114 protein-coding genes, 4 tRNA genes and 1 CRISPR repeat array (2 of these 119 only partly in view) are annotated in these 112811 nt (G+C 58.8%); of the genes, 17 read left to right on the forward strand and 101 right to left on the reverse strand.

What is annotated here, in order from left to right:
- From pflB to ppdK, 12 genes are all read right to left on the reverse strand, one after another.
- Positions 1 to 1124: the beginning of a formate C-acetyltransferase gene (pflB, locus tag MTP37_RS11625; RefSeq protein WP_249237428.1), read on the reverse strand. 1129 nt of this gene lie to the left of the window's left edge; only the first 1124 of its 2253 coding nucleotides appear in the window; the start codon lies at positions 1122 to 1124; its stop codon lies beyond the left edge, outside the window.
- 922 nt (positions 1125 to 2046) lie between these two features.
- The gene (locus MTP37_RS11630; protein ID WP_249237429.1) at positions 2047 to 2505 is read right to left on the reverse strand and encodes a hypothetical protein; all 459 of its coding nucleotides are present in this window, start codon (positions 2503 to 2505) and stop codon (positions 2047 to 2049) included.
- Between the two features lie 5 nt (positions 2506 to 2510).
- Positions 2511 to 3554, reverse strand: coding sequence for a lysylphosphatidylglycerol synthase transmembrane domain-containing protein (locus MTP37_RS11635; RefSeq protein WP_249237430.1), 1044 nt, complete (start codon positions 3552 to 3554; stop codon positions 2511 to 2513).
- A gap of 269 nt (positions 3555 to 3823) precedes the next feature.
- Positions 3824 to 4705: direct repeats of the CRISPR family, unit length 28 nt; unit sequence GGATCACCCCCGCGTATGCGGGGAAAAG.
- 35 nt (positions 4706 to 4740) lie between these two features.
- Positions 4741 to 5601 carry a type I-E CRISPR-associated endoribonuclease Cas2e gene (gene cas2e / locus MTP37_RS11640; protein ID WP_249237431.1) on the reverse strand — a complete coding sequence of 287 codons (861 nt, stop codon included), beginning with the start codon at positions 5599 to 5601 and terminating at the stop codon, positions 4741 to 4743.
- A gap of 8 nt (positions 5602 to 5609) precedes the next feature.
- A complete protein-coding gene (gene cas1e, locus MTP37_RS11645; RefSeq protein ID WP_249237432.1) occupies positions 5610 to 6563 on the reverse strand; it encodes a type I-E CRISPR-associated endonuclease Cas1e in 954 nt (317 codons plus the stop codon).
- 1 nt (position 6564) lies between these two features.
- Positions 6565 to 7197: a type I-E CRISPR-associated protein Cas6/Cse3/CasE gene (cas6e, locus tag MTP37_RS11650; RefSeq protein ID WP_249237433.1), complete on the reverse strand. Its 633-nt coding sequence runs from the start codon at positions 7195 to 7197 to the stop codon at positions 6565 to 6567.
- 13 nt (positions 7198 to 7210) lie between these two features.
- Positions 7211 to 7873, reverse strand: a complete 663-nt coding sequence (cas5e, locus tag MTP37_RS11655) for a type I-E CRISPR-associated protein Cas5/CasD (RefSeq protein WP_249237434.1) — start codon at positions 7871 to 7873, stop codon at positions 7211 to 7213.
- Positions 7873 to 8937: a type I-E CRISPR-associated protein Cas7/Cse4/CasC gene (gene cas7e / locus MTP37_RS11660; protein WP_249237435.1), complete on the reverse strand. Its 1065-nt coding sequence runs from the start codon at positions 8935 to 8937 to the stop codon at positions 7873 to 7875. The genes cas5e and cas7e overlap by 1 nt, the downstream gene beginning before the upstream one ends.
- A gap of 2 nt (positions 8938 to 8939) precedes the next feature.
- Positions 8940 to 9560: a type I-E CRISPR-associated protein Cse2/CasB gene (gene casB / locus MTP37_RS11665; protein ID WP_249237436.1), complete on the reverse strand. Its 621-nt coding sequence runs from the start codon at positions 9558 to 9560 to the stop codon at positions 8940 to 8942.
- Positions 9561 to 9572: 12 nt separating this feature from the next.
- Positions 9573 to 11180, reverse strand: a complete 1608-nt coding sequence (gene casA, locus MTP37_RS11670; protein WP_249237437.1) for a type I-E CRISPR-associated protein Cse1/CasA — start codon at positions 11178 to 11180, stop codon at positions 9573 to 9575.
- Positions 11161 to 13902: a CRISPR-associated helicase Cas3' gene (gene cas3, locus MTP37_RS11675; protein ID WP_249237438.1), complete on the reverse strand. Its 2742-nt coding sequence runs from the start codon at positions 13900 to 13902 to the stop codon at positions 11161 to 11163. The genes casA and cas3 overlap by 20 nt, the downstream gene beginning before the upstream one ends.
- A 339-nt stretch (positions 13903 to 14241) precedes the next feature.
- Positions 14242 to 16908 carry a pyruvate, phosphate dikinase gene (gene ppdK, locus MTP37_RS11680; RefSeq protein ID WP_249237439.1) on the reverse strand — a complete coding sequence of 889 codons (2667 nt, stop codon included), beginning with the start codon at positions 16906 to 16908 and terminating at the stop codon, positions 14242 to 14244.
- 423 nt (positions 16909 to 17331) lie between these two features.
- Here ppdK and MTP37_RS11685 point away from each other — a divergent pair, with 423 nt between their 5' ends.
- From MTP37_RS11685 to MTP37_RS11700, 4 genes are all read left to right on the forward strand, one after another.
- On the forward strand, positions 17332 to 18090 hold the full coding sequence (locus MTP37_RS11685; protein WP_249237440.1) for a UDP-N-acetylglucosamine diphosphorylase: 759 nt from the start codon (positions 17332 to 17334) through the stop codon (positions 18088 to 18090).
- Positions 18091 to 18247: 157 nt separating this feature from the next.
- Positions 18248 to 18826, forward strand: coding sequence for an aminoacyl-tRNA hydrolase (gene pth, locus MTP37_RS11690; RefSeq protein WP_249237441.1), 579 nt, complete (start codon positions 18248 to 18250; stop codon positions 18824 to 18826).
- Between the two features lie 184 nt (positions 18827 to 19010).
- Entirely contained in the window at positions 19011 to 22496 is a 3486-nt protein-coding gene (gene mfd, locus MTP37_RS11695) for a transcription-repair coupling factor (RefSeq protein ID WP_249237442.1), read from the forward strand.
- Between the two features lie 48 nt (positions 22497 to 22544).
- A complete protein-coding gene (locus MTP37_RS11700) occupies positions 22545 to 23666 on the forward strand; it encodes a foldase (protein ID WP_249237443.1) in 1122 nt (373 codons plus the stop codon).
- A gap of 130 nt (positions 23667 to 23796) precedes the next feature.
- Here the strand turns inward: MTP37_RS11700 and MTP37_RS11705 are convergent, their stop codons facing one another.
- From MTP37_RS11705 to MTP37_RS11740, 8 genes are all read right to left on the reverse strand, one after another.
- Positions 23797 to 25566, reverse strand: coding sequence for a glycoside hydrolase family 2 protein (locus MTP37_RS11705; protein WP_249237444.1), 1770 nt, complete (start codon positions 25564 to 25566; stop codon positions 23797 to 23799).
- A 240-nt stretch (positions 25567 to 25806) separates the two neighbouring features.
- Positions 25807 to 26607: a twin-arginine translocase subunit TatC gene (tatC, locus tag MTP37_RS11710; RefSeq protein ID WP_249237445.1), complete on the reverse strand. Its 801-nt coding sequence runs from the start codon at positions 26605 to 26607 to the stop codon at positions 25807 to 25809.
- A gap of 2 nt (positions 26608 to 26609) precedes the next feature.
- Positions 26610 to 26813, reverse strand: a complete 204-nt coding sequence (gene tatA, locus MTP37_RS11715) for a twin-arginine translocase TatA/TatE family subunit (protein ID WP_249237446.1) — start codon at positions 26811 to 26813, stop codon at positions 26610 to 26612.
- A 91-nt stretch (positions 26814 to 26904) separates the two neighbouring features.
- Positions 26905 to 27513: a Sec-independent protein translocase subunit TatA/TatB gene (locus tag MTP37_RS11720; protein ID WP_249237447.1), complete on the reverse strand. Its 609-nt coding sequence runs from the start codon at positions 27511 to 27513 to the stop codon at positions 26905 to 26907.
- Positions 27514 to 27857: 344 nt separating this feature from the next.
- Positions 27858 to 28301 carry a Fe-S cluster assembly scaffold protein NifU gene (gene nifU / locus MTP37_RS11725; RefSeq protein ID WP_005937858.1) on the reverse strand — a complete coding sequence of 148 codons (444 nt, stop codon included), beginning with the start codon at positions 28299 to 28301 and terminating at the stop codon, positions 27858 to 27860.
- A gap of 2 nt (positions 28302 to 28303) precedes the next feature.
- Positions 28304 to 29521 carry a cysteine desulfurase family protein gene (locus MTP37_RS11730; RefSeq protein WP_005937861.1) on the reverse strand — a complete coding sequence of 406 codons (1218 nt, stop codon included), beginning with the start codon at positions 29519 to 29521 and terminating at the stop codon, positions 28304 to 28306.
- A gap of 133 nt (positions 29522 to 29654) precedes the next feature.
- A complete protein-coding gene (locus MTP37_RS11735) occupies positions 29655 to 30095 on the reverse strand; it encodes a hypothetical protein (protein WP_249237448.1) in 441 nt (146 codons plus the stop codon).
- A 454-nt stretch (positions 30096 to 30549) separates the two neighbouring features.
- On the reverse strand, positions 30550 to 30873 hold the full coding sequence (locus MTP37_RS11740; protein WP_249237449.1) for a rhodanese-like domain-containing protein: 324 nt from the start codon (positions 30871 to 30873) through the stop codon (positions 30550 to 30552).
- Between the two features lie 129 nt (positions 30874 to 31002).
- Between MTP37_RS11740 and MTP37_RS11745 the strand changes: the two genes are divergently transcribed.
- From MTP37_RS11745 to MTP37_RS11765, 5 genes are all read left to right on the forward strand, one after another.
- A complete protein-coding gene (locus tag MTP37_RS11745) occupies positions 31003 to 31461 on the forward strand; it encodes an RrF2 family transcriptional regulator (protein ID WP_249237450.1) in 459 nt (152 codons plus the stop codon).
- 70 nt (positions 31462 to 31531) lie between these two features.
- Positions 31532 to 31607, forward strand: a tRNA-Trp gene (locus tag MTP37_RS11750).
- 285 nt (positions 31608 to 31892) lie between these two features.
- A tRNA-Asp gene (locus MTP37_RS11755) sits at positions 31893 to 31969 on the forward strand.
- Between the two features lie 3 nt (positions 31970 to 31972).
- Positions 31973 to 32048 (forward strand) — tRNA-Thr (locus MTP37_RS11760).
- Positions 32049 to 32263: 215 nt separating this feature from the next.
- A complete protein-coding gene (locus MTP37_RS11765; protein ID WP_249237451.1) occupies positions 32264 to 33481 on the forward strand; it encodes an iron-containing alcohol dehydrogenase in 1218 nt (405 codons plus the stop codon).
- Positions 33482 to 33624: 143 nt separating this feature from the next.
- Here the strand turns inward: MTP37_RS11765 and MTP37_RS11770 are convergent.
- From MTP37_RS11770 to MTP37_RS11790, 5 genes are all read right to left on the reverse strand, one after another.
- A tRNA-Thr gene (locus MTP37_RS11770) sits at positions 33625 to 33700 on the reverse strand.
- A gap of 157 nt (positions 33701 to 33857) precedes the next feature.
- Positions 33858 to 35234: a sigma-70 family RNA polymerase sigma factor gene (locus MTP37_RS11775; RefSeq protein WP_249237452.1), complete on the reverse strand. Its 1377-nt coding sequence runs from the start codon at positions 35232 to 35234 to the stop codon at positions 33858 to 33860.
- A gap of 55 nt (positions 35235 to 35289) precedes the next feature.
- Positions 35290 to 36270, reverse strand: coding sequence for an elongation factor P 5-aminopentanone reductase (gene ymfI, locus MTP37_RS11780; RefSeq protein WP_249237453.1), 981 nt, complete (start codon positions 36268 to 36270; stop codon positions 35290 to 35292).
- 234 nt (positions 36271 to 36504) lie between these two features.
- Positions 36505 to 37014 carry a nucleoside deaminase gene (locus tag MTP37_RS11785; protein WP_249237454.1) on the reverse strand — a complete coding sequence of 170 codons (510 nt, stop codon included), beginning with the start codon at positions 37012 to 37014 and terminating at the stop codon, positions 36505 to 36507.
- A 10-nt stretch (positions 37015 to 37024) separates the two neighbouring features.
- Complete coding sequence (locus tag MTP37_RS11790; RefSeq protein WP_249237455.1) at positions 37025 to 37420, reverse strand: CPBP family intramembrane glutamic endopeptidase; 396 nt, start codon at positions 37418 to 37420, stop codon at positions 37025 to 37027.
- A gap of 223 nt (positions 37421 to 37643) precedes the next feature.
- Between MTP37_RS11790 and MTP37_RS11795 the strand changes: the two genes are divergently transcribed.
- On the forward strand, positions 37644 to 38501 hold the full coding sequence (locus tag MTP37_RS11795; RefSeq protein WP_249237456.1) for a DegV family protein: 858 nt from the start codon (positions 37644 to 37646) through the stop codon (positions 38499 to 38501).
- Positions 38502 to 38724: 223 nt separating this feature from the next.
- On the opposite strand, the gene MTP37_RS11800 is transcribed toward MTP37_RS11795, so the two are convergent.
- The 8 genes from MTP37_RS11800 to MTP37_RS11835 all read right to left on the reverse strand — a co-directional run bounded on the left by MTP37_RS11800 (position 38725) and on the right by MTP37_RS11835 (position 48054).
- Entirely contained in the window at positions 38725 to 39498 is a 774-nt protein-coding gene (locus MTP37_RS11800) for a TSUP family transporter (protein WP_249237457.1), read from the reverse strand.
- 44 nt (positions 39499 to 39542) lie between these two features.
- Entirely contained in the window at positions 39543 to 40394 is an 852-nt protein-coding gene (locus tag MTP37_RS11805; protein WP_249237458.1) for a serine hydrolase, read from the reverse strand.
- Between the two features lie 22 nt (positions 40395 to 40416).
- The gene (locus MTP37_RS11810) at positions 40417 to 41406 is read right to left on the reverse strand and encodes a dipeptidase (protein WP_249237459.1); all 990 of its coding nucleotides are present in this window, start codon (positions 41404 to 41406) and stop codon (positions 40417 to 40419) included.
- A gap of 12 nt (positions 41407 to 41418) precedes the next feature.
- The gene (locus tag MTP37_RS11815) at positions 41419 to 44721 is read right to left on the reverse strand and encodes a DEAD/DEAH box helicase (protein WP_249237460.1); all 3303 of its coding nucleotides are present in this window, start codon (positions 44719 to 44721) and stop codon (positions 41419 to 41421) included.
- Between the two features lie 157 nt (positions 44722 to 44878).
- A complete protein-coding gene (locus tag MTP37_RS11820) occupies positions 44879 to 45271 on the reverse strand; it encodes a metal-dependent transcriptional regulator (RefSeq protein ID WP_249237461.1) in 393 nt (130 codons plus the stop codon).
- A gap of 187 nt (positions 45272 to 45458) precedes the next feature.
- The gene (locus MTP37_RS11825) at positions 45459 to 46013 is read right to left on the reverse strand and encodes a Fe-S-containing hydro-lyase (protein ID WP_249237462.1); all 555 of its coding nucleotides are present in this window, start codon (positions 46011 to 46013) and stop codon (positions 45459 to 45461) included.
- Positions 46014 to 46026: 13 nt separating this feature from the next.
- Entirely contained in the window at positions 46027 to 46866 is an 840-nt protein-coding gene (locus tag MTP37_RS11830) for a fumarate hydratase (protein WP_249237463.1), read from the reverse strand.
- Positions 46867 to 46881: 15 nt separating this feature from the next.
- A complete protein-coding gene (locus tag MTP37_RS11835) occupies positions 46882 to 48054 on the reverse strand; it encodes an NAD(P)-dependent malic enzyme (protein WP_249237464.1) in 1173 nt (390 codons plus the stop codon).
- Positions 48055 to 48367: 313 nt separating this feature from the next.
- Between MTP37_RS11835 and MTP37_RS11840 the strand changes: the two genes are divergently transcribed.
- Positions 48368 to 49540 (forward strand): trigger factor, encoded by a 1173-nt coding sequence (locus tag MTP37_RS11840; RefSeq protein ID WP_249237465.1) that lies wholly within the window; start codon positions 48368 to 48370, stop codon positions 49538 to 49540.
- Positions 49541 to 49813: 273 nt separating this feature from the next.
- Here MTP37_RS11840 and MTP37_RS11845 read toward each other — a convergent pair whose 3' ends face one another.
- From MTP37_RS11845 to MTP37_RS11895, 11 genes are all read right to left on the reverse strand, one after another.
- Positions 49814 to 50461, reverse strand: coding sequence for a hypothetical protein (locus tag MTP37_RS11845; protein WP_249237466.1), 648 nt, complete (start codon positions 50459 to 50461; stop codon positions 49814 to 49816).
- A gap of 164 nt (positions 50462 to 50625) precedes the next feature.
- On the reverse strand, positions 50626 to 51240 hold the full coding sequence (gene pgsA, locus MTP37_RS11850) for a CDP-diacylglycerol--glycerol-3-phosphate 3-phosphatidyltransferase (RefSeq protein WP_249237467.1): 615 nt from the start codon (positions 51238 to 51240) through the stop codon (positions 50626 to 50628).
- An 18-nt stretch (positions 51241 to 51258) separates the two neighbouring features.
- Positions 51259 to 52584, reverse strand: coding sequence for a 30S ribosomal protein S12 methylthiotransferase RimO (rimO, locus tag MTP37_RS11855; protein WP_249237468.1), 1326 nt, complete (start codon positions 52582 to 52584; stop codon positions 51259 to 51261).
- Positions 52585 to 52968: 384 nt separating this feature from the next.
- Positions 52969 to 53478 carry a regulatory protein RecX gene (locus MTP37_RS11860; protein ID WP_249237469.1) on the reverse strand — a complete coding sequence of 170 codons (510 nt, stop codon included), beginning with the start codon at positions 53476 to 53478 and terminating at the stop codon, positions 52969 to 52971.
- Positions 53479 to 54663 (reverse strand): recombinase RecA, encoded by a 1185-nt coding sequence (gene recA / locus MTP37_RS11865; protein WP_249237470.1) that lies wholly within the window; start codon positions 54661 to 54663, stop codon positions 53479 to 53481. It lies immediately after the preceding gene.
- 120 nt (positions 54664 to 54783) lie between these two features.
- Positions 54784 to 55755 carry a N5-glutamine methyltransferase family protein gene (locus tag MTP37_RS11870; RefSeq protein ID WP_249237471.1) on the reverse strand — a complete coding sequence of 324 codons (972 nt, stop codon included), beginning with the start codon at positions 55753 to 55755 and terminating at the stop codon, positions 54784 to 54786.
- Positions 55749 to 56696, reverse strand: coding sequence for a DUF1385 domain-containing protein (locus tag MTP37_RS11875; RefSeq protein ID WP_249237472.1), 948 nt, complete (start codon positions 56694 to 56696; stop codon positions 55749 to 55751). Before MTP37_RS11875 ends, MTP37_RS11870 begins: the two co-directional genes overlap by 7 nt.
- A gap of 111 nt (positions 56697 to 56807) precedes the next feature.
- A complete protein-coding gene (locus MTP37_RS11880) occupies positions 56808 to 58232 on the reverse strand; it encodes a sensor histidine kinase (RefSeq protein ID WP_249237473.1) in 1425 nt (474 codons plus the stop codon).
- Positions 58233 to 58747: 515 nt separating this feature from the next.
- Complete coding sequence (locus tag MTP37_RS11885) at positions 58748 to 59455, reverse strand: response regulator transcription factor (RefSeq protein ID WP_249237474.1); 708 nt, start codon at positions 59453 to 59455, stop codon at positions 58748 to 58750.
- An 18-nt stretch (positions 59456 to 59473) separates the two neighbouring features.
- Positions 59474 to 60781, reverse strand: a complete 1308-nt coding sequence (locus tag MTP37_RS11890; protein WP_249237475.1) for a hypothetical protein — start codon at positions 60779 to 60781, stop codon at positions 59474 to 59476.
- 157 nt (positions 60782 to 60938) lie between these two features.
- A complete protein-coding gene (locus MTP37_RS11895; protein ID WP_249237476.1) occupies positions 60939 to 61796 on the reverse strand; it encodes a hypothetical protein in 858 nt (285 codons plus the stop codon).
- A gap of 771 nt (positions 61797 to 62567) precedes the next feature.
- On the opposite strand from MTP37_RS11895, the gene MTP37_RS11900 reads away from it, so the two are divergent.
- On the forward strand, positions 62568 to 62894 hold the full coding sequence (locus MTP37_RS11900) for a hypothetical protein (protein ID WP_249237477.1): 327 nt from the start codon (positions 62568 to 62570) through the stop codon (positions 62892 to 62894).
- Between the two features lie 333 nt (positions 62895 to 63227).
- On the opposite strand, the gene rplQ is transcribed toward MTP37_RS11900, so the two are convergent.
- From rplQ to MTP37_RS12105, 41 genes are all read right to left on the reverse strand, one after another.
- Positions 63228 to 63569 (reverse strand): 50S ribosomal protein L17, encoded by a 342-nt coding sequence (gene rplQ, locus MTP37_RS11905; RefSeq protein WP_005921819.1) that lies wholly within the window; start codon positions 63567 to 63569, stop codon positions 63228 to 63230.
- A 23-nt stretch (positions 63570 to 63592) separates the two neighbouring features.
- Positions 63593 to 64552 (reverse strand): DNA-directed RNA polymerase subunit alpha, encoded by a 960-nt coding sequence (locus MTP37_RS11910; RefSeq protein WP_249237478.1) that lies wholly within the window; start codon positions 64550 to 64552, stop codon positions 63593 to 63595.
- A gap of 113 nt (positions 64553 to 64665) precedes the next feature.
- Positions 64666 to 65268 carry a 30S ribosomal protein S4 gene (rpsD, locus tag MTP37_RS11915; protein ID WP_005937973.1) on the reverse strand — a complete coding sequence of 201 codons (603 nt, stop codon included), beginning with the start codon at positions 65266 to 65268 and terminating at the stop codon, positions 64666 to 64668.
- 20 nt (positions 65269 to 65288) lie between these two features.
- Positions 65289 to 65699 (reverse strand): 30S ribosomal protein S11, encoded by a 411-nt coding sequence (gene rpsK / locus MTP37_RS11920; protein WP_005934894.1) that lies wholly within the window; start codon positions 65697 to 65699, stop codon positions 65289 to 65291.
- 14 nt (positions 65700 to 65713) lie between these two features.
- Positions 65714 to 66085, reverse strand: a complete 372-nt coding sequence (rpsM, locus tag MTP37_RS11925) for a 30S ribosomal protein S13 (RefSeq protein ID WP_005937976.1) — start codon at positions 66083 to 66085, stop codon at positions 65714 to 65716.
- Between the two features lie 82 nt (positions 66086 to 66167).
- Positions 66168 to 66281: a 50S ribosomal protein L36 gene (gene rpmJ, locus MTP37_RS11930; RefSeq protein WP_005921832.1), complete on the reverse strand. Its 114-nt coding sequence runs from the start codon at positions 66279 to 66281 to the stop codon at positions 66168 to 66170.
- Positions 66282 to 66316: 35 nt separating this feature from the next.
- Positions 66317 to 66568: a translation initiation factor IF-1 gene (gene infA / locus MTP37_RS11935; RefSeq protein WP_005937979.1), complete on the reverse strand. Its 252-nt coding sequence runs from the start codon at positions 66566 to 66568 to the stop codon at positions 66317 to 66319.
- Between the two features lie 13 nt (positions 66569 to 66581).
- Entirely contained in the window at positions 66582 to 66833 is a 252-nt protein-coding gene (locus MTP37_RS11940) for a hypothetical protein (RefSeq protein WP_249237479.1), read from the reverse strand.
- A gap of 695 nt (positions 66834 to 67528) precedes the next feature.
- Positions 67529 to 68320: a type I methionyl aminopeptidase gene (gene map, locus MTP37_RS11945; protein WP_120120552.1), complete on the reverse strand. Its 792-nt coding sequence runs from the start codon at positions 68318 to 68320 to the stop codon at positions 67529 to 67531.
- A 2-nt stretch (positions 68321 to 68322) separates the two neighbouring features.
- Entirely contained in the window at positions 68323 to 68955 is a 633-nt protein-coding gene (locus MTP37_RS11950) for an adenylate kinase (protein ID WP_005937991.1), read from the reverse strand.
- A 114-nt stretch (positions 68956 to 69069) separates the two neighbouring features.
- Positions 69070 to 70365, reverse strand: a complete 1296-nt coding sequence (gene secY, locus MTP37_RS11955; RefSeq protein ID WP_249237480.1) for a preprotein translocase subunit SecY — start codon at positions 70363 to 70365, stop codon at positions 69070 to 69072.
- Between the two features lies 1 nt (position 70366).
- Positions 70367 to 70807 carry a 50S ribosomal protein L15 gene (gene rplO / locus MTP37_RS11960; protein WP_005934902.1) on the reverse strand — a complete coding sequence of 147 codons (441 nt, stop codon included), beginning with the start codon at positions 70805 to 70807 and terminating at the stop codon, positions 70367 to 70369.
- Between the two features lie 20 nt (positions 70808 to 70827).
- A complete protein-coding gene (rpmD, locus tag MTP37_RS11965; protein WP_005934904.1) occupies positions 70828 to 71013 on the reverse strand; it encodes a 50S ribosomal protein L30 in 186 nt (61 codons plus the stop codon).
- Between the two features lie 14 nt (positions 71014 to 71027).
- A complete protein-coding gene (rpsE, locus tag MTP37_RS11970) occupies positions 71028 to 71528 on the reverse strand; it encodes a 30S ribosomal protein S5 (RefSeq protein ID WP_249237481.1) in 501 nt (166 codons plus the stop codon).
- A 19-nt stretch (positions 71529 to 71547) separates the two neighbouring features.
- Positions 71548 to 71907, reverse strand: coding sequence for a 50S ribosomal protein L18 (rplR, locus tag MTP37_RS11975; RefSeq protein WP_005938000.1), 360 nt, complete (start codon positions 71905 to 71907; stop codon positions 71548 to 71550).
- A gap of 18 nt (positions 71908 to 71925) precedes the next feature.
- Positions 71926 to 72477 (reverse strand): 50S ribosomal protein L6, encoded by a 552-nt coding sequence (gene rplF / locus MTP37_RS11980; RefSeq protein WP_249237482.1) that lies wholly within the window; start codon positions 72475 to 72477, stop codon positions 71926 to 71928.
- Between the two features lie 17 nt (positions 72478 to 72494).
- Complete coding sequence (gene rpsH / locus MTP37_RS11985) at positions 72495 to 72893, reverse strand: 30S ribosomal protein S8 (RefSeq protein WP_005921861.1); 399 nt, start codon at positions 72891 to 72893, stop codon at positions 72495 to 72497.
- Positions 72894 to 73003: 110 nt separating this feature from the next.
- Positions 73004 to 73189 carry a type Z 30S ribosomal protein S14 gene (locus tag MTP37_RS11990; RefSeq protein ID WP_005921866.1) on the reverse strand — a complete coding sequence of 62 codons (186 nt, stop codon included), beginning with the start codon at positions 73187 to 73189 and terminating at the stop codon, positions 73004 to 73006.
- 17 nt (positions 73190 to 73206) lie between these two features.
- On the reverse strand, positions 73207 to 73752 hold the full coding sequence (gene rplE, locus MTP37_RS11995; protein WP_005938011.1) for a 50S ribosomal protein L5: 546 nt from the start codon (positions 73750 to 73752) through the stop codon (positions 73207 to 73209).
- Positions 73753 to 73769: 17 nt separating this feature from the next.
- On the reverse strand, positions 73770 to 74084 hold the full coding sequence (rplX, locus tag MTP37_RS12000; protein ID WP_005934911.1) for a 50S ribosomal protein L24: 315 nt from the start codon (positions 74082 to 74084) through the stop codon (positions 73770 to 73772).
- A 13-nt stretch (positions 74085 to 74097) separates the two neighbouring features.
- On the reverse strand, positions 74098 to 74466 hold the full coding sequence (gene rplN / locus MTP37_RS12005) for a 50S ribosomal protein L14 (protein ID WP_005938014.1): 369 nt from the start codon (positions 74464 to 74466) through the stop codon (positions 74098 to 74100).
- A gap of 41 nt (positions 74467 to 74507) precedes the next feature.
- Entirely contained in the window at positions 74508 to 74765 is a 258-nt protein-coding gene (rpsQ, locus tag MTP37_RS12010) for a 30S ribosomal protein S17 (protein ID WP_249237483.1), read from the reverse strand.
- Between the two features lie 12 nt (positions 74766 to 74777).
- Positions 74778 to 74963 (reverse strand): 50S ribosomal protein L29, encoded by a 186-nt coding sequence (gene rpmC / locus MTP37_RS12015; RefSeq protein WP_005921879.1) that lies wholly within the window; start codon positions 74961 to 74963, stop codon positions 74778 to 74780.
- The gene (gene rplP, locus MTP37_RS12020) at positions 74953 to 75393 is read right to left on the reverse strand and encodes a 50S ribosomal protein L16 (protein ID WP_005938020.1); all 441 of its coding nucleotides are present in this window, start codon (positions 75391 to 75393) and stop codon (positions 74953 to 74955) included. The genes rpmC and rplP overlap by 11 nt, the downstream gene beginning before the upstream one ends.
- On the reverse strand, positions 75393 to 76097 hold the full coding sequence (gene rpsC, locus MTP37_RS12025) for a 30S ribosomal protein S3 (RefSeq protein WP_005938023.1): 705 nt from the start codon (positions 76095 to 76097) through the stop codon (positions 75393 to 75395). The genes rplP and rpsC overlap by 1 nt, the downstream gene beginning before the upstream one ends.
- Before the next feature lie 12 nt (positions 76098 to 76109).
- A complete protein-coding gene (gene rplV, locus MTP37_RS12030; protein ID WP_005921882.1) occupies positions 76110 to 76445 on the reverse strand; it encodes a 50S ribosomal protein L22 in 336 nt (111 codons plus the stop codon).
- A gap of 18 nt (positions 76446 to 76463) precedes the next feature.
- Positions 76464 to 76730 (reverse strand): 30S ribosomal protein S19, encoded by a 267-nt coding sequence (rpsS, locus tag MTP37_RS12035; RefSeq protein ID WP_005921883.1) that lies wholly within the window; start codon positions 76728 to 76730, stop codon positions 76464 to 76466.
- A gap of 17 nt (positions 76731 to 76747) precedes the next feature.
- Entirely contained in the window at positions 76748 to 77578 is an 831-nt protein-coding gene (gene rplB / locus MTP37_RS12040; protein WP_005938027.1) for a 50S ribosomal protein L2, read from the reverse strand.
- 78 nt (positions 77579 to 77656) lie between these two features.
- Positions 77657 to 77953 carry a 50S ribosomal protein L23 gene (gene rplW / locus MTP37_RS12045; RefSeq protein ID WP_005938030.1) on the reverse strand — a complete coding sequence of 99 codons (297 nt, stop codon included), beginning with the start codon at positions 77951 to 77953 and terminating at the stop codon, positions 77657 to 77659.
- On the reverse strand, positions 77953 to 78576 hold the full coding sequence (rplD, locus tag MTP37_RS12050; RefSeq protein ID WP_005938033.1) for a 50S ribosomal protein L4: 624 nt from the start codon (positions 78574 to 78576) through the stop codon (positions 77953 to 77955). The genes rplW and rplD overlap by 1 nt, the downstream gene beginning before the upstream one ends.
- Before the next feature lie 14 nt (positions 78577 to 78590).
- Positions 78591 to 79223, reverse strand: coding sequence for a 50S ribosomal protein L3 (gene rplC, locus MTP37_RS12055; RefSeq protein WP_005938036.1), 633 nt, complete (start codon positions 79221 to 79223; stop codon positions 78591 to 78593).
- Positions 79224 to 79320: 97 nt separating this feature from the next.
- A complete protein-coding gene (rpsJ, locus tag MTP37_RS12060) occupies positions 79321 to 79632 on the reverse strand; it encodes a 30S ribosomal protein S10 (protein ID WP_005934923.1) in 312 nt (103 codons plus the stop codon).
- A gap of 718 nt (positions 79633 to 80350) precedes the next feature.
- Complete coding sequence (locus MTP37_RS12065; RefSeq protein ID WP_249237484.1) at positions 80351 to 82105, reverse strand: Rqc2 family fibronectin-binding protein; 1755 nt, start codon at positions 82103 to 82105, stop codon at positions 80351 to 80353.
- A 192-nt stretch (positions 82106 to 82297) separates the two neighbouring features.
- Positions 82298 to 83074 carry a Nif3-like dinuclear metal center hexameric protein gene (locus tag MTP37_RS12070; RefSeq protein ID WP_249237485.1) on the reverse strand — a complete coding sequence of 259 codons (777 nt, stop codon included), beginning with the start codon at positions 83072 to 83074 and terminating at the stop codon, positions 82298 to 82300.
- A complete protein-coding gene (locus MTP37_RS12075) occupies positions 83071 to 83736 on the reverse strand; it encodes a class I SAM-dependent methyltransferase (protein WP_249237486.1) in 666 nt (221 codons plus the stop codon). Before MTP37_RS12075 ends, MTP37_RS12070 begins: the two co-directional genes overlap by 4 nt.
- A 1-nt stretch (position 83737) precedes the next feature.
- Positions 83738 to 83992, reverse strand: coding sequence for a DUF1858 domain-containing protein (locus MTP37_RS12080; RefSeq protein WP_249237487.1), 255 nt, complete (start codon positions 83990 to 83992; stop codon positions 83738 to 83740).
- A 182-nt stretch (positions 83993 to 84174) separates the two neighbouring features.
- On the reverse strand, positions 84175 to 85053 hold the full coding sequence (locus tag MTP37_RS12085) for a YitT family protein (RefSeq protein WP_249237488.1): 879 nt from the start codon (positions 85051 to 85053) through the stop codon (positions 84175 to 84177).
- Positions 85054 to 85167: 114 nt separating this feature from the next.
- Positions 85168 to 85869, reverse strand: coding sequence for a P-II family nitrogen regulator (locus tag MTP37_RS12090; RefSeq protein ID WP_249237489.1), 702 nt, complete (start codon positions 85867 to 85869; stop codon positions 85168 to 85170).
- 12 nt (positions 85870 to 85881) lie between these two features.
- Entirely contained in the window at positions 85882 to 87432 is a 1551-nt protein-coding gene (locus MTP37_RS12095) for a DUF1538 domain-containing protein (protein ID WP_249237490.1), read from the reverse strand.
- A 155-nt stretch (positions 87433 to 87587) separates the two neighbouring features.
- Positions 87588 to 88904, reverse strand: a complete 1317-nt coding sequence (locus MTP37_RS12100; protein WP_249237491.1) for an NAD(P)-dependent oxidoreductase — start codon at positions 88902 to 88904, stop codon at positions 87588 to 87590.
- 137 nt (positions 88905 to 89041) lie between these two features.
- Positions 89042 to 90247 (reverse strand): nucleotidyltransferase family protein, encoded by a 1206-nt coding sequence (locus MTP37_RS12105; RefSeq protein ID WP_249237492.1) that lies wholly within the window; start codon positions 90245 to 90247, stop codon positions 89042 to 89044.
- Positions 90248 to 90493: 246 nt separating this feature from the next.
- On the opposite strand from MTP37_RS12105, the gene MTP37_RS12110 reads away from it, so the two are divergent.
- Complete coding sequence (locus MTP37_RS12110) at positions 90494 to 91690, forward strand: acetate/propionate family kinase (protein WP_249237493.1); 1197 nt, start codon at positions 90494 to 90496, stop codon at positions 91688 to 91690.
- A 307-nt stretch (positions 91691 to 91997) separates the two neighbouring features.
- On the forward strand, positions 91998 to 92285 hold the full coding sequence (locus MTP37_RS12115) for a zinc-ribbon domain containing protein (protein ID WP_005921120.1): 288 nt from the start codon (positions 91998 to 92000) through the stop codon (positions 92283 to 92285).
- Between the two features lie 113 nt (positions 92286 to 92398).
- Here MTP37_RS12115 and MTP37_RS12120 read toward each other — a convergent pair whose 3' ends face one another.
- Positions 92399 to 94018 (reverse strand): phospholipase D-like domain-containing protein, encoded by a 1620-nt coding sequence (locus tag MTP37_RS12120; protein WP_249237494.1) that lies wholly within the window; start codon positions 94016 to 94018, stop codon positions 92399 to 92401.
- A gap of 184 nt (positions 94019 to 94202) precedes the next feature.
- On the opposite strand from MTP37_RS12120, the gene udk reads away from it, so the two are divergent.
- Positions 94203 to 94832 carry a uridine kinase gene (gene udk, locus MTP37_RS12125; protein ID WP_249237495.1) on the forward strand — a complete coding sequence of 210 codons (630 nt, stop codon included), beginning with the start codon at positions 94203 to 94205 and terminating at the stop codon, positions 94830 to 94832.
- 248 nt (positions 94833 to 95080) lie between these two features.
- On the opposite strand, the gene atpC is transcribed toward udk, so the two are convergent.
- From atpC to MTP37_RS12200, 15 genes are all read right to left on the reverse strand, one after another.
- The gene (gene atpC / locus MTP37_RS12130; protein ID WP_249237496.1) at positions 95081 to 95479 is read right to left on the reverse strand and encodes an ATP synthase F1 subunit epsilon; all 399 of its coding nucleotides are present in this window, start codon (positions 95477 to 95479) and stop codon (positions 95081 to 95083) included.
- Positions 95480 to 95482: 3 nt separating this feature from the next.
- Positions 95483 to 96877, reverse strand: coding sequence for a F0F1 ATP synthase subunit beta (gene atpD, locus MTP37_RS12135; RefSeq protein ID WP_005938088.1), 1395 nt, complete (start codon positions 96875 to 96877; stop codon positions 95483 to 95485).
- Between the two features lie 27 nt (positions 96878 to 96904).
- Positions 96905 to 97753 (reverse strand): ATP synthase F1 subunit gamma, encoded by an 849-nt coding sequence (atpG, locus tag MTP37_RS12140; protein ID WP_249237497.1) that lies wholly within the window; start codon positions 97751 to 97753, stop codon positions 96905 to 96907.
- A 17-nt stretch (positions 97754 to 97770) separates the two neighbouring features.
- Positions 97771 to 99291 carry a F0F1 ATP synthase subunit alpha gene (gene atpA / locus MTP37_RS12145; protein ID WP_249237498.1) on the reverse strand — a complete coding sequence of 507 codons (1521 nt, stop codon included), beginning with the start codon at positions 99289 to 99291 and terminating at the stop codon, positions 97771 to 97773.
- 51 nt (positions 99292 to 99342) lie between these two features.
- Complete coding sequence (gene atpH, locus MTP37_RS12150; RefSeq protein WP_249237499.1) at positions 99343 to 99882, reverse strand: ATP synthase F1 subunit delta; 540 nt, start codon at positions 99880 to 99882, stop codon at positions 99343 to 99345.
- A complete protein-coding gene (gene atpF, locus MTP37_RS12155; protein ID WP_097774383.1) occupies positions 99879 to 100385 on the reverse strand; it encodes a F0F1 ATP synthase subunit B in 507 nt (168 codons plus the stop codon). The genes atpH and atpF overlap by 4 nt, the downstream gene beginning before the upstream one ends.
- A 36-nt stretch (positions 100386 to 100421) precedes the next feature.
- Complete coding sequence (gene atpE, locus MTP37_RS12160; protein WP_005930278.1) at positions 100422 to 100703, reverse strand: ATP synthase F0 subunit C; 282 nt, start codon at positions 100701 to 100703, stop codon at positions 100422 to 100424.
- A gap of 53 nt (positions 100704 to 100756) precedes the next feature.
- Complete coding sequence (locus tag MTP37_RS12165) at positions 100757 to 101500, reverse strand: F0F1 ATP synthase subunit A (protein ID WP_249237500.1); 744 nt, start codon at positions 101498 to 101500, stop codon at positions 100757 to 100759.
- A 3-nt stretch (positions 101501 to 101503) separates the two neighbouring features.
- A complete protein-coding gene (locus MTP37_RS12170; RefSeq protein ID WP_249237501.1) occupies positions 101504 to 102004 on the reverse strand; it encodes an ATP synthase subunit I in 501 nt (166 codons plus the stop codon).
- 22 nt (positions 102005 to 102026) lie between these two features.
- Positions 102027 to 102287, reverse strand: coding sequence for an AtpZ/AtpI family protein (locus tag MTP37_RS12175; protein ID WP_249237502.1), 261 nt, complete (start codon positions 102285 to 102287; stop codon positions 102027 to 102029).
- 456 nt (positions 102288 to 102743) lie between these two features.
- Complete coding sequence (locus MTP37_RS12180; RefSeq protein WP_097774381.1) at positions 102744 to 104162, reverse strand: glycogen synthase; 1419 nt, start codon at positions 104160 to 104162, stop codon at positions 102744 to 102746.
- Between the two features lie 164 nt (positions 104163 to 104326).
- The gene (glgD, locus tag MTP37_RS12185; protein WP_154256293.1) at positions 104327 to 105454 is read right to left on the reverse strand and encodes a glucose-1-phosphate adenylyltransferase subunit GlgD; all 1128 of its coding nucleotides are present in this window, start codon (positions 105452 to 105454) and stop codon (positions 104327 to 104329) included.
- Positions 105448 to 106641 (reverse strand): glucose-1-phosphate adenylyltransferase, encoded by a 1194-nt coding sequence (locus MTP37_RS12190; RefSeq protein ID WP_249237503.1) that lies wholly within the window; start codon positions 106639 to 106641, stop codon positions 105448 to 105450. Before MTP37_RS12190 ends, glgD begins: the two co-directional genes overlap by 7 nt.
- A gap of 87 nt (positions 106642 to 106728) precedes the next feature.
- Positions 106729 to 108993, reverse strand: coding sequence for a 1,4-alpha-glucan branching protein GlgB (gene glgB, locus MTP37_RS12195; RefSeq protein ID WP_249237504.1), 2265 nt, complete (start codon positions 108991 to 108993; stop codon positions 106729 to 106731).
- A gap of 289 nt (positions 108994 to 109282) precedes the next feature.
- Positions 109283 to 110341, reverse strand: coding sequence for a 3D domain-containing protein (locus MTP37_RS12200; protein ID WP_249237505.1), 1059 nt, complete (start codon positions 110339 to 110341; stop codon positions 109283 to 109285).
- A 723-nt stretch (positions 110342 to 111064) separates the two neighbouring features.
- On the opposite strand from MTP37_RS12200, the gene MTP37_RS12205 reads away from it, so the two are divergent.
- Positions 111065 to 112537, forward strand: a complete 1473-nt coding sequence (locus MTP37_RS12205; protein ID WP_249237506.1) for a phage baseplate protein — start codon at positions 111065 to 111067, stop codon at positions 112535 to 112537.
- Positions 112538 to 112555: 18 nt separating this feature from the next.
- Positions 112556 to 112811 carry the 5' portion of a hypothetical protein gene (locus MTP37_RS12210; protein WP_249237507.1) on the forward strand. The gene runs 137 nt beyond the window's last position, so 256 of the gene's 393 nt are visible here — the first part of the coding sequence; its start codon is at positions 112556 to 112558; its stop codon lies off the right edge, out of view.

Here is a 112811-nt window from a genome sequence, read left to right on the forward strand (position 1 = left end):
GGCAGAGCGGAGGAGTACAGAACGGTCAGGTTCGGCTCCGGTGCGGGGCCCATGTTTTCCAGCGTGTGCAGGAAGCGGTAGCAGTTCTTGGTGACCATGCTGCGGCCATCCATGCCGATGCCGCCCACTTCCAGCGTTGCCCACACGGGGTCGCCGGAGAACAGCTGGTTGTAGCTGGGGATACGGGCAAACTTGACCATGCGGAACTTCATGACCATGTGGTCGATCAGCTCCTGTGCCTGGGTCTCGGTCAGGGTGCCGTTGTCCAGATCACGCTGGATGTAAATATCCAGGAAGGTGGAGATGCGGCCCACGCTCATGGCGGCGCCGTTCTGGGTCTTGATGGCGGCCAGATAGCCGAAGTACAGCCACTGGCAGGCCTCCTTGGCGTTCTTTGCAGGCTGAGAGATATCATAGCCGTAGGCCTCGGCCATCTTCTTCATGCCCTTCAGGGCGCTGATCTGGCGTGCGATCTCCTCGCGCAGGCGGATGACGTCATCGGTCATGGTGCCGTCGCCGCAGTTGGCGAAGTCCTCCTGCTTGAACTTGATCAGTGCATCGATGCCGTACAGGGCCACGCGGCGGTAATCACCCACGATGCGGCCGCGGCCGTAGGTGTCCGGCAGGCCGGTGATGATATGGGTGTGGCGGGCTGCCTTCATTTCAGGAGTGTAGGCATCGAACACTGCCTGATTGTGGGTGCGGGTGTAGTCGGTAAAGATCTTGTGCAGCTCTTCGCTGGGCTGGTAGCCGTAGGTGGTGCAGGCCTGCTCTGCCATCTTGATGCCGCCGTAGGGCATGAAGGCGCGCTTGAGGGGCTTGTCGGTCTGCAGACCCACGATCTGCTCCAGATCCTTCAGGCTTTCATCGATATAGCCGGGGCCGTAAGCGGTCAGGCTGCTGACCACCTCAGTCTCCATATCCAGCACGCCGCCCTTGGCGCGCTCGGCCTTCTGCAGCTTCTGCAGGGCACCCCACAGCTTGTCGGTCGCCTCGGTGGGACCGGCCAGAAAGCTTTCGTCGCCGTCATACGGGGTGTAGTTCTTCTGGATGAAGTCGCGCACATTGACTTCTTCTTTCCAGATGCGGCCCTCAAAGCCTTCCCACTGTTCAAAATTGATCATTGGAACCTCCTTGCTCCATTACGCAGTTAGCGTTTTCTAACTAATGAGCCTTTGAAAAACCGCTCTGTATGGCGGCTTTCTGGGGGCAAAACGGTCTTGAACTGCCGACTGCGGCAGCCCCGACTACAAGGTGTAGACAAAAATGAAAACCTGCCCACAAAATCTTGCGTTATTATAATAGCAAGAACCACTTTAAAATGCAATAGAAAACAAGTGGGTTTTCTGCCAAAGCAAGGGGCTTTCTTTGGGCAGAATGTAGAAAAAGCGCCGAAATCCCGGCGGCGCACCCCTTTTGCGAAAAAAATCGCAAAATAAGGGTTGACAAGACTAACCGGCTATGGTATTCTGTTCTCGCAACGAGGTTAGGCAAATCTAATCGATATGTCGGACTACGTTGCACCAGAAAAGCGGAAGCCTCTGCAAGGGCTTCTGCGAAAACCGGATCCGCCATGGCAGAGCTGCGGAGCTGTGTCAGGTGATTCCCAAGTTTGTCGTGGCGAGGCCACTCCATCTTGCTTACGCAAGACCGCTTTGTGGCTTAAAAGCCCCACTGGGGCTTTCATTGCTGCGCAAACGCCAATTCCTCCATTCCATTCTCTTTTTTCAAGTGAGCTGTGGTTTTAGTTTGCTCCCACGGCTCGATGCGCGGCATTCGGTGTGATTGGTACCGCACAGAGTGCAAAAGAAAAACAAAAACGGGACATGCAGCTTGACCACCTGCGTGCCCCGATTTTTGTTTTTATAAGGGAAACGATCCTCTCAGCCGCCTGCGGCGGCAGCTCTCCCGAAGGGCGAGCTTCATGCGCAAGTACGGAAAGATACTACTTTTGGTTTGAAGAAAAACGTTTAAGCCAGATGCCCAGATGCAAAGAAGCTTCCCCTTTCGGGGGAGCTGGCATCGCCGAGCGATGACTGAGAGGGTTTACTTCACGATCTCCACCAGCTGACGGTACACTTCTTCCGCGCCGCCCTTGGGCGTTTTGATCTTCACGAACTGGCTGTTCACGATGGCGGTGCCGTCGGAGTAGACCGTGACCAGCAGGCGGTTGTTTTCATCCGCATCGTAATAGCTCACGGTGACGGAATCCACCGGATATTCGTGGCTGTAGGAAGAATACCGCTGGTTGAACCGCTTGACGCAGGTAAGGCCGGAGAGCACGTTTGCGATCTGCTGATAGGCCGGGTCGTCGGCAGAGAGCAGCTGAACGTCCATCTCTGCGGAGCGGGCAAAGTTCTGAATGTGCTCCACCCGGACACTGGCCTGTGTACTGGCCTTGATCCCGGATGCAAGATCGATCCGGACAGAGGGAAGGATGAGCACCAGCGCCAGCAGAATGAGCAAAACGATGCCGAACCGGGACAGAATGCCTTTTTCCTTCATAAGAGTCATGCCTCCTTTGGCGGCTCCGCTCCCATTTGGCCCAGATGCCGCTGGGCAAAGAAGAAGCCCACGGCGCTGGCGGCGAACACCACATAATAGCTGGCAATGCGGTAGAGCATCATCACGCTCATCACCTCGCCCCGCTCCAGAAAGCTGCCGAACACCAGCAGGAATGCCGTCTCGATGGAGCCCATACCGGCCACATTGGGCAGGGCATTGGACAAAAACAGCATCAGGCTGGTGAGCAGCTGCACCTGCCAGAACCCCAGCGGGGAAAGCCCCATGAACCGGATGCACAGGTAGGGCAGGCAGAACAGCCCGAACAGCTTGACCGCCTGCAATGCCAGAATTTCAGCGCAGCGGGGCTTATCCGCCAGCAGGCGGCGGCTCTCCTCGCCCAGAACATCCAGCTGCTGCTGCCAGTCGGCGCGGCGCTGCTGCCATTTTTCCGTTTTGGGCAGCAGACGCATCAGCCAGCGGGCAAGATCCTGCACCAGCGGCGATACGCACACCAGCACCAGCACCACAATGATGGCCGCCACTACAGCGTATGCCATGGGCAGATAATTCATCACACCGGTGGTGTTGGCGGCAAGCCACCTGTGCTGCAACAGCAGCATCACCGTGGCATACAGCAGCACGGTGGTTTTGTGGAACACGTACTGCAGGGTCATCAGGCCCACACCCGGGCCCACCGGCAGGCCGCAGCGGTGGAGATACCAGGTCTGCACCGGCACGGCGCCTGCGCCCAGTGTGACCACATTGCCAAAGGTGCCGCACCACGCGGTATCGATGCCCTGCCGGAGCCTGAAACCCGGAATGCGGCTGCGCACGATGACCCACGCCACGCACCCTTCCAGCAGCGGATAGCTGAGGCCGATGGCCAGCACCACCAGCACCTGCCATGCGGACAGCTGCGAAAGTGCTGCGGTGATCTCGGCCCAGTGGTCCTTGAACAACAGCACGATGATGCCGGTGAGTGCGGCGAGCACCAGCAGCGAAAATGTCGTCTTTTTGCGGGAAGGTGCGGCAGAGGTGGGTTGGCTCATAAAGAGAACAGGCTCCTTTCAGAAGGAATGATCTGGTAAAAGTATAGCACTGTGCAGCCGCCTCTTTGTGAACGGAACCGGAATTTTCTTGTGCAATTTCAGTGGAATGATAAAAAACGTTCTGCCCAGCCTGCGTCAGAGGGCCGGCCCGCAAAGGATCTGCAGCCGACAAAAAAGCATCCGCAGCGGCACTGCCTGTGGCTCCTTCTCGCAAACCCCGCACATGCGGGGAAAAGTTTGCGGACAGCTCAATGCTGTTGATCTGCATAGGATCACCCCCGCGTATGCGGGGAAAAGTTCAGCTTCTTCCGGTCCACCATGATAAGGTTGGGATCACCCCCGCGTATGCGGGGAAAAGCCCTCCAACGGGCAGTTGATGCAGATATCCGGGGGATCACCCCCGCGTATGCGGGGAAAAGACCAAGGGCACCCTGTACTTTGGCGACCACTACGGATCACCCCCGCGTATGCGGGGAAAAGCCCTCCAACGGGCAGTTGATGCAGATATCCGGGGGATCACCCCCGCGTATGCGGGGAAAAGACCAAGGGCACCCTGTACTTTGGCGACCACTACGGATCACCCCCGCGTATGCGGGGAAAAGAGTTGTGTATGCTCTAAATCATCAATCCGATGAGGATCACCCCCGCATGTGCGGGGAAAAGCGCGCCGATGTAGTGCCCCCAGAGCTCAGCCCAGGATCACCCCCGCATGTGCGGGGAAAAGCGAAGAGCTGACCCGGGAAGTCCGCAAACACAAGGATCACCCCCGCATGTGCGGGGAAAAGATGCCATGGAATCCCTCAAGGAATCCGGGGACAGGATCACCCCCGCGTATGCGGGGAAAAGTGCCGGTTCCAACTTGCGGTGCGGAATCCGCTGGGATCACCCCCGCATGTGCGGGGAAAAGAACTTTTGCACATCCTCATACCATAGCGTTTGAGGATCACCCCCGCATGTGCGGGGAAAAGAAATAATAAGCCTGTAAAACTGGCAAGATCTATGGATCACCCCCGCATGTGCGGGGAAAAGAAAATCGGTGTGGACATGCGTACCAGACCTACGGGATCACCCCCGCATGTGCGGGGAAAAGTCAGAATCAAGGTCTGAAGCGTACTGTGGAAGAGGATCACCCCCGCATGTGCGGGGAAAAGACTAAAAAGATCCCGTAGCACCGTGCCTCACGCCGCTATTGTGCCTCTGTTTCCTTCAGTTTGCAATAAACCTGCTGGATCAGACGGCAGTCCGGCAGGGCACGATGCTCTACCTTTTCTGCCAATTGAAAATGCTGCGCCAGCGTCACCAGCTTATAATTTGCGATCCTTGTAAGTTTTCTGCGGGCAAGCTGTGCAAGGTCCGTCTGGCGGTTGGTCGGTATCGGAAAGTCATGCTGTTTGCAGGCCATGCGCAGAAACTCCAGATCAAAGGCAATGTTATGTCCCACCAGCGGGTCCTTTCCAATAAACGCCAGAAAGCGCTGCAATGCTTCCCGGGGGTCTGCTCCCTGCTGCAGCTCTGCGGCGCTGAGTCCGGTCAGCGCCGTGATCTCCGGCGGGATCTTCTCTGCCCTGCAGACCAGTATGGTCAGTTTCTCCACCGGCGCACCGTCCCGGACCCGCAGCGCACCGTACTCGATGATGGAATCGGACGCGGCTTTCAGTCCGGTGGTCTCCAGATCGATCACGGTGTAATCCCCTGTGCCCGGCCTTGTTCTGCCCGCTTTCCGCGCCATCTGCTGCTGCGCCGCTTTGCTGAACCCGGGTTTCAGGTCGATCTGGCTCTGTTGGGTCTGGGGCAGCGGCCGCCGCATCAGCTTGATGCCGTCAAAATCCACGGTCTCCCATGTGGTATTGTGGGTGCGGAAGTCCATCCGCTGTTCTCCCGCCGCAGTGAACACCAGTGTCGCCTGTCCGTTTTTCAGGTTCTGGCATACCCGCTCCCACAACGCATCCCGTACGCGGCTGCTCACATTGCCCACATAGACGCCGGTATTGATCTCGCACAGCCATTTGGACAGGTCGCCGCGCAGCTTCGGCGGGCAGTTCGTCATGGTAAGAACTACGATGGTTCCTCACCCTCTTCTTTTTCAAAATAATTGATGCCGTTCGCCACCGTGCCGATCCGGTCGTCCCACAGGTAAACGACTTCCGGCTCCTGCTCCGGCTCGTCTGTATTCAGGAGCAGATAGCGGATATCGTGCACCATGCGTTCCAGAATGTGATGCTCCACCATGGCATCCCGCACCCGGCGGCGCACCACAGCAGGCAGGTCCTCCGGGGCCTGTGCCGCCACCTCAAAGGCGATGGGAATGGTCACCTCGGCCTTGTACAGGTCGGCGATATCGTATACAAAGGAGCACTCGTGCCCCACATGGACAAAGCCCAGACCCGGGGCACAGCCCAACGCCACGATGACCGCATGTGCCAGACCGTACAGACAGGCGTGCCCGGCAGAAAGTGCCTGATTGACCGCATCGCCGGATGCAAAATCCTCCGGGCGGTACAGCCGGCCGCTCCACGGAACACCGGTGTCCTTGGACGCTTTGCGGTACACCTGCCGCACGCGGCTGCCCTCGCGGCCCCGCAGCTGCTGCATGGTCAGGTGGGAGATATCCTCGTCCGGGAAGCGGAGCTGATACATCCTGCGCACCACATCCAGATGCTTGCGGGTGTTGCTGACCAGTTCTGCCTGCCGCAGCAGCAGCTGCGCATGGGTGGTCAGCGGGCGGCCATGGGCGTAATACCGCACGCCGTGCTCGCCCACCCAAACGGCCCCCACGCCCGTGTCGCCCATAAGCTCCATGGCCCGGTGGGTCACCCGCGTTCCCGGCCCCAGCAGCAGCACCGAGATGCCTGCCGCCGGGACGGAGACCACTCCTTTTTCGTCCGTCACGGTGATGGCACCGTCCTGTCGGCCAAGGGTACAGTGTTCCAGATACAAAAAGGTCATCCGGTCCTTCACCTGCGGCAGTGCCTGCAGGTCCGGCCGGATCATGCCCGGCATCTCGTCCATCTCAGTTTCCTCCGCGCATGACGGTCATCAGCCCAAGGCCGTAGGCCTTGCCGCGTCCCATACCCTGACACAGCAGTGCCCGGAACTGCTCTGGGTCGGTCACCTGCAAAACACCCTCGTAGGTCACTGCCAGCAGGGTCACAGGCCGGATGCCATGCTTGGCAAAGTGCTGCCACTGCACCCGGGTCACAGTAAATTCCTCTTCCCGCAAAGCAAAGCCATGCTTTGCAGCGCGGTCCAGCAGCCACTGCTTCTGATACTTTGTCGAGCAGTGCGCCGCCACAGTTCCCCGCTCTGCGGGTGCCTTGGGGTCTTTGCAGCATTTGGTGGGATTTGCGGTCAGCCGGAACTGCCAGCTGCTGCCCGGCTCCACCCGCTGCAAAAGCGGGTCGTAGCTGCGGGTCTCCGCAGCCGCTCCGGTGCCGAACTGCTCCACCACGCCGGACAGCTCCGGCACATCCTCGCTGAGCAGCAGCAGATACAGCCGCCCTCCCAGACGATCCAGCCGCCACAGCCTGCGGCGGCGCTCCCCCGTAAAGGCGCTTTCCACTGCGCCGTGCAATTTCTGCGGTGCCGCCAGTGCTGCCATGGTGCTGCGGCGGGTGGGATCGAGCTCTACCCGTGATAAATACATCCTCTCGCCCCCTTTACAATTCCCGGAACGGGTCATGCTCCGTCTTTTCCGGGCTGTCCGGCATGGTCTGCCAGAGCTCCCGCGCCGAGCGGTAGCCGTACTGCCGATGGCGCGGGTCAAAGCTGACCGGCACATCCCGCTGCACAGCCGTGCCCGGCTCCAGCGGGTCGGCGTCCAGCACCAGCCGCCAATGCCGCCCCGGACACAGAGGCGGTTCTGTCTGCAGTGCTTCCTGCAAAGAACATTGCCGCAGTCCCAGACAAAGCGGCAGGGTGGGCGGGCAGGACCGGCGGCCCAGATACAGCGGAAAGGCCGGGTGCAGCAGCGCCTGCTGCAGCTGCTGCAAAAGGGCAGTGTCTTCGCTTTCGATCCCAGCCAGAAACACGGCATCCTGCAGATAGTGGCGGTAGGTCACATAAGAGGTCTTTTGGTCCTGCGCCTTTGCAGTGTGGTAGTCCACAAGCAGCTGCCCTTCCCGCTCCACGCGGACGCCGAACCGCAGCTGTGCCAGCCGGGCCAGCGCTTCACTCTCGTCCCGCCGCAGCCCCAGAGCCGCCGCCAGAAGGCCGATGACGCCGCTTTTGGTGGGTTCCCGATTGGTTTTGCGGGTCTCAAATTTGGAGTCCGCGCCCCACGCCTGCAAAGGCGCCGCCAGCCGAAGCAACAGCGTTGCCATTACCCCACCTCATTTCCGGCAAGCGCATCCCGGACAGCCTTTTCCAGCGCGTCCAGCATGGCCTTTGCCGTCTGTGCCGGAGCCAGTGCCTCCAGACCGCTGCCCACGGTAAAGCTCTGGGCCGGGGCCTCGGCAAAGCTGCTGTACATCTGCTGCGCGTACTGTGCCAGCGCCGCCTTGGAAGGTTCGGCATAGCCCTGCATACTGCGGGGCACGGCACGCTCGAATGCGCCGCACAGGTTCACCGGCTGATCTTCCCGGATGGTCACATAGACTGCATCCGGCAGGGTGCGGTTTGCAAAGCTGTTCTGTTTGCCGGTGGGCATGGAGAACAAAAACGCCTCGCCAAAGGCCCGCACCGTTTCCGCTGCCTGCTCTGCGCCCAGCTTCCCGGCCAGCTCCATCACATTCACCGTGGCATAGCGGTACAGGGTGGAGGAGTTGTACTCCACCGTGCCCAGATGGCCTGCACCGGCATTGTCCTCTGCCTGACAATCGTCCACTGCGGTAAAGTAATCGTACTCGTTCTGCACGGCATGGGTGGAGATGCTGTGGGCCACCTGCGCAGCGGCATCATATTTCAAGGAAGCTTTTTGCGCCACCATGCGGCCAAACAGCACCATATCTGCCGAAGGATTTTCTCTCAACGCCTCTTCATATTTTTCATCCTTCGTGCATCCTCCAACAGCCAGCTCTGCCAGCGCCTTTGCCTGTGCAGAACTTATGAAAACCAAGGCATCCGTTCCCTTTTTATCATCGCTCTTAATACCAACATATTTCAGAGCCTCTTTTGCCATCTTGTCTGCTTTCTTCTGTTCCGAGTCCAGCACAAGGATCTGCTCCTTCACCAGATCGGCAACTTTTTTGGTGCGCTTGCCCACATCCAGCCGGGCGTTTTCCGCAAAGGCAGCGCGCATGGCGTGCTTCCACGCCTGCGAGGATACCCGGGCACGGGTCACACCGCCGTACACGGCCGTTTTGGGGCTGCCGGTGTCGTCCCGGTTGATGCAGCTGGGCGGTACGGTCTGCAAAATGTGGAAATCAACATACAGGCGCTTGTTCATGGTCAATTCTCCTTTTCATTCTCTTCCGGTGCAGGCTTCGAGTCACGGTACAGGTCCTGTCCCCACCGCAGACGGACGTTGGCGGGGATCTGCGCATACCGCGGGTCGGTGCATTGCAATTCATACAGGTCTGCCGCAAGCTGCGGATAGTCCAGCGGGATGCCGCCATTCTTTGCGGCGCTCAGCAGCTGGATCATGCCCCGCAGATGGTGGCTGATCTCGGTGATCTCTTCTGCGGTGGCCAGCGCATTGAACCGCCGCAGCACGCTGGCTTCGGTCCAGTCCTGTCCGGCAGGGGTGTTCCGCTCTGCCAGCTGGCGCACCGCCCGGCCCAGCGTATTGCCCGGGCGGTTCATGGGCTGGTCGTTTCCCTGCTGATGCACGGCGTACAGGGTCAGGGCAAGGTAGACCGCCCACTCTGCGTGGGAAGGGCCGTTTTTCCCGCCCTGAAAGCTTTCCGGCATTCCCCGCAGAAAACTCCCCCACAGCTCCGGCAGATCGCCGGGTGCGCGGCCAACGCCCCGCCGCAGCTTTGCCAGTTCTGCCCGCCGCTGGTTGTCCGGCAGGGCCCAAAGCCAGTGCAGCCGCTGCGCCGTATAGATTCTGACGTCCTGTGTTTTCATCCAATTCCCCCTTTATGATTCTGTTTTGGGATAGATCTCCCAAAGCTTTGCGCGAAAAATGTTATAGGCCTTTGGCGAGGTATACAGGATGGTGCGCTCCGTTTTTTTGCCCTTATCCACCACAATGCGGTGTCCTTTCAGGGCGGCGTTTCCGGCCTCCATCACCATCTGTTCCCCCAGCTTTTTCGCGATGCTGCGCGCCTGTACCTGCCAGCACAGTTCCATTTCATCATAGTTCTTTTGATTTGCATTGATCTTTTGCAGCCACTGGCGGAAGGGCTGATCCACTGCAAAGTAGAATTGTGCACGGACAGAGCCGCCGACATTTTCATTTTTGTTCCCGGCTGCAATGGCGATATCCTGCGCCAGATACCCCACACACTGTGCTGCTTTTTCGCAGTTATTGATCTCTCTTACGATGCGCTCCTGCCATTTGCAGCTCAGTTCGTCCAACAGCCCTGCCTGAAAGGTCAGGCTGTCGCTGAAGATATCTTCGATGTGGTTCTGGGTGGCGTAAAGCACTCCAACGATGCGGAAATGGACCTTCCGCCGGGAGTCCAGGATTCCCAGCCGCTGTTCCTGTAGCTTCTCCGCCCAGCGTACCACGCCGGGGCGGTGGCCACTGTCCCGACAAAACACCGCCGGAAACTCCCGCCAGAACTGCCGGGCTGGGTCATGGCGGCAGGGCACAAATACCGCCGGCTCGTTCTTTTTGGCAGCGTTGCGCCAGACGGTCATCTGCTCCGCAAAAGCATTTTCTTTGGAGAAGAAATCGCCGCCCAATGCAAAGTAGCCATCCACCATTCCCTCTGTCCTGTGCAGCAGAAGCCGTCGGGATTGCAGGGTCAGCAGCTGTGCCGGGTCGTCCGGGCAGGGGATTTTCGTGCGCTCTGCGCTCCTTGGGGTCTCCAGTTCCCAGCACGGGCGGTTTTCACTCCAGTATTCCTGGCCATCCTTCAGCAGGGTAAGATTCAGCATCAATGTTTCGTACAGGTTGTTCCCCAGCGCCTGAATATAGCCAAGACTCCCCAGCCAGCCAACACTTATAGATGGCAGATTCTTTCCTTTTGGCTTCAAAGAAGTATCATCAAAACCGTTCACAGACAGCAGCCACCTCGCCGCCTGTGGGTAGCTCAGCTGCTCCTTGCTCTGCCCTGCATACAACGGAAAGAGTCGGAGTTTATTTTTGCTCTCTATCATTTCGCCGTTGAGCATCGCCGCGCTGCAGGCTGTCCCGATTTCAGCCCCCGGCACCTGCCAGAAGGGATGTGTCGGGTGGAACAGCCAGAAGCGGTCTTTCCACTGTTCCAGATAGTCCCGCAGCGGCTGCTCCGGGAAATGCCCCAGCTGCCACAGATCTCCCCAGCGAGCCAGAGCATCATCCTCTTCTTCAAACGGTTCTGGCTCACCTTCCACACTCACGCGGGAAAACACGGTAAACAGCACCGCCAGCAGCAGCCGCAGCATGGCGGCGTCCTGCGTGGGCATTTCGCCTGCCAGATCCACATAATCCTGCGCATGGAGCAGTGCGTCCGTCAAAGAAACTTCCTGCACCGTATTGTCTGGCCGACGAACCCGGACCCACGGCTCTGTCAACAGGTTAAATTCGATCTCCTTCATCCGTTTCCTCCTTTTGGTAGGTCAGGCCGTTTTCACGGTCATAACAAAGCTCCATGCCCGCAAGATGGGCGGTCAGGTTTTCGTCCAGCAGCAACACCAGTTCTCCGTGCAGCAGCGGAGACAGCTGCCACGCCGCAAGGCCGCTGCGGTTGTCCGCTTCCAGTTCCCGGATGACCTCGTCCACCTTCCACACTTTGCCGAACACCGCCGGGAGCCGCAGCTTCTGCCGAGCGATCTGCAAAGCGTCTTCGGGCTGCGGCGGCTGGTCGGATGCGACCGCTCTGCCGTTTTCCTGCCACGGCAGGAAGTGGATGCTTCCGTCTGCCCGGCGCTGCATCGCCAGCACCTCCACCGAGGGGTCGCCGTCCCGCACTGCCGCCCGGGCAGCTGCATCAGAATGTGCACCCACATTCTGCATCCAGCCATCCAAGGTATTGAGTTGTTTGAATCTTTTGTGCACTTTGGGCTGCGGCACAAGATACACCTGCGCCCGCTCTTTGCGCTGGGCCTGCGCAAACTCGTAGGCTTTGCACATACTCTCACTCCGTTCCGTTTCAGGCAGGGCATCGGCCTGTTCCCAGCCGTAGACTTTCTGCACCAGCGGAGAGATATCTTCGGGCAGGCAGATGCTCTCCGGAAGGCATGCCCGGGTGCGCCAGAGCAGCCACTGACCGTACACTGCCTCGCTGCCCCTGTCAAATTCCTCTGTGCCCGTGTCCAGCACAGCACAGACCGCTGTTTGCAGCGGCTGCGGACGAGACCGATTTGGGTGGCGCTGCAGACGGCCGATGCGCTGTAAGAGCAGATCCATCGGGCAAAGCTCTGTAACCATTACATCGAAATCCACATCCAACGACTGCTCTAATACCTGCGTACCTACCACGATCAGCCCATCACGCTCTGCAGCGGTGGAGCGCTTACCGATGCGCCGCATCAGCTCCTGTTCCCGCGCGGCGCGGTCTGGCATCAGGAACTGCGCATGGAACACCTGCACTTCCTTTTCGGGCAGCACCTGACGCAGCCGCTGCGCCGCCTCCTGCGCTTTGCGCACCGTATTGACGATGACGCCCGCGCAGCCGCCAGCCTGCATTTTCTGGGACAGGAAATCGGGCAGTTCTTCCGTTGTCAGGCGCACCGTCTGCACATTCCGGGCGGCCGTATCCAGCGGGATGATCTTTTGCTGCACCTGTGCACCGTCCGTCCATGTCAGCAGCGGATAGCCGCAGCTGGTTTTCCACGGCGCATCCGGGCCGGGGCGGCGCTTTTGCTGGTAAGCCTCGATCAGCTCTGCACGCCGCCGGGCGGGCAGAGTGGCCGACAGCAGGATCACCGGCACCTTGTACCAGCCCAGCCATTCCAGCGCACGGTCCAGATAGCGGTTCATGTACGCATCATAAGCGTGGCATTCGTCCACGATCGCCACCTTGCCCGCAAGGCCCAGATGGCGCAGCATCACATGCTTCTGGCACAGTGCCGCCATCAACAGCTGGTCTACCGTGCCGATGACAAAGTTTGCCAGCAGTGCCTGCTTGCTGCCCCGGAACCACTGATGCACCTGCACCCGCTGCTCTTCTGCTTCCGGGTCGTCCCAGTCGTCCTGCACCCGCACCGGCTGTTGCTGCAGACGGATATATTCTTCGTTCAGTTCCGCCATGCCGTGCGCAAGCCGGATCGATCTGGGCAGGTCATCAGGCTGGTTTACTGCCCATTGCAGCAGACGCGGAAAAAGCCCGTTTGCCGTTGCCTGCGTGGGCAGGCCAAAGAAGATGCCGCCCGCTCCAAAGCGTGCCGCCAGAATTTCCGCTGCCGCCAGCGCCGCCTCGGTCTTGCCCACGCCCATCTGAGCTTCCAGGATCAAAATGCCCGGTGCATCCATGGTGTTAGCGGCTTCCATAGCCGCCTGCTGCACCGCATTTGGAGCAAAGCCAAACCGCTTTGCAAACTCCTCCGGCTCTGCAATGGTGGTCTGCGCCGCCCAGGGTGAAGCAGTCTCCTGTTTATCCCATTCGCGCCACGCCCGATCCGCACGTTCCGGATAAACCGCCTCACTTCCCGGCTCTTCCACAGGGATCAGCGGGAAATAATCCGTGTTGCTGGCGATCCAGTCCGCCATGATCAAAAGCCCCGTCAGCAAAATCTCTTCGGGCTGATTGAGCACCGGCAGCGCGTCCACCCCGGAATAGCCGCTGTCCTGCAGTGCCTCTTGAAGCAATTCGTTCCAAAAGCCCTCCCAGATGCCCTTTTGCTCTTCCGGGTAGTAGTTGACTTCCCAGCATGTAAACTGTTTGTCAACTTCTGTGCCGTCCTGCGGCTTGCCATGATGGGCACCCGCGACCGAAGCGATCCCGCCAGGGCACCCCAATTTTCTCAAAATTGCTTCACTCGCCCGGGCATGGGGCGTTTCGCGCCGGTTCAGTTTCTGGCAGCTCAGCGGTGTCAGGCGTTCCAGCCGTTGTTTCGCCTCGGGCAAGCACTGCATGATCGTGCTCTGGAAGATTAAAATCGCCTTACCCAGATCGTGCCCCCAGCCCAAAAAGCGGGCCAGCTGCACCAATTCTTCCTCTTCCAATCCGGATGCCTTTTTTACGCTGTCGGGCAGCCATTTCCGCACCAGAAGCTCCATGATCTCTGCCGTATCCCGCAGGTGCATCCAGAGCGGCAGCCACAGATTGCTATTTTCCGGGTCCGTTTTGCCGGCCAGAAGCCGTGATCGATCCAGCATCCGTCTCATTTTTGCTCCTTTCCTGATGGGTCGTGTATCCCATGTATTAAGCATAGTAGACGACATGTCCCATAATCCGTACTTTCATGGCTTTATCTCCGGAAATGAAAAACAGCCCGTCCGTTCCATTCTCATCCGGTCGGCATTTTCATCCTGCCATACTCTGATTTCCGTTTCAAAGATACGCCTCTGCCTTTCTGCTGTCAACGGCACCACTCAAATTCATCAAAGTTCCGAAAAAAAGCTTTCTTCTTTGTGCAAAAAACCGCCCCGGCTTCCTGCTTCGGAAACCGGGGCGGTTCGTTTGTTTTATTGGTGCTTTTTCAAGCGCTCACGCAATTACTTGCGGGGGTTCTTGATAGCAGCCTGAGCGGCAGCCAGACGTGCGATAGGCACACGGAAGGGAGAGCAGCTGACGTAGTCCAGACCGACATTGTGGCAGAACTCCACGCTCGTGGGGTCGCCGCCGTGCTCGCCGCAGATGCCCAGACCCAGATCGGGACGGGTCTCGCGGCCGTCGTGGGCAGCCATCTTGACCAGCTTGCCGACGCCGATTTGATCCAGATGCTGGAACGGATCGCTCTCGTAGATCTTGTTCTCGTAGTATGCGCCCAGGAACTTGGCAGCGTCATCACGGCTGAAGCCGAAGGTCATCTGGGTCAGGTCGTTGGTGCCGAAGCTGAAGAACTCAGCTTCCTTGGCGATCTCGCCGGCAGTCAGGGCTGCGCGGGGGATCTCGATCATGGTACCGACCTGATACTTCATCTCAACGCCTGCGGCAGCGATCAGCTCATCTGCGACCTTGACCACAACGTCCTTGACGAACTTCAGCTCCTTGACCTCGCCGACCAGCGGGATCATGATGTGCGGGGTGATCACATGACCGGTCTCAGCAGAGACGTTCAGAGCAGCCTTGATGACAGCGCGGGTCTGCATAGCTGCGATCTCGGGGTAGGTGACAGCCAGACGGCAGCCGCGGTGACCCATCATGGGGTTGAACTCATGCAGAGAAGTAACCACGTTCTTCAGGTCATCGAAGGTCATGCCCATATCGGCAGCCAGCTCCTTGATGTCCTCGTCCTTGGTGGGCAGGAACTCGTGCAGAGGCGGATCCAGATAACGAATGGTCATCGGGCGCTCACCCATGATGCGGTACATGGCCTCGAAGTCACCCTGCTGGAACGGCTCGACCTTGGCCAGAGCAGCTTCGCGCTCTTCCACGGTACGTGCGCAGATCATCTCACGGACAGCCTTGATGCGATCCTCGGCGAAGAACATGTGCTCGGTACGGCACAGGCCGATGCCCTCAGCACCCAGATCCACTGCCTGCTGTGCGTCGCGCGGGTTATCAGCGTTGGTCATGACCAGCAGCTGACGAGCAGCGTCTGCCCAGCCCATGAAGCGGTTGAAGTTCTTATTGCCGGTAGCGGCCACGGTAGCGACCTGCTCGCCGTAGATGTTGCCGGTGGAACCATCGATGGAGATCCAGTCGCCCTCGACGAACTTGTGGCCGTTGATCTCGAAGGTCTTTGCTTCCTCGTCGATCTTGACCTCGTTGTCATTGCCGCAGCCGGAGACACAGCAGGTACCCATACCACGGGCAACAACAGCTGCGTGGCTGGTCATGCCGCCGCGGACGGTCAGGATGCCCTGAGAGACCTGCATGCCCACGATATCCTCGGGAGAAGTCTCCAGACGCACCAGAACGACCTTCTTCATCTTGCCGGACTTGACCATCTCCTCTGCCTCTTCAGCAGTAAAGACGATCTGACCGCAGGCAGAACCGGGAGAAGCTGCCAGACCCTTGCCGACGACCTCGGCGGCCTTCAGGGCAGCAGCGTCGAACTGGGGATGCAGCAGGGTATCCAGCTGCTTGGGCTCCACGCGCAGGACAGCTTCCTGCTCGGTGATCATACCCTCGTCCACCAGATCACATGCGATCTGCAGAGCAGCCTGTGCGGTACGCTTGCCGTTACGGGTCTGCAGCATGTACAGGTGGCCGTCCTCGATGGTGAACTCCATATCCTGCATATCGCGGAAGTAGTTCTCCAGACGGGTTGCGATCTCAACGAACTGATCGTACACCTCAGGCATCTGATCCTTCAGGTGGCTGATGGGAGAAGGAGTGCGCACGCCTGCGACGACGTCCTCGCCCTGTGCATTGATCAGGTACTCGCCCATCAGCTTCTTAGCGCCGGTGGCGGGATCACGGGTGAATGCAACGCCGGTGCCGGAGCGGTCGCCGGAGTTGCCGAATGCCATCTGCTGAACGTTGACTGCAGTGCCCCACTCGTAGGGGATCTCGTTCATCTTACGATAGACATTTGCACGGGGGTTGTCCCAGCTGCGGAAGACGGCCTTGACAGCCTCGATCAGCTGATCGCGGGGATCCTGGGGGAACGGCTTGCCCTCGTTCTCTTCGTAGATCTTCTTGAAGACGCCGACCAGTTCCTTCAGGTCGTCAGCAGTCAGGTCAACGTCATTCTTGACGCCCTTGGCTTCCTTCATCTTATCGATCTCGACCTCGAACAGGCTCTTCGGGACCATCATAACGACGTCCGCGAACATCTGCACAAAGCGACGGTAGCAGTCGTATGCAAAACGGGCGTTGCCGGTCTTCTTTGCCAGACCTTCAACAGCCTCGTCGTTCAGGCCCAGGTTCAGGATGGTGTCCATCATGCCGGGCATGGACTGACGTGCGCCGGAACGGACGGAGACCAGCAGGGGGTTCTGGTTATCGCCGAACTTCTTGCCGGTGATCTCTTCCAGACCCTTGAGGTGCTCAAAGATATCAGCAGTGATCTCGTCATTGATCTGACGGCCGTCTGCATAATACTGGGTGCAGGCGTCGGTGGTGATGGTGAAACCCTGCGGCACCGGCATACCGGCTGCGGTCATTTCTGCCAGACCAGCACCCTTGCCGCCCAGAGTATTCTTCATGGTGACTTTGTCGCCGCCGAAAGCATCATTGCCTTCGCTGAAGTAGTACAGATACTTTTTGCTCATGCGTTGTTTACCTCCCATTCGTGACTGCAGCACAGCCGCACCGCAGTCTCATCGTTTGCCTTGTCTTAAAAACTCGACCGATGAACATTGTTTGTGAATGCTAAACTATTATACCAGAAAATCCATTCCTTTCCACCATGCAAAATCCCGAATTTGTCTGTTATTTTTTATGCAAATCCCTTGAAATTTGCCAAGTTTTAAGGTAGTATAGAATGGGAGAAAGTTCGAGAGGTTTTTCGTTTTCTGACGCGGTTTCCCCGCCTGTTGGATACAACTTTCTATCCCTGTAATTTCAGCTTTTCTTTTTTGTCGGCACATATCTCCTGTTGTATCCATCTTTGGATATGGATGCAACATTTCTCCGGGCAGAAAAAGCTGGTCTGCCCGCCGGGAGAGCACCGTGCCGGAAGGGAGATCTATCGTATGGAAAATTCTGTATCTTCTGCTGCGCTGAACGCAGCGCGTGAGCAGCTGGATGCCGCCGAAGCCGCCCGTGAGGTTATTCTGCTGCAGCATATCGCAAACGGTGTGGTCATCGACAGCCGCACCGTTCAGATCGCACCGGACGTGGTCATTGCCCCGGGTGCCGTCATTCTGGCCGGTACCATCCTGCGCGGCAGAACAGTCATCGGTGCAGGCTGCATCATCGGCCCCAACACCCTCATCGAGGACAGCATCGTAGATGAGGGCAGCACCGTCAACGCCAGTCAGGTGTACAGCAGCCACATCGGCCCCCACAACAATATCGGTCCCTTCACCCATGTGCGGGTGAACACCGTCACCGACTACGGCGTGCATCTGGGTGCATACGTGGAGACCAAGAACTCCAACTTTGCCCGGGGCAACACGGTGAGCCACCTGACCTACATCGGCGACAGCGACGTGGGCAAGTACTGCAACTTCGGCTGCGGCACCGTCACCTGCAACTACGACGGCAAGGATAAGTTCCGCACCCAGATCGGCGATTACTGCTTTATCGGCTGCAACACCAATCTTGTGGCCCCGGTCAAGGTGGGCGATGGTGCCTACACCGCCGCCGGCAGCACCATCACCAAGGATGTGCCCGCACAGGCACTGGGCATCGCCCGGGAGCGCCAGACCAATCTGGAGGGCTGGGCAGAACCCAAGATGGAAGCCTACATTGCCAAAAAGCAGAAGCTGGAAAATGAGCAGAGCAAGTAACGCTCTGCCCTCACACTGAAGCTGCAATAATCCCTTTTGCCCTCCGGCCGCACGGCCCGAGGGCATTTTTTGCTTATAATGTATATCTTTTTGCGCGCGCGTATGTTATACTTAGATGTTGTATCACACTATTATCAGGAAAAGGTATTATCATATCATGAATGAAAACGATATCTGGCTCATTGCAGGGCTGGGCAACCCCGAAGCAAAATATGACGGCACCCGCCACAACGCCGGTTTTGCCGCGCTGGACGTGCTGGCCGACAAGTGGAACATCTCTGTTGGAAAGACCAAATTCCAGGGCCTGTGGGGACAGGGCGAGGTGGACGGCCACAAGGTGGTGCTGCTGAAACCCCTGACCTACATGAACCTCTCCGGCGATTCCATCGCCCCCATGGCGGGCTTTTTCAAGATCCCTGCCGACCATGTGCTGGTGCTGTGCGATGATATCACGCAGGCGCCCGGCAAGCTGCGCATCCGCCCCTCCGGTTCTGCCGGCGGGCACAACGGCCTGAAGAGCATCATCGCCCGGCTGGGCGGGGAGAACTTCCCCCGCATCCGCATCGGCATCGGCGCAAAGCCCCACCCGGACTACGACCTTGCCGCATGGGTGCTGGGCAAGTTCCCGCCGGAGGACGCCAAAGCCATCGCCGACCGCTACCCCGACCTTGAGGCCGCCGCAAAGCTCATCATGGACGGCAAGCTGAGTCTGGCACAAAGCAAGTATAACGGGTAAAGCGGAACGAACCCTCTCAGTCGCCTGACGGCGACAGCTCCCCCGAGGGGGGAGCTTTTCCGCATCACCCCATAAACTTTCCCTTAATAATAAACGAGATCTCTTTGTCAAAAGCTCCCCCTTTCGGGGGAGCTGGCATCGCGCCAGCGATGACTGAGAGGGTTTCGAGAAAGGAGGTTTTTTCATGTACGAAGCCTTGCTCAAGGCCACACCGGAATATCAGAAGATCGCCGCCAGCTTTGCAAAGCCTGGCCCTGCCGCGCTGTTCGGTCTGCCGCCCGCAGGCCGTGCCCTGCTGTACGCCGCGTTGCAAAAAGACCTTGGCCGGGTGCTGTGCATCGTGACCCCCGGCGAGGCCGAGGCCACCCACTTTGCGGACGATCTCAAGGCGTTGGGCCTTTCTGCCGCCGTGTTCCCGCCCCGGGACTTCATGCTGCGCCCGGTGGAGGGCGCGGGCCGCGAATACGAGTACCGCCGCCTTTCGGTGCTGGGCTCCCTTGCAGGCGGGCGGCTGAACGCGGTCTGCGTACCCGCCGAAGCGCTGTTGCAGTACACCGTGCCCCGGGATGAATTTTTAAAGAACACTCTTACCCTCAAACCCGGCATGGTGTACAACCGCGAGGGTCTTGTGGCCCGGCTGTTCGCCGCCGGGTATGTGCGGCGCAGTCAGGTGGACGGCCCGGGACAGTTCAGCGTGCGCGGCGACATCGTGGATATCTATGCGCCGGATATGCGCCAGCCCGCCCGCGTGGAATACTGGGACGATGAGATCGATTCCATTTCCTCCTTTGACCTGCTCACTCAGCGGCGGGACAGCGCACTGGATAAAATTTATCTTTCCCCTGCCCGCGAGGTGCTGTTCGGCGACACAGCTGAGACCGCCGAGGCCCTGCGTGCCGCCATCAAGAAGGCGCGCGGCCGGCACCGCACCGCACTGGAAAAGGCCACGGAAGCCGACCTTGCTCAGCTGGACTCCGGCCTGATGCCGGAAGCTATGGATAAATACTACGGCCTGCGCTATCCGGACCCGGCCACCCTGCTGGATCATCTGGACACGCCGCTGTTCATTCTGGACGAGGTGGGCGGCATCCGGGACGCCCAGAAGGCCACCGAGTTCCGCCGCAGCGAGGAGCTGACCGGCCTGCTGGAGGAGGGCGTGCTCTGCCCCGGGCTGGATGTGCTCTACCAGACCATGGACGACCTTGCCGCTTCCGCCCAGAAGCAGAGCACCCTGCTGTGCGAGAACTTCCTGCGCGGCATGAACGAATTCAAACTGAAAGATCTCATCAACGCCGAAGCCTTTGCCGCCCCCAACTGGAACGGCGACCTCGCTTCCCTGCGGGAGGATCTGGACCCCCTCATTGCGCAGGGCTATGCCGTTACCCTGTTCTCCGGCACCCCCAAGGGTGCCGCCGCCCTCACCCGCGACCTTGCCGACAAGGGCTACTCCGTGAGCATGAGCCGGGATGTGCGGCCCACAAAAGGCATCGTGCAGGTGCTGCCGGGTCATCTGACCGCCGGGTGCACCTTCCCGTTTGCCCATGCGGCGGTGCTGTCCAGCCGTCGGCACGGTCTGGAGGAAGAGACCGCCGCCGAGACCAAGAAGCGCAAAAAGAACAAGAACGCCCTTTCCAGCCTTTCGGACATCAAGCCTGGGGACTATGTGGTGCACCAGAGCCACGGCATCGGCATGTATGCGGGCATCCAGCGGCTGGAAGTGCAGGGCGCCACGAAAGATTACCTCAAGGTACAGTATTCCGGCTCGGACGTGCTGTACGTGCCGGTAACCCAGCTGGACCTGCTGAGCCGCTACACCGCCCCCGGCGACGAGGAAAAGGTAAAGCTGGCAAAGCTGGGCGGTGCCGAGTGGCAGCGCACCCGCGCCAAGGTGAAAAAAGCCACCGAGGAAATGGCGCAGGAGCTCATTGAGCTGTACGCCCGCCGCCGTCAGGCCACGGGCTACGCCTTCCCGCCGGACGGCGACTGGCAGCGGGACTTTGAGACCCGCTTTGACTACGACGAGACCGACGACCAGCTGAACGCCACCGCCGAGATCAAGCAGGACATGGAAAAGGGCTGGCCCATGGACCGGCTGCTGTGTGGCGACGTAGGCGTGGGCAAGACCGAAGTGGCCCTGCGCGCCGCCTTCAAGTGCGTGATGGGCGGCAAGCAGTGTGCCATCCTTGCCCCCACCACCCTGCTGGCATGGCAGCACTACAACACCATCCTCTCCCGCATGGAAGCCTTCCCGGTGAAGGTGGAGATGATGTCCCGCTTCCGCACCGCAAAGCAGCAGAAGGAGACCCTCCGGGGCCTGCAGTCGGGCAGTGTGGACATCGTGGTGGGCACCCACCGGCTGCTGTCCAAGGACGTGAAGTTCCACGACCTCGGCCTTGTCATCATCGATGAGGAGCAGCGCTTCGGCGTCAAGCACAAGGAAAAGCTCAAGGAGAACTTCATCGGGGTGGACATGCTCACCCTGTCGGCCACTCCCATCCCCCGCACCCTGAACATGGCCATGAGCGGCATCCGGGACCTTTCCACCATTGAACAGCCGCCCATCGAGCGGCAGCCCGTGGAGACCTTTGTGCTGGAATACAACGACGTCATCCTTGCCGAAGCCATGAAGAAGGAGCTTGCCCGGGGCGGGCAGGTGTACTACCTGCACAATCGGGTGGACAACATCGAAGCCTGCGCCGCCCATGTGAGCAAGCTGGTGCCCGGCGCACGCATCGGCATTGCCCACGGTAAGATGACCGAGGAAGAGCTGAACCCCGTGTGGCAGCATCTGCTGAACGGTGAGATCGACATTCTGGTGTGCACCACCCTCATTGAGACCGGCATCGACGTGCGCAACTGCAACACCCTCATCATCGAGGACGCCGACCGCATGGGCCTTGCCCAGCTGTACCAGATAAGAGGCCGGGTGGGCCGCTCCGGCCGCAAAGCCTATGCCTACTTCACCTTCCGGCGGGACAAGACCCTGACCGACATCGCCCAGAAGCGGCTCTCCGCTATCCGGGAGTTCACGGCCTTCGGCTCCGGCTTCCGCATCGCCATGCGGGATCTGCAGATCCGGGGTGCAGGCAGTCTTCTGGGCCACAGCCAGCACGGCCACATGGAGGCCGTGGGCTACGACCTCTACGTGAAGATGCTGGGGCAGGCCATCGCCCGGGCCAAGGGCGAACCTGTCCGGCGGGACAAGAGCGAATGCCTTGTGGACCTGCGGGTGGATGCCTTCATCCCGGAGAAGTATATCGCAGACGGCCCGGGCCGCATTGAGGCTTATAAGCGCATTGCCGCCATCCAGACGGCAGAGGACGCCGCCGATGTGCTGGACGAGCTCATCGACCGCTACGGCGACCCGCCGCCCTCGGTGAGCGATCTGGTGAACGTGTCACTGGTGCGCGTGCAGGCCAGCGCTGTGGGCGTGACCGAAGTGACCCAGAAAAAGGACATCCTCACCCTGCAGCTGGAAAGTCTGGATCTGCCCATGATCCGGGGCCTGCTGGTAGCCTTCAACGGCCGTGTCACCGCCGGTGCAGGCAATCGGCCCTACCTCTCGGTCACGCTTCAGCCCGACGAAAAGCCGCTGGAGCTGCTGCAAAGCATCCTCAAGGCGATGGCAGAGATCCTGAATGGCGGAGAAAAAGCAAAAGACAGCAAATGATCTGCAGCGTCCTCGCCTATCAATTATCAAATACTAGGAGCAACAACCATGAAAAAGAAACTTCTTGCACTGGTCTGCGCGCTGGCACTCACCTTCAGCTTTGCAGGCTGCACCATTTCCACCCCGGACACCGTGGGCAGCATCGGTGATTTTGAGATCACCTCCGGCATGTATCTGCTGGCCCAGTACGGAGCCTATCAGCAGGCGGCACAGCTGGCCGGCAGCGATCAGGACGCCTCGGATGTAAAAGCCTTTCTGAAGGAGACGATCACCACTGACTCTGACAGCGGCGAGACCGCCGTGGTCAGCGACTACGTGGCCCAGCAGACCCAGCAGACGCTGGAAACGCTGGCTGCTGTGGATGCCCGCTTCAAGGCACTGGGCGGTGAGCTGACCGACGAGCAGATCGCCACTGCCGACCGTTATGCCCAGCAGATGATGGACCAGTACGGCGACACCTACACCGCCAACGGCATCGGTCTGGAGACCATCAAGGCCTACGAGCGCCTGCAGGTGGAGCACACCGCTCTGCTGGATATGGTCTACGGCCCGGACGGCGAGACCCCGGTGGAGGACGACGAGCTGACCAGCCATCTGGACGACAGCATGTACGAGATCTGCTATATCAGCATCCCGCTGTACAACACCAGCACCTATGCCTTTGCCAACGATGACCAGAAGACCAAAATGCTCCGGCTGGCCCAGACCGCTGCCGACAGCGTCAACGCTGCAGGCGGCGAGACAGTCTCGGATCAGGTGAGTGCCCTGCATGAGGCCGCACAGAATGCCCTGCCGGACATCTACGCTGTGCTGGACGGCAAAACTTCCGACGACAGCGCCAGCGTCCAGACCGAGCTGCTGACCGAAAGCGATGTTGCTTCGTCCTTTACGCAGGACGGTGCTGCCGATGCTCTGCGCAGCCTTTCCTACGGCGAAGCCGCTGCCGTGCAGATCAACGGCTACACCCTGCTCCTGCTGGTGCGTGTGGACCCGCTGAGCGTATCCTCTCTGGATGATCTGCGGGAGCAGGTCCTGAGCGATATGAAGGGCAGCGAGCTGGACGATGCACTGGCTTCCAGCGGTGCAGAGCTGGCCCACAGCCTGAACAGCTCTGCCATGAACAAGCTGCCCGCCAAAAAGATCGTGAACGACACCAGCGCCAACAGCTGAGAGCCTCTATGAAAAAAGAGCCGCCTGTGGTTTTCCACCGTTTGCAAAAGCATCGTGGAAAACCGCAGGCGGTTTTTATTGTTTAGCGTGCTTGCCCTCTCTGTCATCGCTGGGCGAGACCGCTTTTCTTTCACCGCGTCACTTTCGCAAACTCTGCGGCAAGGGCAGCATTCACCGAACGGACGGCATTCGCGTCCGGCTTGATCTCGGTCCGGTCATAGGTGAAAAGCCCGTTCACCTCATCCTCCACATCCGTCAGCTGGGTATACACCAGCGCCGAGAGTCCTTTTTTCAGCTGGGGAAGCACTGTGCCCAATTGCAGCTTTTTGCAGCGGGCCGTCAGGTCTGCGCGGCTCTTTGCCGTACCGTAGCCGTAGGTCCTGCCCGGAGCTTCGTGCCCCGGCATGGGCCATGCAATGCCGCCGTATTCACTCAGGGCCACAGTGCGCTTTCCGGGCTTTACATACAGCGGATAGAAATAGTTGTGGATGGAGCACACATCTCCGCCGCCCTGATCATACCAGCCGCTGGCCTCGTCCACAAGGCGGGTATCGTCCAGCGTGCGGATGGCCTGCACTGCCCCGGCCGCATCAAACTGGCCCCAGCCTTCGTTGAAAGGCACCCAGCAGCCGACACAGGGATGGCCGGAAAGCGCCTGTACCGTGGCTTCCAGCTCCCGGCGGTATTCTTCCCGGCTGCTTTCCTTTCCACGGCTCAGCAGGCCCCAGAGTGGCTCTGCATCGGGCAGGCAGCGCAGCAGCGGCTGCAGCACATTGGTCAGGTAGGTGACGAACCACAGGTTATAGGCGCTGCCGCCGTTCACCATGTCCTGCCAGACCACAAGGCCCAGCCTGTCGCAGTGGTAATACCAGCGCTCCGGCTCGATTTTTGCGTGCTTGCGCAGCAGGTTGAAGCCCAGCGCTTTCACCTCGCTCAGCTCCCGCTCCACCGCCGCATCGGAAGGCGGGGTATACAGGCCCTGCGGCCAGTATCCCTGATCCAGCAGGCCGTTGAGCAGGATGGGCTTTCCGTTCAGGCAGAAGCGCAGCACGCCCCGCGCGTCCGGCTCACAGCTCCACTTGCGCAGGGCAAAGTAGCTGTGCACGGTGTCGAACTGTTCCTCCTCTCCCTGTGTGGTTCCCACGGTCAGGTCATACAAAAACGGGGTATCCGGGCTCCACGGAAAGAAATGTTCCTCCGGGATGTTCAGCGTCACCTCGCCGTCCCGGTCCGCTTCGTCGCTGCCCCAGTCCTCGGCAATGGTCACGCCCCCGGCCCGCACCACAGCCCACAGGTTCACCGCACCGCCGGGCATGGAAGTATGGGCTTTCACGGTCACGGTGCGGGCATCGTAGTCCGGCGTGACCGTGAGCGACTGGATGTAGTTTTCCGGCACACGCTCCAGCCAGACCGTCTGCCAGATGCCGCTCTGGGCCGGGTAGAACATGCCGCCGGGCTTCAGGGTCTGCTTGCCCCGGGCCTGCGTGCCGCTGTCCGTGGGGTCCTGCACGGCCACCCACAGGCTGTTGCGGCCCGTGCCGTTGAGCTGGGCGGTGACATCCAGTGTGAAGGGCCAGTAGCCGCCCCGATGGCCGCCCACCAGATGGCCGTTCACCTGCACCGCACAGGCATAGTCCACCGCACCGAAGTGCAGCAGCACCCGACCCCCTTCTCCCGGAGGGGGAGCAAAGGTGCAGTGGTAGTGCAGCCACTGGCCGGGCTGCAGGGTGCGGCCCACGCCGGAGGCCTTTGCCTCCGGCGAGTAGGGCACCAGAATGCTGCCGTCCCACGCAGCGGGGTATTCAGCTGTCTGGGTAATGGCGTACTTCCACAGGCCGTTCAGGTTCTCATAGCTGTCCCGGCGCATGGCCGGGCGAGGGTATTCCGGGAGTGGATGCATGGTTTCACCGCCTTTGATTTGTTGGTTTCATTCTAGCACAAGGCAGATGGCTTGTATAGACTGAGCAGCAACGATGCGGCGGCAAACAGCAGATAATGCAAGCGTTAAACACGCAAACCCGCTCCCACGCGATTATGCTCTGCACCGGAAGCATTTTCCACATACAAAAAGGCTGCTGCACCAAATGGCGCAGCAGCCCTTGCTTTTGCAATGATAAAACAGAAAACCAGAAGTCAGAGCTTACTCTTCGTCCTCGCCCTCATCCTCTTCGTCATCATCGTCCTCTTTCGGCTTATAGAAGATGCCGCTCAGGAAGATGCTGATGAAGTACAGCAGCACCATGGGGCCGGCCACCATGCACTGAGACACGATATCCGGCGGGGTGACAACAGCTGCAATGAAGAAGATGATCACGATGGCAATGCCGCGCACCTGCTTGAGCAGCTGCGGGTTGATAATGCCCATCTTGGACAGGATAATGGTGATCAGAGGCATCTCAAACACGCAGCCAAAAATGATGAACATGGTCAGACAGAGGTTGACATAGCTCTCGATACTGGTGGTGGTCTGGATGTACTCTGCACCCTCGATGCCGGTGCTGAGGAAACGCAGCATGAAGGGCATCATGAGCTTGTAGGCGAACAGCACGCCCACGCAGAACAGGATCAGGCCCAGCAGCATGACCATCTTGAAGAAGAAGCTCTCGCTCTTTTTCAGGCCGGGCTTTGCAAATGCATAAATGTGGTAGAACGCCACCGGAACGGTGACCACCACGCCTGCCAGAATGGAGACGCGGAAATACTGCATCAGCTTTTCTTGCGGGGCAATTGAAACAAACTCGTAATAGTCGCGGCCCATGGCAGTGAGCAGATCGATCAGACGGTCGGCGTATGCCAGCGAGACCACAACACCCACCACGAACACCACCGCGCAGATGATCAGCCTGTTCCGCAGTTCTTTCAGATGGCCGGTCAGCGTCATGCTGCCGTCCTCTGCCATGACTTCGGCTTTTTTCTTTTTGCGCTTAACGTTCGTAGCCACAATTACTCCTCGTCTTCGTCCTTCTTGGAAACCTGCTTCTCGGTCTTCTCCTCGGAATTATCGGAGCCTTCCTCGTCCTCCATGCCCTTCTTGAAGCCGTTGATGGTCTTGCCGAACATCTTGCCCAGCTTCGGCAGGTTCTTGGGTCCAAAGATCAGCAGAGCGACGACCAGGATGATCAGCAGTTCGTTAGTACCAATACGCATAATAAAAATCTCCTTTTTACTTTGCCGCGCCGCGTGGCGGGCTTATTGCATGTATCAGGCAACCGCGGGCGCGGGTGCATCCAGTAAGTAATCAGTCCTTCGGCAGAACATCATTCTGACGAGGGTCTTCCTCCACCGGCTCGGCCGCAGGAGCAGCCTCGGCAGCTTCCTGTGCGGGAGCCGCTTCCTCAGCAGGCTCGGCCTTTTCCTCTGCGGGTGCAGCGGCAGGCTCAGCCTTTTCAACCGGGGCAGTGGGTTCTTCGGCCTTTTCGGCAGGTGCAGCGGTCTCCTCAGCGGGAGCGTTCTCCTCTGCCTTGGCGGCAGGTGCAGCGTCCTCTTCCAGCTCTTCCACCGGCTCCTCGGTCAGCTCGGTCACTTCCTCGGCAGCTTCTGCCTTGGCAGCTTCCTCCTTGCTGGTCTTGCCGATACCGGTAAAGCTCTTGGTCACATCCTTGACGCTGTTGTCGATATCCTTCTTGATATCGGTCAGCGGGGCAACGGCTTCCTTCAGGGGAGCCTGGATCTCATTCAGCGGCTCCACAACGTTCTTCTGGATCTCCTCAGAAGCAGCGCCGGTGTACTTTTTCAGTTCACGCAGCATCTTGCCGATCTTCTTTGCGTAGACGGGCAGCTGATCCGGGCCGATGAACACGAACGCCACGATCACGATGACGACAAGTTCCCAAAAACCAATTTTCATACTAACTCGTTTCCTTTCCTGTGCGGCGGGACGTTTTCCGGAGCCGACGCATCCGCTTTGCAGTGGGTGCCGCGAACCATTCCTTGCCCTGTTCTTCGTCCGCTTCCGTGGGAGTTCGGCGCTCTCTGCGCCTGTGTTGCCCTACTTATACCGAAAAGTGGTGAACTCATTCTGAACAATATATGAACTTTTCATGAACGAGTAGGCAAACAGGGTGTTTTTGTAAACTTATGATATTTTATAGTCAGTTTATTACAAATCGGATAGGATACAACAGTGCAGTCCTTTGCAAAAAAGAGGACACCGCACAAAACGGTGTCCTCGGAAGTGTTCCTTTGCGGGGATCAGTGGCCGCAGCTCTCGCAGTGGTCGCAGTCCTCTTCGAGCTTACCCACGATGGGTTCCGGATCGATGCCCTGACGGCGGTAGTAGTCGGACAGAGCAGCCTTGACGGCCTGCTCGGCCAGAACAGAGCAGTGCACCTTGATGGGAGGCAGACCTTCCAGAGCTTCCACAACGGCCTTGTTGGTCAGCTTGAGGGCCTCGTCGATGGTCTTGCCCTTGATGAGGTCAGTGGCCATACTGCTGGTGGCGATGGCGGCACCGCAGCCGAAGGTGAGGAACTTGACATCCACGATCACGTTGTTCTCGATCTTCAGGTACATGCGCATGATGTCGCCGCACTTGGGGTTGCCCACTTCGCCCACGCCGTTTGCGTCGGGGATTTCACCCACGTTGTGCGGATTTGCAAAATGCTCCATGACCTTTGCGCTATACATGCTTGCCATAATTACTGCTCTCCCTTCAGGCTGAACTGGCGGGCCGTGTTCTGGCCCTGCAGCCACATACAACTCATAGCACGGCGGCGGGGAATGACCTCCTCCAGCACGTCGCACAGATATTTTGCTTCTTCCATGGTGTTCTGCGGGCCAAAGGTAAACCGCATGGAGCCGTGGCCGATCTCCTCAGGCACGCCGATGCTCAGCAGGACGTGGCTGGGGTCCAGACTGTCGGAGTTGCAGGCAGAGCCGGTGGAGGCGCAGATGCCGTGCATATCCAGATCCAGCAGGATGGTCTCGCCTTCCAGACCCGGGAAGCTGATGTTCACATTGTTGGGCAGACGGGGGCTGCGGCCGCCGTTCAGGCGGGCTTCCGGGATGTTCTTGAGGACGCGGTCGATGACATAATCGCGCAGCTCAGACTCGTGGGCCATACGCTCATCCAGATGCGCCGTGGCGATCTCCAGTGCCTTGCCCATGGCAGCAATGCCGGCCACGTTCTCGGTGCCTGCACGGTGGCGGGCCTCCTGACTGCCGCCATCGATCAGGTTCTGGGGCCATACGCCCTTACGGCAGTACAGTGCACCCATACCCTTGGGGCCGTTGAACTTGTGAGCGCTCATGGACAGCATATCCACGCCCAGCTCCTTCACATCCACGGGGATGGCACCCACAGCCTGCACCGCGTCGGTGTGCATCCAGACACCGTGCTTGTGTGCGACCTCTGCGATCTCCTTGATGGGCTGGATGGTGCCGATCTCGTTGTTGGCCATCATGATGCTGACCAGTGCGGTATCGGGACGGATGGCAGCTTCCACGTCCTCAGGGCGGATGTAGCCCTCGGCGGTGGGCTTGATATAGGTCACTTCAAAGCCCATGCGCTCCAGTGCAGCCATGCTGTGCATGATGGCATGATGCTCAAAAGCGCTGGTGATGAGGTGCTTTTTGTTCTGGCGTGCCTTGGTGAAGGCAGTGCCCTTTACGGCCCAGTTGTCGGCCTCGGAGCCGCAGCTGGTAAAGAAGAGCTCTGCCGGACTTGCATTGATGGCCTTTGCCACCTGCGCACGGCCGGTGTCCACGAATTCCTTGGCCTCATAGCCCACACTGTAATGGCTGCTGGGGTTGCCGCAGGCACCGCTCAGGGCTTTGACCATCATTTCCAGTGCCTCGGGAGCACAGGGAGTGGTGGCAGCATTATCCAGATAAACCACTTTTTCCATGTTTTCCATAGGAATGATCCTTTCTTATTGAACGCGTCTGCAGGAGCCTTGAACGCCCTGTGCAGATGCGGAATCCTTTCAACGGATAAGTTATACCATATCATTCCCTAGTATGTCAATATGAATACTGGATTTTCGTGATTCAGTCACCTTTTTTGCCCTTTCCGGTCAGTTTTCCCAGTAACACCTTCCACTTGGGGTAGCCCCAGCGCTTATCTTCGGCAAAATCGTCTGCCAGCTTCCAGGGAAAAACGCCGCCGTCGAAGTACAGATTTCCCTGTTCGTCCACGCGGTCCAGCTTTTTGGGCAGATACGCCTCATCGTAGTAGCTCTTGCGGCGGTCGGGCAGCACCCAGTGCAGGGTGCCGTCCTCGTCCATGCCGGACGCCCATACGCCGAACACGAAGGTAGCCGCTTCGCCGTAGCAGTGCTGCTCGAACCGGATAGCGCCATCATAGTAGAACTTGATGACCTCCAGCGTACCGGATTCCTTTTTGCCGTCCCGGCCAAGGGTGGGGCGGTAATCCTGCTGATAGCGGCAGCCGCAGTGGCTGCCGGCAAAGTCTTTTGCATGGAACGACATGGCGTGGTTTCCTTTCTTTCCGGTATGATCGTTTGCTTTTTACTTTTTATATAAAGTACACGGCGGCTTTTCGCGGGACGACCTGGAATATCCTCCGCTGCTTACGGGTTGCGGCACCCAGCATCCGCTTCGTGCCTTATGTGGCACTCGTGTCTTGCTGGCCGCTGCCCCAACAACTCCTCCCTGTTTCCGCCACTGGCGGCGGTCGTCGTCGTTGCTGGATTTTTTTAGCGGAATTGGATTTTTAATCCGGGATAGCGGAACGTCTGCGGGCGTTCCGCTATTCCATTTTCACGGGTAGGGCGTGGAGGAAAACGGCAGCAAACCCTCTCAGTCAAAGCCTGACGGCTTTGCCAGCTCCCCCGAAGGTGGAGCTTTTTGCCTTCTTCCGGTCAGCGCGTATTAAGCTCCCCCTTTCGGGGGAGCTGGCGAGCACAGCGAGACTGAGAGTGTTTTAAAAATGCCCCTCAAAATCTCCCTCGATCTCGTAGGGCCAGCTCAGGATGCCGCCCAGATCCCGCAGATTGGTGTAACCCAGCGATTCCAGCTTCTGCACGGCATCGGCGCTGCGGCGGCCGGTGCGGCAGTAGATGAGCCACATGGCATCCTTATCCGGCAGCACCTCGGCGGCACGGCTCAGCACCTGACTCAGCGGCAGCAGCTTTGCCCCCGGAATGTGGCCCACAGCAAATTCGTCCGGCTCCCGGACGTCCACGGCGGTTGCCTCATGTGCATCCAGCAGACGGATGGCGTCGGCAGCAGTGATCTTCTCAGTCATACTTTCACTCCTTATGTTATCCTCTTATCCATCCTATGATAGCAGACCTTTTTTGTTTGCACAAGAGGATACCTTTGCAAAATCCGAGCAACGTGCTATACTATAGGAAGCAATAAGGAGAGGATCGCCATGAAATTTTCGACCAAAAGCCGTTACGCCCTGCGCCTGATGGCCGAGCTGGCGCGCTATGCGCCGGGCACCACCGTCAGCCTGAAGGAGATCAGTGAGCGGCAGAACCTGAGCCTGAAATATTTGGAGCAGATCGTCACGCCGCTGGCCCGGGCAGGCCTTGTCAAGAGCGAGCGCGGCAGTCAGGGCGGCTACCGCCTGACCAAAGCCCCTGCCGCCTACACCGCCGGTGAGATCCTGCGCGCCATCGAGGGCAGTGTGGCCCCCATTCCCTGCCTTGGCAGCGAGACCAACGAGTGCCCCATGTGGGAGCAGTGCTTCACCCTGCCGTTCTGGACCGGCCTTGACGAGGTCATCAACCAGTATATCGACAGTGTAACGCTGGAACAGCTTGCCCGTCAGCTGCCCACCGCAGACAAAAAAGAGGGCTGCTGCAGCTGCGGCACGAAAAATACCTGAATCTTGAAAGAAATGCTTGACATTCGCCTTTGCATCGGCTATAATAACTAAGCATTCAGCGAATGCCTATAGGGGTATAGCTCAGCTGGTAGAGCAGCGGTCTCCAAAACCGCGTGCCGTGAGTTCGAAACTTACTACCCCTGCCATAACCGCACAGGTTCTTCGGAGCCTGTGCGGTTTGTTTTTGTACGCCTGCGGCAGGGCCGAACCATTTAAAATGGCCTCCACATTCGCTCTGGCCATTTTCAGCGGAAATATCATTTTTATGTTCGTGTTCCGGAACACTTTTTCACGGGAAGGGGCCGGAGAGGAAAACAGCATGTTTTTTGCTTTTTTGCATTTTTTGAAATTTATGCTTGACAAGCAGGCTGTTTTTCGATATAATAAAGCACGTTCCGGCGGTAAGCACCGCACGAAACTTGAGCGATCATGGCCCGGTAGCTCAGTTGGTTAGAGCACCAGCCTGTCACGCTGGGGGTCGTCGGTTCGAGCCCGATCCGGGTCGCCATTTGCTGCTATAGCTCAGTTGGTAGAGCGCATCCTTGGTAAGGATGAGGTCTCCAGTTCGAATCTGGATAGCAGCTCCATGCGCAGACACCTCGAAGTCTTAGGACTTCGGGGTGTTTTTTTGTTACGGTCCTTTGTTGCATCCATCTGGTTGTCTACTCTGCCCAAAAGCAGCGGAAACTTTCTTCCGCTGCCGTCAATTGATGTCACCGTCCAGTTGTTATACAATTAACATAATGCATTTGGCGGCAGTCTGGCCGCATAGAGAGTATTGGAACTTTTGGAGGTAACTACTATGGCTCGTTTTACCCTGCCCCGTGATCTTTACCATGGCAAGGGCGCTTTGGAAGCCCTGAAGACTTTTACCGGCAAAAAGGCCATCGTCTGCGTGGGCGGCGGCTCCATGAAGCGGTTCGGCTTTCTGGATCGTGCGGTCTCCTACCTGAAGGAAGCAGGCATGGAAGTAGAGCTGTTTGAAGGCATCGAACCCGATCCTTCGGTGGAGACCGTCATGCGCGGTGCTGAGGCCATGCTGAAATTTGAGCCGGACTGGATCATCGCCATGGGCGGCGGCTCTCCCATCGATGCCGCCAAGGCCATGTGGATCAAGTACGAGTATCCCGAGATCACCTTTGAGGAGATGTGCAAGGTGTTCGGCATCCCGCCGTTGCGCCGCAAGGCCCACTTCTGCGCCATTTCCTCCACTTCCGGCACCGCTACTGAGGTGACGGCTTTCTCCATCATCACCGATTACCAGAAGGGCATCAAGTACCCCATCGCGGACTTTGAGATCACGCCCGACGTGGCCATCGTAGACCCGGATCTGGCCGAGACCATGCCCAAAAAGCTGGTGGCCCACACCGGCATGGACGCCATGACCCATGCTATCGAAGCCTATGTTTCCACCGCACACTGCGACTACACCGACCCGCTGGCCATCTTTGCCATCCGCATGATCCAGGGCGATCTGGTGGACAGCTACAACGGCGACATGTCCAAGCGCGACTCCATGCACAACGCCCAGTGTCTGGCCGGCATGGCCTTCTCCAACGCACTGCTGGGCATCGTGCACTCCATGGCCCACAAGACCGGCGCTGCCTTTGCGGACTACGGCGCACACATCATCCATGGTGCCGCCAATGCCATGTATCTGCCCAAGGTCGTCGCGTTCAACGCCAAGGACCCCGAAGCCAAGAAGCGCTACGGCGTCATTGCAGACGAGATGAAGCTGGGCGGCGCCAGCGATGACGAGAAGGTAACGCTGCTCATCGAGTACCTGCGCGGCATGAACGACGCGCTGAACATCCCCCACTGCATCCAGCACTACGGCCCGGACTCCTACCCCGCCGAGCAGGGCTTTGTGCCGGAGGACGTGTTCCTGCAGCGCCTGCCCGAGATCGCAAAGAACGCCATTGCCGATGCCTGCACCGGCTCCAACCCCCGCCAGCCCAGTCAGGAAGAGATGGAAAAACTGCTCAAGTGCTGCTACTACGACACCGAGGTGGATTTCTGAGCCTGACCGCCTAACTGCATAAGCCTCCCATTCCGGCTGCCGGTCTCGCGGTTCTGCGAGCCGACAGCCGGTTTTTGTTTTGTCCGGCCTGCTTTTATACGACAAAAACGCCCCGAAGCGTTTCCGCTTCGAGGCGTCTGAGCTGGAGCTGCTATCCAGATTCGAACTGGAGACCTCATCCTTACCAAGGATGCGCTCTACCAACTGAGCTATAGCAGCACAATCACAGCTCAATTATAATACCACAGCTTTTGCTGTTTTGCAAGTGTTTTTTGCAAAATAGTTTGCGTCTTTTGCAAAAAGTCAGTTTTTACGCAAAAACCGCCCGGCTGTTTTCCACAGCCGGGCGGTTTACATGTTCAAAACTCGATCCGTATTACTCGATCAGGCCGTTCAGCAGGGACAGGCACTTGCGGCTGTGCAGCTTGCGGATGGCCTTTGCCTCGATCTGGCGCACGCGCTCACGGGTAACGCCAAAGTCGCGGCCCACCTCTTCCAGCGTGCGGGGACGGCCATCGTCCAGACCAAAACGCAGGCGGATGACCTTTTCCTCACGGGGGGTCAGGCTCTTGAGCGCCAGATTGATCTGCTGTGCCACCATGGCGCGGTCTGCGGCCTTGCCGGGGGCTTCGGCATTTTCGTCTGCGACGAAATCGCCCAGAGAGGAATCCTCTTCCTCACCCACGGGGCTTTCCAGACTTGCCGGCTCCTGTGCCATGCGCTGGATCTCACGCACACGCTCCACGCTCATATCCATGGCCTTTGCCAGCTCTTCCGGGGTCGGCTCGTGGCCGTTCTGGTACACCAGCTGGTTGGTGGCCTGACGCATCCGGTTGATGGTCTCCACCATGTGCACCGGGATACGGATGGTGCGGGCCTGATCCGCAATGGCGCGGGTGATGGCCTGACGGATCCACCAGGTCGCATAGGTGGAGAAGCGGAATCCACGGTCGCAGTCAAACTTCTCCGCAGCCTTGATCAGACCGATGTTGCCCTCCTGGATCAGATCCAGAAATGCCAGATTGTGGCCCACATGCTTCTTGGCAATGGACACCACCAGACGCAGGTTCGCCTCGCTCAGGCTGCGGCGGGCGTTCAGGCCGTCGCGGCGGGTCTTGAGCAGCTCTGCGCGCTTTTCGTCGGTCAGGGGGCCGTTCTCCACGGCCTCCATGGCTTCCTCTTCTGCGGCCTTTTCCTCGGCATCCTCGGTGGGCTTCTCGTTGCCTTCCTCGTCCAGATCCTCAGTATAGCTGCGGCTGTTCTCGTCCTCTTCAAAGGAGAAGCGGGCGCTGTTCTTCTTGATGTACTCCGGCCCGCCGTACTTCTGACGGTCGGCCTGCAGGATATGCGCTGCCTCGGCACCGGCATGGATGCGGCGGCTCAGCTCCACCTCCTGCTCGGCGCTCAGCAGCGGGATCTGACCGATCTGCTTGAGGTAGTTCTTCACAGGGTCGTCCAGCAGCTCGTCCATGGCAGCCTTCAGGTCTGCGGGGTTCTCCTCACTCTGCTCGTCCTCGTCCTCTGTGATGCCCAGATCATCGTTGTTGTTCTCGGCGCTCTCCACCTCTGCCATGATGCTGTCCACATCCAGCATCGGCTCCGTGTCCTCTTCCAGCACCTTGATCCCGCGTTCTTCCAGAAGGGTATAGAGCGTTTCCTCATCCATTCTGCACTGCGCAGCCAGCGCCTTGGCCTCCTTGGCCGAAATGGTGCCTTCGCCTTTCGTCAACAGTTCCTTTAAAGTCATGCCCATTTTGCTCTCTCCTTCTTGCTCCGGGGAAAATCCTGTAATAACGTGTTCCCGCGCATCAGATCACAAGTCCTCCGTTCACACCGAACACCTGTCCAGTGATGTAGCCGGCATCCTCGCCCGCCAGAAACACCAGCAGCCTTGCCACCTCATCTGCGCTGCCAAGACGGCCCACCGGGGTCTCCTCGGCCAGCGCCGCCTTATCCTCGGCGGTGAACGCTGCCATCATATCGGTATCGATGACCCCGGGCGCAACACAGTTCACTGTGATGCCGCTGGGGCCTTCTTCTTTGGCCAAAGCCTTGGTCAGGCCGATCAGGCCCGCCTTTGCTGCGGAGTAGTGCACTTCGCAGCTGCCGCCGGTCTGGCCCCACATGCTGCTCACCGTCAGGATGCGTCCGGCCTTGCGGCGGATCATGCCCGGCAGCGCCAGCTGACACAGGTGGAATGCACCGGTCAGGTTCACATCCAGCATGTGCTGCCACTCCTCCGGGGTGATGTCGGTGAACAGCTTCTGCTGGGCAATGCCCGCATTGCTCACCAGTACATCCACATGGCCCAGCGCCTGCTCTGCGGTGCGGAACGCAAGCTCGCAGCTGGCGCGGGACGCCACATCGCACTGGACGGCGGTAATGCCAGGCAGCTGCTTTTCCAGTGCTGCAGCGGCTTCGGCGTTGCTGTGGTACAGCACCGCCACGCGGAAGCCGGCCTCATAAAACGCCCGGGCCGCAGCCGCACCGATGCCCCGGTCGCCGCCGGAGATCAAAACGCCCCGGCCATTGCCCGCAGACGGACGCGCTGCAGCTGCCTCTTCGGCTGCCGGTTTCTCCGGCTCCTGCGGCGGTTCTGGCGTCTCCGGCTCCGGGACCGGCTGCGGCGCAGGTTTTTCCAGCACCATCACCCGGGTGGGTTCGTCCACTGCAGCTGCTTCCGGTGCCGCCTTCGGCTTTGGCGCTGCGGGCGGTTCCTGCGCAGCCTGTTCCGGCTGCGGCTCCTCGCCCGACAGATTGAACGTCAGTTCAAATTCATCTTCGTACAAGAGTATGGTCCTCCTGTCGTGTTCTCTGCACAGCAGCTGTGCGCCGTGCAGGAGATGTTCTGTCGCCCATCGCCCCCGGTCAACGTCCATTTCTTTTCCGGTCAAAGTCCGGCGCTTGGCGTGACAGGCAGGTGCGCAAGATGGGTTTCGACAAAACACCATTAAATAATATAGCACAATTTGCCGAAAAAAGAAAGTGGAAGCCGCCTGCTTTTTCACGCAGCTTCCACTTTTTTACGGTTTTTTCATATTCTGCCCCGGCTGTACCGGCGGTTTCCACTTCGGCTTTGCCGCAAGCCGTGCCCGCAGGTCTTTGAAAAACGCCTGCAAAAGCGCCTGTGCCTCCTCGGCACGCAGACCGCTTTCCACCACCGGATGGTGGTTGAAGGGCATGGCGAACAGGTCGGTCACGCTGCCGCAGCAGCCTGCCTTGGTGTCTGCCGCACCGTATACCACCCGCCGCACCCGGCTGTTGAGGATCGCTCCGGCGCACATGGGGCAGGGCTCCAGTGTAACGAACAGCTCACACTCCCACAGCCGCCAGCCGCCCAGCTTTTTGCACGCCGCATCGATGGCCAGCAGCTCTGCATGGTGCAGCGCGTTTTTTTCGGTCTCGCGGGTGTTGTGGGCCGCAGCGACCACCTCGCCCCTGCGGGCCACTACCGCCCCCACCGGCACCTCACCCAGCGCCGCCGCCTTGCGGGCTTCCTCCAGCGCAAGGCCCATCAATTCAAAATCGGTCATAGGCTCCTCTTTATCCTGCTGCAAAAACCAGCAGATTATTCAATGTATGCAAAAGCATCCCCGGCCATACGCTTCCGGTGCGGCTGCGGATGGTGCCCAGCACAAGGCCGCACACCAGCGCATAGGCCATGCCTGCCGGGCCCCTATGCTGCACGGCAAACAGCACCGCCTGCAAAGCTACAGCCTGTCTCTCGCCCAGCGGCCGGGCCAGCTGCTGGATGGCGCCGCGGAACACCAGTTCTTCCACGATGGGCGCAGCGGCACAGCGGTGCACAAAGGCCCACATCCGGGCGGCTTCCTCCGGCACCTGCGGCAGGACCGCCGTCAGAGCCTTGCCCGCCAGCAGGTAAGCCAGCGCACAGCCGAATGCGGCCAGCAGGGCCCTTGTTTTTTCATTCCGTTCCATGGCCCTGCCCTCCCTGCCGCATCGATCAGCGTCTATCTTATCACATCCATTGGCCGCCGCGCAAGTATTTTGCGCTGTGACGAAGCAATTTCGGCCAGAGTGTACTGGAAAACGATTGACTTTTCCCTGCCGGTTCTGGTATAATGTTTTCCGACCTTTTATCAAAAATCGTCGACTAACATGATTTAAGCTCTCACTCACCGGAGATCCGGAGGTATTTTTTATGATCCGCATTCTTACCGATTCTGCGTCCGACATCCTGCCTGCCGAGGCGGAACAGCTGGGCGTGACCGTGATTCCTTTAAACGTGACGCTGGAGGACGGCGTCGTCCTGCGGGACGGCATCGACATGACCCCCAGCGCCTACTATGACCATCTGGCTTCCTGCCGCAAACTGCCCACCACCAGCCAGCCCAGCCCGGAACTGTTCGAGAAGTTCTATCTGGAAGCCGCTGCTGCCGGGGACGAAGTGCTGGGCATCTTCCTGTCCCACGAGCTGTCCGGCACATGGCAGTGCGCAAAGCTGGCTGCAGACCTTGCCAATGTGGACAACGTGCTGTTTGTGGACAGTGCCAACGTGTGTCTGGGCGAAGCGCTGCTGGTGCGCCTGGCCGTGCAACTGCGGGACGCAGGCAAGACGCTGGTGCAGATCGCCACCGATCTGGAGCATGCCAAGGAGCATCTGCATCTGGTTGCTGCCATCGACGATCTGAAGTATCTGCGCAAGGGCGGCCGTCTGCCTGCCGCCGTGGCCGTCGCGGGCGGGATGCTGGGCATCAAGCCCCTCATTACCATCAAGGAGGGCAAGGTAGCCATGGCCGGCAAGGCCCGCGGCCTGCCCGGTGCCTATGTGGCCCTGTTCAAGAAGATCGAGGAACTGGGCGGCATCAGCCCGGATTTTGCCACGGTTGCAGGCTACTCTGCCAGCCTGCGCGAAGTGCAGCCCATCCAGAACTACTTCCGGGATACTCTGGATCTGCCCGAACCGCTGGTGCGGCAGATCGGCTGCGTCATTGGCACCCACGCGGGCCCCGGCGCGTTCGGTCTGGCATTCTTCGACAAAGAGCTGGTGCTGGAATAAGCGACCACCGAAAAAAGATCATCCGACCAAAGTCGGGCAGCCCTGCGGGCTGCCCGGCTTGTTTTTTTGGTTAAGGGGGGTGAACCCTCTCCGTCATCGCTGCGCGATGCCACCTCCCCCGAAAGGGGGAGGTTTTAGGCTGCTGGCTGTCAGGCAGCAATAAGCTCCCCCTGAGAGGAAGCCTCCCTGTGAAAAAGCAGTTCCGGATCGTCCCGCCCGGCGCTCACAGCACTGCGTCCGAGATGAGCTTGCCCAACAGCAGCACCAGCACCACCAGCATCATGGGGCGGATGAAGCGTGCACCTTTTTTCAGGGCGAAATGGGAGCCCAGCAGGTTGCCCAGAATGTTGCTGACGGCACAGGGGATGCCGATGTGGAACACCATCAGACCGTTCATCAGATAGGTGAACAGGCTGGCGTAGTTGCTGGCAAGATTCAGCACCTTGCCGTTGCCGTTGGCGGTGCGCAGGTCAAAGCCCATCAGGGTGGTAAAGGCAATGATGGCAAAGGTGCCGGTGCCCGGGCCCACGATGCCGTCGTACAGGCCGATGCCCAAGCCGATGCCCAGCGCCAGCAGGATCTTTTTCAGGTTCAGGGTGCCGTCGTCCCGGTTCTGGTCCGGCAGGTCGCGCTGCCACAAAATGACCACCGCCGCCACCGGCAGGATAAGGAACATCATGGTGCGCAGCAGCTCATCGCTGAGCAGCAGCACGATGTGCGCCCCCAGTGCACTGCCCGCAAAGCTGCCAATGGCTGCAAGGATGCCCACCTTCAGGTTCATGGCACCGTTTTTGAAAAAGTTGGCTGTGGCAAAAGTGGTGCCGCAGGCGGCGCTGAATTTGTTGGTAGCATAGGTGTAGTGGGGCGGCAGCCCGGCAAACAGATAGGCCGGCAGGCTGATAAGGCCGCCGCCTCCGGCTGCCGAATCCACAAAGCCTGCAAAGCCCGTCATCAGAATGAGAAACGCCATCATCCATGGCGAGAGCGTGGTACTCATTGTTATAATTCCCTCTATTTTTCCAGTTTTTTTGCACGTGCATTTCAGGACAGGGACAGCCGTCCCTCACAGGCCAGCACCTGATCCAGGATCATGCGGGACACCCTTGCACCGTACACCATGGCGGGGTGTTCATTGTACTCGATGATATCATGAAAGTCCTTGTTCATCAGCACGATGACATACTCGCCGTAGGGGGTATGGACGATGCCGCCATCGTTGCGGCAGGCGTTCATGCTGCCGCTCTTGCTGGCCACCCAGATGAGCTCCGGCGCACCGGTCTCCTCGCAGTCCAGATAATACTGAGGAAAATCGTGGGTCAGCATGGTGTTGTAGTGCTGCTGGCGCAGGATGGCAAGCATCTCGGCGCTGGCTTCCTGGCTGACCAACTCCCCTTTTGCAATGCGGGCGAACAGTGCCGCATAGTCCCGGGGCGTGGTGGTGCCAAGCTGGCGGTAACGGTCAAAGTGCAGCGGATTGTGCAGCACCGTGTGGGCAAAGCCCAGCTCCCGGATGCAGGCGTTGATGGTGTCCAGCCCCAGATAGTCGATGAGCATGTTGGTGGCGATGTTGTCCGAACAAATAATCATCATGGTAGCGGTATCTTTTACTCTGAGGCGTGCGCCCACACCCAGCGCCCGCAGCATGCCGCTGCCGTCCACAAACTGGCTCTGCTCGTAGGCAAGCTCGTCCATAAGGCTGGCCCTGCCCCGCTGCACCTGCAAATACAGCGCCGCCAGAAGGAACGCCTTGATGGTGGATGCGGTCTCGAACTCCTCGTCCGCGCCCACCTCCACGGTATGGCCCTGCAGGTCGTCCACGAACACGCTCATTCTGCCCTGATAGCAGTACAGTTCCGCAGCAATGCGCTTTTCCAGCGTCATATTTTTATCCATATCGGCATATTCTCCGTTGATATTACAGATTCTCCTCAAAAAAGCGCATGGCGTTGCGGAAATAGACCCCCTCCACCTCGTCCTCGGTGAAGCCCTCTTTGCGCAGGGCATCCGCCAGCAGCGGCAGGAAGGCAGCATTTTCCAGCTGGTGGGGGCCATCGATGCCATCAAAATCGCTGCCAAGGGCGATCATCTGCGCACCGCCCACCTGTTTGTAGTGGGCCGCATGCTTCGCAATGAGCGCCGCCGTGCTGCGGCAGCGTTCCGGGTGGGTGGGGTCGGCGTCCAGAAAGGGCGCATAGTAGTTCAGGCCCGCAATGCCGCCGCGCTCCGAAAGGGCACGGATCATCTCATCGGTCAGGTTGCGGGTGTGGGGTGCCAGTGCACGGCAGTTGGAGTGGCTGGCCGCAAAAGGCCGGGTGCCGTGCTCCACGATATCCCAGAAGCCCTTATCCGAAAGATGGCTCACGTCCACGATCATATGCAGCCGCTCCATCTCGGCCAGAAATTCAAAGCCTGTTCCGGTCAGACCCTTTTCGGTCTGGGGCACCAGCACGCCGCCGGGGTTCCGCTGCGGGCTTGCCAGCTCGTTTTCGTGGTTCCATGTCAGGGTCATCATGCGCGCGCCCAGCTCATACATCCGGCGCAGCACCCCCACGCTGCCCTTGCAGCAGGCGCCTTCCTCGATGGTGAGCATCCCGCTGATCTTTCCCGCCGCAGCATTCCGGCGGATGTCCGCCGCCGTGTACACCGGAGCAATTTTTTCCGGGTATGCCGCCATGATGCGCTTGAACTGGTCGATCTCTTCCAGCGCTGTCACCAGCGGGTCCGCTCCGGGCGTCTTATCACCCAGATTGACGAATGCTGCAAAGCACTGCAGCAGATAGTCGCCTTTCTGTAATTTTTCAAGGTCGATATGCAGATCGTTCTGCGCAAAACTCTTGGGCCGTCCCGCCTTTTCGGCGCGGCGCAGCTCGCTGAGGGTGTCACAGTGCAGATCCCAGACTTTCATGGCAGTCTCTCCTTATTCTTCCTGCAGCAGCTGCAGCAGCTCTTCCGGCTTCATGGACAGGATCGCTCCGTCTGCCGAGCCGGTGACCGTCTCGGCAAGGTCCTGCTTTGCCTGCTGCAGCTCCACGATCTTTTCTTCAATGGTGTCCTGCGCAATGAGCTTGTACACCTGCACCGGATTGCGCTGGCCGATGCGGTAGGCGCGGTCGGTGGCCTGATTCTGCGCGGCCACGTTCCACCACGGGTCGTAGTGGATGACGATATCTGCCGCCGTCAGGTTCAGGCCGGTGCCGCCCGCCCGCAGCGAAATGAGGAACACATCCGCTTCGCCGCTGTTGAACCGGCGCACAAGCTCCGCACGCACCGGCTTTGGAGTGGAGCCCTGCAGGGTAAAGTGGCTCACGCCTGCTTCGTCCAGCCGTTTTGCCAGCAGTTCCAGCATGGAGGTGAACTGGCTGAACAGCAGGATGCGGTGTCCGCCCTCCACAGCAGCCGTCACCAGCTCCATGCAGGCATCCAGCTTGGCACTGCCGCCGTCCCAGTTGTCCGCCACAAGGCGGGGGTCGCAGCAGATCTCCCGCAGGCGCATGAGCACCGCGAACACCGCCATTTTGTCCTCGGGCTTGGCGGCGCGCAGCTTTTCCCGCGCGTCCACCACAGCGGCAAGGTAGAGCTTGCGCTGCTGCTCGTCCAGCTCGATGCGGTGGAGATTCTCGGTCTTGGGCGGCAGCTCTTTAAGCACCTCGGACTTCATGCGCCGCAGGATGAACGGCCCGGTCAGCTGGTTCAGCCGCCGCAGGGCTTCCTTGTCCTCCTCCTGCACGATGGGCTTTTCAAACCGGGCGCAGAAGGTCTTGTAGGGCGGCAGATACCCCGGCATCAGGAAGGAGAAGATGCTCCACAATTCGCCCAGGCGGTTTTCCACCGGGGTGCCGGTAAGGGCGAACCGCACTTTGCTGTTCACCCCGCACACCGCCTTGTATTTCTGGGTGGTGTGGTTCTTGATGGCCTGGGCTTCGTCCAGAATGCAGGCATAGAACGCCTGCTCCGCATACCGCTCTTCGTCCCGGCGCAGCAGGTCGTAGCTGGTCACCACAAGGTCGGCGTTTGCCCACTGCTTTGCCAGCTCGGCACGGTGGGCGGCGTCGCCGTCCACCGCCACACAGATGAGCTGCGGCGTGAACTTTTTGCATTCCTCCTGCCAGTTGAGCACCAGCGACGCCGGGCAGACGATGAGGCTGGGCAGGGTCTGCCCGCTTTCCTTCATGGCCAGCAGGTAGCTGAGCACCTGCACCGTCTTGCCAAGGCCCATATCATCGGCCAGAATGCCGCCCATGCCGTAGCCGTCCAGCGTGCGCAGCCAGCGGTAGCCGTCCCTCTGGTACTTGCGCAGCACATTGTGCAGGCTTTCCGGCGGGGTATACTCGCTGTCCTTCACGGCATGGAAGCTGCGGCTGATGCGGCGGAAGGCATCGTCGCGGTTGAAGCGCAGGCCGTTCTGGCCCGAGAGCGCCCAGTCCAGACTGGGTGCCCGGTAAAGCGGCAGTTCGGCGTGGCCGTTCCGGAGTCTGACACCGGAAAGCTCCAGTGTATCGTTCAGTTCATCCAGCCCTTCCAGACTGTCGTCCAGCCGCAGCAGGCTCCCGTCCCGCAGGCGGTGGTAGCGCTTTTTCTGATGCAGGGAGCGCAGCAGCTCTTTCAGCTCGGCCACCGGGAACTCGCCGGTGTCCACTTCCAGATCCAGCACGCTGCCGTGCACCGAAACGCCCACCGTAATGCGCGGCGGCGCGGCCTGCAGGCTGCGGAATGCATCGCTCAGGTAGACTTCGCCCTCTGCCAGCAGGGCCTGGATGCCTTCTTCCAGCAGACGGCAGATCTCTTCCTCGTCGGCGGTGCCGTACACTTCCTCATTGCCTCCGACGCCGGGCTGCAGATAGGAAGCCAGCAGCCGCTTTGCACGACTCTCGGCACGCACATCCCGCAAGAGGCCCGCCGGGGCCGGGGCAAACGGTGTGACCTTATCCTCTCCGTACAGAAATTCCGCGTGGGCCTCAATGCGGAAGCTGTCCGGCGCATCCAGATAGAACTGCACCACCGGCTCCAGCGGGATCTGGTTCAGCAGAAGGCGTTCCGGGTCCACGATATTCAGCCTGCTGCCCAGCTCCGGCAGCACATAGCTGCAAAAGGCGGTGGCATCTGCGTTTGTAAAAAACAGGCTCTTGCCGCCCAGCGCCTGCAGCGCAGGCAAGATGCGGGTACAGCCGGGCCGCTGCAGCCGCCAGAGGGTGTCCTCGCTGAACAGATAATCATAATCCAGCCCCTGCACAGCGGAAAGTGCGGGTTCGCCCTCCACCTGCACGCCGCCGCGGCTGCGTGCCACGGTCAGGGTGACTGCGGGCAGCCCCTCCCGCAGCTCGTAGCCGCCCAGAAAGCCGGTGTGTGCGTACATCTGAACAAGGGCGTCAAAGTTTTCTCCGGTCAGGATCATGCCGCCTGCCGGGCCCTGCTCGGCCCCGCCATACACCCGCACTGCAGCCTTATCCAGACTCTGCCTTGCGCTCACCTGACGGCGCAGCAACTGCAAAAGGGCGCGGGACTCCTCATCAAAGGCATCCCACCGGTGCACAAAGGCCAGCGCCTTTCCGTAACTGACGCTGCGGCCGTGTTCGATGTTCTCCAAAAGGTCCGGGATGCTCTTGACCACATACTGCCGCCCGCCGTCCGAAATGCGCAGCCGCAGCCATGGCTGCGCGCCGGGCAGCAGGGTCAGCTCCGGTTCCAGCCGGACAAAACCGGTGCGCTGGGGCACCTCGCCGCCGCCAAGGTCCTCCAGCGCGGCTTCCTTATAGGTATCCAGCAGCCTGCGGGCCTCGTTGTCCGACACCGGCGCTTCCCCGTGCCACTTTTTGCCAAACAGCATCTCCAGACCGGAAGCGTAGCTGTCGCGGCGGGATGGCTCTGTTCCCAGCCCGGCAGTGCCCCGCACCACGCCCGGAATGGCATCCGGCTTTGCAGCGGGGGCGGGCGCATTCTTTTCCGCATCCTCCATCAACAGCGCACCAATGTGCTTGCAGTAGGCACCCTCGCCGTTCTGGTTATACGGGCAGCTGCAGGACGCGCTGACAAAGCTGCCGTTTTCCCGCAGCCATGCCTGCGTGTAGTAATAGCTGCCGCCGCTGCCCTGCACCATGGCCGAAATGTGGCGCACCCCATCGGCGTTGACGGTGCAGGTGCTCTGCTGGATGCGCCTGCGGTATTTTTTGACCCGCTCAAAAATAGTTTCGCCCAAAAGCGCGCGGATCTCGTCTGCATCCATGGTTGTTCCCTCCCGGTCTCAGAAGCTGGTAATAAACCTTTTTATCTTATAAGAATACCGCACCCCGCTCCCGGATGCAAGTGGAAGTTGCGGCTCCTTTTGGGTACAAAAAATCCCGCTCCTTTTAAAGAAGCGGGATCATTTTCCGGTTTTACGGTCACTCGGCAGGCTTGGTCAGCTCGGAGTCGGTCTCAAGGGCGCGCTCGCGGATCTTTTCCAGCGTCTGCTCGCTCAGGATATGCTCTGCCTTACAGGCGTCCTCGGCGGCGGTCTTTTCGTCCACGCCCAGCTGCATAAAGAAGTGGGTCAGCAGACGGTGACGGCCATAGATACGCTCTGCGATCTCGCGGCCCGGTGCCAGCAGGGTCAGGTTGCCCTCGCCGTCCACCGCGATATAGCCGTTCTCGCGCAGCTTTTTCATGGCAATGCTGACGCTTGCCTTGGTAAAGCCCAGCTCATTGACAACGTCAATGGAGCGCACACGGCCCATCCGCTGGGTGAGCATAAGGATCGTTTCGAGATAATCTTCTGCGGATTGGTGGATCTGCATGGTATGTTTGCCTCCTGTCTGTGCCGGGATGCAAAGCACCACGGTTTCATATAGTACAAGATATCACACTTTTGACCGATGTGCAAGCAATTCGCGGAAGTTTGTTAAAGCAAACCAATTTTCTTCTGCATAAATCTGCTGTTTTGCCGGTTTTTAGCCCGGCTGCATTTTGTGCAAAGGCGATGAATTATGTTGTTTCCAGATATGCCGCCGGGCCGGACTGGTACAGATCGCCGCCGTGGGCGTCCAGGATCACCGTCAGCGGCATGTCCTTCACAGTCAGGCGGCGCACCGCTTCACAGCCAAGATCCGGCCATGCGATGACTTCCAGCGTCTGCACGCTCTTTGCCATCAGGGCACCGGCACCGCCCAGAGCGGCCAGATACACCGCGCCGTTGCGCACCACAGCAGCCTTTACGGCATCGTCCCGCTTGCCCTTGCCGATCATGATCTTGTTGCCAAGGTCCAGCAGGCGCGGGCTCATGGCGTCCATGCGTCCGCTGGTGGTAGGCCCTGCCGAGCCGATCACCTCGCCCGGCCGCTCCGGCGTAGGGCCTACGTAGTATATGGCGCTGCCTTCAAGTTCAAAGGGCAGCGTTTCCCCCTTATCCAGTGCTTCGGTCATGCGCTTGTGAGCCTGATCCCGGGCGGTGTACACCACGCCGGAAAGCAGCACCGTATCGCCCGCCTTGAGCGGGGCAAGATCCTGCACGGTGCAGGGGGTGGTCAGTCTGTATTCCATAGTTCTCCCCTCCTTACAGCTCCGCGCTGGCGCGGCGGGTCACATGGCAGGAAACGTTCACTGCCGCAGGCAGACCTGCCACATGGGTAGGCATCTGCTCAATGGCAAGGCCCAGACAGGTGGTTTTGCCGCCAAACCCCTGGGGGCCGATGCCCAGCTCATTGATGGCGGCCAGCAGCTCCTGTTCCAGCTGTGCGTAATAGGGGTCAGGGTTCGGGACATCCAGCGGGCGCAGCAGGGCCTTCTTTGCCAGATACGCCACCTTGTCAAAGCTGCCGCCCACGCCGATGCCCAGCACAATGGGCGGGCAGGGATTGGAGCCTGCCAGCTTCACCGTGTCCAGCACGAACTTCTTGAAGCCCTCCACGCCGTCGGCGGGCTTGAGCATCTGGATGCGGCTCATGTTCTCGCTGCCAAAGCCCTTGGGTGCCACCGTGATGCGGCAGCCCTCGCCGTCCACCAGATGCACCGTGATGGCCGCCGGGGTGTTGTCGCCAGTATTGCCCCGGCGCAGCGGGTCGGCTACGATGCTCTTGCGCAGGTAGCCGTCGGTGTAGCCCCGGCGCACGCCATCATGGATGGCGGCTTCAAAGCTGCCGTCGATGTGCACATCGGTACCCAGCTCCACGAACACGCAGGCCATGCCGGTGTCCTGACAGATGGGCAGGTTTTCCTCTCTGGCTGCAGAGAGATTGGACCACAAAAGGTCCAGCGTATTCTTGGCCAGCGGCCACGGCTCTTCCTGCCGGGCCTTGTCCAGCGCGGCCTGCACGTCCTGCGGCAGGCGGGTGTTGGCTTCGATGCACAGCCGTGCAACGGTATCCGTGATCTCCTGTGCGGAAATGGTTCTCATAACCCTGTCCTCCGCTTACAGACGGGCCACGCCGGTCTCACGGGCAGCCTTTGCCACGGCGTTTGCCACGGCCTCGGCCACGCGGGGGTCGAACGCGCCGGGGATGATGTTCTCCTCGCTGCGGTCGGCATCGGTGATGAGGTCGGCGATGGCGTAGGCAGCGGCCAGCTTCATCTCATTGTTGATGTCCCGGGCGCGGACGCTGAGCGCGCCCTTGAACAGGCCGGGGAAGCACAGCACGTTGTTGACCTGATTGGGGAAGTCGCTGCGGCCGGTGGCCATCACCCGCACGCCGCCGGCCTTGGCCTCGTCCGGCATGATCTCCGGGGTGGGGTTGGCCATGGCAAAGACGATGGCGTCCTTGTTCATGGTCTTGCACAGCTCCGTGGTCAGGATGCCGGGCTTGGACACGCCGATGAACACATCGGCACCTTCCAGTGCCTCCTTCAGGCCGCCCTTGACCTGACGGGGGTTGGTCACCTCGCCCAGCCAGTTCTTGTGGGCCTCGGCGCTGTTGCAGCCCTTGTACAGGGTGCCGAACTGATCCACTGCAATGATGTCCTTTGCGCCTGCGGTCATGAGCATCTTGATGATGGCAGTACCGGCAGCGCCGGGGCCGTTCAGGACGATGTGCACATCCTCCATCTTCTTGCCCACCACACGCAGGGCGTTGATGAGGGCAGCAGTGACCACGATCGCGGTGCCGTGCTGGTCATCGTGGAACACCGGGATGTCCAGCTCCCGCTCCAAGGTTTCCTCGATCTCAAAGCACTCGGGGCTCTTGATGTCCTCCAGATTGATGCCGCCAAAGGTGGGCGCAATGGCCTTGCAGGCAGCAATGACGCTGGCAGCGTCGTGGGCATCGATGCAGATGGGGAAGGCGTCTACGCCGCCGAACTCCTTGAACAGCACCGCCTTGCCCTCCATGACCGGCAGACCGGCCTCCGGGCCGATATCGCCCAGACCCAGCACAGCCGTGCCGTTGGAAACGACCGCCACCATGTTGCCCTTGAAGGTGTACTTATACACGTCCTCGGGGTTTTCCTTGATCTTGCGGCAGGGCTCTGCCACGCCGGGGGTGTAGGCGGTGGACAGGTCGTCGCGGGTAGCGACCTCCACCTTGCTCACGATGCCCACCTTGCCTTTGTGGGTCTCGTGCATTTCCAGAGCAGCTTTATTGTAATCCATTTAAATTTCCTCCATTGCGGTTCGCATCCTCGCCCTCTCTCAGCGGAAAAGCCTCCCTCATTGAGGGAGGGGCCTTATGTTCCCGGGAAGGCTCACTTATTTTTATTGTAACAGAACCGCCTGCCCATTTCCACCGCTTTTGCCCATTTTTGCGCCCACAGGCAGGCAAAAGTGATACAAACCCGCCGCAGGATTTGTGGAAATTTTGCAAAAAACTTTTCTTTTGCCGTCAGAACGTATATAATGGATGGGAGTCTATTCCGGTTTTACGGCCCGAGCATCCTGCGGGCCGATTTTTATGGAGGTATTTCTTTTGAAAAACAACACCAAAAAGCTCCTGTGCATCCTGCTGGCCCTTGCCGCAGTGGTGTGCGTCATTGTCGCCTGCTTCACGCTGAGCAGGCGCAAGCAGACCGACAGTGCATCTTCCGGCAGTGCATCTTCCACTGCTGCGTCTGTCTCACAGTTTGGTTCTGTGGCCGACTTCGATTACGAGACCTTTGATTACAGCGATGGTCTGGACGAAAACGGCTATTGGAACGGCATCAAAGCACTGGACTATGTAACCCTGCCGGAGGACTTCGGCTCCATCGCCCTGAAGGAGAGCGACCTGACCCCCACCGAAGATGAGCTGCAGCAGCAGATGGACAGCCTGCTGAACCAGTACACCACCTCCCAGCCTGTTACCGGCCGTGCCGCCCAGAGCGGGGATGTTGCCAACATCGATTACACCGGCACCGTAGATGGCGTGGCCTTTACCGGCGGCACTGCCACCGGCTACGACCTGACGCTGGGCAGCGGTTCCTTCATCGATGGCTTTGAGGACCAGATCATCGGCCACAATGTGGGCGACACCTTTGATGTGACCGTCACCTTCCCGGACGGCTACGGCGATTCTACCGACGCCGAGGGCAACACGATCACCCTCAGCGGCAAGGAAGCCGTGTTCAGCGTGACCCTGAACTCCCTTTCCGAGAACGTGACCCCCGAACTGACCGATGAATGGGTGGAGTCCAACTTTGGCGTCAGCGACGATTTGCACACCGCCGACCAGCTGCGCAGCTACTTTAGCGATGCACTGTATGCCAACAACTACGACAATGCCATCGTGGACTACCTGATGGCCAATTCCACCTTCAAGGAGCTGCCTGCCGAGATCACCAGCTACTACATCCGCATGTTCCTGAACCACTACAACCAGTACGCCACCGCCTACAGCATGGATCTGAACGCCTTTGCCCAGACGCAGGGCTACACCAGTGCGGATGCCATGCTGGCCGCTTCGGATGCCTATTTTGAGCATCTGGCAAAGCAGGATCTGATCTTTCAGGCCGTGGCTGAAGCCAAGAGCCTTGCTCCCACGCAGGAAGAACTGGACGACGCCAGCAGCACCTATGCCGACACCTACGGTGAGAACCGTGCGCACCTGAACGCTCTGCAGGCCTGTGTGCTGGCCTGGCTGGAAGAGAATTCCACCGTAGCGTAAAAACGCAGGAACCCTTTAGAATGCCCTCCGCTCCGCTCTGGGCATATTCAGAGGAAAATTTATCTTTCATTTGCAGCTCCGAAAAGCCTGCGGGCTTTTCGGAGCTGCTTTTTCACAGGAAGGGCCGGAGCTTTCAGATGCTGTTTTTCTTTGCAGCCCCTTCTGTGAAAAATGCAATACCGGACAGACCGCAGTCTGTCCGGTATTGCTCTAATAAAAAATAGTATTTCCGCTATTTATGCCCAGAGCGAAGCGGCGGGCATTTTCAAATCGTCAGGCTTTTTCTTTCTTTCCGCCGTTCAGCTTCCAGAGCAGCCATGCATAGAAGTAATTCATCAGCAGGATGGCGATGCACCACAGCACCGATGCCTGCACGCTCTGGTCATACACCTTCATAAAGGGATACGGCCCATCCACCACGCGCTGGATGTTCAACCACAAAATGATGCCGCCATACAGCACCGTGGGCAGCAGCGCCCACTTGACCGTGCTGCGGGGCAGGCGCGGTGTGCGCTCCAGCAGCACAAAGGAGAAGATGGCTGCCAGCGGATTGAGCAGATGATGGTACAGCATGGAGCTGGTGCACAGCATGATGTACCAGCCGTTTCCATCCTCATACATGGGGCCCAGCACGAACACCACCGTGAGAAAGGTCATGGTCAGGCAGCAGGTGGCGATATACTTGAGGGTGTGCAGCCAGCGCGGCAGTTCCCTGCCGGTAAAGATGCACACCAGCTGACTCACCGCCACCATAGCGCAGATGCAGGCCGAAAGGATGTTGGAATCCTCCGTGTAGAAAATGAACATCTGCTCTTTGCCCCAATCCCAGCTCATGGGCAGGGCAATAGGCTCCGCCCAGACGATGAACAGGTTCAGCGCGATGGAGAGCAGGCGGCGCACCGTATCAGCAAATTTTTTCATGATATTTTCCTAATAGCAAAACCCTCTCCGTCAGTGCGGACGCATTGCCACCTCTCCTGAAGGGCGAGGTTTTGGCTGCAGAGATAAATTTCTCCGTTTTTGCCAAAGCTCCCCCTTTCGGGGGAGCTGGCAATGCCGCAAGGCATTGACTGAGAGGGTTCTTTTTATTTTGCGGTGTTGATGAAGCTGCGGTTGTCCCACAGGTATTTGATGCCGGAAATGGCCGTCACGGCAGCCACCAGCCAGCACAGCACCATGGAAATGCTGATTACCAGGATCTGCCGCGCGCCCTGCTCTGTGCCGGTAGCCGACATGCTTGCAATGGACATGCCAAAGAAGTAGAAGATGATGCTCAGCATCTGCAGCACGGTCTTCACCTTGCCCCACATGTTGGCGGCGATCACCTTGCCGTCCTTGGCGCCGGCGGCCACCATGCGCAGGCCGGACACAGCAAATTCGCGGGCCAGAATGATGCACAGCACCACCGGGCTGCACACGCCGTCCCGCATCATGTAAATGAAGGCCACAGTGGTGAGCAGTTTGTCGGCCAGCGGGTCGGCAAACTTGCCGAAGTCGGTCACCATGTTCCACTTTCTGGCCAGATGGCCGTCCAGAAAATCGGTAAAGCTGGCGGCAGCAAAGACGATGCCTGCGATCAGGTAATACGTCGGCTGGAAGGAGCCATCCGCGATGCCGTTCAGACCGGTCAGGGACGCAAAGATCATGAACACGGGCACCAGCAGGATGCGGGTCAAGGTAAGCTTATTGGGCAGATTCATACAGATTCCTCCAATTTGTTATTTTGCAACAGTGCCATATAGATCGTAAAGGTCGCTGTCGTCCACCAGGACATCGTAGAACTGGCCGGGATACAGCGGTTCCTCGCTGGAAACGCAAACATTGCCGTCCACCTCAGGGGCGTCGCCGGTGGTGCGGCACAGATACAGGCCGCTCTCCTCGTCGATGCCGTCACAAAGCACATGCACGGTCTGGCCCACCTTTTCGGCCTGCTTCTGGGCCATGATGCCGGTCTGGATCTGCATCACCAGTTCGGCGCGCCTGTCCTTGGTCTCCTGATCAATCTGGCCGTCCATCTTGGCAGCAACGGTGTTTTCCTCGGCCGAGTAGGCAAAGCAGCCCAGACGGTCGAACTTTACTTCCTTGACGAAATTGCACAGATCCTCGAACTGCTCCTCAGTCTCGCCGGGGAAGCCTGCGATCAGGGTGGTGCGCAGGGTGATGCCGGGGATCTCGCGGCGCAGCTTGCCGATCACCTCCAGCAGCTCGGCGCGGTTGGAACGGCGGTTCATATTCTTGAGGATGGTATCGTTGCAGTGCTGGATGGGCAGGTCAAGGTAGGGCACCACTTTCTCATTGCGCTTCATGGCGGCAATAAACTCGTCCGTGATGCGCTCCGGGTAAGCGTACATAATGCGGATCCACTCGAGGCCCGGCACCTTGTTCAGCTTATCCAGCAGCTCGCAGATGCTGCCGGGCTTGCCCCAGTCCTCGCCGTAGGCGGTGGGGTCCTGCGCGACCACGATCAGCTCTTTCACGCCCTCACCGGCCAGCCAGCGGGCCTCGGCCACGCAGTCGGCCATATCCCGGCTGTGCAGCGGGCCGCGGATGCCGGGGATGGCGCAGTAGTGGCAGCGGTTGTTGCAGCCCTCTGCAATTTTTAAGTACGCATAGTGGGCGGGCGTGCCGATGACACGCTTGCCGCCCAGCGGGAAGTCCTTTTTGGCACCGTAGCTTTCCAGATGATCCTCACCATGGAACAGGCGGTCCACGATGGTGTCGATGGCCTTGTTGGAGGCACAGCCCACCACCGCGTCCACCTCGGGAATCTCTTCCTCGATCTGGCTGCGGTAGCGCTCGGCAAGACAGCCGGTGACGATGACCTTCAGCTCTGGGTTCTGCTGCTTGTAGGAGCAGGCTTCCAGAATGTTTTCAATGGCTTCGGTCTTGGCGCTCTCGATAAAACCGCAGGTGTTCACAAGGATCACATCTGCTTCGGCCAGATCTGCCACGGTCTCGTGGCCGGCAGACAGCAGGATGTGCACCATCACATCCAGATCGACCTGATTTTTGGGGCAGCCAAGGGAGATACATGCAATTTTCATAGGGGGTGATACTCTCTTTCTCTTTTGAGGGGATGCTTTTAAAATTTACGATTTCATGATTTAAAATGCGCTCCGCGTTCGCTTTGCGCATAGACAGCGGAAGAATTATTTTAAATTTCGGGTCACAGGAAAGTCTGCGGACTTTCCTGTGACCCATTTTCACGGAGAGGAGTCGCGGAGGGAAGCAGCTGCTGCCGCGCCTGCTTTCTATGGAAGCGGCGGTGCGGCGGGAAGTTTTCTGCGAACTGCGGAACCCTCTCAGTCACGCCTCCGGCGTGCCAGCTCCCCCGAGGGGGGAGCTTTTGGCGATGCGGTAAAGTTTCCGGTTTCGTCAGGCTCCCTCTTTGAGGGAGCTGGCATCGCGCAGCGATGACTGAGAGGGTTCTACTCCTCCTCCGCCCTGCGGATGGCTTCCTTCACCACCGGGTAGGCAAAGCCCCGGCGCATGAGGGCAGCAGTCACAAGGTCGCGGCGGCCATCGGCCAGCTTTTTCATATAGCGGCTTTGCACCAGAGCGGCGGCAGCTTCCAGCTCCGGGCTTTCGCCGTCCTCATCTGGGGCATAGACGCTTTCCAGTGCCTGCTCGATCTGCGTACCGGAAAGGCCCTTCTGCCGCAGGTTCTGGGCCGCCGCACGGCGGCTCTTGCGGGCAGCAAGCAGGCTGTGGGCACGGGCCTCGGCATAGCGGTCATCGTTTACGTAATCCCGCTCCACCATTTCTGCCACGGCTGCAGCCGCAGCCTGCTCCGTAAAACCATAGCACAGCCGCTCGTACAGCTGGGCCGAGGACATTTCCCGCGAGGCCAGCGCATCCAGTGCGCGGGCGCGGGCCTTGGCCGGGTCGGCACACTTTTCTTCTTCCGGCTTCGGGCGGCGGCGTTTATAAAAGGACATTTAATCCTCCACCATGATATCCAGCTCGCTCTCGCTGCTGCGGGCAGGTGCCTTGACCACCGGCTCCTTAGCGTCCTTTGCCGCTTCTGCAGGCTCTTCGGCCTTGGAAGAAGCATTCTTGCCTGCCGGGCGGCGGGAAGCGTACAGCTTGTCGGCATTGGCGCGGATCTGGCCCTCGATGTCGTTTGCGATCTCGGGATTGTCCTTCAGGAACTGCTTTGCGTTGTCGCGGCCCTGCCCCAAACGGACATCGCCATAGTTGAACCATGCGCCGCTCTTCTGCACGATGCCCAGCTTCACGCCCACATCGATGAGTTCACTCATCTTGGAGATGCCCTCGCCGAACATGATATCGAACTCTGCCTCACGGAACGGAGGTGCCACCTTGTTCTTGACGATCTTGGCGCGGGTGTGGTTGCCGATGAACTGGCCGGAGGAGTCCTTCAGGCCCTCCACGCGGCGGATGTCGATGCGCACCGAGGCGTAATATTTCAGGGCACGGCCACCGGTGGTGACCTCCGGGTTGCCGTACATCACGCCCACCTTCTCGCGCAGCTGGTTGATGAAGACGCAGACCGTGTTGGTCTTGCCGATGACCGAAGTCAGCTTGCGCATGGCCTGACTCATCAGGCGGGCCTGCAGGCCCACATGGCTGTCGCCCATTTCGCCCTCGATCTCAGCCCTCGGCACCATGGCGGCAACCGAGTCCACCACGATGGCATCGATGGCACCGGAGCGCACCAGTGCTTCGCAGATCTCCATGGCCTGCTCGCCGGTGTCCGGCTGGCTGACCAGGAGATTATTGATGTCCACGCCCAGCGCTTCGGCATAGGTGGGGTCCAGTGCGTGCTCCACGTCAATGAAAGCCACTTCGCCGCCCTGCTTCTGGGCTTCGGCCAGAATGTGCAGTGCCAGCGTGGTCTTACCGCTGGATTCCGGGCCGTACACCTCAATGATGCGTCCGCGGGGCACACCGCCCACGCCCAGAGCCAGATCCAGACCCAGACTGCCGGTGGAAATGGCATCCACCTGCATGGAGGCGTTGTCGCCCAGCTTCATCACGGCACCCTTGCCGAACTGCTTTTCGATCTGGGCCAGCGCAGTGGCCAGTGCGTCCTTTTTTGCCTCCGGCTCGGTCTTTTTGGTGGCCGGGACAACGGTGTTGTTGTTCTGATTTTTCGCCATAGCGTGCTGCTCCTTTTCTTCCTGCTGCCCGCCGTGCGCGGGCTGTCCGTATACCTTCCAGTATAGTATACCACAAAATCAAAATATTACAACAAGAAGTTGTTTGCTTTTTTCGTTTGATCAGCCGGGTCTGCGGGCGATCATGCACCGGTCGTTGCCGCCAAAATCCTTGCGGCACGCAATGTCTGCCCAGCCGTTTGCAGCCAGCAGTGCCGTCACAGCTTCCCTCTGCTGCCAGCCGATCTCCAGCACCAGTGCGCCGCCGGGCCGCAGCAGCTTCTGGTAATGCTGTGCAAGGGCACGGTAAAACACAAGGCCGTCCTCCCCCGCTTCCAGCGCCATGGCCGGTTCCTGTGCCACCTCCGGCTGCAGGTGCCGCATCTCCTCGGCAGTGAGATACGGCGGGTTGGATACGATGAGGTCAAGCTCCCCTTCCGGTGCACTTTTCCAGTAGGTGAACAGATCCCCCTGCACCGGCTCCACCGCATAGGCCGGCTTTGCCTTTGCGCGCAGGGCATTCAGTGCCGGGCCCCAGTCAAAGGCCGGTGCAGCCTCCTGCTCAAAGGCAGCAGGCTCCAGCAAGTCCTCCGTCTGCCCGCCCTGCCCTTTCAGGGCACAGCGGCAGTTCTTTTCCAGATAAACAAAGGCTTCCGGGCTTTTTTCCACGCAGGTCACCTGCGCCGCCGGGCAGAAGCGCTTGACGCCCAGCCCCAGACAGCCGGTCCCCGCGCAGAGATCCAGCACCCGGGGCGCGGCAATGCCCGTCAGGGTATTGGCAGCCGCTTCCGCTACCACCTCGGTGTCTGCACGGGGGCAGAGCACACCGGGGCCAACGGCAAGGTCAAAATCCAGAAAGCTCCAGATCCCGCACAGGTATTGCAGCGGTTCCCGCTGCTCACGGCGCGTGCAGAGGTTTTCCAGCTTTTCCGCTTCCTCCGTGGTCAGCACTCGGTCAGAAAGGCGGGCATCCCGCCCGGCTGCCGCACGGAACAGCTCCCGTGCATCGTAATCCGCATCCGGACAGCCTGCGGCGACAAGCCGCGCTTCCACCCTGCGCACCGCTTCCCGCGGAGACAGACCTGCACTTACCATCTGCCGTCCTCCGGGTTCTCGGGCAGCACAGGGGTCACGGCGGCAATGGCCACCTCGATCATGCTGTCGTCCGGTTCAAACACGGTCAGGTGCTGCACCCAGATGCCGGGTTGGCGGATGATGCGGGTGGCGATGTTGTCTGACCGACCGCACCATTTGAGCAGCTCGTAGCTGATGCCCATGACCACCGGCAGCAGCAGCAGCTTGAACAGTACCCGCAGGCCGATGCTGCCCCAGGGCAGAACGCTGTACAAAAACACGCTGACGATGACCACCAGAATGAGGAAACTGGTGCCGCAGCGGGGATGGAAGCGGGTGTATTTGCGCACATTCTCCACGGTCAGCGCGTCACCGGCCTCGTAGCAGGCAATGGTCTTGTGCTCGGCACCGTGGTACTCGAACACCCGGTGGATTTCCTTCATTCTGGAAATACCCACCATATAGGTCAGGAAGATAGCGACCTTGAGCACAGCTTCCAGCACCACCTTGCCCCAGCGGCCCAGCGTGATAAAACGGCTCACGCCGCCCACGATGAGGGTGGGCAGCACCGTAAAGAGCAGGATCGCCAGCAGGCCGCCCACCACAGCGGCGCAGGCCAGCAGGGCATCCTCAGCCTTCTGGCCGAAATGCTCTCCCACCCATTTTTCAAAGGCGGTCTCCTCTTCCTCGGGGTCGTAGTCGTCCCCCATGCTCACCTGAGCGGAGTACATCATGTAGTGGTAGCCCACGATCAGACTTTCGATCATGGAGATGGCGCCGCGCACCAGCGGGATCTTGGTCCAGATGCCATGGTTCTTCACGGGGTCGATCTTGGTCTCAATGGTGCCGTCCGGCTTGCGCACCGCGCAGCAGATGAGCTTTGGGCCGCGCATCATAATGCCTTCCATCAGTGCCTGACCGCCCACACTGGTCTTGAAACGTTCCTTTTTTGGTTGATTCATTGGGTTCTCCTATCGGATCATATTTTTCCCGGTCATTTTACCACATAATTGTGACAAAATCTGTATCTGCAAAGCACAAAAAGCTGCCGGTGTGCAATGTTTATGCAGGCTTTATACCTTATGGTACAGCGGCAGGCCCAGTGTGACCACCGTGCCCCGGCCCAGCGTGCTCTTGATGTCCATGGTGCCGTCCAGCGCCGTCATGATGGAATCCACCAGCGCAAGGCCGATGCCGCTGCCCCGCACCGAGTTGCTGCCCTTGTAGAACTTGGTCTTGACATTTTCCAGATCTTCCGGCGGGATGCCGCGGCCCTGATCGATGATCTCCACAAAGGCCTTGTACTCCCCTGCCCACAGCTTGACCGTGATGCGTCCGCCGGGTGCTGAATATTTGATGGCATTGTCCATGATGTTGATGAACACCTGCCGCAGACGATCCGGGTCTGCATAGACCGGAATCATTTCCTCCGGCTCCGTGTAGCTGAGGATGAGTCCCTCCCGCTGGATCCGTGCCTCACAGAAGAGCACTGCGTCGGTCAGCTCTGCCACAAGATCCAGCGGGCGGCAGTCCATGCGGATGCGGCCGTTCTGCAGGCGGCTGAAGTCCAGCAGCTCTTCCACCATGTTGTACAGGCGTCCGGTCTCGTTGTTGATGATTTCAAGGCCCTTGCGGTAGTTTTCATCCGCCGGGTCATCCAGTGTGCGCAGGGTCTCCACCCAGCCCCGGATGGAGGTGAGCGGGGTACGCAGCTCGTGGGACACCGAACTGATGAATTCATTCTTCATTTTCTCGGTCTCTTCCAGACCTTCCGCCATCTGGTTGATGGTACCGCGCAGGCGGTCCACCTCGTCCCGCTCGTCGCCGGTGACCGGCAGGCGCACGTCCAGCTCACCCCGGGCGATGCTGGCTGCGGTGCGCTCCACCTGACCCAGCGGCACTACGATGCTGCGGATGAAGTACAGGCCGGACATCACGGTGAAGGCAAGGATCACCGCCGCGATCACAACACTTACCGCGATGGCGTTCTTGATCTGCGCTCCCACAAGGGTCAGGCTGGTGACAAGACGCATCGCCGCCACATCTTCGGCGGCGTATGGCACCAGATAGCAGGCCGCCATCACCAGCTCGCCGGACTGGGTGCGGTAGACCGCCACGCCAAGACCATCGGAAGCCTCCTGCGCCTGCTCAAAGTCGGTTCCGGTCACAATGCCGTCCGCGCTCGTGCCGCTGGAAGACGCAATGACCCCGCCATAGCTGTCCAGCAGCATGAATTCATATTTATCCTTGTCGGCAAACTGCTCCACCATGCGGCGCAGCGCCATGCTGCGGATCGATGCGGTGCTCTGCACGGTGTCGCCGGTGTACATTTTCAGCTGGCCGGATACCGAGGAGAACCGCCGGTACATGGTCTGCTGAACGCTGTTATAATAGCTGCGTGTGTAGTTGTACAGGAACATGGTTTCGGCCAGCAGCACCAGCAGCACAGTGATGAGCAGGCTGCCGCACAGCCATCGACGGGTGATCCCGCTTCGCATGGCGTTCTCCTCCTTTCAAACGATTTAGAATTGTCTCCGCTTCGCTCTAACAATATCAGCGGAAAAATTATTTTTTATATTTGTAAATTAGAAAAATCTGCGGATTTTTCTAATTTACTTTTTCACGGAAGGGGTCGTAATAGTTAACGACATCTGCTGCTGTCAGCCTTCGGCTGTCGCGCAGCGACTCTCAATCGGCGTAACACAAAAAATCCTTTAGCAAAGCGACTTGGATTTTTTGTATGGAGCCCAACTGCTTTGGGATTATTAAGGGCGAGTAGCCCTTAATTCGTGCCTCCCGCGCCTCGAAAGTAGCGGATACCTTGCCGCGCTGAACACGCGGCATTTGCTGCGCAAACCGATCTGCGGCTTAAAAGCCCCACTGGGGCTTTCATGCCCTGCGGGCACCGCCGTCCTTTCTGGTTCTCTTTTGGCACACAAAAGAGAACATACCCGGCGGCGATACATTTTTCAAAAGCCCTTAAGCCCAACCCACGCGACTACGCTCTGAAGCATCATTCCTCCCACCTGTATCCATAGCCCCACACAGTGAGGATATGGGCGGGCTTGCTGGGTTCGTCCTCCACCTTCATACGCAGGCGGCGGATGTTCACATCCACGATCTTCACGTCACCAAAGTAATTTTCACCCCACACGCCCTTCAGGATCTTCTCACGCACCAGCGCGATGCCGGGATTGCGGAAAAACAGCTCCATGATCTGGAATTCCACCTGTGTCAGCTCGATGGGCTGGCCTGCCTTGAGCAGCACACGGCGGTTCTCGTCCAGCACAAATTCGCCGCTGGTGAGCATTCCCAGCGGGCTGGACTTTTCCTTTTCGTCCCCGCCTGCCGTGCGGCTGACGCGGCGGCAGAGCGCTTCCACCCGGGCCAGCAGCTCGCTGACGCTGAAGGGCTTGGTCATATAGTCGTCTGCGCCGATGGACAGGCCGCGGATCTTATCCTGTTCCTGTCCCTTGGCACTGAGGATGATGATGCCGATCTTCTGGTCGGTGCGGCGGATGGTCTCGCACAGCGAGAAGCCGTTCATGCCCGGCAGCATCACATCCAGGATGGCCGCATCGCAGCCCGGTTTCTGCTCCAGCAGAGGCAGAGCCGCCTCGGCGCTCTCGGCTTCCACCGCCTCCATGCCTGCAAGACGCAGGTTCAGCGCGATCATTTCGCGGATATTGGCTTCATCTTCTACCACAAGCACTCGTACCATGAACTGTTCCTCCGTTCCTTAATTGAGCAGATGCAGCGCCTTGGACAGGCGGTAGTTCTTATCACTGATCTCCACATCCGGGGCAAGTTTCGCCTGCATCTGGCGGGACGCCACGATGCCAAGGCGGGTCCATCCCTTCAGGCTGGATGTGGTGCGCACCAGACGCAGGGTCATTACCAGCTCATCCTCATCCACCGTGCGCAGCTCCACGGCGCCGTCGTATTGTTCGCTGTCGGTAAGCTTCAGGTTGCCCTCCCACTCCATGGGCAGTTCGATATAACAGTTGGTCTCCTCGTCCAGCAGGCCGAAGCTTTTTTCCGGATTCGGGCTGGTATAATCCATCCAGACGATAAAGTCCATGCGGCGGCTCTGGCTCATATTCAAAAGGCCGGCCTCATCGGGCTGGGTGGGGATCTCCACGATGCCGTCGCCGTCCAGATCCTGACTGACCAGACTGGGCACATTGCGCAGGGATGCGGTGTAAAGCTTTTCGGTGCTGATCTGGTCGGCGGGCACCATCTGCTGCGTGTCCTCGTCAAAGTACAGCAGCACCGACGCCAGATTGTTGCCGGAAATACCGGTCCAGCCATCCAGCACCAGATAGTGCCTGCCATCCGCACCCACGCCTGCCGCCACCGAGGCGCAGCCCGAGAAGCGGTCGGCAGAAAGGCCCATGACTGCTACCTGCTGGAAGGAGCCCTCCTTATCTACGGTCAGCAGCTCGATCTGCACGCCGCCGTCCTCCAGCGTGGACATCAGGATCAGATCCTGACTGCCCCCGCCGGTGATATCCTCTACCAGATACTGCTGATACTGCTGTTCCAGAATGGTGGAAAGCTCTCCGTCTGTGTAGGAATACACCGCCAGATAGTGGTCGCCCTGTGCGGCCACATAGCCCACCACCAGCTGGCTGGCATCGCCCGGCTGCAGCTGCGCAAGGCCCACAGAATCCACCGTATCGGCAAGGCCCTCCGCGTTCTGGCGCACCTGCCACATTCCATCGCTGCCCTTTTGCAGGATCGCGACACAGACATTGGAGCTCTGGGCCGTGGTATAAAGCACCGCCGCATCCTGCTGGCCGTCACCGTCCAGATCATGGATGAGGAACGGCGAAAGCAGGTCGCCCTGCATAGGGTACTTGAGCTGTGCGCTCTCCCCCAGCCAGTCGTTCAGCGCCGTCTGCACATCGCCGTAATCACCCGAGAGCTTGGGTGCACGCAGAAGCTCTTCCACCTGCACCTGTTCGCCCGGCATACTGCAGCCTGCAAGACACAGGCACAGCAGGGTGCACAGCAGCCACCGGCAAAACCGTTTGGAATGTTTCAACCGCTGCACCTCCTTTGTGTGGAAAACTTGTCCGGCCAAAGGCCGAAAATACGCTATTGTCAGTATACCACGGGCCGGGCGCAATGCCAACACCTGAAAATGAGAAAGAGGCCGCCGCACAGCCTTTTGTGCAGCAGCCCCTTTGGGGTTTCAGCGGTTATTCTTCGGTTTTGTCAAACAGGCCCTTCTGCTTGGCCTTTTCCCATGTGGTGCACACGCGCAGCTTGCTGACGGGGAAGTGCGGGTTGAATTTATTGTTGTCCGCATCATCCTTCATCAGATCCTGCTCCACTGCCCAATGGGCGGCCTTCTGTGCGTCGGTATCGTCCTCGTCGATATCGCTGTAGAGGGCGGTGCTCACAGGTTCGGGCTTATCGGCACGCTCCCACAGCAGCTCGGCCAGCTCAATGCGGTTGGAGGGCATGGGGATGCCGGGCATATTGATGACGCGGTAGATGCCGGTACCGGCTTCATAGATGATAGCACCTGCGGCAGCACCCACGACCACAGCAGAGAGCGCGCCCTGAATGTTGCCGGCGGCATCGCCGCCCGTACCGGGGTCAACGATCTCATCTTCATACTCGGCAGTGACGAACACGTCATAATCCGGAACGGTCAGTGTCGCTGTTTCCGGGTCCTCGGAGTTGGGGACTAAGACATCATGCACCTCGGTCACACCATCGGCTGCAATTTTTTCCACCTTCCAGCCGGTGCACTGTTTGCCCTCTTCGTTGGAGAAAGCATTCAGGGTCACTTTCGTGCCAGGCAAAAACTGGCTGTAAGGCCGCACATCTTCACCTTCAACAGCCATGGTAGCATGGATGGGGTTTACATAATACCTGCCCGACACACGTGTGTTAAAGTAGCGGTACTCCGTGCCGTCTTCATTTTTCTGGTAGTCAATGATATAACCCGGGTCTGCGCTGACCAGCTTCAGGTCTTTCTGGTAATGAGAGTTCGTCTTCTTGGTGACCTTCGTCTCTTTCGATACGTTCTCGGCACTTATTACAGCCATTGGTGCAAAATCTTCTGTAAGATTAAATTCATATGTCCCGGGCTGAACATTATACAGCCTAAGATCACCGTAATCGTCAGCTGAGCCGGTATTTTCAAATGTTACATTTTTCAGTTCAGGGTATTTACTGCCAACCCTAGTACAAATTCCAGCGCCCTTGACACTCGCATTCACCTTGAGTGTTACATTCTCAATTGTGGCAGAAGGTGCCTCCGTAAGAATTGCGTTCACGAGTCTTCCTGTACCCTCAAAGGTTCCACCTGTCACATTCAGTGTACCAGTCCCCACAAACAATACATTTGTTTCTGTACCCCACCACGGTGTTGCCTTAAAATTTCCTCCAGTAATTGTTAGCGTCGAATCACATGTACCCTCCGGGTTACATACTGCTCTCGAACAGCCTTCAAATGTACCGTCATGGATATATAAATCTCCATAGCCTTCATTTACAATACAGTAACCCCCCACACTACTGAAATCGCCACCATTGATGATCGTTGTTCCACGGCTTAGAAGTGCGTAAGAATTCCGATTGTTTTCAAATGGTTCTAGGCCAATAAATGTACCGTCTTCGATCTGCATTACTGCAGACTTATCAGCATAACTTCCTACTGCACCTCCACTGTGTGTCTCAAAAGTACCGCTGTTGATGGTAAGAGTCCCCTTTTCAAAATAATCGCATCCGGCTGCGGCACCTGACTTCGTTTTATATGTGCCGCCGTTGATCTCAACCGTTGTATTTGCATCATCACTGGAAAGGCAGATGAGTGCATGACCTATATCGCTAGTGTATCCCTCATTCGTATTTTCCACAGTCGCGGTTCCACCGTTGATCGTCACGTGGCCTTTGACCACATTGATCAACACAGTATCAATACTTGTGGTCACGTTACCGGTAATGTTGATGATCACGTCCCCGCCATCCTCAACATTTACCGTGATCTGTCCGGTATACGGGCCGCCATCCATTGTATACGTACCGCCGGTAGTAATGCTGTCGCCGTTTTTGTTCAGTATATGTACTTCTTCCTGCGCGGTCGCCGTATTCTCCGGCTCTGTGCCCGGCTCTGCCGCAAACGCGCCCACCGGCAGGGCTGACAGCATCATGCACGCCGCAAGCGCTGCACTGAGAAGTCTCGTACTCTTTTTTCTCATGATTTTCCCTCTCTCTCTTTCTTTGTTCTTTTTGTTTGAGAGCGGCTGTTTTGAAGAAAACCCCGCTCCATTTTTTTATTCTAATCCCCCCATATGGTTTTCAAGAGGTATTTTGACAGAAAATAAGCTCGGGTTTTTAGTGGAACTGTCGAAGCGTTTGCAGTTGTGCCCGCTATTCCCGGGAACATTCAGAAGCAATGAAAATGCCACGCAAAAAAGCCCTTTCCCATTGCTGGGAAAGGGCTTTTGAACACTGTATCAAACAGTCAGAGCAGATCAGACGAGCTCCAGAACTGCCATCTCAGCAGCGTCGCCGCGGCGAGCGCCGATCTTGATGATGCGGGTGTAGCCGCCGTTGCGGTCAGCGTACTTGGGGCTGATCTCATCAAACAGCTTCTTTGCAACATCTTCCTTGGTGATGTAGGCATAAACCTGACGCTTGGTGTGCAGGTCGCTTGCCTTGCCAAGGCTGATCATCTTCTCGGCCATGGAACGAACGTCCTTAGCGCGAGTGACAGTGGTCTCAATCTTGCCATTCTCTAACAGGTAGGTAACCATAGCGCGCATCATAGCGTTGCGGCTGTCGCTGGTTCTACCGAGCTTTCTGGTACCGGGCATCCCGTTTCACTCCTTAATTATTTTTAGTTGTCATCATCCGTGTTCAGCTTGAAGCCCAGGGAGTCCAGCTTTGCCATGACTTCTTCCAGGCTCTTGCGGCCGAGGTTGCGAACCTTCATCATTTCGTCCTCGCTCTTGCTGACCAGATCTTCCACCGTGTTGATACCGGCACGCTTCAGGCAGTTGAAGGAACGCACGCTCAGATCCAGCTCTTCAATGGTCATCTCCAGAGCCTTTTCCTTGTCGTCGTTGGTCTTTTCCACCATGATCTCGGTGCCAGCGGCCTCATCGGACAGGTTGACGAACAGGTTCAGGTGCTCGGTCAGCACGCGGGCTGCCAGAGAAACGGCTTCCTGCGCATTGATCGTGCCATCGGTCCAAACCTCGATGGTCAGCTTGTCGTAATCGATCGCCTGGCCAACACGGGTGCTCTCGACGTTATAATTCACCTTGAGCACGGGGGTGTAAATGCTGTCAACGGGAAGAGTGTTGATATCGTTCTTCTCGATGATAGCCTGTTTGTTGCGCTCTGCGGGCACATAGCCGCGGCCCTTATCGAAGGTCAGCTCCATGACGAGCTTGCCGCCCTCGCCCAGGGTTGCAATGTGCCACTCAGGGTTCAGAATTTCGATGTCATCGCCCTGCTTGATGTTGTCAGCGGTGACCTCACAGGGGCCGACTGCCTCAACACGCACTGTCTTCGGACCATCGGTGTACAGCTTTGCAGCGATACCCTTCAGGTTCAGGACAATTTCGGTAACGTCTTCCTTGACGCCCTCAATGGTGGAGAACTCGTGAACCACGCCATCAATCTTGACGCTGGTCACGGCGACACCGGGCAGAGAGGAAAGAAGCACACGACGCAGGCTATTGCCCAGTGTGATGCCAAAGCCACGCTCCAGCGGTTCTGCCACGAATTTACCGTAGCGGCCGTCCGGGGACAGGCTTGCCGTTTCGATTTTGGGACGTTCAATCTCCATCATATCTATGCCCTCCTTGTCAAACCGGCGCTGCCGCCGGCCCATTATTAAATTCTTTCAAAGAAAAGAATGCGAAAGACAGCCATCCAGTCGGAAGGCCGATCCTTCTTAATGGATTACTTGGAGTACAGCTCGACGATGAGGTGCTCTGCAACTTCGTAGTCGATGTCGCTGCGCTCGGGCAGCTTTGCAACGACGCCCTTCAGGGAACCGGTCTCACGGTTCAGCCATGCGGGCAGAGCAACAACGGGAGCCTCGGGGCCGGTCAGCTTTGCAAACTTTGCAGAGCTGCGGCTGGACTCGCGCACTTCGATCACGTCGCCGGCCTTCACCTGGTAAGAGGGGATGTTGACCTTCTTGCCGTTGACGGTGAAGTGAGCGTGAGACACCAGCTGGCGGGCGTCGCGGCGGGTCTGAGCAAAGCCCAGACGGAACACGACGTTGTCCAGACGGCACTCCATGATCTGCAGCAGGTTCTCACCGGTCTTGCCGGGGCGAGCCTCTGCACGCAGATAAGCGTTGTGGAACTGCTTCTCCAGAACGCCGTAGATAAACTTGACCTTCTGCTTCTCCTTCAGCTGAGATGCGTACTCAGACTGCTTCTTGCGCATATTGCCATTGGAGTTGCGGGTGGTATTCTTCTTTGCATAGCCCATGACCGCAGGAGAAATGCCCAGGGCCTTGCAACGCTTTGCGATAGGCTGCGTATTCTTTGCCATAATTCAATTTCCTCCTTCGATCAGACACGACGGCGCTTCGGGGGACGGCAGCCATTGTGGGGGATGGGAGTCACGTCCTTGATCAGGGTGACTTCCAGGCCGGTAGCCTGCAGCGCACGAATAGCGGACTCACGGCCAGCGCCGGGGCCCTTGACGTAGACCTCAACGGTCTTCATGCCATGCTCGATAGCAACCTTGGCTGCGGTCTCAGCAGCAGACTGGGCTGCAAACGGAGTGCTCTTGCGGCTGCCGCGGAAGTTCAGGGAGCCGGAGGAGCACCAGGACACTGCATTACCCTGCAGGTCGGTGATGGTAACAACAGTATTGTTGAAGGTAGACTGGATATGAGCCTGACCAGCAGCAATGTTCTTGCGCTCTTTGCGCTTCATGCGGACATTAGCGCCCTTCTTGGCATTATTTGCACTTGCCATTTCTCAAATCCTCCTTACTTCTTCTTGTTAGCGACAGTGCGCTTGGGACCCTTGCAGGTACGTGCATTGGTCTTGGTACGCTGGCCGCGGCAGGGCAGATTCTTGCGATGGCGGGTGCCACGGAAGGACTGGATCTCAACCAGGCGCTTGATGTCCAGAGCAACGTTGCGGCGCAGGTCGCCTTCAACGATGATGTTAGCCTGATCGATGTAGTCACGGATCTTAGCCTCTTCTTCCAGAGTCAGGTCCTTGACGCGGGTATCGGGGTTGATGCCAGTTGCTTCCAGGATCTTGTTAGCAGTGGTCTGGCCGATACCATAAACGTAGGTGAGACCCACCTGAACGCGCTTCTCGCGGGGCAGGTCAACGCCGGCAATACGTGCCATAGTAGTTTCCTCCAAAAATCATCCCATGTCAGTGTCGGGGTCTGCGCCGGGACTCTACGCACTTGACCCCCAGGCGCCCGAATTAGCCCTGGCGCTGCTTATGCTTGGGGTTCTGGCAGATGACCATCACGCGGCCTTTGCGGCGGATGACCTTGCACTTTTCGCAGATGGGTTTCACGGAAGGCTTGACCTTCATGATGTTGAACCTCCTTTTGGTTGATACCCTGGTGCTTATTTGGAGCGCCAGGTGATGCGGCCCTTAGAAAGATCATAGGGCGACATTTCCACGGTTACCTTGTCCCCGGGCAGGATACGGATGAAATTGGTCCGCAGCTTGCCGGAGATGTGCGCTAAGAGGATATGGCCGCTGGGAGTGAGCTTCCCGGTGTTCTTATCCTCGCTCAACATTTCCACCTTAAAGATGGCGTTGGGCATGGCTTCACGCACAATGCCTTCGATCTCGATAACGTCTTCCTTAGACAAGCTATTTGCCTCCTCATTGGATCTGCTCAGTTTGTCGTTGAACCTGGGCCAGCGCCTTCGCTCCAAAGCCCTGAAAGCACCGCATCCTTCGTGCCTGCGCCCGATTTTCAGCAGTTTGCCGCTTCAGTGTTCCTTTGCTCCGGTGCCGGTCCACAGACGGACAGGCGGCGATGATCGCCACATACTTCATCTTTCGCGGCACAAAATCCGCAAAACGGGCAGAAAATCCCTGTCCGCCGAGGAAGTATCTGGCTTCCACAGCCATTTATAGATTATACACCTTTTGTTGTCAATTTGCAAGAGCTTTTTTCCGTATTTCCGATAAAAAATTCTTTCGATTCAAAAGCAGCTCTCCCCCGCTCCCGCCTTCGGTTTTCTCCACCGCGGAGATGAAACTTTTTCACGAAAAGTTGTCGTAATTGCACAAATTGCAGGAGTGGAGAGGGAAAAGAGCCGTCTGCTGTTCCTCAGCAGACAGTCTTTTCCGGCAAATAAAACGATTTAAAATGCCCTCCGCTGTGCTTTGGGCATAGTCAGAGGAAGTATTATTTTAAATTTCGGGATATCGGAACGCCTGCGGGCGTTCCGATATCCCATTTTCATGGGAGGGGTCGTAGAGGGAGACGACATTTGCAGCGCCGCTTTCTGCGAAAGCGCGGCGCTGCGGAGAAAGCTTCTACCAGCCTTCAGCAGGCTGAACCCTCTCAGGCGCTCCCGAAGGGAGAGCTTTTTGTGCTGACCGGCAGATGTCCAAAGCTCCCCCTTCGGGGGAGCTGGACGCAACCAGCGGGAGCGGACTGAGAGGGTTTGCCGTCCCCTTTGGGGAAGTTGGCAAAGCCGACAGGCCTTGACTGAGAGAGCAAGCCTGCTAACCAAAAAAGCAGCTGCGACAAGAATACTCCATACGCAAAAGGAGCCGCTGCACATGGTTTCGTGCAGCGGCTCCTTTTTTATGATTGCTTACTTCAGGCTGAACTTTTCCGGGTCAAAGTCCGGGTCATCCCAGAAGCGGGTCATGATCTCGGTGTGATCCTTCAGGATCGCATTGGAGTGCTCAAAGTGCGCAGCCAGACCACCATCCTTGGTCTTGACGGTCCAGCCGTCCTTGGACTGAGTGATCTTGCAGTCGTACTGGCAGATCATGGGCTCGATGGCAATGGTCATGCCGGGCACAAGGCGCGGGCCGCGGCCCTGATGGCCGTAGTTGGGCACTTCCGGGTCCTCGTGCAGCTCACGGCCGGTGCCGTGGCCCACGAACTCCCGGACGACCGAGAATCCGGCGTCCTCGCAGTAGCTCTGCACGGCATAGCCGATGTCGCCGATGCGGTTGCCGGCCACAGCCTGCTCAATACCCTTATACAGAGCAGCCTTGGTCACGTCCAGCAGACGCTGTGCTTCCAGATCGACCTTACCCACCGCATAGGTGCAGGCATTGTCGCCGTTGAAGCCGTCGATCTTTGCACCGGTGTCGATGCTGACGATGTCACCGGGGCGGATGACGATGTCATGCGAAGGGATACCGTGGATAACGGTATCGTTCAGGCTGATGCAGGCCGTGCCGGGAAAGCCATACAGACCCTTGAAATTGGGGGTGCCGCCGTGCTTCACGATGAAGTCGTAGATCAGCTTATCCAATTCCCATGTGGTCATACCTGCTTCGATATGCTCACCGCCGTACTTCAGGGCAGCTGCGCTCAGGGCATTTGCCTTGCGCATGCCGTCCAGCTCTTTCGCATTTTTGATCTGAATCACAATTATGCCTCCAAAGCCTTCATGACTTCAGCCGTGGTCTCCTCGATGGAGGGGCAGAACTTGATCTCTGCCAGCTTGCCGCGGGTACGGTAGAACTCCACCAGCGGCTCGGTCTGCTCATGATATGCTTTCAGGCGATCCAGCACGGTGGCAGGCTGGTCGTCCTTGCGGATGACGGTCTTACCGCCGCACAGGTCGCACACACCCTCGACCTTGCTCTTCTTGTTGACGATGTGGTAGCTTGCGCCGCACTTCTCGCAGACGCGGCGGCCGCTCATGCGGTCAACGATCACATTGTCCTCGACCTGCAGCTCCAGCACCTTGTCGATGCGGATGCCCATGGTCTCGATGGCCTCGGCCTGAGCGATGGTGCGGGGCACACCGTCCAGAATAAAGCCATTTGCGCAGTCCGGCTGAGCCAGACGCTCTTTCAGGATGCCGATGATGACCTCATCGGGCACCAGTGCACCGGCGTCCATGAAGCTCTTGGCCTTCAGGCCCATTTCGGTGCCTTCCTTGACAGCAGCGCGCAGGATGTTGCCGGTGCTGATGGAGGGGATGTTCAGCTTGGCGCAGATGATCTCGGCCTGCGTGCCCTTACCGGCACCAGGTGCGCCCAACAGGATCAGGTTCATAGGATCATTCCTTTCCTTTGTTAGAGGATGTAAACTCCAAAAAAGTAAAAAAGCACTGAAAAGTTCGAGCGTACTCTCCTTTCCAGTGCTTTCTCACATCTTAATTATTGTGGATCAACCAAGGAAGCCCTTGTGGTTGCGCATCGTCATGAAGCTGTCGAGGCTACGGGTGGTATCAAGTGCCACACCAACCACGATCAGCAGGCTGGTACCGCCCAGCTGGATGCTCATACCGGTCAGGTTGCCCAGAATGATCGGCAGCACAGCCACCGCAGCCAGGAAGATGGCACCGATGAGGGTGATCTTGTTCAGGGTGCGGGTGATGAAATCGCTGGTCGGCTTGCCGGGACGGAAGCCGGGGATCGAGCCGTTGTTGCGGCGCAGATTGTTGGCGATCTCAACGGGGTTGTACTGGATGGCCACATAGAAGTAGTTGAATGCCAGGATCAGCAGCAGGTAGATCACAACATACAGCCAGGAGGTGTAGTTGAAGGTGTGGAAGAATGCATACCACACCGGGTGTGCCTGCTGGTCGATCTGCAGGAAGCTGCCGATGGTGCCTGGGATGGACACCAGAGCCGAAGCGAAGATGATGGGCATGACGCCGCTCATGTTCAGCTTCAGGGGCAGATAGCTGTTCTGACCGCCCATCTGCTTGCGGCCTACCACGCGCTTTGCGTACTGAATGGTGATGCGGCGCTCTGCGTTGGTCATGACGACCACGAAGACCACAGCCACCAGTGCCAGCACGATCAGCAGCGGCAGGAAGAAGTAGTACTGGGGCTTGCCGGACGCTGCCTGAGTCAGCAGACCCTTGACAGAGGTGTACAGCGAAGACCAGTTGGAGACGATCGAAGCAAAGATGATGAGCGAGACACCGTTGCCGATGCCCTTATCATCGATCTGCTCACCGCACCATGTGATCAGCTGTGCGCCGGCCACAAAGGTTGCGATGATGACGATGGCGGCAAAGATGCCGGCACCGCCGGAAACGTACTTCAGTGCGCCCATATTGCGGATCACGAAGTAGTAGCCGATGCTCATGATCAGAGCGACCACGGCACCTGCATACCGGTTGATCTGCTGCAGCTTCTGCTGTCCGTCGGCTTCCTTTGCCATGTTTTCCAGCGCGGGGATTGCCACGGTGAGCAGCTGCACAATAATGGAGGCGTTGATATAGGGTGTCACACCTAACGCGAAGAGCGTGCAACGAGCCAGTGCACCGCCGCTCATCATGTTCAGATAAGAGAGCATGTCGCCGTTTGCGAACATCTGCGTCAGCGCAGAGCCGGAAACGAACGGAACGGGGATGGCACAGCCCAGACGGTACACCACGAGGATCGCCAGCGTGAACAGGAGACGATTTTTAAGCTCGGGGATCTTCCATGCGTTACGGAATGTTTGGAACACCTTACATCACCTCAGCCTTTCCGCCTGCCTTCTCGATTTTCTCTTTGGCAGAAGCGGAATAGGCTGCGGCCTTCACGGTCAGAGCCTTGGTCAGCTCGCCGTTGCCCAGAACCTTAACGCCGTCCAGAGTCTTCTTGACCAGACCCTTTGCCTTCAGAGCCTCGGTATCGACGACATCGCCGGCATTGAAAGCAGCTTCCAGATCAGCCACGTTGACGATGGCGTACTGGGTAGCAAAGATGTTGTTAAAGCCAACCTTGGGCAGGCGGCGTGCCAGAGGCATCTGGCCGCCCTCGAAACCAGCGTGCTTCACGCCGGAACGGGCCTTCTGGCCCTTGCTGCCGAAGCCGGCAGTCTTGCCATTGCCGGAGCCAATGCCGCGGCCCTTGCGGGTCACAGCCTTGTTTGCGCCGGGAATCGCGTGCAATTCATGAAGTTTCATTATGCGTATACCCCCTGCTATTAGGCTTCGGTGACGCTGAGCATAAAGCCGATCTTTGCGATCTTGCCCTGCGTAGCGGCATTGTCAGGCTGAACGGTAACGTCGCCCGGCTTCTTCAGGCCCAGAGCCTCAGCGGTAGCGATCTGCTTAGCGCCGCGGCCAATCAGGCTCTTCTTCAGCTCGATCTTGAGCATCTTATCTGCCATGGTTTGTTACCTCCTTAACCCAGAATTTCTTTCACGGTCTTGCCGCGCTTCTCAGCGACAGACTCAGCGCTGACCAGGCCGCACAGACCTGCGAAGGTAGCAGAAACAACGTTGATGGGGTTGTTGGAACGCATAGACTTCGCACGGATGTCCTTGATGCCAGCTGCCTCAATGACGGCACGCACAGGGCCGCCGGCGATCATACCGGTACCGGGTGCAGCCGGCTTGAGCAGAACGGCGCCTGCGCCGTACTTGCCGACGATCTCGTGGGGGATGGTGGTGCCCTTCAGGGCAACCTTGTGCATGTTCTTCTTAGCAGCAGCTTCGCCCTTGCGGATTGCCTCAGGCACTTCGCCGGACTTGCCGATGCCGTAACCGATGTTGCCCTTGCCGTCGCCCACGACAACCAGAGCGGCAAACTTCATGATGCGGCCGCCCTTGACAGTCTTGGAAACGCGGTTGATGGAGACAACCTTGGTGATCATGCCGTCGTCTTCACGGTTTCTCATAGCCATAATGTGTTTCCTCCTCTCATTACAGCTTCAGGCCGCCCTCACGGGCGCCATCAGCCAGGGCCTTAACACGGCCATGATAAACGTAGCCACCACGGTCGAACACGACCTCGGTGATGCCCTTTTCCAGAGCCTTTGCTGCGATCTTCTTGCCGATCTCAGCAGCGGCCTCGACGTTGCCGCCGTTGCCGTTGAAGTCCTTGTCCATAGTAGAAGCCGACACCAGAGTCACGCCCTGCTCATCATCGATGATCTGAGCGTAAATGTGCTTGGCGGAGCGGAAAACATCCAGGCGAGGACGTGCTGCGGTGCCGCTGATCTTGTTACGAACGCGGCGATGACGACGAAGACGAGCTTCGTTCTTGTCGATCTGCTTAACCATTGTCTTTCACTCCTTACCTTATTTCTTGCCCTTGCCGGCCTTGCCTTCTTTGTGCTTGACAACCTCGCCCTCGTAGCGGATGCCCTTGCCCTTGTAAGGCTCGGGCGGCTTCTTGGCGCGGATCTCGGCAGCATACTGGCCGACCTTCTGCTTGTCAATACCGGTAACGGTGAAGTGGTTGGGATCCTGCCACACGATGGTGCAGTCCTCAGTATCAGGAATGTTCACCTGATGAGAGAAGCCCAGGTTCATGACCAGGTTGGAGCCCTGCTTCTGGCAGCGCAGGCCGACGCCCACGATCTCCAGCTTCTTCTCGTAGCCGTTCACAACACCGTTCACCATGTTGGCGATGTTGGTACGGGTCAGGCCGTGCAGGCTGCGGGCCTGGGGTTCGTCATTGGGGCGGGTAACCAGAACTTCATTGCCCTCGACCTTGACGGTCATCAGGGGATGATAGTTGGAATTCAGGCTGCCCTTGGGGCCCTTGACGGCAACCTGGTGTGCTGCCTCATCGACAGTAACAGTGACGCCGGCAGGAATGACGATGGGTTTTCTTCCAATTCTCGACATTGTCTTTTACCCCTTTCTTACCACACGTAGGCCAGGACTTCGCCGCCGACGTGCTCAGCGCGTGCAGCCTTATCAGTCATGATGCCCTTAGAGGTGGAAATGATTGCGGTGCCCAGGCCCTTCATGACCTTGGGCATATCCTCGCAGTTGGTGTAGATGCGCAGGCCGGGCTTGGACACGCGGCGCAGACCAGCGATAACGGGCTCGCCGTTAGCCTGATACTTCAGGGTGACAACGATGGTGCCCTGAACGGTGTCGTTCTTGACCTGCATGCCCTTGATGTAGCCCTCGTCAACCAGAATCTGGCAGATAGCCTTCTTCATGTTGGAAGCGGGGATCTCCACAGAAGGGTGTTTGGCAGTGCTAGCGTTGCGGATGCGAGTCAGCAGGTCCGCGATAGGATCAGTAATCTGCATTTGCCACTAACCTCCTTAGATTAGCTCTCGTTTGTTTTATAATGATACCGCCCCGAAACATCGTTGCCCCGGGGCGGATATCCGACAAATTATCCGGCCCTCTGGCTTGATTACCAGGAAGCCTTCTTCACGCCCGGGATCTCGCCCTTGTAGGCCAGCTCACGGAAGCACACACGGCACACGCCGTACTTGCGCAGCACGGAGTGGGGACGGCCGCAGATGCGGCAGCGGGTGTATGCACGGGTAGAGAACTTAGCAGGACGAGACTGCTTCAGCTTCATAGACAGTTTAGCCATTGTAGAAATCTCCTCCCTTAGTTGTTCTCTGCGAACGGAGCGCCCAGAGCCTTCAGCAGCTCCTTGCCCTCTTCGTCAGTCTTGGCAGTGGTGACAAAGCAGACATCCATGCCGCGGACTGCATCGACCTTCTCGAAGTCGATCTCGGGGAAGATGATCTGCTCCTTGATGCCGCATGCAAAGTTGCCGCGGCCGTCAAAACCGTTGCCGTTGATGCCGCGGAAGTCGCGGACACGGGGCAGTGCGATGTTGAAGAAGCGATCGACGAACTCATACATACGCTCACCGCGCAGGGTGACCTTGCAGCCGATGGGAGTGCCCTGGCGCAGCTTGAAGTTAGCAACGCTCTTCTTGGCACGGCAGACGACTGCCTTCTGGCCAGTGATCTGGCCCAGATCCTTCATGACAGCTTCCAGGATCTTCTCGTTGTCCTTGGCTTCGCCGCAGGCAACGTTGATGACGACCTTGTCCAGCTTGGGGATCTGCATAACGCTCTTGTAACCGAACTTGGAGTTCAGAGCAGGAGCAATTTCATTGACATACTGTTCTTTCAAACGAGCCATTGTTCCTTACTCCTTTCTTACAGCTCAGCGCCGCACTTCTTGCAGACGCGAACCATCTTGCCGTCCTTCTCGACGTGGCCCACACGCACGGCCTTGCCGCACTTGGGGCAGATGGGCATGACCTTGGATGCGTACATAGCACCCTCAGCCTTGACGATGCCGCCCTGCTCGCCCTGACGACGAGGCTTGACGTGCTTGGTAACCATGTTCTGGCCCTCAACGATGACCTTGTTCTCAGAGGGGCTGACCTGCAGGACCTTACCAGTGTGGCCCTTGTCCTTGCCGCTGATGATCATAACGTTGTCGCCGGTTTTAACATGAAGATTATTCATTTTTAAAACCTCCTTACAGCGATTCCGGAGCCAGGCTCAGGATCTTGGTGTAGCCGGCATCACGCAGCTCACGAGCAACGGGTCCAAAGATACGGGTACCCTTGGGGCTCTTGTCGGCCATGACGATAACGGCGGCGTTCTCATCGAAACGGATGTAGGAGCCGTCGTCGCGGCGGACGCCATGCTTGCTGCGCACGATGACAGCCTTGACGACGTCGCCCTTCTTAACGGAGCCGCCGGGGGCTGCCTTCTTGACAGAGCAGACCACGACGTCACCAATGTTTGCGTATCTCTTGCGGGTGCCGCCCAGCACGCGGAAGCACATCAGCTCCTTGGCACCGGTGTTGTCGGCAACTTTGAGATAAGTTTGCATCTGAACCATATCAGATATCTCCTTTCAAACTGTTCAAAGCAGCGGGCAAATTACTTTGCCTTCTCAACGATACGGACCAGGCGCCAGCGCACATCCTTGGACAGGGGGCGGCACTCCATGATCTCAACACGGTCACCGATGCCGCACTCGTTCTGCTCATCACGAGCCTTGAACTTGGCGGTACGCTTCAGGATCTTCTTGTACAGGGGGTGCTGCACGCTATCCTTAACGGCAACCACGATGGTCTTATCCATCTTGTCGGACACGACGATGCCGACGCGGGTCTTTCTCAGATTACGTTCTTCCATCGTTTAACCTCCTTACTGCTTCTCAGCCAGAACGGTCATCACGCGGGCGATGTCCTTCTTGACTGCTTCGATGCGGCCGGGGTTCTCCAGCTGGTTGATGGCATGCTGGAAGCGCAGGTTAAACAGCTCGGCCTTCAGGTCTGCCAGCTTGCTGGTCAGCTCTGCGGTCTGCATTTCGCGGAGTTCATTAGCCTTCATTGGTGCCATCCTCCTTCACGGAGTCCTCACGGACAACAAATTTGCACTTGATGGGCAGCTTGTGCATAGCCAGGCGCAGAGCCTCGCGGGCAGTTGCCTCATCGACATCTGCCAGCTCGAACAGAACGCGGCCGGGCTTCACAACTGCGACCCAGTATTCGGGAGAGCCTTTACCGGAACCCATGCGGGTCTCAGCGGGCTTTTCAGTCACGGGCTTATCGGGGAAGATCTTGATCCACACCTTGCCGCCACGCTTGATGTAACGAGTCATGGCAACACGAGCAGCCTCGATCTGGGTGGAAGAGATCCATGCCGGCTCCAGAGCAACAAGGCCGTACTGGCCCTGGCACACCACGTTGCCGCGGGTAGCCTTGCCGGTCATGCGGCCGCGCTGGACGCGGCGGTACTTAACACGCTTAGGCAGTAACATTACTTGTTGCCTCCTTCCTTCTTCTGAGCGGTCTTAGCGCTCTTCAGGACTTCGCCCTTGTAGACCCACACCTTGACGCCGATGCGGCCGTAGGTGGTAGCAGCCTCTGCAAAGCCGTAGTCAATGTCAGCACGCAGGGTCTGCAGGGGGATGGTGCCCTCGTGATAGCTCTCGGTACGAGCGATATCAGCGCCGCCCAGACGGCCGGAGCACATTGCCTTGATGCCCTTTGCGGGAACGGTTGCGCGATCGCGGGGGCTCATGGCATTGCGCATGCACTGCTTCATGGCACGGCGGAAGGTCACGCGGTTCTCCAGCTGACGAGCGATATCCTCAGCAACCAGCTGAGCGTTGGTAGCAGCGCTCTTGACCTCGATGACGTTGACGATGACAGTCTTGCCATACTCTTTGGTCAGCTTGTTCTGCAGAGCAACGCGCTCTTCGCCGCCCTTGCCGATGACCATGCCGGGCTTAGCGCAGTAGATGTTGACAGTTACGCGAGGAGCGGAAGTGGACGGGTCCACAGTACGCTCGATCTCGATCTTGGGCACACCAGCATCCTTCAGCTGAGCCTTCAGCTCAGTGCGGATCTTGTGGTCCTCGACGAGGTTATCGCTGAAATCCTTCTTGGAGGCAAACCAGCGGCTGTCCCAGTCTTTAATAACGCCGACACGAATGCCGTGCGGATTTACTTTCTGGCCCATTGTTTTCCCTCCTTACTCTTTCTCTTTCAGAACAACGGTCATGTGGCTGGTGCGCTTCAGGATGCGGTAGCCGCGGCCCTGTGCACGAGGCATCATGCGCTTCAGCGTCGGGCCGGGGCAGACGTAGCACTCGGCGACGTAGAGGTTGTTCTTGTCCATATTGAAGTTGTTTTCCGCATTAGCGGCTGCAGACTTCACCAGCTTCAGAAGGGGCTCACAAGCTGCCTTCGGGGTGTACTGCAGGATTGCCAGCGCTTCGTCCAGGGGCTTGTTACGGATCAGGTCCATAACGATAGACACCTTACGAGGACTAATGCGGGCATAACGAAGAATTGCCCGAGCTTCCATGTTGTGTTCCTCCCTCTATTACTTAGAATTACCAGTGTGGCCCTTGAAGGTACGGGTGGGAACGAACTCACCCAGCTTGTGGCCAACCATGTCCTCAGTCACATACACAGGCACATGCTTGCGGCCGTCGTGGACGGCAAAGGTGTGACCAACGAATTCGGGGAAGATCGTGGAGGCGCGGCTCCAGGTCTTGATGACCTGCTTCTTGCCGGAAGCGTTCATCGCTTCAACGTGCTTCATAAGAGCAGCCTGGACGAAAGGTCCTTTTTTAATGCTTCTACCCATTGTCTTAAACTCCTCTCTTACTTACCTGCACGCTTCACGATCAGCTTATCGGAGCGCTTATGATGCTTGCGAGTCTTGAGACCCAGAGCGGGCTTGCCCCAGGGAGTCATAGGACCGGAGTGACCAACAGGTGCGCGGCCCTCGCCACCACCGTGGGGATGGTCGCAGGGGTTCATGACGGTACCACGGCTGCCGGGACGGACGCCCATGTGGCGCTTGCGGCCAGCCTTGCCCAGGTTGACGTTCTCGTGGTCGATGTTGGAAACCTGGCCGATGACTGCGGTGCAGTTCACGGGCACGTTGCGCATCTCACCGGAGGGCAGACGAACCAGAGCGTAGCCGTTCTCCTTAGCCATCAGCTGAGCCATGTTGCCAGCGGAACGAACCAGCTGAGCGCCGCGGCCGGGATACAGCTCGATGTTGTGGATGATGGTACCGACGGGGATGTTCTCGAAGGGCAGGCAGTTGCCGGGCTTGATGTCGGCAGACTTGCTGCTGATGACCACATCGCCCACCTTCAGGCCATCGGGAGCAATGATGTAGCTCTTGACGCCATCGGTGTACTCGACCAGAGCGATGAATGCGCTGCGGTTCGGATCGTACTCGAGAGTCTTGACGGTAGCGGGCATATCGGTCTTCTGACGCTTGAAGTCGATGACACGATACTTGGTGCGGTTGCCGCCGCCCTGATGACGGACGGTGATGCGACCGGTGTTGTTGCGGCCGCTGTGCTTCTTCATGGGCTCCAGCAGGCTGCGCTCGGGAGCGACCTTAGACAGGACGCTGTAATCCGTGACGGTCATGCCGCGGCGGCCCGGAGTAGTGGGGCCATACTTCTTGATAGCCATAGTGCTATTCTCCTTTGTTTATCTTATGAATTATTATCGGGGTCATATCCCCATAGAGGAACCCTCGGCGGGTTCGGCTTAGACCATGCTGTTGAAGAACTCGATTTCCTTGGAGTCCTTGGTCAGGGTCACGATAGCCTTCTTGGATGCAGCGGTGTAACCGGCGTGCATGCCCTGGCGGCGGAAACGGCCGCGCACAGAGATGGTGTTGACCTTTGCGACCTTAGCGCCCGGGAACAGGACCTCAACGGCCTGAGCGATCTCGACCTTGGTAGCATCGGTAGCGACCTTGAAGGTGTACTTCTTGTCAGCGATGCCAGCCATGGAGTTCTCGGTAATGACCGGCTTCAGGATGATATCATGTGCGGTTTTCATTAGCCAAGCACCTCCTCGAGCTTCTTAGCTGCGTCGACGCTGATGATCAGCTTGTCGGCGTTCAGCACATCGTAGGTGTTCACGCTGCCTGCGAAGGTGGTCTTCACACCGGCAATGTTGCCAGCGCTCTTGACGAACTTTGCATCGACAGTCTCATTGACCAGCAGGTTCTTCTTGCCGGCGCCAACAGCGTTCAGCATTGCAACCACGGTCTTGGTCTTGTACTCATCGCAAGCGAACTTGTCAACAACGACCATGTTGCCATTGGCAGCCTTGTCGGACAGAACGCTCAGCAGAGCCAGGCGCTTGACCTTGTTGTTGATGTGGTAGTTGTAGCTGCGGGGCTTGGGGCCCAGAGCGACGCCGCCGTGAGTCCACTGCGGTGCACGGATGGAACCCTGACGAGCGTGGCCGGTGCCCTTCTGACGCCAGGGCTTCTTGCCGCCGCCGGAAACTTCCATGCGGATCTTGGTGTTCTGGGTGCCCTGACGCTGGTTGGCCAGGAAGTTCACCACAGCAATGTGGACAGCCTTCTCGTTCGGGGTGATACCGAACACGGCGTCGGAAAGCTCGATCTCGCTAACATGCTGACCGTTCATATCGACTACGTTAAACTTTGCCATTGTAGCTTTCCTCCTTACGCCTTCACGCTGTTGGCCAGAGTGATGATGGTGCCCTTGGAACCGGGGACCGCACCCTTGACAGCGATCAGATTGTTCTCGGTGTCAACCTTGACAACAGTCAGGTTCTGCACGGTGACGCGCACAAAGCCCATGTGGCCGGGCAGGCGCTTGCCGGGGAACACGCGAGCAGGGGTAGAAGTGGAACCGTTAGAACCTGCATGACGAGCAACAGGACCGGTGCCGTGGCTCTCACGCAGACGGTGCTGACCGTAGCGCTTGATAACGCCCTGGTAGCCCTTGCCCTTGGAAACGCCCACAACGTCCACCTTGTCGCCCTCTGCGAAGACATCAGCCTTCAGCACGTCGCCAACGTTCATTGCGGAAACATCTTCCAGACGGAACTCGCGCAGGGTCTTCTTGGGGGCAACATTTGCCTTCTTGAAGTGGCCTGCAGCTGCCTTGTTGACCTTCTTGGCGGAAACCTCGCCGAAGCCCAGCTGAACAGCCTGGTAGCCATCGCTCTCGACGGTCTTCTTCTGCACGACGGTGCAGGGACCAGCCTCGATGACGGTGACGGGAACGACCTTGCCGTTCGCGTCGAACAGCTGAGTCATACCGACTTTCTTGCCGATAATGCCTTTAACCATTTTCTTTTCCTCCTGTAAAGGTTATTGGTTGGCAGCGCACGTCACTGCCAACATGACCCCTCGGGAAACGAGGGCATCGAATTTGATCGAGTGTCTTTTACAGCTTGATCTCGATGTCCACGCCAGCGGGGAGCTGGAGGCTCATCAGAGCCTCGACCGTCTTGTTGGACGGCTTCAGAATGTCGATCAGACGCTTATGAGTGCGGCTCTCGAACTGCTCGCGGCTATCCTTGTACTTGTGGGTAGCGCGCAGAACGGTAACGATCTCACGATCGGTGGGCAGGGGGATGGGGCCGGACACGCGTGCACCGGTGTGCTTTGCGGTCTCCACGATCTTCTCTGCTGCGGCATCGATCAGCTGAGCATCATAGCTCTGCAGACGGATTCTGATTTTCTCTTTGACTGCCATTGCTTACGCCTCCTGAAAAAATTGATTTTGCCCTAGGCGAGCCGATAAATTGCTCTACACAGTTCCGGGTGTTCCTCGATTTGGCACTATAAAAACCGGTGAACCGCATGGCAGTTCTCCCGGAAACATATTAGCAAATCAAATCCGAACATTGGTTCCGCCCGTTTCGCAGAGGAGTAACTTCTCTGCCGAGGGAACGTATTCCATCGCTGTCAGTAATTCTTTCGCCCGGTTCTAAGATCGGACATACTCCGCGGAAATAACCCATCGCAGCTATCGCCGGATGACAACCTCCCGCATCTACGCATATCGCTGGCCTGCACGACTTGTATCGCACAAGCCCTTTGCAGCCGAGAGTTATTCTATCACACCTTCGTGCATTTGGCAAGTGTTTTTTAGAAAAAAGAACGAATTTTCTTTTTTATTTTCTCCGTTTTGTCAAAGAGCGCATTTTCTGTGCAAGATGCACAATCCGCAGGCTTTTCTACCGGTGGAAAACTCTGCCGCGCCCGCTGCGCAGTGCTTAGTATGGACCGTTCTGCCGCTTTTATACATATATAATAAAAGGCAAGGCCGGAGCACTACCGTCCTCGCCCTCTACGACCCCTTCCCGTGAAAAAGCAAACCGGCAAAGCCCGCAGGCTTTGCCGGTTTGCAAACATTAAAAATAATTTTTCCTCTAATATTGTCAGAGCGAAGCGGAGACAATTTAAAATCGTCACTTCTTCTTCAGCTGTTCCGCCAGCCCATCCCGGGGCGTGATGTAGACGGTGGTGTACACCTCGTACAGCACCATGCCGGGCTTGGCACCGCTGGCTTTCCAGATGTTCTTCACCTCAGTGGTGTCCACCGCCACCTTGGCGCCGGTGCCTGCCTTGTAGGTGCTGGAGTAGATGACTGCCAGCTCCGCAGCTTCCTGCCGGGTGGTGTCCGGGATCTCCTCGCCCCGGCTCATGACCACAACGTGGCTGCCGGGGGCCTTCTGCACATGGAACCACAGGTCTTTGCCCCGGGCGGTGTGGAGGGTGAGCTTGTCGTTCTGGGCGTTGTTGCGGCCCACCAGTATCTCAAAGCCATCGGTGGAAGTGAACCGCAGGAAATCTGCAGGCTTCTGGCGCTTATCCCGCTGCTTGTAGTATTTCAGGTAGCCCTGACTCTTCAGCTCTGCCCGGATCTCGTTGAGGGCCGCTTCACCGGAAGCGGACTCCACCTCGTAGAGCACCGTTTCCAGATAGGCGATCTCCTTTTCGCCCTCTGCCAGCAGATCTACCAGCATCCGGGCGGCGGTCTGCTTCTTTTTATAGTTCTTGAAGAAGTTCTGGGCATTCTGGCTGGGGGTGAAGCGCAGGTCCAGCGGGATGGTCACCTCTTTGCCCTCGTCGTACCAGTTGGGCACCGTGATGCTCTTCATGCCCTTCTGGGCCAGATAGAGGTTGGCCGAAAGCAGCTCGCCGTACAGCCGCAGCTTTTCGCTCTTGCCGCTGGCGGCCAGCTCTTCCTGACGTGCCGCCTGCTTGCGGACGGCACGCTCGTACATATTGTGCACCGCCTTGTGCAGCTCCTTGCTTTTGGTGCGCAGGCGCTCGGTGCGGTCCTTCTCGGCGTAGTAGCCCTCCAGCATGGCATTGAAGGACGGCCACTCCTTTATCCTGTACTTCTCACCGTACTGCTGCGGGCGGAAGAAGGTATACTCGATGGGCTTTCCACTGGGGTCGGTGATGCTGCACGGACAGCCGCCGTTCTCATGGATCTCCTTCAGTTCATCGATGGAGGCCATCAGGCGGCGCTTCTGCTCCCCGGTCAGCTCGTTGGCGATCAGGTGCTCCCCGTCGAAGGCGCGCCATGCGGCTTCCCGGCAGACCACCGGGCCCACGCCAGCCACGGTCTTGTTCAGGGCATCCGCTACCGGCAGATCCCGTTCACAGGCAGCCGATACGATGGACGCCGCGCTCACCAGCAGAAAATCCGGACGGGCGGGCTTGGGGGGCGTAGTGTAGGGCAGGCCCGGCAGCAGCTGGCGCACATCGCTGTCCTCAAAATCCACCCGCTTGAGTGCATCGATGATTTTACCGTTCTGCACCAGCACCAGATTGGAGTAGCGGCCCATCAGCTCGGCACACAGGGTGTTGCGCACAAGGTCGCCCATCTCGTTGGTGCACTGGAAATCAAAGTAGACGATGCGGTCTCCCGGCTCCATGTGCACATCCAGCAACCTGCCGCCGGTCAGGTGCTTGCGCATCAGCATGCAGAAGGAGGGCGGCGTCTCCGGGTTTTCAAAGCTTTCTTCGGTCAGGCACACCCGGGCGGAACCGCTGCGGGCCGAAAGCAGCAGCGCATAGGTATCCGTGCGGGTGCGCAGGGTGAGCACCAGCTCATCGCGGGTGGGTTCAAATAGTTTTGCGATCTTGGCGTCGGTCAGCGTCGCTTTGAGCTCTGCTGCCGTAAGGGCCAGTGTCGCGGCATCCAATGCCATAGTGTTTACCTCGTTTAACGATTTTAAATGGCCGCCGCGTTCGCTTTGGCCATAATCAGCGGAATTTTTATTTGTATTTGTAATTCGGCAAAGCCTGCGGGCTTTGCCGAATTACTCTTTCACAGAAGGGGCCGCAGCGGCAATCTTCATCTCAGCCGGAAAATCGCTGCAAGAAAAAGCAGCGGCTTTCCCTCACAAATACGTATACGGGTCCCGGTTTTCGGTGCTCACCAGCACGTCCAGCTCCGGCAGGGCGGCACGCAGCTTTTCCGCCACAGCGGCGGTCACCGGGAATTCGGTGGCGTAGTGGCCCGCAGCAATGAGCGAAAGGCCCAGCCGCTTTGCGTCGATGGCATGGTGATGGTTGGCTTCGCCGGTCAGCAGGCAGTCGGCCCCCATGGCGAGGGCATCGGCAAACAGGCTCCCGCCTGCGCCGCTGATGACCGCCAGCCGCTTCACCGGCCGGCCGGCATCCGCAAACTTCACCTGCACCGCCGGGCCGACGGCGGGTGCGTTGCAGCGCACGGCAAGCTCCTGCTGCGCCTTGCGGGCAAGCTCCGGGACCGTGATCTCCTCAATGGCACCCACACGGCCGCAGCCCTCGGCAAAGGTCTCCATGTCCTTCATGCCGAAAATGCCCGCAAGCACCTCGTTCACGCCGCCCTCTGCAGCGTCCAGATTGGTGTGCATACAGACGGCAGAAATGCCCGCCTGCACCAGCTGGAACGGCACATCCTGCGGGCCGAGCCTTTTGAGCGGGTCAAAAATGACCGGGTGGTGGGACACGATCATCTCACACTGCTTTGCGGCGGCTTCCTCCACCACCTCAGGGGTGATGTCCAGCGCCGTCAGCACCCGGTGCACCGCGCCGCCGCAGTCCACCAGCAGGCCGGGATTGTCCCAGCTTTCGGCCAGTTCCAGCGGCGCGATGGCCTGCATTGCTTCGTATACCTGCCGTACTGTTATCATCGCTCTGTCCCCTCTTTTAAAATTGCATCGATCTCGGCGGCAAGTGCGCTGCCATCCGGTACGCCAAGGCGCATCCGGGGCAGCTTTGCCTTCTGCCAGTCGGCGTAGCCTTTTCCCTCGGGCCAGACGCCTGTGCCGCCGAACAGGCACTCGGCGAATGTAGGCTCGTGCGTCTCACCGGTATACTCTGCCGCCATCACCGCATACCAGCGGCCCGCCGCCTGCACCGGGCGGTCTGCCACAAAGCGGAAGCCGTGCTCCCACAGCCAGCGGCGCAGCGCGTCGTGGCGGGTGGCCGGGATCATGATGATCCGCGGCCCGCGTGCAGTGAACACCCACGGAGCCTTCTCCAGGATCTCCCATGTGGTCTGAGCGGAAACGCCCGCCAGCACGATGCTGCCCACCTCATTCTCCGTAAGCACAGAAAGACCGTCGCCAAGCCGAAGCTCAGCGCGGTCTTTACAGCCTGCATGTTCCAGCGTCTGCTCTGCCTTTGCCAGCGGGCCGGGCCGCAGGTCGGCACCGATCACCTTCGGGTACCGGCCCGAAGCTGCCAGCACCGCCGTCAGCTTGCCGTGGTCGCAGCCAATGTCCGCCACCGGTTCTCCCGGCCGCACAAGCTCTGCGGCGGCAGCCAGACGCGCATCCAGTGTGGGCAGCAATTTATGCCTTCTTTGCTGCCAGATGCTCGTTCAGCTTCTCGATCAGCTCATCGCAGTCCACGCCGTGGACAGCACAGGCCTCCTCGATGCTCTCGCCGCGGGATGCAGGGCAGCCCAGACAATGCATGCCGATCTCCATGAAGTAGGGAGCGGTCGTCTGGTCCATATCCAGGATATCGCCGATGATGGTATCGCGGGTCACCTGCTTTGCGTCCTTGTGTTCTTCCTTTTTGAGCATATTGAAAATATCAAACATGATGTTTTTTCCTTTCTGTTTGGGGGCATTGACAGCAAACCCTGCTGTTCCTCTATAATATACCCCAAACCGGGGCAGTTTTGCAAGAGCCTTGCGGAAAATCCGCCCGCCTCCGAAGGCTTTTGCAGTCAACCCTCTCAGGGGGAGCTGGCACGCCGTCAGGCGTGACTGAGAGGGTTCGCTTACTTTTCCGCCTGATAGTCCTTTTCCAGCGAGAAGCCGCGCCCGCTCACCTCCGTTACATGGCTTACGATCATAAAGCAGGTGGGGTCGATGGCATGGGCCAGCTTTTCCAGCTTCGGCAGCTGGCGGTTGCTCACGATGCTCAGCAGCACCTGCTCCGGCTCGTGGCTGTAGCCTCCCTCGCCATGCAGCACGGTCACACCGCGGTCCAGCTGGGTGAAGATGGCCTCGCGGATATCATCGGCGTGCTGGCTGATGATCTTTACCTCGGTGCGGGTGGTGCCGAAGAGAAGCACCTTGTCCAGCACCACCGTATACACGATCACCATCACGATGCCGTACAGACACTGCTGCAGCGGGCTGAACGCCGCCTGCAGGCAGAGGATGAGCATATCGAACACCAGCATACTGGCCGACACCGGGATGTGGAAATATTTGTTCAGCACCAGCGGAGGGATGTCCATGCCGCCGGTGGATGCGCCTGCCCGGATGGTGATGCCCAGCGAAATGCCCACGCCAAAGCCTGCAAAGATGGTGTTGAGCACCAGATCATCGGTGAGCACAAAGCCTGTGAACACCCGCTCCCACAGGGCCAGAAACAGGGGGCTCAGAAGGGTGCTGGCAACGGTGGTGATGGCAAAGCGCCGCCCCAGCAGCACCCAGCCCACCGCAAGCATGGTCATGTTGATGACGAACAACACACCGGACACCGGCAGTCCCAATGCACGGTTGATGCCCAGTGCGATGCCGGTAGCACCGCCGGTGATCAGGCCTGACGGCACAAGAAACAGCACCACCGTGAGCGCATACAGTGCATTGCCCACGATGATGGACAGCGAATTGAATGCGATCTGCTGCTCATATGAAAGCTTTATCATCTTTTGTCCCTCATTCTTGAATTTCTTTCTTCTATGATAACGAAAAATTCCGCATTTATCAAGCGTTTCGCCCATAAATGCGGAATATTCCCGGAATAAATTACATTTTGTTGTTTACTGCGCAGAGGTTTCCTGCACCGGTTCCTCGTCCTCCAGCAGACGCAGACCGGCGGTATCCGTCACCGGCAGCGAGAACACGATCGCACCCGCCTTTGGCCCGGCACCGTCCATGATGGCCTTCATGATGCGGTTCTTTTCCGGCGTGCGGGCCACGATGAGCACCAGCTCTTTTTCGTTCACCAGCTCCACACCAAGGAACTGGGCTGCGCCCTCCATGCCGGTGCCCTTGGCATGGATCACCGTGCCGCCGCCGGCACCCGCTGCGCGGGCGGCATCCATAATGGCGCCTGTGTGGCCCTGATTGGCGATCACCAGCAGCAGTTCGTAACGGGTATCCTTCAAGGTGCTCTCCTCCTTCAATGTCAGCGGCTGGTGCTGGGTGAGGAACATCAGCGCCCTTCTGCCGCCGATGCTGCTCAGCGGCACCGTGAATGCAATGCCGGTGCCCGGCACGTCGATGCGCATTTTGCGGCGCAGGTCTGTCCGGACGGCCTTCCATGTATCCTCCGTCACCACCGCCAGCAGCACCGCCTTCTCGGTCTTTTCCAGACCCAGCGTGGCCAGAGTCTCCCGCACCGCTGTGCCGCTGCCCACCGTGCGCAGGTTCACATCCACGCCGCGCTGCTCATACAGCTGCAAAAAGGCATCGGTGGAGCGGCGGTCGGTGATGGTCACCATCAAAAACAACGAACTCATGCCGCGCCCTCCTTACAGTTCAATGATATCATCGTCCGCCAGACCGGCAAAGGCAAAGGCCTGTGCGGCGGCATGCTGCGCCTGCCGTGCCTTGCGGGTCTTGAGCTGTGCCACAAGGCCCATCAGCTGCACCGTGATGAGCGGCGTCATGGCTACCATCGCCACCACGCCAAAGGCATCGGTGACGATATTGCCGCCCACGGCCACGCAGGCACCCTGTGCCAGCGGCAGCAGGAAGGTGGCCGTCATGGGGCCGGATGCCACGCCGCCCGCGTCAAATGCAATGGCAGTGAACAGCTTTGGCACCACAAAGGAGATGCCGATGGCAAACACATAGCCCGGCACGAGGAACCACAGGATGGAAATGCCGGTGAGCACCCGCACCATGGCAAGGCCCACCGAAATGGACACGCCTGCCGAGAGGGCCGTGCCCATGGCCTGCGCCGAGATGGCACCGTCGGTCACCTCTTCCACCTGCCTGTTCAGCACATAGACGGCCGGCTCGGCCTTGACGATGAAGTAACCGATGAGCATTCCGATGGGAATGATGATCCAGCGGAAGCTCTGCCCGGCCAGCACCTGACCCAGATAATTACCGGCAGGCATAAAGCCGACGTTTGCGCCGGTGAGGAACAGCACCAGACCCACATAGGTGTAGGCAAGGCCCACCGCAATGCGGCCCAGAGAGCGGCCATCCATGTGCAGAGCCACAAATTGAAAAATGCCGAACATCACGATGATGGGCAGCAGAGAACCGGCAATCTCCTTTAAATAAGTAGGCAGACTGACATGGAACAGCTGCCACAGCTCCACCGAGTCGCTCACCTCCGGCAGCACCGGCGGGATATAGGTGCTGTCCGAGGCGCGGAACGCGATGCCCAGAATGAGCACAGCCAGAATGGGGCCAATGGAGCACATGGCCACCAGACCAAAGCTGTCATCCGCCGCGTGACGGTCGCCGCGGATAGCTGACACACCCACACCCAGTGCCATGATGAAGGGCACCGTCATGGGGCCGGTGGTCACGCCGCCGGAATCAAAGGCCACAGCAAGGAACTCCCTGGGCACAAAGACCGCCAGAAGAAAGATGATGCTGTAAAACAGCACCAGCAGCCGGGGCAGCGAGATGCCGATGAGCATTCGCAGGAAGGCAAACACCAGAAACAGGCCCACGCCTGCCGCCACCGACAGGATAAGGGTCGTGTTGGGGATCGCGGGCACCTGATTTGCCAGCACCTGCAGGTCCGGCTCCGAGATGGTGATGAGGAAGCCCAGCAGGAAGCCGATGCCCAAAATCACCGGCAGCTTCCGGCTTTTGGTGATCACCGCGCCCACGCGCTCGCCCATGGGCGTCATGCTCATCTCCGCGCCCAGTGTAAAGAACATGATGCCCAGCACGATCATGGCTGCGCCCAGCAGAAAGCACAGCAGGATGCTGGGTGACACCGGTGCAATGGTAAAGCAGAGCACCAGCACGATGGCTGCAATGGGCAGCACTGCCTGCAGCGCTTCCAATAGTTTTTCCCGCAGTTTCGGGAGGGATGCTTTCAGGATAGCGTCCACCGCCTTTCGCTGTTCTTTGTTTCCAGTTTGTACAAATTAAAAACAAGTATATGAATAGTATACAAGGCAAAAGCCGCCCCGTCAACAAACGGAGCGGCAAAGATCGGCAAAGACGCAGAAGCTTTACAGTTTCTTCTAACTTTGTCTTTATTTCGTCAGATCTCCTGCTTTGCCAGCACGTCCGAGGTGGGGGTCTGGAACACCGGGATATCGGCATAGGGATCAGCTGCTTCTTCTGCGGGCAGGCTCTTCATATAGGCGTCCATGGATTCGGCCACCTTCTTGGCCACAGCCACCGCCTCCACCACGGTGCGGGCGCCCATCACGGCATCGCCGCCGGCAAACACGCCCTCGCGGGTGGTGCTGCCGTCCTCGCTGACGGTGAGCAAGCCCTTCTGGTTGGTCTCGATGCCGGTGGTGGTCTTGACGAGGTTGCTCTCAGAGCCCTGACTTACCGAGACGATGACGCCGGTGTGGGGGTAGAAGGTCTCGCTGCCCTCCACCTGCGTAAATTTACCGTCCTCGCCCTTGACGGTATCGCGGCAGATCAGGCCGTTCTCCCGGATCTCCACCGGTGCCTTGCAGAAGCGGAAGCCCACGCCCTCCAGCTTTGCATAGCTCACCTCGTACTCGGAGGCGCTGATGCAGCTCTCGTCGCGGCGGGCGTAACAGGTGACATGGCGGGCACCGTTACGGATGGCGGTGCGGGCGCAGTCCATGGCAGAGTTGCCCACGCCGATGACCGCGATATCATCGCCCAGACGGAACGCCTTGGAGTTTGCCAGATAGTCGATGCCAAAGGCTACATTGCCCAGCGTCTCGCCCTTGATATGCATGGCGTTTGCCTTCCACAGACCAGCACCGATGAACACGCTCTTGTAGCCGTCGCGGAACAGATCATCGATGGTGATGGTCTTGCCGATGGTGGTGTTGGGCCGCACTTTGATGCCCTTCAGCTCCAGATGGCGGTACTGGAAATCGTCCAGCACGCTGTCCGGCAGGCGGTAGTTGGGAATACCGTAGCGCATGACGCCGCCGATCTTATCGCGGGCATCAAAGATGGTCACATCGTAGCCCCAGCGTGCCAGCAGCACCGCAATGGTCAGGCCCGCCGGGCCAGAGCCAACGACTGCCGCCTTCATGCCGTTTTTGGGGGCAGGGCCGGCGGTCATTTTGTTGGCGTAGGTCGTGGAAATGTAGTCTTCAATAATGGAGAAGTGCACCGGGTCGTGGCTGGGCATCCGGTTGCGCACACAGTGGCCTTCGCACTGGTTCTCGTGGTTGCACACCAGCGCACACACGGTGGTCAGCGGGTTATTTTCAAACAGCATCCTGCCGGCTTCGTCCATCTGGTTTGCCTTGAGCAGACGGATGACCTCCGGGATATTGGTGTGGATGGGGCAGCCCTGCTGGCACAGCGGCTTTTTGCAGCCCAGGCAGCGGTTGGCTTCGTCCAGAACGTGAAGTGCCATGAAGTTTCCTCCTTATTGCGTGCGGTTTTCTGATTCCATTCTCATTTGTTGTATCCAACATTGCATTGCTCTAATCATACACCACAAACCGTCCGGACACAAGTGTTTCTGCATAAATTTTTTTCGATTATTTTTTGTCAATTCGTCAAAAAGATAATTTTTTGACGATATACTCCCCCCATCGGCCCGGGCACCCGGCGGCACAGTGCGCCAAAATCGCTGGCTGCTGCCTGTGCCGCCGCCATGCGGGCGCAGTCTGCATTTTCTTTTTCCAGCTTTGCCAGCGAATGGCTCACCGGCAGGGCCGTATTTTTGAGCATCGGAAGAGCTTCCCGCCGGGCTCCCAGCAGATGCAGATACGGCGGCAGAGCAGGCACTGTCTCCACCTCATAGCCCAGTGCGGCGTCCATGGCAAGGCGGCGCATCCGGGCCCGGGGGTAACGCACCGTGGTCAGCGCGTCCAGCAGCTGGGACAGGCCGGTGCAGCTGCGCACGGCGTTCTCCAGCCGGTGGTCCAACCCCTCGGAAACGCCCCGCACTGCGGCAAAAGGTTCCGGCCGGGCACAGGCCGCCCGCAGCAGAGCCAGCTGACACCGGCCCGCAGCGGTGTAGTCGGTATACGTTCCGTCAATTTCCGCCTTTCTATACAGTTCCAGTGCTTTTTCCGGCACATAAGGAGCCAGCGCATCCGCTCCCTGCTCTGCCCAGAGGGCGCGCAGCGCGCTGGCGCTGGCAAACTGTGCGTGGCCGCTTTCGGCAAGAGCCTGCCCGTGGCCCGCCCCCACGCGGGGCAGCGGCACCGGGGTCATGGGTGCCTCCTGTTCCAGAATGGCCTTGCAGTATTCCACTGCCAGATTGTTGTTGGGCTTATTCAGCAGCGCTGCCAGTGCCGTGCCCGGGCAAAGCGCTTCCACCGCTGCCTGCCGCGCAGCAGCAAAGCTGCGGGCACCGGCGGCCAGCTGCTGTTTCAACTCGGTGCGGTAGGCTGCGCTGCACAGCACCCGGGCAGCTTCCATCAGCAGGGCCGCGTCCGGCGTCTCTGCCCCGAACACCAGCGCATCGCACCCGGTGGCGGCAAGAATGCGCACCCCCGCCCGGGCAAAAGCCTCTGCCCCCGCGCAGGCACAGGGTGCAGGCAGGGCAAATATCAGATCTGCCCCGCACTGCAGGGCGGCCTGCACCCGCACCGCTTCCGGCAGCAGCGGCAGGCTCCCGCGCTGGGTCAGCCCGCAGCTCATGGCCACCGCCACATGCTCTGCGCCCAGCGCCTTTGCCTGCGCCAGCTGCCATGCATGGCCGTTGTGAAAGGGGTCGTATTCCGCAATGATGCCTGCAAACTTCATAGAGTTCTCCTTAAAAGGGCCGCTGTGCCCCGAAAAGATTGTTAAATTTATATCATATTCACAGAAAAAAGCCGGGCTATTCTGCAATAATAGGCAGGATATACAAAAACCTTGTACACAAGTTTTACCGCTTTGCTCGGGTTGCGGCTTGAAAAGCTGCCCACCCTATTATATAATAAACACAGGAATCTGTAAAATTCTGTCCTCACACGTGGGCAGAGCAAAAACATACAGGAGGCAACACAGATGAAAGTTCTGGTTATTAACTGCGGCTCTTCTTCTCTGAAGTATCAGCTGATCGATATGGACGGCGAGAAGGTGCTGTGCAAGGGCCTGTGCGAGCGCATTGGCATGGAAAGCAGCATGATCACCCACGAGGCCAACGGCCACAAGGCCACCACGCCCGCCATCTTCCCCACCCACACCGAGGCTTTTGCCGAGGTCGTGAAGAAGATGACCACCGGCGAGGGCAAGTGCATCAATGATGTGAGCGAGATCAACGCCATCGGCCACCGCGTCGTGCACGGCGGCGAGAAGTTCAAGGAAAGCTGCCTGATCACTGACGAGGTCATCGAGACCATCCGCGAGCTGAGCCCTCTGGCTCCCCTGCACAATCCCGCCGGCATTCTGGGCATCGAGGCCGCACGCAAGGTGTTCGGCAACATCCCCATGGTGGCTGTGTTCGATACCGCTTTCCACAGCACCATGCCTCCGAAGGCTTATATGTACGCCATTCCGTATGAGTACTACGAGAAGTACGGCGTGCGTCGCTACGGCTTCCACGGCACCAGCCACAAGTACGTTGCCCACAAGGCTGCCGAGTATTTGGAAGAGCCCATTGAGCGCCTGAAGCTGATCACCTGCCATCTGGGCAACGGTTCCTCCATTGCCGCTGTGGACCAGGGCAAGGTCGTGGACACCTCCATGGGCATGACCCCGCTGGCCGGCCTGATGATGGGCACCCGCTGCGGCGATCTGGACCCCTCTGTGGTCAACTACCTGAAGTACACTCTGAACATCACCGGCCACGAGCTGGACGAGATCCTGAACAAGAAGTCCGGCCTGCTGGGCATCTCCGGTGTTTCCAGCGACAAGCGTGACGTGGAAGAGGCAGCTGCTGCCGGCAACAAGCGCGCACAGCTGGCTTCCGACATGCTGAACTACCAGATCAAGAAGACCGTTGGCGCTTACATCGCTGCAATGGGCGGCGTGGATGCCATCGTCTTCACCGGCGGCATCGGCGAGCACGACGCAATTGCCCGTGCAAAGGTCTGCCACCACATGGATTGGCTGGGCATCCGCATCGATACCGAGAAGAACAAGCACCCCGTGGGCGATGTGTGCGAGATCACTGCCTGGGGCGCAAAGGTGCGCACTCTGGTCATCGCTACCGACGAGGAGCTGATGATCGCCCGCGACACCAAGGAAGTCGTCGAGAAGTAATCGTTTCCCAAAGGGCTTTGCAGGGGCTGCCGCACGGAATGTGCGGCAGCCTCTTTTTATCTTCCGGCAGTTATTTTACCCAAATCAGCCCTGTCGGATTGTGCTATCTATACAAATAACAAGGCGAATGGTTGTTTTTTGGTTGACAAATTTCAAAAAGAACGGTACAATAGAAAAGTCCTCAATTGGAGGACGTCTATTCATTCAAGCCCCTGGTAAGCTTACTGATCAGCGCGATGGTCCCAAAACCAAAGGTATGGTTACAATCCTTCCGTGGGCAAGAACTAACTAAAGAGGAGATACTACTATGTTTGAAGACAAGACTCTGGTCTGCAAGGACTGCGGTAAGGAATTTGTTTGGACTGCTGGTGAGCAGGAGTTCTACGCATCTCGCGGCTTCGAGAATCAGCCCCAGCGCTGCAAGCCCTGCCGTGACGCCCGCAAGAACGGCGGCGCACGCAGCAACAGCGGTGAGCGTCAGATGTTCGATGCTGTCTGCGCAGCTTGCGGCAAGGCTTGCAAGGTTCCCTTCCAGCCCCGTGAGGACCGTCCGGTCTACTGCTCTGACTGCTTCGCTCGCATGAAGCAGAACTAAGCGCTGATTTTTATTTAAATCGGTAACAAAAGGCCCGCTGTCGAAAGGCAGCGGGCCTTTTTGTATTCAGAGCTTCTCCAGTCTGCTTACGCAGCCATGACGGAAGAAGTCTTTCACACCAGCGGCGCAATGAACTTGAGCAGGATGCCCGCCAGATGCAGCAGCTTTTTGCCCTGCCAGATGCTTTCTTTTGTCCGCTCCACCCTGCGGCACCGGGTGAGCGTATCCTGAAAATCCGCTTCCATGTTGGCAATGCAGTCGGTGCCGCACATCCAGACCGCGTTTTCAAAGTGATGGTACAGGCTGCGGTAGTCCAGATTGATGGTGCCTGCCACGGCTTCCGCACCGTCCGCAATGACTACCTTGGCATGGGTAAAGCCGGGCGTCCACTCGCTGATCTTCACGCCCGAGGAGAGCAGCGCCTTGTAGTGGGTCTTGGCCAGTGCATAAGCGAACCACTTATCCGGCTTGCCGGGCAGGATCAGGTGCACATCCACACCGCGCTCTGCCGCAAAGCGCAGGGCCGTTTCCAGCTCGCCGTCCAGGATCAGATACGGCGTGATGATGTGCACATACTTCCGGGCACGGTTGAGCATATCCATGTACACCATTTCGCCCACCCGCTCACCGTCCAGCGGGCAGTCCCCGTAGGGCACCACAAAGCCCTTGGCGTTTGCTGCCGCCGGGATGGGATCGGACAGGAACTGCTCAAACTCCGGCTGGCGCAGGATGCACCACATCTGCAGGAACAGCGCCGTCATGGAGCGCACGCCTTCGCCTTCCAGCATCAGGGCCGAGTCCTTCCAGCGGCCATACTTTTCGATGTGGTTGATGTACTCATCTGCCAGATTCACGCCGCCGGTAAAGCCCACCCGGCCATCGATGACCAGAATTTTGCGGTGGTCGCGGTAGTTGTAGTGGGTGGAGACGAAGGGCGTGACCGGCGAGAACACCTTGCACTGGATGCCCAGCGCTTCCAGCCGGCTGGGGTAATCCCGCGGCAGGGTGGAGAACTCGCAGGTGCCGTCATACATCACACGCACATCCACCCCCTGCGCTGCCTTGCGGGCCAGCACTTCCAGAATGCGGCCCCACATCAGGCCTTCATCCACGATGAAATATTCCAGAAAGATGTACTTTTTTGCCGTTTCCAGCTGGCGCAGCATTTCATCGAACATGGCTTCGCCGCCGTTGAAGTAGGTGGCCACCGTGTCGGCATAGACCGGAAAGCCGCCGCCCTTGCCCCGCAGATACCGTGCCAGCGGCACCGCTTCGGGTGCCTGCTCCTGCAAAAGCTCCACGGTCTGCTCATCCTGCGGCAGCTGGGCGCGGGTCCGGCCCTCCAGATCCAGCAGGCGGCGCTTCAGGGCATTGTGGCCCACATCGCTTTTGGTGTACCAGAACAGCGGCACGCCCAGCACCGGCATCAGCGCCGTGACCACCAGCCATGTAATGCGCACGCTGTTGTCCATGTCCTGATTGAGCAGATAGACCATCATTGCCGCTGTTACCAGCAGGGTGCCGCCAAAATAATGCGGCAGCAGCTCACCGAACCACTGCAGCAGGCTGAACAGCGCGAACGCCTGTAAAAGCAGCAGAACCAGCACCAGACCAAAACGGCTGAAAATAGCGTGTACCACGCCCTTCTGTCCCCGTTTGAGCAGGCGGATGCCGCCATCCTCAAACACCCGGACCTTGTCCTTCATATTTTGCTGAAATTGTTTTTTCTGCATGGCATTTTCCCTTATCTCACACATTTGCAGCTCCGGGGCTGTAAAAATGTGCCGGTTTGTGTTATGATGTACAGGAACAAGCCCGCCCGGCGCTGTGTCCCGGACAGGCAGCTTTGCACCTATTATAATCCATTCCTGCCCTTTTTTCCACCCAAAACGGCAGGATGATGCAGGAGGGACCCCTATGAATAATCTGATTATTGGCATTGCAGGCGGCTCCGGCAGCGGCAAGACCACCCTTGCTCTGCGGCTGAAGGAGCGTTTTGGCGAGGATGAAGTGCGCCTGATCTCCCATGACAGCTACTATAAGCGCCACGACGAGCTGCCTTTTGAAGAGCGCTGCAAGCTGAACTACGACCATCCGGACGCTTTTGACAACGCTTTGCTGATCTACCATCTGCAGGAGCTGAAGGCAGGCCGCGCCATCGACTGCCCGGTGTACGACTACTCCAACCACAACCGCAGCGACAAGGTGCAGCACATCGAGCCCGCACCGGTGCTGATCGTGGAAGGCATCCTGCCCTTTGTGGAGCCGGAGCTGTGCGCCCTGTTCGACTACAAGATCTATGTGGACACCGACGCCGACGAGCGCATCCTGCGCCGTCTGGTGCGGGATGTGAAGGAGCGGGGCCGCAGTCTGGACAGCGTCATTGAGCAGTACCTGACCACCGTCAAGCCCATGCACGAGGCCTTTGTGGAGCCCAGCAAGCGCAACGCAGACATCATTGTGCCCAACGGCGGCGAGAACACCGCTGCGGTGGAGATGCTGGCCCATCACATCCGCAACCTGATCGAGAAGGCAAACCGGCTGTGAGACGATTGGGAATGCGCTCCGCGTTCGCTTTGCGCATATTCAGCGGAAGAGTTATTTAAATTTTGGGGGTTCAGGAAAGTCTGCGGACTTTCCCGAACCCCTTTTTTCACGAGAGGGGTCGTGGAGGAAAACGGCATGAGCCGCGTCTGCTTCCTTCGGGAAGCGGCGGCGCGCATTTAAAATCATCCCATGCAAAACAAAAGGCACTCACAGCCGGATCGCTGCGGGTGCCTTTTTGTATACAGGGTTCAGTGGATAGAGGTGCGCACCAGAGCGCGCTTGAGGCGTGCCTGAGCCAGTTCGTAGTCCCGCTGAGCGAGGTTCTTCTGCGCAAGGATCTCTTCCGCGCGCTTCTTGGAAGCCTCAGCGCGGGCCTGATCGATCTCCTCGGCCCACTCCCATGTGGTTGCGACCAGACGCACTTCGCCGTCCAGCACGCTCAGCAGGCCGCCCATACAGGCGGCGCGGCGGCGCTGGCCGTCCGCGTCCACGATATGCGCTTCGCCCATGCCCAGCGCGGTGCAGTAATCCCCGTGTCGGGCAAGGATGGCGATATCGCCGTCGATGGCGCGGCAGACGATGCGCTCGGCCTGCCCGTCAAAGGCGCAGCCGTCCGGCGTGACCACCGTCAGATGAAAGGTCGTCATGGTTTACCCTTTCTTCGCTTTTGCGAACACGTCATCGATGGTGCCCGCGAACAGGAATGCACTCTCGGGCAGCTCGTCGCACTCGCCGTTCAGGATCATCTTGAAGCCGCGCAGGGTCTCCTTGAGCGGCACATACTGGCCGGGCATACCGGTGAACTGCTCTGCCACGTGGAAGCTCTGGCTCAGGAAACGCTGCACCTTGCGGGCGCGGCTGACCGTGCGCTTGTCTTCCTCGCTCAGCTCGTCCATGCCCATGATGGCAATGATGTCCTGCAGTTCCTTGTAGCGCTGCAGCACCTTCTGGACGGCGCGGGCGATCTCGTAGTGCTCCTGACCCACGACCTCCGGGCTGAGGATGCGGCTGGTGGAATCCAGCGGGTCCACAGCGGGGTAGATGCCCTGCGAAGCAATGTCACGGCTCAGAACCGTGGTGGCATCCAGATGGGTAAAGGTGGTGGCAGGGGCCGGGTCGGTCAGGTCGTCGGCAGGCACGTAGACGGCCTGCACCGAGGTGATGGAGCCCTTGCGGGTGGAGGTGATGCGCTCCTGCAGAGCACCCATCTCGGTGGCCAGCGTGGGCTGGTAGCCGACGGCAGAGGGCATACGGCCCAGCAGTGCGGACACCTCAGAGCCTGCCTGCGTGAAGCGGAAGATGTTATCGATGAAGAGCAGCACGTCCTGATTCTTCACATCGCGGAAATACTCCGCCATGGTCAGGCCGGACAGTGCCACGCGCATACGTGCTCCGGGAGGTTCGTTCATCTGGCCGTAGACCAGCGCAGTCTTGTTGATAACGCCGCTCTCGGTCATTTCACCATACAGGTCGTTGCCCTCACGGGTGCGCTCGCCAACGCCGGTGAACACCGAGTAGCCGTTGTGCTCGGTGGCGATGTTATAGATCAGCTCCTGGATCAGGACCGTCTTGCCGACGCCTGCACCGCCGAACAGACCGATCTTGCCGCCCTTTGCGTAGGGGCAGATCAGGTCAACGACCTTGATGCCGGTCTCCAGGATCTCGGTGGTGGACTGCTGCTCCTCGTAGCTGGGAGCAGGGCGGTGGATGGGCCAGTAGGCCTCCGGGGCCGGGGCGGGCTTGTTGTCCACGGGCTCACCCAGCAGGTTGAACACGCGGCCCAGACACTGGTCGCCCACGGGCACTTTGATGGGTTCGCCGGTATCCACGGCTTCGGTGCCGCGCACCAGACCATCGGTGCTGTTCATTGCAATGCAGCGCACCACGTTATCGCCGGTGTGCTGTGCCACCTCGACCACCAGCTTTTCGCCGTGGTTGTCGATCTCGATGGCGTTGAGCAGCTCCGGCAGCTGGCCATCCTCAAACTGGATGTCCAGCACCGGGCCGATGACCTGGAGCACCTTGCCGATATGTTTTTCGGACATAGGCTACAACTCCTTTTTGATAGGTTGTTAAATCTCCGCGCCGGCCACGATCTCAGTGATCTCCTGCGTGATGGCGGCCTGACGGGCACGGTTATAATACAGGTTCAGATGATCGATCATCTCACCGGCGTTCTTGGTGGCGGCATCCATGGCGGTGCGGCGGGCGGCAAGCTCACTTGCCACGCTCTCGCACACGGCGCCGTAGACGATGCCGGCCACATACTCCGGGATGATCGCGCTGAATACTTCCTCGCTGCTGGGCTTGTACAGGATCTGGCTGCGGCGGGCTTCTGCCTTCTGCTGCTCGGTGGGTTCGATGGACAGCGGCAGCACCTCCATGGTGGCTGCGGTCTGGGTCATCATGGAATCGAACCGGGTGTAGCAGATCTTCACCGCATCGTACTCGCCCTTGCGGTAGCCCTCGGTGATCTGGCGGGACAGCTGGAAGCACTCGCCCACCGAGACATCTGCCGCCAGCAGCACCTCCTGGGTGAACAGGGGCACTTCGTGATGGACGAAATACTCTGCCGAGCGCTTGCCGATGGGCAGCACCAGCACCTCGCCCTCTTCGGCTGCGGCCTGCTTGAGCACGTTGGAATTGTATCCACCGGCAAGGCCGCGGTCGCCTGCAATGACGATGAGCAGCGTGCGCTTCACTTCGTCACGGCGCAGGTAGGGGTTGCGGGCACGGGGGTCTGCCGCAGCGATCTTGGTCAGGGTCTCATGCAGCGTTTCAAAGTAGGGGCGGCTGTGCTCCACCCGTTCCTTGGCGCGGCGCATTTTGGAGGAAGCCACCAGTTCCATTGCCTTGGTGATCTGCATGGTGCTCTCTACGCTTTTGATGCGCAGCTTGATGTCCTTCATGGAACCAGCCATGCGTTACGCCTCCTTCCTTAGTGTGCCTTGACGAAGCTGTCGGTATAGGCCGTGAGCACGCTCTTGAGCTGCTCCTCGGTATCCTTATCCAGATTGCCGGTGGTGCGGATGGTCTCCATGACGGCGGCACCGGCGGCATCGTTGTCCAGATGCTCGTACAGGCCCTTCTCATACTCGGCCACATCCGGCACCTTGACCTTCACGAGGTAATCGTGAATGGTCGCATACAGGATGGCCACCTGCTTTTCTACAGGCACGGGAGCGGAGCGGTTCTGCTTGAGCACTTCCACGATGCGCTCACCCTGTGCCAGACGGGCCTTGGTGTCGGCATCCAGATCGGAACCGAACTGTGCAAAGCTCTGCAGCTCACGGTACTGGGAGTAGATCAGCTTCAGGGTGCCGGCCACCTTCTTCATGGCCTTGATCTGGGCATTGCCGCCCACGCGGGACACCGAGATGCCGGGGTTGACTGCCGGCATGACACCGGAGTGGAACAGCTCCGTCTCCAGGAAGATCTGACCATCGGTGATGGAAATGACATTCGTGGGGATGTAGGCGGAAACATCGCCCGCCTGCGTCTCGATGATGGGCAGAGCCGTCAGGCTGCCGCCGCCCAGCTCATTGGAGAGCTTGGCCGCGCGCTCCAGCAGACGGGAGTGCAGATAGAACACGTCGCCGGGGTAAGCCTCACGTCCCGGGGGACGGCGGATCAGCAGCGACAGTGCACGGTAGGCCACGGCGTGCTTGGACAGATCGTCGTAGATGATGAGGACGTGCTTGCCCTGATGCATGAAATATTCGCCCATGGCACAGCCGGAGTAGGGTGCGATATACTGCAGGGGCGAAAGCTCGGATGCCGTTGCGGACACCACGATGGTGTAGCCCATGGCACCGGCTTCGGTCAGGCTCTGCACCAGATTTGCCACGGTAGAGCGCTTCTGGCCGATGGCAACGTAAATGCAGATGACGTCCTTGCCCTTCTGGTTGATGATGGTATCGGAGGCGATGGTGGTCTTGCCGGTCTGGCGGTCGCCGATGATCAGCTCGCGCTGGCCGCGGCCAATGGGGATCATGGAGTCGATGGCCTTGATGCCGGTCTGCAGCGGCTCCTTGACCGGCTGACGGTCGATGATGCCGGGAGCGCGGCTTTCAATGGCGCGGAACTCGGTGGTCTCGATGGGGCCTGCGCCGTCGATGGGCTGGCCCAGCGCGTTGACCACGCGGCCGATCATGGCTTCGCCCACCGGCACGGACACCACCTTGCCGGTGCGCTTGACAGTGCTGCCTTCCTTGATGCCGACGTCGGAGCCCAGCAGAACGATGGAGACGGTATTCTCCTCCAGATTCTGGGCCATGCCGTATTCGCCGTTATCAAACTGAAGCAGCTCACCTGCCATGCACTTTTCCAGACCACTGGCGCGGGCGATGCCGTCGCCCACCATAATGACCGTGCCGGTCTCGCTCTGCTCGATGGCATTTTCGTAATGCTTGATCTGCGCACGGATGATCTTGGAGATCTCTTCAGGTTTCAGTTGCATCTTTGTTTGTTCACCACTCAATTCTTAAAAATCTTTCGGGTGGAAATTCGATCACAGTGTCACGGAAGCAATATCCCTGCGCAGGGCGGACAGACGGTTCTGCACCGTGCCGTCCAGCTCGGTGCCTTCGATATCCAGCCGGATGCCGCCCAGCACTGCCGGATCGACCTTTGTTTTCAGGTCGATGGTCTTGCCGGTGAGCTTTTCCAGCTTTTCGTGCAGGCTCTTTGCCTGCTGCTCCGTCATTGCCACTGCAGTGGTCGCCGTTGCTTCCAGAATGCCGTGCGCCTGATTGTAGCGCACACGGTAAGCCCGTGCGCAGCCGGACAGCTCCCGCAGAGTGCCCTTCTCGCACAGGATCTTCAAAAAGTTCAGCACATAGAGGTGGACCTGATCCCGCAGCGCTTCATCCAGCAGGCCGCAGCGCTCCTTTTTGGGGATGCTGGGGGTGCTGAGCAGATGCAGGTAGTCCGGGTTCGCCTTAAAAAGCGCCACGGCTTCGTCCAGCTCACCCAGAATGCGGGCCTCCAGCCCTTCCTCCGCCGCCAGATCGTACAGGCTTCCGCCGTACATCCTTGCAGTCTCGGTCATGATGCTTCACCCACATTTTTGATAAATTCGTCGATCAGATCCTTGTGGTCCTTCTCGCTGATCTCACGCTCCACCACCTTGGAGGCGATCTCCATGGCGATGCCGCCGATCTCGTCCTTGACCTCGTTCACGGCCTTCTTGCGCTCCTGCGCAATGTCGGCTTCGGCCTTCTGCTTGAGGGCAGCAGCCTGTGCGCGGGCCTCGCCCACGATCTCTTCGCCGCGGGCGGTGGCCGTCTTCTGCGCATTGGCAACGATCTCGTTGGCCTCGGCGCGGGCATTCTGCAGGTTCTGCTCGTACTCCGCCTTCATGGCTTCGGCTTCGGTGCGCAGCTTGGTGGCATCGGCGATCTGGCTGTCCGCCTTCGCCTTGCGCTCTGCGATCACATTTTTGACCGGATTCAGCAGGAACTTTTTGAAGATGAACAGCTGGATCATCAGGTTGCAGATCTGGGCCAGAAAGGTCCAGCCGTCCAGCGTGATCAACGCCTGGTACAGTTCCATAAGCGTCTCCTTTCGTTATTTTGTAAAAGGTTCCGCTTATGCCAGGAACTTCATGAACATACCGGGTGCCAGGAAGATCAGCAGCAGGCCGGTGACGAAGCCGTAAATACCGGTGGTCTCGGAAAGTGCAACGCCCAGAATCAGGGTGCTGGTAACGTCGCTCTTGCACTCGGGCTGACGGCCCACAGCTTCACAGGCAGCTGCTGCTGCGTTGCCTTCGCCGATACCGGGGCCGATACCTGCGATCAGTGCGCAGCCTGCGCCGATGCCGCAGCCTGCCAGAGCGATACCACGAGCGAGGTACTGAAAGTCAGTCATAAGATTTGTCCTCCAAAAAATTTTTTTGTTTTGGGAGATGCCGTTGTGAGGGCTTATTCCTCACCGGCAGCACGCTTGATGAAAATTGCGGTCAGGGTACAGAAGATGAACGCCTGAATGCAGCCGCCGAACCAGTCGAAATACAGGCCCGTAAAGGCCGGGATGCCGATCTGGAACAGCTGGATCTGGCTCAAGGCACCGGGCAGCCAGCCGAAAATGACGTGGCTCAGGCTTGCCAGCGCCCAGTACAGCAGTGTGGAGATGACCGTACCGGACAAGATGTTGCCAAAGTGACGGAACGCCATACTGACGGGGGTGGAAACCTCCGACAGCACATTGATGGGTGCCATGATGAAGATGGGGTCCAAAAGCCCTTTCAGGTAGGAAAGGATGCCGTTGGTCTTGATCTTGTAGTACATAATCAGCACGAACACCACGATGGCCCACGCCGCCTCGGTGTTCAGGTCGGCTGTGGGGCTCCACAGGCCGATGACACTGATGAGGTTGCAGCCGATGCTCAGAGCGAAGATCGCGCCGATGAGCGGGATATACTGATCAAAGTGATAGCCCATGTTGTCGTGCACGAACTTGTCCAGCCGTTCTACGATGAACTCAGCGGCGGCCTGCCGCTTTGAGACATTTTCCAGCTTGAGATTTCTGCCCAGCCAGATGGCAAAACCCGAAAGCAGCGCCATGACGATCCAGGTACTGACTAAGGTCTGGGTGATCTTGAAATCACCCAGCAGGGGGATGTCCGTATGGATGGTATACAGGATCTTTGCGCCGTTCAGTTCCATTTGTTACGTTTCACCCCCTTCGTCACGGGGCCCGGCTTCCGGCTCCGGTGCGGGTTCGGGGTCGTCCTCCACAGAGACGTCCACCGAAGGCCCGGCCGGTGCAAGAGGCTTGTACTTTCCGGTTATTTGCAGGTAGTAGATCGTAACGCGCGGGAAAAGCAGGGGCAGAACACTGGCAAAGGGCTGGAAGCAGGGTGCCCCGATGGACACGATGATCCACACCGCCTGCAGAAGCATCCGGACATTGTAGGAAGCCTGCAATGTCGCTTTGCGCCGTTTCTCATCCTGCTCGTCGATGACCTTCTGGCACACGATGCAGATGCCCGCAAAGTTGCCGATGGCCACCGCCGCGCCGATGAGACTGCCCAGAACAACAGTGTAATCAAATTTCACCCAGCCAACCAGGTGCAGAGCTGCAAAGATCACCCACATGACGGCGGTACAGATGGCCGTGCCGCAGGCGATGCGGGTCAGCTCCTTTTTGGATTCCGGCTGCAGTTTCATAAAGGGAAACCTCCTGTTAAGTTTACTGATGCGAATTGAACCCCACCCGCTTTGGTTTTTCCTTTTTGGTGCGGTCCATGTGTTCCTTGGCAAAATACCAGAAGTTCTGTGCCCCGGCAGCAAGGCCCAGCAGGATCGCCGGAAGGAACACCCATTCCGGCCAGCTCCAGCTGTTCACCGCCCACCATGCACCGCCCAGACACATGACCAGAGGCAGCAGCATATTCAGGCCAAGCTGGGTCAGCCAGACAAGATCCTCCAGTGCCTTATACCAGCCCTTCAATCTGCAATTCCTCCCTGTGTGGTCTTCCTGTGCAAAAGCCAGATTCTGGATTTTATGCCACAGATTTGCAATCAGCAAAAAATCTTATAACGATAGTATAATTCAAACCGGCCGTTTTTTCAATCAATTTTCCACTGTTTTCTAGTAAAATTTCATAGTTTGTTTACACTAATGCCGTAACTGTACGCCCTGTATGGAGTTTGTGCGTCTGCGGGCACATCAATACCAAAAGTTTGATGGTTCTGTTGTGCAGAATGCAAAAAACGGGCGAACCCTCTCAGGCGCTGACGCGCCAGCTCTCCCGAAGGGCGAGTTTTTATGCATCTTTCGGGCAGCACAAATAAAGCTCCCCCTTTCGGGGGAGCTGCTGAGCGAAGCGAAACTGAGAGGGTCACACAAAAAAGCCGCCCGGCTCTTTGGGAACCGGGCGGCAGCTGTTATGCAGTTTTCAGAACATTACCAGAGGTTTGCCGTCTCGTTGTACAGGCCCTCGTAGCTCTTGGCGGAGACATCCCAGCTGAAATCGCACTCCATGCAGTGATGCACGAGGTTCTTCCAGTTCTCCTTGTCATAGTAAGCATTCTGTGCGTTGCAGCAGGCCACATACAGCTCGTGGGCATTGTAGCCCGCAAAGGTGAAGCCGTTGCCCTCGCCCATGGTGCTGTCGTGGATGGAGTCGCGCAGACCGCCGGTCTCGCGGACGATGGGAGGCGTACCGTAGCGGCAGGCCACCATCTGTGCCAGACCGCAGGGCTCGCTCTTGGAAGGCATGATGAAGGCATCTGCACCTGCGTAGATCTCCTGCGACAGGGCCGGCTCAAAGCCGATGTAGGTGCCTACGCGGCCCGGGTGGCGTGCGCACAGGTCGGAGAAGAAGTTCTCGTACTGGCTCTCGCCGCTGCCCAGAATGACCAGCTCGATGCCGCGGTCCACCAGACCATCGGCGATGCTCTGCACCAGATCAAAGCCCTTCATGCCGACCATGCGGCTGACCATGGCAAAGACGGGGCTGCCGTCCTTGTTCAGGCCGAACTTATCCTGCAGGGCTTCCTTGCACTTTGCCTTGCCCTCTTCAAAGTTGGTGATGTCGTAGTTGAAGGGGATGTTCTTATCCGTAGCGGGATCGTTGGAATCGGTATCGATGCCGTTCAGGATGCCGCACAGCTTGTACTGCTTCTCCCGCAGCAGGGCGTCCAGACCATAGCTGAACCACGGGTCGAGGATCTCCATGGCATAGGTGGGGCTGACGGTGGTGATCTTGTCGGCGGTCTCGAAGGCGCCCTTCATAAAGTTTGCGCAGCCATCGTACTCCACGATGTGCTGATCCCGGCGGCCGATGCCGCAGGTGTCCTCCAGAATGTCGGTGCCGTACTTGCCCTGATAAGCGATGTTGTGGATGGTGAAAATGGTCTTGATGCGGTTGAACTTATCCAGATGACGGTAGTACAGATTCAGGTACACCGGCACCAGTGCGGTCTGCCAGTCGTTGCAGTTGATGATATCGGGGGTGAAATCGATGTAGAACAGGGTCTCTAAAACGGCGCGGGAGAAGAAGGCGAAACGCTCGCCGTCATCGTAGAAGCCGTACAGGCCGCGGCGCTTGAAGTAATACTCGTTGTCCAGGAAGTAGTAGGTCACGCCGTTCCGCTCGGTCTTGAACAGGCCGCAGTACTGGCTGCGCCAGCCCACGGGGACGGAATAATTGGTCACGTACTCCAGCGTATCACGGAACTTCAGATCGCCGTACAGGGGCATGATGACGCGGGCGTCCACGCCGTCCTTGACCAGAGCCTTGGGCAGTGCGCCCGCAACGTCGGCCAGACCACCGGATTTTGCAAAGGGTGCAGCTTCCGAAGCAGCATACAGGATTCTCATAGGATCGCTCCTTTCATATGTTTGGGTCATTTCGTGCTCCCCGCCGCATTTTTCAGCGGCACGAACCATTTTTACAAAAGAGCAGGCGGGGGCACACAGGTGCCCCCGCCCCTCTCAAGAGGGGCTACCGGGGAGGAAGCCGCCCCTATGGATAATGCAACAGATCAGACGGTGTGGTTCTTCTGCACGTACACCGGGAAGCTCTCGGTGCCGGACAGCTTCTTGCCGGCAGTGATCTTCACGTTCTTATCGGTAACAACGCAGTCCAGCTCGGCATTGGCTTCCACCACCGTATCCTGCATCAGCACGCAGTTCTTGACAACGGCACCCTTCTTGACCTTGACGCCGCGGAACAGCACGCAGTTCTCCACTGTGCCTTCGATCACGCAGCCGTCGGCCAGAATGGAGTCGGTCACCTTGCAGCCCGGCACATAGCGGGTGGGGTTGTCGTCGCGGATCTTGGTGTAGACCGGGCTCTTCTTGGGGAACAGCTTTTCCAGATTCTCGTCATCGGTCAGCTTGAGGTTCTCGTCGAAGTAGCTCTTCATGTCACAGACATGTGCCACATAGCCGGTGTACTCCAGAGCGTGGATGTTCAGGATGTTGACATTGTGGGCCAGAATATCGCGCTCGAAGTAGATCAGGCCGCGGGAGGTCGCATCCCGGACCAGCTTGAGCAGAGTCTCGCGCTCCAGAACATAGATGTTCAGGTCAAGGTTCTGCACGCCGGGGCGGTAATCGTTGAACAGCAGCTCGGTCACACGGCCGTCGGCATCAACGGTCAGGGTGTAGTTGTCGTTCTTGCGGCCCTCGGGGATCTCGGTCTTCTGGTAAGCGACGGTCACATCGGCACCGCTTGCCTGATGGGCGGCCAGCAGGGCGTTGAAGTCGTAGTTCAGGGCAACATTGGCGTCGCTCATGACCACGTACTTTTCCTTCTGGTTCTCCAGGAAGTTCATGATGGAGCCCAGAGCTTCCACACGGCCGGAATAGATGCGCACGCCCTTCTCAGCGAAAGGAGGCACGATGTTCAGGCCGCCGTGACGGCGGGCCATATCCCACTCACGACCGGTGCCCAGATGATCCATCAGGGAGTGGTAGTTCTTGCGCACCACGATGGAAACATTGGAGATACCGCAGTTTGCCATGCTGGACAGAACAAAGTCCACCATACGGTAGCGGCCCGCGAAGGGGATCGAAGCCATTGCGCGCTCGGTCACCAGCTCGGGGACGGTATTATCATAACTGTTGGGGAAAATAATACCCAACGCATTGGTGTTCTGGCTCAGCATACTTCCATACCCTCCTTGACGGATTCAAAGACTTTGGCGCCTTCCTTGACGGTTGCGCCTGCGCCGACGGTCAGGCCGGTGCCCACATGGGCAATGGGGCCATCGCCGCCCACACGTGCGCCTGCACCGATCACAACATCCTCCGCCAGGATGCAGCGCTTGACAACAGCACCAGCCTTGACCACAACGCCGTCCATCAGGACTGCGTCCTCAACGGTAGCGCCCTCTTCCACAATAACGCCTGCGCTCAGCACAGAGTGATGCACATTGCCGTAGATCTTGCAGCCCTCGGTGACGAGGGAATCCTGCACCACAGCGCGGGGGCCGATCTTCTGCGGAGGCAGGACCGGGTTGCGGCTGTAGATTTTCCACTCCTCGTCAAAGATATCGATGCCGGAGTTTTCGGGGTCCAGCACCTCCATGTTGGCTTCCCACAGGCTGTCGATGGTGCCCACGTCACGCCAGTAGCCGGCAAAGCGGTAAGCATACATCTTGCGGCCGTCCCGCAGCAGGGCCGGGATGATGTTCATGCCAAAGTCGTTCTTGGAGTTGGGGTCTGCCTCATCCTCTTCCAGATACTTCTTCAGAACGTCCCAGTTGAAGATGTAGATGCCCATGGAAGCCAGATTGGACTTGGGTACCGGGGGCTTCTCCTGGAACTCGGTGATGCGGTCGTTCTCGTCAGCCACCATCAGGCCGAAGCGGGAGGCTTCCTTCCAGTCCACTTCCATAACAGCCACAGAGAACTCTGCGCCCTTCTCCTTGTGGAAGCGCAGGAAGTCGGCATAGTCCTGCTTGCAGATCTGATCGCCGGACAGGATGATCACATACTCGGGATCGTAGCTGTCGATGAAGCCGATGTTCTGGTAGATGGCGTTTGCAGTGCCCTTGTACCAATCAGTGCCCTTTGCCTGCTCGTAGGGCGGCAGGGTGTGCACGCCGCCGTGCAGACGGTCCAGATCCCAGGGCTGGCCATTGCCGATGTACTCGTTCAGCTTCTGGGGCTGATACTGGGTCGCGATGCCAACGGTGTCGATGTTGGAGTTCACGCAGTTGGACAGCGGGAAGTCCACGATGCGGTACTTGCCGCCGAAGGACACTGCGGGTTTTGCCGTTTTCTGTGTCAGCGCGTACAAGCGCGAGCCACGTCCACCGGCAAGGATCATTGCCACAATTTCTTTTGCCATAGCTTTATTCTCCCCTTTAACATTAACATTTCCGTAATTCGGAAATGATCGTCAACGTGTGCGGTATGGGTCGGCCGAAGTGCCGGGTCATTTCTTGGGCTCCTTCGGTTTGCGGGTACGCTTTGCGGGTGCTTTTTCCGCTGCAGGCTCAGCCTCTGCCTTCGTCTTGCGGCCGCGCTTTTTGGGTGCCTCTGCGGCAGCCTCCGGCTCAGTCTTGGCCTTGCGGGCGGTCTTTTTCACCGGCTTTTCCTCTGCAGCGGCAGCCTCTGCCTTGGGCTTGCGGCCGCGTTTTTTGGGTGCTTCTGCAGCGGTCTCCGGCTCGGCCTTGGCCTTGCGGGTGGTCTTTTTCACGGTCTTTGCCGGTTCAGCAGCGGTCTTTGCCTTTTTGGCTGTGGTCTTTTTTCCCGCCTTATCGGTCTTGTCCTCTGCAGCCTTGCGGGTGCGCTTGGCGGGCACCTCAAAGTACAGCGTGCTCATGGGCGGCAGGGTGATCGTGATGCTCTGCTCAAACCCGTGCAGCGGCTTTTTGTGGGTGCGCACGGCCTTGTTGTGAACTGCGCCGGAACCGCCGAACTCTGCATCGTCGCTGTTCAGGATCTCCTTGTAGGAGCCTGCCACCGGTGCGCCCAGCGTGTAGCCCTCACGCAGGACGGGGTTGAAGTTGCAGACCACCAGGATCTGCTTGCCGGAAGTGTCCTTGCGCAGGAAGGCGATCACGCTCTGCTGCGAGTCGTCCGGCACGATCCACTGGAAGCCCTCCCAGCTGTAGTCCACCTGCCAGAAGGCGGGGTGCTCCTTGTAGAAGGCATTCAGGGTCCTGACATAGGTCTGCAGTTCGTTGTGCTTATCGTAGCCCAGCAGCATCCAGTCCAGCGGCTTTGTCTCGTTCCACTCGGCGAACTGGCCGAACTCCTGTCCCATGAACAGCAGCTTCTTGCCCGGGTGGGCCATCATGTAGCCGAAGAAGGTGCGCAGGTTTGCAAACTTGGCGTCGTACTCGCCGGGCATCTTGTTGATCAGGCTGCCCTTGCCGTGCACCACCTCATCGTGGCTGATGGGCAGCACAAAGTTCTCGCTGAAGGCGTAGAAGAAGCTGAAGGTGACCTTGTTGTGGTTGCCGGAACGGAAGAGCGGGTCGGTCTTCATGTAGCTGAGCATATCGTTCATCCAGCCCATGTTCCACTTGAAGTTGAAGCCAAGGCCGCCGTCCGAAGCAGGCTTTGTGACCATGGGCCATGCGGTGGATTCTTCTGCGATCATGTACTTGTGCGGATGACGGCCCAGCACGGTGTCGTTCAGCTTGCGCAGGAAGGCAACGGCCTCCAGATTCTCCTTGCCGCCGTCCTTGTTGGGCTCCCATTCGCCCTGCTTGCGGTTATAGTCCAGATACAGCATGGATGCCACGGCATCCACCCGCAGGCCGTCGATGTGGTACTGCTCCAGCCAGTACAGTGCGCTGGAGATCAGGAAGCTCTGCACCTCGCTGCGGCCGAAGTCGAACACCATGGTGCCCCACTCCTTATGTTCGCCGCGCTTCGGGTTCGGGTCCTCGTAGCAGGCCTCGCCGTCAAAGTTGTACAGGCCGAACTGGTCCTTCGGGAAGTGAGCAGGCACCCAGTCCATGATCACGCCGATGCCGGCGGCGTGCAGCTTGTCCACAAAGGCCATAAAGTCCTTGGGGGTGCCGTAGCGGCTGGTGGGTGCAAAATAGCCTGTGACCTGATAGCCCCAGCTGCCATCAAAGGGGTATTCCATGACCGGCAGCAGCTCCACATGGGTATAGCCCATATCGGTGATATACGGGATCAGCTCGTCTGCCAGCTCGGAATAGTTATAGGGCTTGTCGCCCTCCTTCATCTTCCAGCTGCCGGCGTGCATCTCGTAGATGTTCATGGGGCCGTTGATCACGTCCGCCTTTTTCTGTGCTGCCTGCCATGCGTCATCGTGCCACACAAAGCCGGTGATATCGTAGACCTTGCTGCCGTTGGACGGGCGGGTCTCGGCGTGGAATGCATAGGGATCGGCCTTATAGACCAGATCACCTGCACGGGTGGTCACGCAATATTTGTAAACATCGTATTCCTTCATGCCCGGGATGAACAATTCCCATACGGAATCGCCATCCACCTTGCGCATCGGGTGGCTGCCCGGCTTCCAGCTGTTGAAGTCGCCCACCACGCTGATCGCCACAGCATGGGGTGCCCACACGCGGAACACCACGCCCGCTTCACCGGCGCGCGTTTCCATGTGTGCGCCGAAGTAGCGGTATGCTTCACAGTTATTGCCCTGTTTGAACAGATACACCGGAAGGTCCGATGCATTGCTCTGGATCTTTTCCTCGGTCGGTTTCATAGACTGCTCCTCCCCGTACAGATGCGCCGGAAAGCGCACCTGTAGCTTTTTACTCTTTTATATTAAAGAATTTCGGACTGTTTTTCAAGGGGATTTCATCAAAATTTACCATAATCTTTTCGGTGATATTTCTCCCTTATATACACACCCTCTAAATTTTTGCAAATTTTATGGTGAATCCTACCAATCCGCAAACAAAAAGAGCCTCTGCGCGCCCTCCCCAAGGGGAGGATGCACAGAAGCTCTCTGTTTCTGTTAAAAATTTTCGGTTCCGGGTTTTTCAGGTTTCTCAGCCCACAACGTAGACGTTGACCTGAATGGCACCGTTGATCACGCTCTCGGCGTAGGTCTCATAGAACAGGTCTACCAGGATCTCGCCCTTCTGCACCGCAATGCCGGTGTCGGTGGCCACTGCGTAGCCATACACGAACTTGCCGTCGGTGGAGGTGATATACAGCTTGGTGCCGTAGGGGATCACATCCGGGTCCACGGCCACAGTGCCATAGCCAAGGCCGAGGCCGGAGGAACCCTTGCCGGTCCTGGAGTAGTAGCCGGTGGCCTTGCCGGTGAGCACCTTGCTGTAGGAAGCCGGTGCATTGGTGGTGCCATCCGGGCCGGTCAGCGGGGAGACCGGTGCGCCCGCGCCATAGGTCTTGATGACATGGTTGGTGGGCTCCACGGTAGTGGTGGAATCCACCACGATGCTGTTCTCCAGTTCGCCGTCCACATAGCGGTCGCGGGTGGTGATGGTCTGCTGGCCTTCCGCACCATGGCGCACCGTGGTGGCGCGGCCGGTGTTGCGGAAATACAGGCTGGTGTAGACATACTCGGTATCATAGGGGATGGCCTGCGTCTCCACACGGTCGGTGTAGTCCACGCGGTGCACCGTGATGGTGGAACCTGCGCTCACCAGCTGGTCCAGAGCAGGCTCGGTGTAGTCGTCACCCTCCAGAGTGATACCTGCGCGCTTCAGAGCGTCGGCGACGGTGCCGAACACCATCTTGACGGGGTACTCCTGACCGTCGGCAGTGATGCTGACGGAGAATGCGCGCTCGATGTTCAGGGCGGCAAGGTTGCCGCTGTAGGCCGTGTAATAGACCCGATCACCCTCTTCGGACTGGATGCCGGAGAGGTTCATGACCTGTGCAGGGTCGGTCTCGGAGGTGAGGATCACCTGCCGGGCACCATTGGAGTCTGTGACGTAGGTCAGCCGCAGATTCGCAGCGGTCACACTGAGTGTAGCCACAAGGCACACGACCATGACACAGAACGCCAGCACACGGGAAGAGACAGCCTGCTTGCAGGCGGTCAGAGCTTTCTTTACTTTTACGGAAGCGATACGAGACAACTCCTCTCTTTTCAAAGTTGGGTGCGGCCGCAGACACGGTGTTCCACGCCCCGGCCGCCCGGACTGCGGGGCGGGCAGAAGCACTCTGGCCCCACAATCAAATACGATGCCCTCTTTATGATAAGACCGAGCATCGCATGCAATTTGGACTCCGCTGCGGAAGGTGTCATTTTCCTCCCGGCCCGAGCCGCATCTGCCCGCGCCGCACCATGTGTGAGATGGTTTTCACTTCATCCAGATAAATTTTAGACGCTGCAACGTTTGTTGGCTCCGTTGAGCGGGTCTTATTTTACCAGTCCAAAGGCCGTTTGTCAAATCAGGGGTCTGCTTCTTGTTAGTTTTTTGACGATATTTTTTGTGCAATTTATACATTGTTTTCTCCAAATTATTGTTATTTCGGTTATTTCCTTCCGATTTTCCTTTTGTTTTGTGGGATGTTTTGTTCATGAATTTTTAACATTTATTTTGGATTTTTCGCACCGGAAACTGCACTTTTGGGCCGTTCCGGCAGCACGGCAAGCGGCCCTGAATCGCTGGTTTTGCACAGCGGCATTTCCTTCCGTTGCCCCGCCTTTGCCCCACCGGGATCTGTGCGAATTTCCCCCGAAAAATGCCTTCCGGCAAAATGCCGAAGCATAGAAACTTGTGGAAATAAAGTACACTCTCGCCGCCGCTGTCCGGCCGCGATACAATCAAACAAAAAACAGAAAGGAAGGTTTTCAAGTGAAGATCCAGATCATTCAAAAGCAGTGCGGCGGCACCGAGTTCCTTGCCCAGCCGCACCGGCTGCATCTCGGTGCGCAGAACGCCGCCGGGGTGGACGAGCTGCTGTTCCAGCTGCCGGATGCATGGGACGGGTGCACCCTTGCGCTGTATCTGCGCCGCAGCGACGGCACCCTGCTGGCGCCGGTGGCGCTGGACACCCAGCACCGCGTCACGGTGGACCGCCGCCTGACCGGCAGCACCGGCGGGCAGTGGATGCTGGCCGCCATGGGTGAAAACGGCTACACCGCCTACACCCGGCCCGGCAGCTATGACTGCTACGCCATTCTGCCCATCGATGATGACGCAGAGGAGCTACCGCCCTCGCTGTACGAGCAGTTCGTGGCCCGCGTGCTGGAAAGCTCCAGCAGCGCCTCCACGGCGGCACAGCGTGCCGCAGCCAGTGCAGCTTCCACCGCGGCCAACGCAGCGCAGGCCCAGACCGCCGCACAGCGCACCAGCGCCGACAGCGCCAATGCATCCCAGTGCGCTGCCCGTGCAGAGGCCGCTGCCGCCCGCGCCGAAGAGCTTGTGCCCACGGACGGGCAGGTGGTCAGCGTCAACGGCAAAAGCGGCATCGTAAAGCTCACCGCGCAGGAGGTGGGCGCACTGCCCTGCCCTGCGCAGCCGGTATCCGGCCAGCTGCTGCGGGTGCTGAGCGTAGACCCCAACACCGGAGCGGTGCTCACCGACACCGCCGCCATGCCGGACCTGTCCCCCTATCTGCGCAGCAGCACCGTACCCACCGCATCGGTCCCCGGGGCGGTGCGGGTGGACCCGGCCTGCGGCATCAACGTGCGTAGTGACGGCACCCTGACCACGGCCCCCGCTGACCGCAGCCAGCTGGACAGCATGGACAGCACCGTTCTGCCGCTGACCCCCGCCCTGCTGCCCTACGGCGTGAAAAAGGCCCTGACCACTGCCGCCTCTGCCGGGGAATGGACGGCGGACGACAAGGCCGCTGCCCTGCGCACCCTCGGTGCCGATCTTTCTTCCTATTATACAAAGGAAGATATCGACACGCTGCTCTCGGCCCCCAGCTCCGGCGCGTATCCCGTGGGCAGCATCTACCAGAGCACCGACCCCACCAGCCCCGCCGCACTGTTCGGCGGCAGCTGGGAGGAGATCGCGTCCGAGCGGGTACTGATGGGTGCATCCGGCACCCACGCAGCAGGCACCACCGTGAAAGCCGGTCTGCCGAACATCACCGGTTCTTTTGTCGCGAATGTATACTATGGCAAGAATGCTGTATCCGGTGCGGTCACTGCTTCCGACCAGAACGCAACGGCTGGCGTAGACAACAGCAGTTTTATGAACTATTCGAATGTTTTTAAGTTCAGTCTGGATGCGTCCAGATCCAATGCCATCTACGGACGCAGCAGCACCGTGCAGCCCGCCGCCTACTATGTGCACATCTGGCACCGCGTGGCCTGAGAAAGGAGGTTTTGAACCATGAAGATCATCGACGAGACCGGTGCGGTCGTGGAAAACCCCGACCTGACGCTGGGCTACCTGACCGACGACACCCAGCCGCTGGAGCATCCGGCGCAGGAGGCCGTGGCCGAGGTGGCCCACTACGAGACGGTGGCTGAATACCCCAGCGGCGGCAGGGACGTGCAGCGGGTGGTGGATGTGCCGGGCGTACCGGCAAGGCCCGCGTGGGTCGAGCAGCTGCCCATTAAAAGGTACATCCGCTATACCGCCGAAG

Origin of the sequence: Faecalibacterium sp. HTF-F, from assembly GCF_023347535.1 — a bacterium.
Taxonomy (GTDB): domain Bacteria; phylum Bacillota; class Clostridia; order Oscillospirales; family Ruminococcaceae; genus Faecalibacterium; species Faecalibacterium wellingii.

Bases quoted from the DNA above. Each gene is read 5' to 3' on its own strand.
- MTP37_RS11630 (WP_249237429.1), bottom strand. From the start codon at position 2,505: ATGAAGGAAAAAGGCATTCTGTCCCGGTTCGGCATCGTTTTGCTCATT.
- MTP37_RS11635 (WP_249237430.1), bottom strand. From the start codon at position 3,554: ATGAGCCAACCCACCTCTGCCGCACCTTCCCGCAAAAAGACGACATTT.
- cas2e (WP_249237431.1), bottom strand. From the start codon at position 5,601: ATGACGAACTGCCCGCCGAAGCTGCGCGGCGACCTGTCCAAATGGCTG.
- cas1e (WP_249237432.1), bottom strand. From the start codon at position 6,563: ATGGACGAGATGCCGGGCATGATCCGGCCGGACCTGCAGGCACTGCCG.
- cas6e (WP_249237433.1), bottom strand. From the start codon at position 7,197: ATGTATTTATCACGGGTAGAGCTCGATCCCACCCGCCGCAGCACCATG.
- cas5e (WP_249237434.1), bottom strand. From the start codon at position 7,873: ATGGCAACGCTGTTGCTTCGGCTGGCGGCGCCTTTGCAGGCGTGGGGC.
- cas7e (WP_249237435.1), bottom strand. From the start codon at position 8,937: ATGAACAAGCGCCTGTATGTTGATTTCCACATTTTGCAGACCGTACCG.
- casB (WP_249237436.1), bottom strand. From the start codon at position 9,560: ATGAAAACACAGGACGTCAGAATCTATACGGCGCAGCGGCTGCACTGG.
- casA (WP_249237437.1), bottom strand. From the start codon at position 11,180: ATGAAGGAGATCGAATTTAACCTGTTGACAGAGCCGTGGGTCCGGGTT.
- cas3 (WP_249237438.1), bottom strand. From the start codon at position 13,902: ATGCTGGATCGATCACGGCTTCTGGCCGGCAAAACGGACCCGGAAAAT.
- ppdK (WP_249237439.1), bottom strand. From the start codon at position 16,908: ATGAGCAAAAAGTATCTGTACTACTTCAGCGAAGGCAATGATGCTTTC.
- MTP37_RS11685 (WP_249237440.1), top strand. From the start codon at position 17,332: ATGGAAAATTCTGTATCTTCTGCTGCGCTGAACGCAGCGCGTGAGCAG.
- pth (WP_249237441.1), top strand. From the start codon at position 18,248: ATGAATGAAAACGATATCTGGCTCATTGCAGGGCTGGGCAACCCCGAA.
- mfd (WP_249237442.1), top strand. From the start codon at position 19,011: ATGTACGAAGCCTTGCTCAAGGCCACACCGGAATATCAGAAGATCGCC.
- MTP37_RS11700 (WP_249237443.1), top strand. From the start codon at position 22,545: ATGAAAAAGAAACTTCTTGCACTGGTCTGCGCGCTGGCACTCACCTTC.
- MTP37_RS11705 (WP_249237444.1), bottom strand. From the start codon at position 25,566: ATGCATCCACTCCCGGAATACCCTCGCCCGGCCATGCGCCGGGACAGC.
- tatA (WP_249237446.1), bottom strand. From the start codon at position 26,813: ATGCGTATTGGTACTAACGAACTGCTGATCATCCTGGTCGTCGCTCTG.
- MTP37_RS11720 (WP_249237447.1), bottom strand. From the start codon at position 27,513: ATGAAAATTGGTTTTTGGGAACTTGTCGTCATCGTGATCGTGGCGTTC.
- nifU (WP_005937858.1), bottom strand. From the start codon at position 28,301: ATGGCAAGCATGTATAGCGCAAAGGTCATGGAGCATTTTGCAAATCCG.
- MTP37_RS11730 (WP_005937861.1), bottom strand. From the start codon at position 29,521: ATGGAAAACATGGAAAAAGTGGTTTATCTGGATAATGCTGCCACCACT.
- MTP37_RS11735 (WP_249237448.1), bottom strand. From the start codon at position 30,095: ATGTCGTTCCATGCAAAAGACTTTGCCGGCAGCCACTGCGGCTGCCGC.
- MTP37_RS11740 (WP_249237449.1), bottom strand. From the start codon at position 30,873: ATGACTGAGAAGATCACTGCTGCCGACGCCATCCGTCTGCTGGATGCA.
- MTP37_RS11745 (WP_249237450.1), top strand. From the start codon at position 31,003: ATGAAATTTTCGACCAAAAGCCGTTACGCCCTGCGCCTGATGGCCGAG.
- MTP37_RS11765 (WP_249237451.1), top strand. From the start codon at position 32,264: ATGGCTCGTTTTACCCTGCCCCGTGATCTTTACCATGGCAAGGGCGCT.
- MTP37_RS11775 (WP_249237452.1), bottom strand. From the start codon at position 35,234: ATGGGCATGACTTTAAAGGAACTGTTGACGAAAGGCGAAGGCACCATT.
- MTP37_RS11785 (WP_249237454.1), bottom strand. From the start codon at position 37,014: ATGACCGATTTTGAATTGATGGGCCTTGCGCTGGAGGAAGCCCGCAAG.
- MTP37_RS11790 (WP_249237455.1), bottom strand. From the start codon at position 37,420: ATGGAACGGAATGAAAAAACAAGGGCCCTGCTGGCCGCATTCGGCTGT.
- MTP37_RS11795 (WP_249237456.1), top strand. From the start codon at position 37,644: ATGATCCGCATTCTTACCGATTCTGCGTCCGACATCCTGCCTGCCGAG.
- MTP37_RS11800 (WP_249237457.1), bottom strand. From the start codon at position 39,498: ATGAGTACCACGCTCTCGCCATGGATGATGGCGTTTCTCATTCTGATG.
- MTP37_RS11805 (WP_249237458.1), bottom strand. From the start codon at position 40,394: ATGGATAAAAATATGACGCTGGAAAAGCGCATTGCTGCGGAACTGTAC.
- MTP37_RS11810 (WP_249237459.1), bottom strand. From the start codon at position 41,406: ATGAAAGTCTGGGATCTGCACTGTGACACCCTCAGCGAGCTGCGCCGC.
- MTP37_RS11815 (WP_249237460.1), bottom strand. From the start codon at position 44,721: ATGGATGCAGACGAGATCCGCGCGCTTTTGGGCGAAACTATTTTTGAG.
- MTP37_RS11820 (WP_249237461.1), bottom strand. From the start codon at position 45,271: ATGCAGATCCACCAATCCGCAGAAGATTATCTCGAAACGATCCTTATG.
- MTP37_RS11825 (WP_249237462.1), bottom strand. From the start codon at position 46,013: ATGGAATACAGACTGACCACCCCCTGCACCGTGCAGGATCTTGCCCCG.
- MTP37_RS11830 (WP_249237463.1), bottom strand. From the start codon at position 46,866: ATGAGAACCATTTCCGCACAGGAGATCACGGATACCGTTGCACGGCTG.
- MTP37_RS11835 (WP_249237464.1), bottom strand. From the start codon at position 48,054: ATGGATTACAATAAAGCTGCTCTGGAAATGCACGAGACCCACAAAGGC.
- MTP37_RS11845 (WP_249237466.1), bottom strand. From the start codon at position 50,461: ATGAAAAAATTTGCTGATACGGTGCGCCGCCTGCTCTCCATCGCGCTG.
- pgsA (WP_249237467.1), bottom strand. From the start codon at position 51,240: ATGAATCTGCCCAATAAGCTTACCTTGACCCGCATCCTGCTGGTGCCC.
- rimO (WP_249237468.1), bottom strand. From the start codon at position 52,584: ATGAAAATTGCATGTATCTCCCTTGGCTGCCCCAAAAATCAGGTCGAT.
- MTP37_RS11860 (WP_249237469.1), bottom strand. From the start codon at position 53,478: ATGTCCTTTTATAAACGCCGCCGCCCGAAGCCGGAAGAAGAAAAGTGT.
- recA (WP_249237470.1), bottom strand. From the start codon at position 54,663: ATGGCGAAAAATCAGAACAACAACACCGTTGTCCCGGCCACCAAAAAG.
- MTP37_RS11870 (WP_249237471.1), bottom strand. From the start codon at position 55,755: ATGGTAAGTGCAGGTCTGTCTCCGCGGGAAGCGGTGCGCAGGGTGGAA.
- MTP37_RS11875 (WP_249237472.1), bottom strand. From the start codon at position 56,696: ATGAATCAACCAAAAAAGGAACGTTTCAAGACCAGTGTGGGCGGTCAG.
- MTP37_RS11880 (WP_249237473.1), bottom strand. From the start codon at position 58,232: ATGCGAAGCGGGATCACCCGTCGATGGCTGTGCGGCAGCCTGCTCATC.
- MTP37_RS11885 (WP_249237474.1), bottom strand. From the start codon at position 59,455: ATGGTACGAGTGCTTGTGGTAGAAGATGAAGCCAATATCCGCGAAATG.
- MTP37_RS11895 (WP_249237476.1), bottom strand. From the start codon at position 61,796: ATGGCTGTAATAAGTGCCGAGAACGTATCGAAAGAGACGAAGGTCACC.
- MTP37_RS11900 (WP_249237477.1), top strand. From the start codon at position 62,568: ATGACCTATATCGCTAGTGTATCCCTCATTCGTATTTTCCACAGTCGC.
- rplQ (WP_005921819.1), bottom strand. From the start codon at position 63,569: ATGCCCGGTACCAGAAAGCTCGGTAGAACCAGCGACAGCCGCAACGCT.
- MTP37_RS11910 (WP_249237478.1), bottom strand. From the start codon at position 64,552: ATGATGGAGATTGAACGTCCCAAAATCGAAACGGCAAGCCTGTCCCCG.
- rpsD (WP_005937973.1), bottom strand. From the start codon at position 65,268: ATGGCAAAGAATACGCAGCCTATCGCAAAGCGTTGCAAGGCCCTGGGC.
- rpsK (WP_005934894.1), bottom strand. From the start codon at position 65,699: ATGGCAAGTGCAAATAATGCCAAGAAGGGCGCTAATGTCCGCATGAAG.
- rpsM (WP_005937976.1), bottom strand. From the start codon at position 66,085: ATGGCACGTATTGCCGGCGTTGACCTGCCCCGCGAGAAGCGCGTTCAG.
- rpmJ (WP_005921832.1), bottom strand. From the start codon at position 66,281: ATGAAGGTCAAGCCTTCCGTGAAACCCATCTGCGAAAAGTGCAAGGTC.
- MTP37_RS11940 (WP_249237479.1), bottom strand. From the start codon at position 66,833: ATGGCTGTGGAAGCCAGATACTTCCTCGGCGGACAGGGATTTTCTGCC.
- MTP37_RS11950 (WP_005937991.1), bottom strand. From the start codon at position 68,955: ATGAACCTGATCCTGTTGGGCGCACCTGGTGCCGGTAAGGGCACGCAG.
- rplO (WP_005934902.1), bottom strand. From the start codon at position 70,807: ATGAAACTTCATGAATTGCACGCGATTCCCGGCGCAAACAAGGCTGTG.
- rpmD (WP_005934904.1), bottom strand. From the start codon at position 71,013: ATGGCAGATAAGATGCTCAAGATCGAGCTGAAGAAGAGCCTGATTGGC.
- rpsE (WP_249237481.1), bottom strand. From the start codon at position 71,528: ATGGCTATGAGAAACCGTGAAGACGACGGCATGATCACCAAGGTTGTC.
- rplR (WP_005938000.1), bottom strand. From the start codon at position 71,907: ATGGTTAAGCAGATCGACAAGAACGAAGCTCGTCTTCGTCGTCATCGC.
- rplF (WP_249237482.1), bottom strand. From the start codon at position 72,477: ATGTCGAGAATTGGAAGAAAACCCATCGTCATTCCTGCCGGCGTCACT.
- rpsH (WP_005921861.1), bottom strand. From the start codon at position 72,893: ATGCAGATTACTGATCCTATCGCGGACCTGCTGACTCGCATCCGCAAC.
- MTP37_RS11990 (WP_005921866.1), bottom strand. From the start codon at position 73,189: ATGGCTAAACTGTCTATGAAGCTGAAGCAGTCTCGTCCTGCTAAGTTC.
- rplE (WP_005938011.1), bottom strand. From the start codon at position 73,752: ATGGCTCGTTTGAAAGAACAGTATGTCAATGAAATTGCTCCTGCTCTG.
- rplX (WP_005934911.1), bottom strand. From the start codon at position 74,084: ATGAATAATCTTCATGTTAAAACCGGCGACAACGTTATGATCATCAGC.
- rplN (WP_005938014.1), bottom strand. From the start codon at position 74,466: ATGGTTCAGATGCAAACTTATCTCAAAGTTGCCGACAACACCGGTGCC.
- rpsQ (WP_249237483.1), bottom strand. From the start codon at position 74,765: ATGGAAGAACGTAATCTGAGAAAGACCCGCGTCGGCATCGTCGTGTCC.
- rpmC (WP_005921879.1), bottom strand. From the start codon at position 74,963: ATGAAGGCTAATGAACTCCGCGAAATGCAGACCGCAGAGCTGACCAGC.
- rplP (WP_005938020.1), bottom strand. From the start codon at position 75,393: ATGTTACTGCCTAAGCGTGTTAAGTACCGCCGCGTCCAGCGCGGCCGC.
- rpsC (WP_005938023.1), bottom strand. From the start codon at position 76,097: ATGGGCCAGAAAGTAAATCCGCACGGCATTCGTGTCGGCGTTATTAAA.
- rplV (WP_005921882.1), bottom strand. From the start codon at position 76,445: ATGGAAGCTCGGGCAATTCTTCGTTATGCCCGCATTAGTCCTCGTAAG.
- rpsS (WP_005921883.1), bottom strand. From the start codon at position 76,730: ATGGGTAGAAGCATTAAAAAAGGACCTTTCGTCCAGGCTGCTCTTATG.
- rplB (WP_005938027.1), bottom strand. From the start codon at position 77,578: ATGGCTATCAAGAAGTATGGCCCCACTACTCCGGGCCGCCGCGGCATG.
- rplW (WP_005938030.1), bottom strand. From the start codon at position 77,953: ATGAAAACCGCACATGATATCATCCTGAAGCCGGTCATTACCGAGAAC.
- rplD (WP_005938033.1), bottom strand. From the start codon at position 78,576: ATGGCAAAGTTTAACGTAGTCGATATGAACGGTCAGCATGTTAGCGAG.
- rplC (WP_005938036.1), bottom strand. From the start codon at position 79,223: ATGGTTAAAGGCATTATCGGCAAGAAAGTCGGTATGACTCAGCTGTTC.
- rpsJ (WP_005934923.1), bottom strand. From the start codon at position 79,632: ATGGCAGTCAAAGAGAAAATCAGAATCCGTCTGCAGAGCTATGATGCT.
- MTP37_RS12065 (WP_249237484.1), bottom strand. From the start codon at position 82,105: ATGGCATTGGATGCCGCGACACTGGCCCTTACGGCAGCAGAGCTCAAA.
- MTP37_RS12070 (WP_249237485.1), bottom strand. From the start codon at position 83,074: ATGATAACAGTACGGCAGGTATACGAAGCAATGCAGGCCATCGCGCCG.
- MTP37_RS12080 (WP_249237487.1), bottom strand. From the start codon at position 83,992: ATGTTTGATATTTTCAATATGCTCAAAAAGGAAGAACACAAGGACGCA.
- MTP37_RS12085 (WP_249237488.1), bottom strand. From the start codon at position 85,053: ATGATAAAGCTTTCATATGAGCAGCAGATCGCATTCAATTCGCTGTCC.
- MTP37_RS12090 (WP_249237489.1), bottom strand. From the start codon at position 85,869: ATGAGTTCGTTGTTTTTGATGGTGACCATCACCGACCGCCGCTCCACC.
- MTP37_RS12100 (WP_249237491.1), bottom strand. From the start codon at position 88,904: ATGGCACTTCACGTTCTGGACGAAGCCAACCGCTGCCTGGGCTGCAAA.
- MTP37_RS12105 (WP_249237492.1), bottom strand. From the start codon at position 90,247: ATGAAGTTTGCAGGCATCATTGCGGAATACGACCCCTTTCACAACGGC.
- MTP37_RS12110 (WP_249237493.1), top strand. From the start codon at position 90,494: ATGAAAGTTCTGGTTATTAACTGCGGCTCTTCTTCTCTGAAGTATCAG.
- MTP37_RS12115 (WP_005921120.1), top strand. From the start codon at position 91,998: ATGTTTGAAGACAAGACTCTGGTCTGCAAGGACTGCGGTAAGGAATTT.
- MTP37_RS12120 (WP_249237494.1), bottom strand. From the start codon at position 94,018: ATGCAGAAAAAACAATTTCAGCAAAATATGAAGGACAAGGTCCGGGTG.
- udk (WP_249237495.1), top strand. From the start codon at position 94,203: ATGAATAATCTGATTATTGGCATTGCAGGCGGCTCCGGCAGCGGCAAG.
- atpC (WP_249237496.1), bottom strand. From the start codon at position 95,479: ATGACGACCTTTCATCTGACGGTGGTCACGCCGGACGGCTGCGCCTTT.
- atpD (WP_005938088.1), bottom strand. From the start codon at position 96,877: ATGTCCGAAAAACATATCGGCAAGGTGCTCCAGGTCATCGGCCCGGTG.
- atpG (WP_249237497.1), bottom strand. From the start codon at position 97,753: ATGGCTGGTTCCATGAAGGACATCAAGCTGCGCATCAAAAGCGTAGAG.
- atpA (WP_249237498.1), bottom strand. From the start codon at position 99,291: ATGCAACTGAAACCTGAAGAGATCTCCAAGATCATCCGTGCGCAGATC.
- atpH (WP_249237499.1), bottom strand. From the start codon at position 99,882: ATGACCGAGACTGCAAGGATGTACGGCGGAAGCCTGTACGATCTGGCG.
- atpF (WP_097774383.1), bottom strand. From the start codon at position 100,385: ATGGAACTGTACCAGGCGTTGATCACGCTGGACGGCTGGACCTTTCTG.
- atpE (WP_005930278.1), bottom strand. From the start codon at position 100,703: ATGACTGACTTTCAGTACCTCGCTCGTGGTATCGCTCTGGCAGGCTGC.
- MTP37_RS12165 (WP_249237500.1), bottom strand. From the start codon at position 101,500: ATGGAACTGAACGGCGCAAAGATCCTGTATACCATCCATACGGACATC.
- MTP37_RS12170 (WP_249237501.1), bottom strand. From the start codon at position 102,004: ATGAAACTGCAGCCGGAATCCAAAAAGGAGCTGACCCGCATCGCCTGC.
- MTP37_RS12180 (WP_097774381.1), bottom strand. From the start codon at position 104,162: ATGAGAATCCTGTATGCTGCTTCGGAAGCTGCACCCTTTGCAAAATCC.
- glgD (WP_154256293.1), bottom strand. From the start codon at position 105,454: ATGCTGAGCCAGAACACCAATGCGTTGGGTATTATTTTCCCCAACAGT.
- MTP37_RS12190 (WP_249237503.1), bottom strand. From the start codon at position 106,641: ATGGCAAAAGAAATTGTGGCAATGATCCTTGCCGGTGGACGTGGCTCG.
- glgB (WP_249237504.1), bottom strand. From the start codon at position 108,993: ATGAAACCGACCGAGGAAAAGATCCAGAGCAATGCATCGGACCTTCCG.